Origin of the sequence: Halanaerobium polyolivorans (genome assembly GCF_020711195.1) — a bacterium.
Classification (GTDB): domain Bacteria; phylum Bacillota; class Halanaerobiia; order Halanaerobiales; family Halanaerobiaceae; genus Halanaerobium; species Halanaerobium polyolivorans.
Genome location: NZ_JAJFAT010000004.1, coordinates 57,672 through 173,014, shown reverse-complemented (window position 1 = coordinate 173,014; position 115,343 = coordinate 57,672). Strand labels below are relative to the sequence as shown.

The window sequence follows — 115,343 nt, the reverse complement described above, 5'->3', positions numbered from 1 at the left end:
GTCATACTCCCTTTAATTTTTATCCTGAAGCTGGTGTAGATGAATTTGAAGGTGTAAACAGTAATTTTGTCTTAGACTATTTTAAATCAATTAATTTTACAGATAGTGCTTTAGAAAACTTTTTTCAGAAATTAGAAAAGTCAGGTGTTTTAGATAATACTTTAGTTCTTATCTATTCTGATCATGAGTCAGAAGTTAACACACCAGAGTACAGTTCAGATAGGAATTTTAATCTCTGGAGGAATATTAAAAAGCCAGATCATGTTCCCTTGTTTATTAGTCACCCTGAACTAGAAGCTGGGGTGAGCAATAATCCTGGAACAACTACTGATCTGACGCCAACAGTGCTTGATTTACTTGGGTTTGAGCAGCTGCCTCAGCAGTTTGTGGGACGTTCGCTTTTTACTGATAAAGAAGAACCTTTGCTCTTTTTAGATGAAACTCCCAAGATTTTATATGAAGATCAACTTTTTGTAGAAGAAATGGGAGTATTAAATAAAGTTGGTTTTGTTGAGGATAGAGAAAAAGATGTGGAAATTGAACAGCAAAAGGTTGAGGAAATGGAAGCAATAATCAACTATATGAGAAGAATATTTGGTGTTCATGAAGGTGAAATTTTTAGGGAGGTGGAATAATTAAAAAATATATAATAGTTATTGCGATTATTTTGCTTCTAGCATTTATATATTTTGAATTTTATTATTTGATCAGACCTTCTAGACGGGGAAAAGAAATAATTGAAAAATATAATTTTGATTATCCTGTTTTAATTGCCCACCGCGGCTCTTCTTATGCGGCTCCTGAATCAACTGAGCCAGCCATGAGGAAATCAGTGCAAAGTGGGATAGATTATATAGAAATGGATGTCCAGAGAACAAAAGATGGCGAGTTAGTTATTTTTCACGATCAGGAGCTTTTAAGGTTAACCGATGCAGATGAAGTTTTTCCTGAACGTGATAATTATAGATTTAGAAATTTCACTTTAGAAGAACTAAGAAAGCTCGATTATGGCAGCTGGTTTAATGAGGCCTATCCAGATCGAGCCAGAGAAGAGTATGAGGGCTTAGGTATTTTAACCCTAGAAGAAGTAATTGAAATTGTTGACCCAGTAAATACCGGGGTCGGGCTTGCTATAGAGTTAAAAAGCCCTTATCTTTATTCAGAGATTGAAAAAGAAATAACCGATCTATTAGAAGAAAAAGATATCTATGAAGTTGAAGCTGAAGCTCCAAAAGTTCTTTTTCTTTCCTTTTCTCCTGCCAGCCTGGAAAGGCTGGGAGAATTGAGGCCGGAATCTCCCCGGCTGCTTTTAACAAGCAGCAATGTAGCTACCAAATGGCGCTGGGATGGCTGGCTTAACCTGACTGAAGAGGTTGCAGAAGGAATAGGTCCTAAAGGCCATGTTTCGATGCCCTGGTATATAGCTTCTGCTCATAAAAGAGGCTTGTTTGTTTTTCCATATGTAATTAATCATTCCTGGCAGATAAAAGTCCTGACCTGGTTTAGTGCAGATGGCTATATAACAGATCGTCCAGAACTGCTAAATAGCTTTTTTGATAGGGCAAAAGAGATTAGTGAACGAACAGAAGAAATCGGTGAAGAAATGTTTTCTGATTAATTCTTAATTTTTATGGAAATTAAAGCAGTTTTTATGATATAATTTATTGAGTAATAAATTTATCAATTATAAATGTTTTAATGAAATTTTTTCTTGAAAACATTTTCATGGAGATTTTTAAAAGGAGGCAGTTAATTATGAGGAATTTTGTTTATGAAAATCCGACCAAGATTATTTTTGGTAAAGATAAAGAAAAAGAAGTTGCTAAACACACTGCAGAACATGGGAGTAAAGTTTTGCTCCACTATGGTGGAGGTAGTATAAAGAAATATGGCACCTATGATACTGTAGTTAAATCACTTGAAGCTGCCGGTATAGATTATGTAGAACTTGGTGGGGTTAAACCTAATCCAAGGCTAGATTTGGTTAAAAAAGGTATGGAATTAGTGGAGTCAGAAAATGTAGATTTTATTTTGGCAGTTGGTGGTGGTAGTGTAATTGATTCTGCAAAAACTATTGCAGCAGGACATTATTATGATGGTGATGTCTGGGACTTTTTTGCAAACAATGTTAAAATAGAGCAGGCTTTACCGGTTGGTGTTGTGCTGACTATCCCGGCTGCAGGTAGTGAATCAAGTACCTCAGCAGTTATTACCAAAATGGACGGAGAGCACAAGCTTTCTATAAATTCAAAACATATTAGACCCCAATTTGCAATTATGAATCCCGAATTAACCTTTACCCTTCCTGATTACCAGACAGCTGCTGGTGCAGTTGATATTATGTCCCACATCCTGGAAAGATATTTTACAAAAACAGCCAATGTAGAACTGACAGATAGGCTTTGTGAAGCTGCCTTAAAAACGATGATTACTAATACTCCACTTGTTTTAGAAGATAATGAAGATTATGCTGCAAGAGCAGAAATTATGTGGACAGGCAGTATTGCCCACAATAATCTTTTAGATACTGGTAGAGTTGGTGACTGGGCTTCACATGGTATAGAACATGAATTAAGTGCCCTTTATGATGTTGCTCATGGAGCAGGACTGGCAGTTATTTTCCCGGCCTGGATGGAATATGTTTATCAACATGATTTAGAGCGTTTTGCCCAATATGCAGTTAGAGTTTGGGGAGTAGATCCTAATTTTAAAGATCTTAAATGGACTGCTGAACAGGGGATTCAAAAGACCAGAGAATTTTTCAAATCAATTGGAATGCCTTTAAGCTTAGAAGAATTAGGTGTACCAGGTGACCGTTTAGAAGAAATGGCTGCTAAAGTAGTTGCTGGTAAAGAAAGAGGAAGTATTGTTAAAATAGATAAAGAAGATGTTTTAAATATATATCAAAGTGTCTTAAAATAAAAGCTGGAGGTGTTTAAATGCTGCAAAAAGTATCTGCTTTTATATTATTGTTGTTGGTCTGGATTATTTTTGCAGGAAGAATAACCATAGATGTTTTAATAGTTGGTAGTGGCGCCTCCTTATTGGTAACACTATTTTTAAGTGATATGCTTTTTAGGGAAGTCAAAAGAGAACTACCCTGGTACCATTATTTACGCAAGTTTTTTCTCTTACTTTTATTTATTCCGATTTTTTTCTATGAAGCAATTTTATCTGCATTAAAGGTTTCAAAACATGTTTTTGAAAAAGAACCAAGTTTTAATCCGGGAATAGTAAAAGTTAAAACAGAACTGACAGATATTACTGGTTTAAGTGTTTTGGCCAATTTAATTACCCTGACCCCAGGAACGCTAACACTTGATTATGATAGAACAGAACAATCATATTATATTCACTGGATAGATGTAGAAACTCTAGAACAGGCGGAAATGAAACAAAAAATCATTGCCCGCTTTGAAAAATGGATTGGAGTGATCTTTAGATGATACTGGGACTGGCAATATTTTTTACCCTGCTTTCGATTATAGTATCTTATCGGGTTATAATCGGACCTACAATTACTGACCGTTTAATTGGAGCAGATACAATAGGTATCTTTATGTCGCTTGTGATGCTGATGATTGCTTTATATTATGACCTTTTTTTGCTGGTTGATATTGTTTTAGCCTATGCAATACTGCTTTTTGTTGATATGTTGATATATGCTAAATACTTTGAACATGGGGAGCTGTATAGATAATGATCCGGTTAATAATTGCATATTTTTTAATGTTTTCAGGAGCAGGATTTGCCTTGATTACTGTAATTGGATTACTGCGCTTCCCAGATGTATATACCAGAATTCACGCTGGAGCTGTGGTATTAACGATTTCGGCTGTGTTGGTTACTTTGGGGACTGCAGTTTATGTTTGGGAGTTCTTTTTAAGTGCCAAAATAATTTTGATTGGAGTATTTTTTCTTTTTTCAAACCCGATGGCAACTCATGCAATAGCAAGGGCATCTTATCACCGAGAAGTTGCATTACCAAAAGAGTATGCAATTGATGCCTATTCTGAATACTTAGGGAGAGATTATGATGACAGCAACAGTAGTTCTTGAAAATTTATTACTTATATTTTTAGTCTTATGTGCTGTGATGTCAGTTAGATTTGAGGAAGAATTGATTTCGATAATATTTTTATCAACATTTTCTATAGTTTTAACAGCACTTTATTTACTGCATAGAGCTGCAGATGTAGCATTAGCAGAAGCGGTAATTGGTGCAGGTTTAAGTACTGCAATTTTTATGAGTGCAATCAGTCAGATCAGACATGGTGATTCCGACTGAAATTCAGCCGGAGGTGATAACTTTGCATAAATATCTAAAAAAAACACTGGTTATTTCTGTTTTTATATTAACAGCAATTGCCTTATATGAAAACTTTTTATTGGTGCCAGAATATACTGGCTTGAGAACTGGAGTTTCTGATTACATTATTAGCTCAGGTTTAAGTGATACAGGTTCACTAAATTTAATTACTGCTGTACTTTATGATTATAGGGCTTTTGATTCTCTTGGTGAAAGTACTGTGATTTTTGGAGCAGTAAGTGGTATTGTTTTAATTTTATCTAGAAAGATGCTGCCGGTTTCTTCAAGGGGGCTTTCCTTTATTGTAAAAAGAACTTTTGGATTGGTGACTCCATTTATTGCCCTTTTTAGCCTTTATGTGATTACCCATGGTCATTTAAGTCCAGGGGGAGGTTTTCAGGGTGGAGTTATTTTAGCTGTTATTTCGATAATTTTCTCTATTGTTTATGGTAGTGCCTTTGATTACAGGCGCTATAGTCCTCAGGTTAAAACTGCCATGGAAACAATGGGAGCTTTTACCTTTCTTGGTTTAGGAGTTGTAGGTATTTTAATGGAGGGCTTTTTCTTAAAGAATTTAGGTTTTTTAACTGCTCGTACAGGCACTTTGATTTCAGCTGGGAGTATACCTTATGTAAACTTTGGGGTTGGAATTAAGGTTGGAGCAGGACTGGCGATAATATTTTATAGTATGATTCAAAAAACTTTTAAGGAGGATTTTTAAATGCGAAATAATTTCATCTTTATAATCCTCTTTATGCTGGGTTTATATGCACTGATAATGAAGACAAATTTAATTAAAAATGTAATTGGTTTAAATATTATGGAGGCTTCAATATTTTTCTGGGTTATTGCTTTTTCTGATGTTGGGGGAGAAGTTGCCATCCATAAAATGGGGGAAGAATTCAGTAAATTTAATGATCCTGTACCACAGGCTTTAACTCTAACCGGAATAGTAATTGGAGCAAGTACTGCAGCACTTTTGCTAACCTTAATTATTGAATTAAATCAGTTTACAGATACTATTGATAGAGATGAGATAGAGGGGTTGAATAATTGATGGAGACGAGAATAATACTGCTGATTATTGTACCCCTCGGAACAGCCTTTATTATTCCTTTTATTGATTTAATTAATGCAAAATTAAGGCGCTTTTTTGTTCTGCTGGGGATTTCAATTCAGATATTTAATTTAACTTCGATTGTTGTTCAATATTTTGATCAGATTAGAGATGGGAGCTTGTTTCTGCAGTACCACCTTGGTGGCTGGCAGCCTCCCTTTGGTATTAATCTGGTAATGGATAATTTAAGTTTTTTGTTTATTGCTATTGTAACTTTGAGTTTGCTATTTATAATAATATATTCTATCGGTTATGTAGGCCATCATGAGGGTAAATTTTATGTACTCTATTTTATAATTATTGCAGCTTCTAATGGAGCTATGTTGACCGGTGATCTCTTTAATATGTATGTATTTATAGAGCTTTTAACTATTGCTTCAGGAGCTTTAATTGCTTTTCAAAGGAGCCATCCTGGCAGTGAGGCTGCAATTAAATATTTGTTTTATAATATTATTGCAGGTTCATTAATCTTTTTTGGGGTTCTGTTAACTTACTTTAATCTCGGCACCCTTACAATGGCAGATGTTGCAAATAATTTTGCTGCTTTAGAAAGTGGTATTCAACTATTTATTACCGCAATATTTTTGACAGCTTTATTGATCAAAATGGGGGTTTTCCCATTTTTGTTCTGGCTGCCTAAAAGTTATGATTCTTCACCAGCACCGGTAACAGCAGTGCTGTCTGGAGTGCTTTCTAAAATTTATCTTTATTTGTTTATCAGACTGATCTGGACAGTAATTGGTTTTGAAACTATTGTGGCTTTGAATTTAAATATCTTATTAATAGATATTGCTTTATTTTCTTCCTTTTTGGGTCATGTTTTTGCTTTACAGGCTAATAATATTAAAAGACTGCTGGGCTATTCCAGCATCGGTCATATTGGAATGATTTTTGCTGTGATAATGCTTAATACGGAGGCAGGCTTTTATGGGGGGATACTCCATATTATTGCCCATATGTTCATGAAAGCAGGACTTTTTGTAGCCTGTGGTTATTTGCTGCAGTATACTGTATCTAATCACTACCGTGATTTTAAAGGGGTGGGTTTACGAGATAAACCGGTTTTTATAGCCTTTATTATTTTACTTTTGAGTATGATCGGAATGCCACCACTTTTAGGCTTTGCAAGTAAGTGGTTTATTTTAATGGCCTTTTTGGAGGCCCAAAGTTATTTTGGTGCTTTTATAGTTATTTTTGGTAGTTTAACTGCAGTTATTTATTATCTGCGTTACATAGCTAAAGGTTTTGAAGAGGTTAGGTTAAGTGAGGATGATCTAAAGATGGAAGTTTTCAATCAGCCCCTACTTTCTGTCTTGTATAGGGAAAAGATTGTTACTTTTATTACCTATGCTTATACAGCAGTAATAATTATTTTTGGTTTTGGTTTTAGGTTTTTAAATATTCCACTCAGAATGTCAATCGAAAGCATTATGAATGTGGAAAGATATATTGAACTTGTGTTGGGAGGTTAAACAGTGGCTTTATTATGGCAGCAATTTTTAGCAAGTTTTAGTTTTGAAAGTTATTTTCCTCTGCTGGCTGAGGTAGGAGTTATTTTAACCCTGATTACAGCTTTGGCAGCCTGGAATTACATAAAAGAATATAAGTTCTGGTATTATATACTGACCCTGATTTACCTGATCAGCACAGTGGTAGTAATTTTAACAACTGACTGGTTCTTTTTTCTCTTTGCCTGGGAAATGGTTACTTTAACCACAACCTTCCTATTGGCATGGAGCAGCTGGAAACTTGTTAAACAGTATTTTGTGATTCAATTTACGGGCAGCAGTATTTTGCTTTTTGCAGCCCTGGCAGCTAATGCACTTGGTTATACTGAAATTGCTGCAATAGATTCTGTACTACTGCAGTTTGTATTGATTATTGGGATGGCCACCAAAAGTGGTATTTTTATCTTTCACTTCTGGTTACCTCCTATTCATTCCGAGGCCCCATCACCTGTGAGTGCAATACTTTCAGGTTGGGTTGTTAAACTTGGTTATATTTTTCTGCTTAAGATTATCCCAATAGAAAGTGGAAATACCATGCTTTATTTATTGGGGATAGCAATGGTTGTTTATGGAGGCTGGCAGGCTGTTCGTTCTGCAGACCTTAAGATTATGCTGGCCTATAGTACGGTAAGTCAACTTGGTTTTATCGCTTTGGCAATCGGTACAGGTGGAGAATTGGCCTTTTTAGGGGCAGTACTTTTTATTATCGCTCATGGTTTTGCTAAAACAACCCTTTTTATTACAAGTGGTATTTTGCAGAGAGAATACGGCAGCAGAGTTGTCTATGATTTTAAAGGAGCTATTTTTAAAAGACCACTTACTTCTCTGGCAGTTATTATTTCTTTTCTTTCTCTAGCTGGTCTTGTTTTTTCAGCCGGTTATAATGCTAAGTATCTGATCAGCTCTGCTCAGCTTCCAGGTCTTTTAACTAAAGTAGTCTTTTTTGGTTTTGCTTTAATCAGTGCTATTTATTCACTAAGAATACTTTACTGGATCTTTATTGTTGATGAAGATTACAGTAATTTTGCAGATAAATTGAAAAAAGCCCTCAACAGTTATCAAATTTATAGTACAGATATTTTAGCTATCTTATTTGGTACCTTAGGTGTTTTAATAGTTGCTTTTTGGCCGGAAATGCCGGGTGATATGCTGGAATATTTAGTTGATTATGATTTTAATATCATAGCTGGAGTTAGGGACAGCATAATATATATTTTGCTTGCAGTTTATTTAATTCATAATAATGCAGGATTTAAGGTTAAAGTCAGAGATCATCTTTCACTGGAAAGATATCTTAGGTCAGCCCTTGATTTTATCTTCAGTATGAGTCGTAAAAATGTTAAATTTGATACCGATAAAATTTTTGAAACTGTTTTTTATAATACTATATTTAATACATCCAAAAAAATCCATGATTTTTTCTATCAGGACTTAACTATACAGCTGCTTTGGATTCCTGTCTTTTTAAGTATTTTACTGCTCTGGCAGCAGATCTACAGTTATTTTTAATCAGCTAATAATTTGACATTAAGGCCATCTATTTGCTATCATATATTTATCTTAATGATAACCATTATTATTGTGAGCAGTAAGAAGTGCTTTTAAAGTATAGAGGAGTGAGACAATGACTAAAGAAAAAATATTAAAAAAAGTAGCAGAAATTGAAAATAGAGTTATTGAAATAAGACATCAAATTCATCAAAATCCTGAGCTATCTTTTGCAGAAAAAGAAACTGCCAAACTTGCTGCAGCTGAGATGAAAAAACTGGGTTTTGAAGTTGAAGAAAATATTTTCGGTACAGGTGTCTGTGCAACTTTTATTAACAGCAATAAAGAGGATGCAAAAACCCTTTTGATCAGGGCTGATATGGATGCTCTGCCTGTAGAAGAAAAAAATGATTTAGAATTTAAATCAAAAAGCAAAGGAGTAATGCATGCCTGTGGTCATGATGGCCATACTGCAATCTTAATCGGAACTGCTATGGTTTTAAAAGAACTGGCAGCAGATTTTGACGGCAACCTTAAATTTCTTTTTCAACCAGGAGAAGAAACAAGTGGTGGAGCTGAGGGGATGATCAAAGCAGGAGTACTGGAAAATCCTCAGGTAGATGCTGCAATGGGACTCCACCTCTGGGGAAGTACTGAAGAAGGTATTGTCGAATACAAAAGTGGAGCTCTGATGGCTTCACCTGACCGTTTTAACCTAAAAATCATCGGTAAAGGAGGTCATGCAGCCAGACCCCATAATACCATTGATCCGATTCCAATTGCTGCCCAGATTATTTCTTCTCTGCAGAATATTGTCAGCAGAAGGATTGATCCTCTGGAGTCAGCAGTTATTTCTGTGGGTATGATAGAGGCTGGAAAAACCCATAATGTTATTCCTGATCAGGTAGAGCTCAAAGCAACTGTTCGTTCTCTAAAAAAAGAGATTAGAGAAAAACTGCCTCAATATATTGAAAGTGTAATTAAAAATACCTGTCAGATTTATGGAGCCGAATATGAACTAGATTATATATTTGGTTATCCAGCGGTAATTAATGATCCTCAAATGAGCGATATTATTAAAACAGCAGCCCAAAAAATTCTTGGCCCAGAAAAGCTAAGAGAAAAGAAAAAAGCCGAGATGGGTGGAGAAGATTTCTCTTATTTTGGGAGAGAAGTACCGGCTGTTTTCTATTATCTCGGTATTGCACCTCAGGGAGAAATTGTGAACCATCATCAGTCAGATTTTAAATTTAATGATTCGGTGTTAAAGACGGGAGTAGCAGTGATGGCCCAGGCAGCACTCGATTATTTTAAGTTTTAAAGTATGAAGAAAAATTGTTTTTAAATTCACAAACTCAAATATATATATCTAAATTTAAATCGGCTCTAATTAGGGCCGATTTTTTATTGCTAGATACTAAAAAGTTTGATATAATCAATTACTAACAAGAATTTAATTATTAGCAGCAGCTCGAGTAGAGAGTATTGAGTAAAAATGGGGGAAAGAAGATGGATTATATTAAAAAGTCTCAAAAGTTGCAAAATGTTTGTTATGACATTCGGGGACCTGTTTTAGAAGAAGCTACCAGATTAGAAGAAGAAGGCTATAATATCTACAAATTAAATATTGGTAATACAGCACCTTTTGGCCTGGATGCACCAGATGAAATTATTCATGATGTAATGTATAATTTAAAAAATGCCCAGGGATACTGTCATGCCCATGGAATTTTTCCGGCTAGGAAGGCAGTAATGCAGTATTATCAGAAAAAAGGTATTTTAGATGTTGAGATGGATGATATCTTTATAGGTAATGGAGTTAGTGAGTTAATAGTTATGGCAATGCAGGGACTTTTAAATGATGGTGATGAGATCTTAGTTCCTACACCTGATTATCCACTCTGGACTGCAGCTGTAAATTTATCAGGTGGAAAGGCAGTTCATTATCTCTGTGATGAAGAAAATAAGTGGTATCCTGACTTAGATGATATTAGAGCTAAGGTTAATGAGAAAACCAAGGGGATAGTAATTATTAACCCTAATAACCCAACTGGTGCAAATTATCCACCAGATATATTACAGGGGATAATTAATATTGCTAAGGAAAATGAGTTAATAATTTATAGTGATGAGATTTATGAAAAGATAATCTATAATGGTACAGAACACACTTCAGTTGCAACTATGACTGATGAAGTTTTGGTTGTGACCTTTAGTGGCCTTTCTAAATCACACCGGGTACCAGGTTTTAGAGCTGGCTGGATGATGTTGAGTGGACAAAAGTATCATGCTAAAAGCTATATTGAGGGTTTAAATATGCTGGCTTCAATGCGGCTCTGCAGTAATGTGCCTTCTCAATATGCCATTCAGACCTCATTAGGTGGTTATCAGAGTATTGAAGATCTGGTCTTACCAGGGGGAAGGTTAAAAGAACAGCGTGATCTTGCTTATGAGCTGATAACAGATATACCTGGAATCAGCTGTGTTAAGCCTGAGGCAGGACTTTATTTGTTCCCCAAAATAGATACAGAAAGATATAATATCAAAAATGATGAAAAGTTTATTTTAGACTTTTTAACCCAGGAAAAAGTATTATTAGTTCAGGGCAGTGGATTTAACTGGCCAAAACCAGATCACTTTAGAATAGTCTTTTTACCAGGTGAAGAGGATTTAAGAATTGCACTTGGTCGTTTGAAAAAGTTTTTGAGCAATTATTCTCAGGCCTAAACTCTTAATTTAGCACTCGGAGAAATTTAGGAATCTGATTTAAAACTTCACACTTAGCTTAAGGATGATCATAAATGCTAAAAAAGCCTCTCACAGCCATTATTTTAATTACTTTAATTCTTTCTGGCTCATATTTTTATCTGGGCCAGGACAGTGCTGAAGAGCTTTATGTAGCTCAGGTTATTGATGGTGATACAATTAGGATAGCTAGTGGAGAGTCAGTTAGATTTATTGGAATTGATACTCCAGAAATCGATTGGGAAAATAATGAGGCTGAATTTTATGGCTGGGAGGCCAGGGATTACCTTCAGCAAAAAATTGCAGAGAAGAATGTTAGACTAGAATATGATCAAGATAGAGAAGATCATTATGGACGGCTTTTAGCTTATGTTTATTTAAATGATAAACATCTTAATCATGATTTATTGGAAAATGGATATGCTACCTTAATGATTGTTGAGCCTAATAATAAATATGAAGCTCAATTTAAAAATGCAGCTGAAGAAGCCAGAAGAGCTAAAAAGGGTCTTTGGAATAAAGTGGAGGAGTTCAGTTCAGAACTGCCCCTGCTTGATTATCAGACAGCTCAGCTATTTATAGGTGACAAAGTTATAGTAGAAGGTGAGATTGTTAATACCGCTAAAACAGAAGCTGTGACTTATTTGAATTTTTCTGATGATTATTTTAATACACTTTCAATAGTGATCTTTAATCATAACTTAAATAAATTTGCCTATGAACCTGATCAGTATTTAAAAAACAAAAGGATAAGAGTTCTGGGAACTATTGAGAGCTACCAATCAGCTCCTCAAATTATTGTTAGTGATCCTCACTATATTATGGTTGAATATTAAATTAAGAAGCCCTCTCAACACTTAATTGTGCTGAAAAGGGCTTTTATTTTTGAAAAATATTCTAATAAAACCTAATTTAAAGTAAATTAAGCTGCAGCTTCATTAATTTTAAACTGATCTTTATAGTGAAGAAAAACAACAAAAGCAACTAAAACTACTCCGATAAGATCTGTAGACCAACCAGGTATTAAAAGACCTAAAGCCCCAAATATTAAAAGTCCTCTTTCAATAAGGGTAGTTTTTCTATTCAAATAACCAAGTACTGCTGCTGAAAGTGCAAATACTCCCAGAATAGAGGTAGCAGTTATTAAAACTACCTGGATAACTGTAGTGTCAATTAACAGCAGTGATGGTGAATAAGCAAAAACAAAAGGCACCACAAAACCAGCTATAGCTAGTTTCACCGCCGTGAGCCCGGTTTTAAGGGGATTTGAGCCTGATATACCAGCCCCGGCATAAGCAGCTAAGGCAGCTGGTGGAGTAAGATCAGCTACAACACCAAAATATAGGACAAATAAATGTGAGGCTAAAATGGGAACTCCTAAGTGAGTTAAAGCTGGAGCAGCCATTGTTGCCAGCACAATATAGGTTGCAGTTGTGGGAAGACCAGTTCCCAAAATAGTGCAGGCAACCATTGTAAAGAATAAAGCTAAAAAGAGATTACCTCTTGCTAGGGCAACAGTTAAACTGGTAAACTTAAGTCCAAGCCCGGTTAAGGTTGTAGAGCCAACGATAAAACCAACTGCCGCACATGCTGCAGCAACACCTAAGGCAGAAATTGCTCCTTCTTTTAGAGTGTCAACTAAATCAATTAAACTCATTCTGGTATCTTCTTTAAGAAAACTTAAAGCAAAAGAAACTAAAATACCTAGATAAGCAGCTCTTAAAGGTGTATAACCTCTAAAGAGATAATAAAAGATTATAATTAAAGGTGCTATCATATGTCCTCTTGTTTTTAAAACGGTCAAAAATTTAGGGATCAGATCTTCACTCATTCCTTCTAAACCCTGTTTTTTTGCTTCAAAGTGTACCATTAAACCAACAGTTATGTAATACAATATAGCTGGTAAAATAGCAGCTCTAGCGATTGTTACATAAGGTACACCAATAAATTCTGCCATTATAAAAGCAGCAGCTCCCATAATTGGCGGCATTATCTGTCCCCCTGTTGAAGCTGCAGCCTCAACAGCAGCGGCAAACTGTGAATTATAACCGACTTTTTTCATTAATGGTATTGTAAATGAACCTGTAGTAACTGTATTAGCAACAGAACTTCCTGAAATAGAGCCCATAAAACCACTCGAAACAACTGCAGCTTTAGCAGGTCCACCAGTTGTCCTACCGGTTAAAGCCATGGCCAGATCAATAAATAAATCTCCCAGACCGGTTCTTTTGGCAAAAGCACCTAAGAGTAAAAAGAGGAAAATATAAGTTGCAGATACACCAAGTGGTATACCAAAAATTCCTTCAGTAGTAAAATACATGTGTTGAGCAATTCTTGTCCAGGAATAACCGCGATGGCCTAACATTCCAGGCATCATAGGACCAAAACGGGCATAAAGCAGAAATAAAACAGAAATAACCGGTAATTCTGGACCAATTACCCTTCTAGTTCCTTCTAAAACAATTATTATGGCCATAACTGCCATTATATTATCTAATTGAGTAAACATACCTGCTCTTCTAACCAGGACCTCATAATTAATAATAATATATGATGATATTGCTATACTTCCTAAAGCAAATAAAAGATCAATTCCCCATATAAATTTATTATCTTCTTTACCTTTTATAGCAGGATATAATAAAAAGATTAAAGTGAATATTAAACCTAGATGAGTAGCTCTTTGTTTAAGAGCTAAAAGCACTCCAAACCCGGCAGTATAAAGGTGAAAAAGAGATGTAAATACAGCAATACTTGTAATTATAATAGCAGCCAGCCCTGTATAGCTGCGGTAATCAGTACTAGGATCATATTTTTTTAGTAATTCATCTTCTTTAAGATGTTCTTTTTTTAATTTTGCTTCTTCAGATTGAGCCATTTTTTAACCTCCTGTGTCAAAAATTTAAAATAGCTTAATTTTTCAGTCCTAAATTCTATTAAGGCATTACTACCTGTCAGTTCATAAAGGGGATATCTATTTTCCTGATAAATTAATTCATGTTGAGAACTATCACTGATTCTTAGCAAAAGCATGTCTATTTTATAATCAATATCTTTTATTATAAATTTATCGTCTTTAAGAATATATTGACCTTCAGTATTGACGGGAAGACCAGCTCCATAAGATTGATATTCAGTTCCAGTCAAAAAAAATTCTCCATCTCTAATCTCAAAAAATTCTTTGACCTCTGTTCTAGCAACAGAATGTAGGTACTTAATAATAAAGCTATTTTCATTTGCAATATTTTTTTCCCAGAGTATATTTTCATCTCTGCTTTCAACAGCCCTTAAGACAGTGACTTTATATTGAAAAGAAAAAAATAGAGCAAAAAAAATAAAGAGAATCAGTAGTATTAAAAATATTTTAAAGTTATTTTTTTTAAGCATAACAAATTAGAGCCGGGTATTTTGCAATACCCGGTCATCCTCCTTTTAAATCTATCTATAATATTTTAGATTATAGTTTACATTACTTCATCAAAGTAAGCTTGAGCACCAGGATGTAATTCTACTGTCATACCACCAAGTGCTGTATCAAGTGTAATATCATTTGCTCTAGAGTGAGCAGCAATTAAACTTTGACGGTTTTCAAAAATAGCCTTAGTCATATTATAAACTGCTTCATCAGATAAAGATTCTTCAGCAACTAAAATTGCCTGTAATGCAACAGTTTGTATATCTCTGTCAACACCAGAATAAGTTCCAGCAGGAACTGTTACTCCGGTTAAGAATGGTAATTCTGCATTGATTTTTTCTACATCAGAATCACTAAATTCTAAGAGCTCAATACCCTGAGTTGCTGCTACATCCATTACAGCTGCAGTAGGAATACCAGCTGTTAAGAATGCTACATCAATTTGTCTATCACTAAGACGTCCAGCAGCTTCTCCAAATGAGAGATAATCTTCAGTAATATCATCATAAGTAATGCCAAATAAATTTAAGATCTGACTTGCATTAGCTTCAGCACCACTACCTGGAGCACCAACCGCTACTCTTTTGCCTTTTAAATCTTCCATAGTTTCGATATTAGCATCAGCACGAACAACGATCTGAATAACTTCAGGATATAAGGCTGTAATACCTCTCATATTAGTAACCTGATTACCTTCAAATTGATTTTCACCAGCTACAGCATAACTAGCTATATCATTTTGGATAATAGCTACTTCGACTTCTTGATTGTAAATTAAACGTGCATTTTCAACCGAAGCACCAGTAGACTGAGCAGAAGCATTCATACCTTCAATATTATTATTGAAAACAGAAGCTATAGCTCCTCCAATTGGATAATAGGTTCCTGCAGTTCCACCAGTAGCAATTGAGAGGAAGGTTCTTCCTTGAGCAGCAGTACTGCCGCTAATTACAATCGCTAAGATCATCAGAAATGTAAAGACAACTAAAAACTTTTTACTTTTTAACATAAATCATATCTACTCCCTTCGAAATTATGATAATTAAAAATAGAGAAAAATTAATGTAAATATCTCCATATGTATTTTATAACATTTTTGTCTAAAAAGCAAGTTTAAGCAGCGCGGATTAGCTCTTAATAGCAGGAGTATAGCAGTATTCATGGATAATTGCTAATTAAATTGATCTGAGTTTTTAAAGTGCTTTAAAAGTATAAACTCAATTGAATTTTTTGCTTTGCTATAATATAATTCACTTAGTTGATGCTTAAAATATTCAAAAATAAAGCAAAGGTTTGGTGAAAAAATGCAGAAAAAATGGCCTGATTTTCGTTTTACAGCCGAAGAAATGGCAGGGGCTGTGGGAGACTTTGGTACTCTTTTCCCCATTATTATTGCTGTAGCAGTAGTAAGTGGGATGGACTTAGGACCAATTCTTTTATTTATGGGTATTGCCTATATTATCACAGGTCTTTATTATAAGCTGCCTATGCCTGTAGAGCCTATGAAGTCAATTGGAGCTGTTGCAATAGCTGGTGGGCTTAGTCAGGCTGAGATAATCAGTTCTGCAATGATGATGGGCCTAATCTTGCTTTTTTTAAGTTATACAAATTGGGTTTCTAGACTGAAATCTGAAATACCGGAATGGTTAGTCAGAGGTATTCAATTGGGATTAAGCTTTATTTTATTGGAACAGGCAATATCATTTATATTAGGGGATATTATTTTGGGTTTAACTGCAACCGCAGTGATTGTGATTTTTATTTTTCTGCCTATAAAAGATATTTCTTCTCTGCTTGTTTTAACTCTTGGTTTAATAATTGGTTTTATTGAATTGGGCTATATTCCTATTCATATTATTGATTTACCTCAATTAAATATTCCCCCAGCAGAAGCATGGCTGCCTGGGCTTTTACGGGGAGTATTTCCTCAGCTGCCACTTACACTAGCAAATGCTGTTTTGGCAACAGCATTGATCATTGATGATCTTTTTGAAAAAAAGGTCCCCGAAGAAAAGCTGCTTAAAACAATGGGTTTTTACTGTCTTTTTTTCAGTCCTTTTGGTGCTTTTCCGATGTGTCATGGCTCGGGTGGATTGGCAGCCCAGTATCGATTTGGAGCAAGAACCGGAGGCTCAAATATAATCTCTGGGATTATTATCCTGCTAATTGGAATATTTTTTGCCTCACCTCAGCTTTTAGAATTTTTTCCTTATGGTGTCTTAGGAGCTCTACTAATTTTTTCTTCTTTACAGATGCTGAAATCAGGTAAAGAGAGCAAAAAGCCACTTTTAAGTCTTGCTACAGCTTTCATCGCATTTCTGGCTGATATAGGTATAGCCTTTGTAGTTATGCTAGTTTTTATTCTTATAAGTAGAGTTTACAAGAATATTTACTAGTGAAAACTTGAACAAAGTCTATTTTTAGTGTATAATTGATTTAAATTAAATATCTGAGCAGCCGGGTTAGCTTTTTAACTGAGCTGTCTGCAAGGATATAATATTTAGTGTGCTTCCTGAATTTAAGGGGTTAAACCTGAGAATAGGGGGAGGGATTTTTTGCTGCCAAATTTTACCCTGCCTATTTTTAGGCAGTTTTTTTGTTTTTAAAATATTTTTCTGAGGTGAGTTGAATGAAAAAAAGAATCGGTGTTGTTGGGATAGTGGTTGAAAGGCGAGAAAAAGTTGGTGACAGAATAAACAGTATTTTAAGTAAACATGTTGAGATAATTATTGCTAGAATGGGTATTCCTTCGGCAGAACATAATTTATCTATGATTTCTTTGATTGTTGAAGGCACACCAGATCAGATTGGTGCCCTTACCGGTCAATTGGGTAATCTTAAAGGTGTAACTTTAAAATCAGCATTAACTTCGGTGGAAATAGAAGAAGGAGGAAATTAAATGAGCAGAGAAATAAATTATTTCCAAGAGGATTTTGGTGAAGACTATAGAACAGAGGTCTGTGATTATATAACTGATAATAAAATAGAGATGATCTTAGATTCTGCCAAAAAGCCAGCTAAAAAAGAGATTGAAAGAATTATAGCTAAGGCTTTAAAACTAAATGGGATTACCCCTCAGGAAGCAGCAGCTTTACTACAGGTAGAAGATGAGGAGATGATCAATAAATTTTTAGCTGCAGCTAAAGAGATCAAAGAAAAAATTTATGGCAAACGCCTTGTTATTTTTGCTCCTTTATATTTTGCCAATCAATGTGTTAATGACTGTCTTTACTGTGGGTTTAGAAAAGGGAATAAGGAACTAGCTCGTAAAAAATTAAGTCAAGCAGAGATTATAAATGAAGTTGAAGCTTTAGAAAGAGAAGGACATAAAAGACTCTTAGTTTTAACCGGTGAAGCACCAAATACAGACTTAGATTATGTGGTTGAAAGCATTAAAACTGCTTATTCTGTTCAAACGGAAAATGGGGGAGAAATAAGAAGAATAAATGCTGAAATTGCTCCTTTGAGCACTGAAGACTTTAAAAAATTAAAAGAGGCAGAGATTGGTACTTATACCTGTTTTCAGGAAACATATAATAGAAAGGCTTATGCTGAGCTTCATCCATCTGGTCCCAAAAGTAATTTTGAGTGGAGGCTTTCTGTTATGGATAGGGCTCAAGAAGCCGGAATTGATGATCTGGGAATAGGAGCCTTATTTGGTCTATATGACTATAAGTTCGATGCAATCGGACTGCTTTTACATGCAGAATATCTTGATCAAAAATATGGAGTTGGACCTCACACTATTTCTGTGCCCCGCTTAAATCCAGCCAGTGGCAGTCCTTTAACTGAAGTGCCTTATCCACTTTCTGATGCTGATTTTCGTAAGCTTGTTGCAGTTTTAAGACTGGCGGTTCCCTATACAGGTATGATCTTAAGCACCAGAGAAAGCACAAAAATGAGAAATGAACTTTTTGCCCACGGTGTCTCTCAAATTAGTGCTGGTTCAAGAACAACTCCAGGCGGATATGAAAAAAAAGCTAAAAACAAAGAAGAACTGGCCCAGTTTTCACTTCATGATCTGCGGCCTATTGATGAAATAATAAGCGGTATTGCCAAAGATGGTTATATACCGAGTTTCTGTACTGCCTGCTATAGATTGGGTAGAACAGGCAAAGACTTCATGGACCTGGCTAAACCTGGTAAGATTCAGGAATTCTGCCGTCCAAACGCAATGCTGACCTTTAAGGAGTATCTTGAGGATTATGGTACAGAAAGCAGTATTGATCACGGTACTCAATGTATTAATAATTTAATGGATAAGCTTGAAAAAGATAATTCTCAACTGGCAGCAAATATTGCTGACAAACTTGAGGCAATCGCAGATGGTGAACATGATCTATATTTATAATTTTTTCAAAAGAGGTGTTATATTTGAGTAATAAAGATGTAATAAAGTTGGTAGATAAAGCAGCTAAAACCGCTGATTTAACAAAAGAAGAAATGGTATATTTATTGAAACAGGATTTTACAGAACTTGATTACTTAATAAATAAGGCTGATCAGAAAAGAAAGGAATTATTCGGAGACGAGGTTCATTTAAGGGCCATCATAGAGATTTCCAGTTACTGCAAACAAAACTGTTATTATTGTGGACTCCGCAAAGACAACAAGCAGCTGGAACGTTACCAGCTTGCTAAAGAAGATATAATTGCTACAGCTAATCAAGCAGCTGAGCTAGGATATAAGACGGTGGTATTGCAGTCAGGTGAAGATGACTATCCTGCTCAAGAAATAGCAGAAATCATAAAAGAAATTAAGCTTAATAATGATATTGCGATAACACTCAGTCTGGGTGAACGTGATTTTGGAGCCTATAAGCTCTGGAAAGAAGCAGGGGCAGATCGCTACCTTTTAAAACATGAAACAGCTGATCAAGAACTTTATCAGAAATATCATCCTCAGATGAGTTTTGAAAATAGGATTGCAAGTTTAAAATACTTAAAAACCCTAAATTATCAGACTGGAAGTGGGGTAATTATTGGTCTTCCAGGTCAAAGTACAGAAACACTGGCTGCAGATTTAATGCTTTTAAAAGAGCTTGAAGTTGATATGGTCGGTTCTGGTCCCTTTATTCCCCATCAGAATACACCTTTGAAAAATACTAAACAGGGTACAGTAGGGATGACACTGAAATTTAATGCTTTAAGTCGTTTATTACTGCAGTTAAGCCATATACCTGCCACTACTGCTCTGGGTACTATAGATGATTTCGGCAGGCAGAAAGCCCTTCAGGCAGGAGCAAATGTGGTGATGCCCAATGTTACAGACAGCAAATATCGCAGCAAATATGAAATCTATCCGGCTAAAATTTGTATTGAAGAAAAAGCAGCTGATTGTAGACAGTGTATAGGTGGAATTATTTCTTCTCTGGGACGTTTTGTAAGTAAGGAGCGGGGAGATAGTCTAAAAATTAAAACTGGCTAATTAGCCAGTTTTAATTATTAAGATAATATTTTATCTGGTAGTTGGATTCACTATTTATCAGTTTCATCTTCACTCTGGCTGGTTTGATCTTCATCATTATAACTTACACTCATGTTTAAAGCTTTATTGGTACCAGCAAAATATTCTTTTTCGGGGCGGTAGATATTTTCCTTTCCGATTTTTTCTGCTATATTTAATTTTCTCAGCATTTCAATTATTTTTTCGTTGACTCCTGTTAAAATAACCTCTGAGCCATCTGCCTGAACCCTGTCAATAAATTCTTCTAAAACTCTGATGATTGTAATATCAATTCTGGAAACATTGCGGAGGCGAATTATGAAATCTGTATTCTTGCAATAAAATTCTTCCAGCTGTTTTTTGAGGTCATCAGCAGCACTAAAATGAACTACTCCTTTAAGATCTATTACTCTAGCTTCTTTGCTTTCAATTTTGGATTTATCACTATCTTCGTGTTCAACATGGTGAAGATGGTATGCATTATCACTTTCTGTTTTATCATAATATAGCAGATCTATATCAGCTTTTTTAGAGATCTGCAGTACAACAACAAGTGAGACCAGAACCCCAAAGTAAATTGCCTGATCAAGGTTTGGCAGAATAATAGTTGCTAGAAATGTTGACCAAAAGATTATTGCATCACCTTTGGTTGTTTTCATGTTTTTTATTATCTCTTTAATATCAACAATTGAAAAAGAAGCTCTTATAACCAAAGCTGCTAAAACTGCTACTGGAACAAATGAAATTAAAGGTCTTAAAAAGACTATAAAGATAATTATAGAAAGAGCACAAAAAAATTGAGAAATTCTATTTTTTGCTCCAGCTGTTAAATTGGCAAAGGTATTTGAAAAAGAAGCAGAAATAGCAAAGCCACTGAAAAATGAAATAATCATATTAGTTATTCCTTGACTCCTGAATTCTCTTTTGAAATTTACTTCTTCCTCTGTTTTTAAGGCAACAGCCTGTAAAACAGCCATTGTTTGAATTAAACCAAGTAAGGCAATAGAAAAAGCAGTGGTGTAAACTTCACCAATTATCCCCCAATCAAAATTAACAATATTAAAGTCAATAATCTGACGTGGGATTTCACCAATCACCGGTACAAAATTATTTAAACCGCTTAAACTTGTAATAATAGTCATTATTACAACCGCTAATAGATATTCTGGCAGATTTTCTTTTAATTTAGGTAGTAAATAGATAAGAATTATAGTAAAAATACCAATGCCAATACTATAATAGTTTATTTCGCTGATATTTGTTATGAACTGCCAGCCTTTAGTCAGAACATTGTTTCCATTTACAGCAACACCGGTAAAGTTTTCTATTTGACTAAATAAGATCAAAACTGCAGCCCCATGAGTTAATGCTACTACAACTGGATGGGAAACATATTTAACCAGCTCACTTAAGTTTAGACTAACAAGTAAGAATTGGAATAGACCAATTAAAAAAGTGGTTAAAAATATTATTTCCAGATAATTTTCTCCCTGGTAATTACTCAAACTACTGTAAAGAGCTACAGCCATCATATTTGTAGGTCCCACAATAATATATTTAGAAAGATTAAAAATAGAGGCACTTATCATCGAAAAGATAGAAGCATAAATGCCGTAAATTGGGTTTACACCAACAATTAAGGCATAAGCCATATTTTGAGGAAGTGCGATTGTGGCTGTTGTTAAACCACTGATTATATTAGGTTTTAATTTATCGAATTTTTTCTTTAGATTATCCATCTTATATCCACCTCCTGGCTTAAAAAATCTGTGCTTATAGTTTAACAGTTTAACTGATAAGATTCAATAATAATCTAGAAATATCTACAGTTTTTTGTTAAAATAAAATAAATACCTTTCAAGTTATGGATTGGGGTGAAATGATGTTTAATCTTAAGGAGAAAATGTTAATTATATTTTTACTTATCTTAATTTTAAGCAGCCTATTTACGGCTAATATTTTTGCTCAAGATATAAATTTTGAAAATAATGAAGAACTGGCTGAAGCAAAAAGTGAGTTAAATCCCAGCATCATTTTTGTGATGCTTTTAATAGCAGTTTTAGTAACTTTATTTATCTGGGAACCTTTACCGATCAGTATGCTGGCCGTTTTGGTACCTATTACCCTGGCTGTTTTTAGTAATTTAAGTCAGATGACTGTTGAGGAAGCTCTCTCAGGTTTTGGTAATTCTGCTACAATTACAGTTATGTCGATGTTTGTTTTTAGTGCCGGGATTCAGCGTAGTGGAGCAGTACAGCTTTTAGGTGATAAGATTTCTAAAATAACCGGCAGTAATCCCAGAAGACAAATTGCCTTGATTTCGGCTTTGACCGGTTCGACCTCCGGTTTTATTAATAACACACCGGTAGTTGCTGCTTTGATTCCAATGGTGAGGGAATTAGGGAGAAAAACTAAGGTTTCTCCCTCAAAATTATTGATTCCTCTTTCATATACAGCAATGTTGGGAGGAACAGTTACTTTAATCGGTACTTCAACCAATCTCTTAGCAAGTGAGGTTTCAGACAGGTTGATTGGTCATCCTTTTCGGCTTTTTGAGTTCACGGGTTTAGGGATTATAGTATTATTTATCGGTGTTATCTATTTATTAACTATCGGTTATAAACTTATTCCGGCCCGTCTTGATGTAGAAAGTAATTTAACTGATGAATATGAAATGCGTGATTATTTGACAGAAGTTTTAATAGGAGAAGACTGTGTTTATGTGGGGAAAAGTGTTGCTGAAATAGATGCAGATAAAGAACTAGATTATGATATTATTAGAATAATTAGAAATGGTAAGCAGTTTATGGAGCCCTTAAATGCCAAAACTATTCGTCCTGGTGATCATTTAATTATCAGGGCTAAACAGGAAACACTGCTTGAACTTGTCAAAAAAAAAGGTATGACAACAATGGCGGAATTGATTGTTAATGATAAATCTATTGAACAGCCTCTAAAAGGAGAAATACTGGTTGAAATAGTAGTTCCTGCCCATTCAGTTATGGTTAATAAGACGATGGAAGAAGTAAATCTTCTGCAGAGATATGACTGTAATGTTCTTGCTTTAAGACGGGGAGAAGAGATTACCCACCAGAAGATGAGAGATTATCGTTTTAAAGCAGGAGACTTGATTTTGATGCTGGTTACAGAAAACACCTTAGAAAGAATGAGAGCCAACAGTAATTTTATCATTGATAGGGAATTTGATCCCAACTTTTTTGACCGCAAAAAAATGTATATTTCCATTGCTATTTTAAGTTATTTTATAATTACGGTTGCCTTTAATCTGATTCCGGTGGCAATTGCAGCTTTAAGTGGTGCTTTTTTGATGGTTTTGAGTGGTTGTATAAATAAAAAGGAGTTTTTTAGTGCCATAGACTGGGAAGTATATTTTCTTTTATCAGGTTTAATTCCCATGGGAATGGCAATAGAAAAATCAGGTACGGCTTCTTATCTAGCTGCCCAGATTTTAAATTTATCTGAATTAATGCCACCCATTTTTATATTGATGTTAATTTATTTACTTACCTCACTGCTGGCTAATATTATCGGTAATAATGCCAGTGTGCTGTTAATGCTGCCGATAGCTATTGGTACAGCTCAGCAGTTGGGTGTAAATCCCTTTGCCTTTGTTTTAACCACAACTTTTGCCGCTAGTGCTGCTTTTGCCAGTCCAGTTGGCTATCAGACAAATTTAATGGTTTACAGTTCAGGTGGTTTTAAATTCAAAGATTTTATTGTGGTTGGAGCACCCCTACAGACTATTTTGGCAGTAGTTGTACCCCTTTTGGTAAGATTATTTTGGGGTTTTTAAATTAAAAATAGTAGTAATTAACCTGGGGTTTTTATCCCGGGTTATTTTTTTGCTGATTATAAATATATTTAATTATTTAATAAAAATAATTAAATTTTTAAAAAATATATTTACAAATATTAATTTATAGTTTATAATATTAAATATAGAGAGGGGTGGTAAAGATGAGTTATCCTATTCCGGAACAATGCCCCAGCTGTGAAGGTAAATTATATGTCAGAGAATTAAAATGTCAAAGCTGTCAGACCAGAATAATCGGTGATTTTTATCTTGATGAGATTTTTCAGTTAAATTATGAACAACAGCAATTTTTAAAAGTTTTTATTAAAACTCGGGGTAATATTAAAAACATGGAAAAAGAGCTGGAAATGTCCTATCCAACTGTAAGAAATAAGCTTAATGAACTAATCAAAAGTCTTGGCTATAAAGATGAACTTTTAGAAGAAGACAAAGAAGAGAAAAGGAAAGATATTTTGGATATGTTAGAAAGTGGAGAAATTGAAGTCTCAACAGCTGCAGAAAAATTAAAAGAATTGTAAATGAAATTTTAAGAAATTTAAATTAAGGGGATGAATTTAATGAGTGAAGAAAGAATGAGAATTTTAAATATGCTGCAGGAGGGAAAAATAAATGCTGAAGAAGCTGAAATTCTTTTGAGTGCTTTAGCTAAACATGACTTATCAGACTCTGCAGCAGATTTAAAAAGTTTTCAGGCTGAAAAAAAGCAGAAAAAACACCTGAGAATTATCGTTAATGAAAAAGGCAAAGAAAAGGTTAATATGGCATTACCGCTGGGGATTGCTAAAACCATGCTAAACTTTATACCTGGTCCTGCAAGGGCAAAACTGGCAGAAAATGAAATTAATTTAGATGAGTTAAATCAGAGTCTGGAAGATCTAGCAGAAGAAAGAGAAATATTAAGAGTTGAGGATGATGATGAAACTGTAATCATCAAAGTTGAGTAAATTGTTAAATGTTTTATTTGCTTTATCACTATCTATATTATATAATACAGCTAGAAAGAAATATATAGATAATTATTAAAAAATTAAAACTGGGGAGTCCGAACTGGAGGCTGAGAGGATGAATTTATTCATCGACCCATTGACCTGATCCTGGTAATGCAGGCGTAGGCATCAATAAATTTTAAAATCCTTAAACCCTCCGGTTCGTATCCACAGCAGGAGGGTTTTTACTATGAAAAATAATTTATCTACCCGGATGTTGGCCGAAATTGGAGTTGCAGTAGCCTTAGCTGTTGTGCTTAACTTTTTCAAACTCTGGCGGATGCCCCAGGGTGGTTCGATCAGTTTAGAAATGCTGCCGATTTTAGTTGTTGCTTTTCGCTGGGGAGTTGGAGCAGGTGCTTTTAGTGGTCTTGCCTATGGTTTGTTACAGCTGATGTTCGGTGCTTATATTATTCATCCTGTCCAGCTGATAATGGATTATCCTTTACCCTATATGATGCTCGGTATTGCAGGCTATTTCACAATTAAAAAGGATGGAGTAATCAAGCCATTAAAGGTATTACTTGCCACAGCTGTTGCCGGTGGAGCGATGTTAATCACTCATATTTTATCAGGTGTAATATTTTTTGCTCAATATGCACCAGAAGGACAAAATGTTTGGGCATATTCTACAATCTACAATGCCAGCTTTTTAATTCCAACTTTGATTATTAACTATATTGTTATTTTGATTTTGCTAAAAAGTTTAAATCTCAGAGATAATTAAAATTAAATAAAACTGCCACAGGGGAGCTCTTAGCTGAGAAAAGCCTTTGCTTTAACCCTTTGTACCTGATCTGGATAATACCAGCGAAGGAAGTTGTGCATTTTAAAAGTATCTAAAATTATTAATGATATTTATAAAAGGCACAGTTCCTTTATCAGGGCTGTGCCTTTTAACAATTTAAGAAAGGATGATAAAAATGAAAATGAAGAAATTAACCTTTGCTGCTCTGTTGATCGCACTGGGAACTATTAGTGGACACTTGATCTATATACCGGTTGGAATTGCCAAAGCTTTTCCAGTTCAACATCTTATCAATGTTTTATCTGCCGTGCTTTTAGGGCCAGCCTATGCTGTATGGAATGCTTTTGCTATTTCTCTTTTTAGAAATATCTTGGGTACAGGCTCACTGCTTGCTTTTCCCGGGAGTATGATAGGTGCCTTTTGGGCCGCCTATTTATATAAATTTAAAGGAAGCAATTTTGCGGCAGTAATTGGTGAATTGTTCGGCACGGGAATACTGGGAGCATTAGCTGCCTATCCCATCGCAAATTTTTTGATGGGTAGTGCTTCAGCGGTATATTTCTTTGTAATTCCCTTTTCAGTCAGTTCTTTAGCTGGAGTTTTTATAGCCTATTTATTTCTCGAAGTAACAGAAGAAGCAGAAATTTTAACTTCTCTCAAAGAATCAGATTATTAATTAGGAGTGATAGAGATGAAAAAAGTATTAACCATTGCCGGCTCTGACTCCGGAGGTGGAGCCGGTATTCAAGCTGACTTAAAAACAATGACAGTCCATCAGGTATATGGTGCAGCAGTGATTACAGCCCTTACCGCCCAGAATACATTAGGGGTTCAGGCTGTAGAGCCAGTCAGCAAAGAATTTGTAGCTGCCCAGCTTGATTCTGTACTAAGTGATATTAATTTTGCTGCTCTTAAAACAGGGATGCTGGCCCAAAAAGAAATAGTGGCAGTTACAGCTCAGAAAATAGCAGAATATAATTTAAAAAACTTAGTTGTTGATCCTGTTATGGTTGCTACAAGTGGTGATCTTCTTTTAGAAGAAGCTGCTGTGCAGAGCTATAAGGAGCTGCTTTTTCCATTGGCTGATTTGATAACTCCTAATCTAATGGAGGCCAAGGTTTTAGCAGGGATAGATAAAGAAACTCAGGTTGAAGCAGAATTTCTAGCCAAAAAGCTGCATGCTTTTGGCAGTAAGTATGTTTTGATTAAAGGTGGACACTTTAGTAATCCAGCTCAGCAGAGCAAAAAAGCTGTTGATCTGCTTTATGATGGTAGTAACTTTGTCAAATTTAAGGCTGATTATATTGAAACTAATGATACCCATGGTACAGGCTGTACATTATCGGCAGCTATAGCAAGTAATTTAGCCCTTGCTTATAGTATGGAAAAAGCGGTAGAAAAAGCCAAAGTTTATTTAACTAAAGCAATAGCTGCAGGAGAAAAAATTGGTAAGGGGAATAGTCCTCTTAATCATATCTATCAGCTTGATCTAAAAAAGGAATCAAGACAAGGCTAGTTAAAGGAGGAAAAAATGAAAGCTATAAATTGGGAGCTCTATTTAATAACTGAAGAAAAACTTTCTCAGGGTAGAAAAAGTCTAGAAGTTGTAAAAAAAGCTGTAGCAGGTGGAGTAGATGCTGTACAGCTTAGAGAAAAAAATTTAAGTCTTCGAGAAAGATATAAGCTTGGGATAAAGCTTAGGCATTTTACAGCAGCCAGAGGTGTAAAACTAATAGTAAATGATAGAGTTGATCTTGCTTTAGCATTAAATGCAGATGGAGTCCATTTAGGTCAGGCTGACCTACCTCTAAAAGAAGCCAGGGCCATCCTGGGATCTGATAAAATTATCGGAATCACTGCCACAGATCTTAAAGCCATCAAAAAGGCAGAAGCAGAAGGGGCAGATTATCTGGGAGTTGGCTCTGTTTTTAAAAGCAATTCCAAAGAGGTTGATTCTTTTAAAGCTGGGATCGGTATTCAGGGAATAAAAAGATTGAGCCGAGAAATATCAATTCCCATCACAGCTATTGGTGGCATCAAGCTAAACAGTGCTTATGAAGTTATCAGAGCAGGAGCAGATAATATTGCAGTTATTTCTGCCTTAACTCAGGCTGCAGATATTAAAAGTACTGCTCAGGATTTTAAAAAGATGATCCATAAAGCTAAAAAACAGAGGACTGCATAAATATGAGAAGCGAAAAGATTAACTTAGGCGAAAAAGATAAGAAAAATTGGCAGCAGATTAAAAAAGCAATTAAAAGCAAAAAACCACTAATCCATCAAATAAGTAATTATGTTAGTGCCAACGATTCTGCCAATATAACTTTAAACTGGGGAGCATTACCTGTAATGGCTTCAGCTCCTGAAGAAGCTGCAGAAATTGTAGAATCTGCTTCTGCTCTTTTAATAAACTTAGGTACCCTTAATCAGGAGCGCTTGCAAGCAATTTATAAGGCAGCTCAAAAAGCCAATCAGCTTAAGATCCCCATCATCTTAGATCCGGTTGGAGTAGGTGGCTCTGATTTTAGAAGCAGAGCAGCATTTAAAATTTTAGAGGAATTTCAATTAACTATAATCAAGGGCAACAGGGCTGAAATTGCTTTTTTGGCCGGAGAAAAAGCAGAATTAAAGGGTGTTGAAGCAGTGGGTGAATATAAAGATCTGGATATAGCTGCTCAAAAGCTGGCCCAAAAACAAAATTGTCTGGTTGTAGTTAGTTCCAGAGTTGATATCTTAGCTGCTAAAAACGATATTTTTTATTCTGAATGGGGTAGTGATTTAATGGGTAAAATTGTTGGTACAGGCTGTATGCTGGGTACAACATTAGCTGTTTTTGCAGCAGTTGAAAGAGAAATTGAACTATTTGAAAAGATCAAAACTGCCTTAGTATATTATGGTTTTGCTGGTCAAAAAGCAGCTTTGCAAGCCCAAACACCAGCTAAATTTAAAAGAGAATTTATGGATACAATTTATCAGTTTGCCCACAACTAAATCAGAGGAGGAAAGACTAATGACAAAACTAAAAAGTGAAAAAATGAATAGCTTGGAGTTAAATATGGAGAAATTCAATCAAGGAGCAGCAGATTTTGAAATCTGGTTTAAAAATAATGAAAATATATTTTTGACTGAATTGAATGCTCTTGCTAAAATGGTAACAAAGCCCGAAAAATGTGTAAGTATTGGAATCGGTAATGGGCTTTTTGCTGAAAAGCTTGGTATTAAAAGAGGAGTTGAGCCATCTCATGCTATGGCAGATTTAGCAAGGGCCAGGGGGATAGAGGTTAAAGCAGGCAAAGCAGAAGCACTGCCATTTGCAGATCAGAGTATAGAGCAAATCCTTTTAGGAACTATTTTGGCTTATGTAGAAGATAAAGAAAAAGCAGTTGCTGAAGCTTATCGGGTCCTTAAAAAAGGGGGAGAAGTGATCATTTCTATCTTAGCTGCTGAATCATCATTTGCCCTCTTATATAGACTGGCCTTTTTAGAAGGTCATTACAGAACAATGATTTCACCGCAATACCCATATCCAATGGATTTTCTGGCAGGTACAGATTGGATTTCCAGCCCAGAATTGATCGCAATTATGAAAAAAATCGGTTTTAAAGATTTAAAGTTCAGGCAAACTTTAACTAAACACCCCAGATATGCCAATGAAGAAGTGGAAGAATCAATTCCAGGTTATAAAAAGGGGGATTATGTAGTAATAAAGGGGGTTAAATAATTGCAATTTCAGGATTTAGTGAGTAAAAATAAAGAAGACTGGCTTAAGGTTGTTAAACATCCTTTTGTAGATCAAATCTATAGAGGAGAATTAGCTGAAGAAATATTTAAATTCTATTTACTTCAAGACCATTATTATTTAAATCAATCGATGCGAAATATGGCTATATTAATTTCTAAAGCCGAAAATTTAAAAGAAAAACAGCAGTTAATTGATATTTTAAATCTTGAGGCAAATGTAGAATTTGCAAAATATCAGGAGCTTTTAGAATACTACAAACTTGAGGCAAAAAGTGCAGAAGAGATGGAGCTGACTTATTCTAATCTTGCTTATTCAAACTATCTTTTGGCTGTAAGTTCTCAGGCCGGGTTTGCAGAAGGAATGGCAGCTTTAATACCCTGCTATTGGATATATTTAAAAATGGCAGAATATCATCAGCATAAACTAAAAGAAAATGATAATCAAATCTATCAAGAGTGGGCAGCTGTATTTAATAGTGCAGATTATAAAAGGCTGGTCGAAAATATGCTTGCTATATTAGAAAAAAATCTTACCGAGGAAAACTTTAAAAAAATAAATTATCATTTCAATAATTCAATTAAATTTGAATATCAGTTTTTTTCTGATGTTTATCAAAAGAAAGTCTGGAAAATATAATTGAAAAATGTTGACAAAAGTTGTATGATATTAATATGTAAATCTAAAATTCGTAATTTTAAATCACTTAACACAAAATATCTTTTAAATAGGAAGGAGAAAAAATATTGCAATTTTTAGTCAACAATCCTCAATTTTGGAGAAGTGATGGTTTAAATGAAGAACTACCTGAAAATATGGAAGTCACTTTAGAAGGAGGCAAATTAAAGCTTCCAGATAAGATTAAAGAAAGATTGGGTTTAGAGGATAATACCGAATTAAAAATTAAGCTAGGCTCAAAGGGATTCTATATTGAAAGAAGTGATCCGCTTTTATCTAAAGTCTATATAGAACCTACCAGTGACTGTAACTTAGACTGTATTACCTGTGTTCGCCATTCCTGGGATGAACAAATGGGTCACCTTGACATGGAAACATATGATAATTTAATAGAAGAGTTAAAGGATTTTAAAGGATTAGAAAAAATCGCTTTTTGGGGAATTGGAGAACCCCTTTATCATCCCAATATTATCGAGATGGTAGAAAAAGCTTCTAAGCTGGGGATTCAGACTCAGATAATTAGCAATGCCTTACTGCTTGATGAAGAAAAAGCTGAAGGTCTTTTAAAAGCCGGTCTGGATAGTTTGGTTGTTTCTGTAGATGGGACCTCACCGGAAACAATGGCTACTATTCGCTCAGGGGCTGAGCTGGCCCAGGTGATAGAAAATGTTAAGCAGTTTAGAAAGCTGAAAGATAAAATCAGACCGGAATGTGAAATTGGTATTGAATATGTAATCATGAAATCAAATGTAGATGAACTTAAAGATCTGAGAAAACTTGCATTTAATATGGGAGCTTCTTTTATCTTTTTAACAAATCTACTGCCCTATACTGAGTCGATGATAGATGAAATACTCTATTCTTTTTCGATCAGCCGCTCTAGACCTGAGAATAGGAATCCACACCGGCCTGAGATCTATCTACCCCCAACAGATTTAAGGGAGGATATAATAAAAGATATAGCTGCTGTAGGTGGAAAGTCCAGTTCGATTTCTACAACTCAGGTTCCTTTTAATCCCCATAAAGGTTACTGTAAATTTGTTGAAGAAGGCTCTATAGCTGTTAACTGGAGAGGAGAAGTAGCTCCCTGTATAGCCTTGATGCATAGTTATGACCTTTATATCAGAGATAGAGAAAAGCAGATTAAAGAATATTCTCTCGGCAGTCTTAAAGAAGAAAGTTTAGAAGAAATTTGGTTCAGCCAGGAATTTAAAGATTTTCGTAAAGAAGTTAAAGAATTTCCTTATTCAGACTGTACCCAGTGTTCAGGCTGTGATATGTCAGAAACAAATGAGGAAGATTGTCATGGAAATGACTTCCCTGTTTGTGGTGATTGTTTATGGGCTAGAGGAGTAATTCAGTGTCCATAATTAAAAACATTGACTAATTAAATTAATTACTATTACTGCAGCAACAGTAAAGTAAAAATAATTTTCAAAAAATATAGAAATTTACAAAATATAAAGCAGGATTTTGCCTTTTTACATTTAATAATATTAATAATACCTTCGAGTTTTTCTGCCTAAAGAATATCTATTCTAAGGTGGTTAAACCGCCGGGTTGAGAAAGAAATGACTCAGCCTCCCGTGCTTGGAAAGAAGAGTAATCTTAAGGAGGTATAAATTAATGGGTAAAATTTATGAGTATCAGGTATTAAGGGTAAATTTAAGCAATGGAGAAATTTCAAGAGAAACAATTGCTGGTGAAAAAGTTAAAAAGTTTTTAGGTGGTAGAGGTCTAGCTTCTAAAATGCTTTATGATGAAATTGATCCAAAGGTTGATCCTTTAAGTCCTGAAAACAAGCTAATTTATGCTACAGGTCTTTTAACAGGTACTGCAGCTTCAACTGGTGGCCGTTATATGGTAATTACCAAAGGTCCTTTAACAGGTACTATTGCAAGTAGTAACTCAGGTGGATTTTTCGGTGCTGAAATGAGATTTAGTGGTAATGATATAATTGTTTTTGAAGGAAAAGCAGAAAAGCCTGTCTATTTATCTCTCAAGGGAGATCAGGCTGAGCTTAAAGATGCTTCACATCTCTGGGGTAAAGGTGTTTATGATACCACAGATATGTTGATCGAAGAATTTGGCGATGAAAAAGCAAGAGTAAGTTGTATTGGACCTGCTGGAGAAAATATGGTTAAATTCGCTTCTATTATGAATGAAAAAGATAGAGCAGCAGGTAGAACCGGTGTTGGAGCAGTTATGGGTTCTAAAAACTTAAAAGCCATAGTTGTTAAAGCTGGTGAAAAACAGGTAGAATACTTTAAAGATGAGATGATGGAAGTTGTTAAAAAACAAACCAAAACTCTTAAAGAAGATGGAGTTACAGGTGAAGGACTACCAGCTTTAGGTACTAAAGTTCTGGATAATGTTATCAATGAGCATGGTGCTTATCCAAGAAATAACTTCCAGTATGGGACCTTTGATAAAGTAGAAGAAGTTTCTGGTGAAGCTCTAGTAGAAAAAGGCTATTTACAAAATAACAAGGGTTGTTATGGCTGTCCTATCCGCTGTGGTAGACATACTAAACTTCCTAATGGCCAGGAAGGTGAAGGTCCTGAATATGAAACAGGTTGGGCTTTTGGTGCTGATTGTGGTGTAAGTGATCTTAATGCCATAGTTCAGGCTAACTTCCTCTGTAATGATCTTGGTCTTGATACAATATCTGCAGGAGCAACTATTGCAGCTGCAATGGAATTATATGAAAAAGGTTATGTAGATAAAGAAGAATTAGAAAATGGCCCAGAATTAACCTTTGGTTCTTCTGAATCAGTCACCTATTATACAAGACAGATGGCTTATCGTGAAGGTTTTGGTGATCAATTAGCTGAAGGTTCATATAGATTAGCAGAATCTAAGGGTAATGCAGAATTATCAATGAGTGTTAAAAAACAGGAATTACCTGCCTATGATCCGCGTGGTATTCAGGGGCAAGGTCTAAATTATGCTACATCAAACCGTGGTGGTTGTCATGTAAGAGGATATATGGTATCTCCAGAAGTACTTGGTGTACCTGAAAAACTAGACCCTCAAGAATTAAAAGGAAAACCAGAGTGGGTTAAAATATTCCAGGATCTAACTGCAGTAATTGATTCACTTGGAATGTGTCTCTTTACTTCCTTTGCACTCGGTTTAGAAGATTATACAGAAATTGCTAATGCAGGAACTGAATTTGAATATAGTCCAGAAGAAATGCTGGAAAATGGAGAAAGAATCTATAATTTAGAGCGCCAGTTTAACCTTGAAGCAGGAATTACACCTGATCAGGATAAACTTCCTAAACGCTTTGATGAACCTCTACCAGATGGAACATTTAGAGGAACTGCAGCTAAATATAGAGAAATTCTACCTGAGTATTATGAGGTTCGTGGCTGGCAGCAAGATGGTTGGATTAGTGATGAAAAATTAAGTGAGATGGGATTGAAATAAATGTCTTTAAAAGTTAAGTTTCATTCTTTATTTAGAATAAAGCTGAAAAGTCGTGGTCATGAATATCAGCTTGAAGATGAAATCGATGTTATGGAATTAATTGATCTTCTAGATGACGACTATGATGGCTATTTTTCTAAAAAATTGCTGGATGCCGGGGAAATTTCTCCCGGCTCCATCATTTTAGTTAATGGTGAAAATGTGATTCATAAAGATGGAGTAAAGACAAAAATAAAAGATGGGGATACAGTTACTTTATTCCCTCCCTCAGCAGGTGGTTAGATGAGAGAATATCTTAAAAGACAGAAAAAGCTCTTTAAGAGTGAGGAAAGGGAAAAAATGGCCGCTTTAAACGTAATGGTGGCTGGAACAGGTGGTCTTGGCACAAATTTAGCAATTCAGCTGCAGCGAATTGGGGTTAATAAGATATATCTTTATGATTATGATAAAGTAGAAATTTCAAACCTCAACCGACAGCTTTGTTTTGGTCGAGATGATATTGGCAAAGCTAAAGTAGAACAGGCTGCAGAATTTTTAAATCAATTTAAGCTTGATACAGAAATAATTGCTAAAAACGAAAAAATTACCGAAGAAATGGAACTAGCTGATGATATCCATATTATTTTTGATGCCTTAGATAATTTTGAGACAAGATTTGTGGTAGATAAACTGGCTCAAAAATATGGGCTTCCTTTTATTCATGCCGGAGTTGAAGATCTTTTTGCCCAGATAATGCTTATTCTGCCTGAAAGCAAAAGCAGGCTTAATGATGTTTTTGCCGGAGCTGAAAAAGATGATACTCCAGCTGTTTTTTCACCTGCAGTTACTATCACCGCATCTTTTCAGCTGCTTGAAGCCCTGAAGTATTTATTAGGTAGAGATAATTATCTAAAAGATACAATTTTACACATTGATTTATTTAATTCGGAAATAGAGAAAATAGAGTTAAGATGAATGTAAATTAAGAATTTTTAGCAGCCCTCTTTAAAGGGGCTTTTTCTTTGCAAAAAAGGAGGTTCTAAGATGGGAGTAGAAGTATATCATCTTTATCACAGTGGTACAGCAGTTAAAATCGACAAGGAACTTGTTATCTTCGATTACTATAATGACCAGCCAGGCAAAGCAGAAAAAGGCAATTCTTTAGCAAAAGGAGTTATAAGAGAAGACAGTTTCTCTGGGATAGAAAAGGCTTATGTCTTTGTTTCTCATGATCATCATGATCACTATAATAAGGTTATTTTCAAGTGGGAAGATTATTGTGATAATATAAGCTATATTTTAGCAGATCAAGTTTCATTAACTAATCAGTTGAAGCAAAAAGAAAATCTATTTACAATAGCTAAAGATCAAAGCTTAGAATTAGCAGCAATTGAAATTAAGGCCTTAGGCAGCACAGATAAAGGAGTCTCATTTTTAGTTAAAAAAGGAGCTTTAAAGATATTCCATGCCGGTGATTTGAACTGGTGGAAGTGGAAAAAGTTTTCTCCTAAAGTACAAAAAAAAGAAGAGCTAGATTATAAGAATGAAGTTAATAAGTTAAAAGGAGAAAAAATAGATATTGCTTTTGTACCGGTTGATCCTCGCTTAGAAGAAAACTATTATCTGGCCGGTCAGTATTTTATCAAAACAATCAAGCCAGAGCTTTTTGTGCCAATTCATTTTTCCAGTAATTTTGAGGTTACAAAAAGATTTGCTGATAAAATGGAACGAGCAGAACTTTATTTTAGCAAAATAGCTCAGATCAATTCGCGGGGAGAAAAAATCATTTATCAAAATTAAAAGAGGTGAGCAGATGGCTGATAATAATTTAATTGCAACTTTTTCTATAATCGCTTATGATCCAGTTAGCGAAGAACTGGGGGTTGCTGTTCAGTCGAAATTTTTAGCTGTAGGCTCAATGGTTCCCTGGGCCAGAGCTGGTGTTGGTGCAGTTGCTACTCAGGCCTGGGGCAATACTAGTTTTGGACCCAGGGCCTTAGATCTCTTAGAAAAAGGCAAATCTCCCCAAGAAGCTGTAAATATACTTATCGAAGCTGATCAGGGGGCTGAGTTTAGACAGTTGGCAGTGATAAATGCTGAAGGGAAGGCAGCAGCATATACAGGTTCAAACTGTTCGGATTGGGCAGGAGAAATAATAGCTGAGAATTATTCTGTACAGGGAAATATTCTAGTTAATGAAAAAACCTTGCAGGCAATGGCAGATAGTTTTGAAAACTCAAAAGGGCCTCTAGCAGACAGACTGGTCAAAAGTTTAAGAGCAGGACAGTTTGCTGGTGGTGATAAACGAGGTAGACAGGCTGCTGCCCTTTTTGTAGTCAAAGAAGGAAGGGGAATTGGTGGTTTTGATGACCGCTATATTGATTTGCGGGTAGATGACCATCCCCGACCAATTGAAGAATTAGCAAGATTATTGAAACTTTTTTATCAGCAAAGGGATAATTAAATATTAAAGCTTTAGCTTTGATTTGAAGAGGGAGGAAAAGATGGGAGAAATTATTAGCTTAGGTGAAGCCTTAATTGATTTTACACCACTTGATGAAGAAAATAGGGATTTTCGTAAAAACCCTGGAGGGGCTCCTGCCAATGTTGCTGTAGCTTTAAGCAGGCTGGGAGTTGAGATTAGTTTTCTTGGCAAGGTCGGAGATGATGTTTTAGGGAGGTTTTTAGTTAATAAGCTAAAATCAGAAGCTGTAAAGATAGATAATCTAATTTTAACTAATGAAGCTAAAACTGCTATAACTTTTGTGACCCTTGATGAAAGGGGAGAGCGCAGTTTTGATTTCTATATAGATCCCAGTGCAGATCGTTTTTTGCGGAAAGAAGAAATAGATAGAGAGTTATTTAAGCAGGCTGAAATTTTTCATTTTGGTTCTATTTCTTTAATTGATCAACCGGCTAGATCTGCAACAAAAAGAGCAATAGGGCTGGCCCAGCAAAATGAAATGCTGATCTCCTATGATCCTAATTTAAGAACTATGCTTTGGAACTCAGCTGCAGAAGCAAAAGCTAAAATATTATCTCTAATGGATAAGGTAGATATTTTAAAAGTTTCTGAAGAAGAATTAGAATTTTTGACAGCAAAAAAAGATATCAGTGAAGGTACAGCAGAGCTTAATAAAAAATATCAGATTCCCCTGATCTTTATCAGCTGTGGAAGTAAAGGCTCATATTATTACTATAAAAAGGAGCTTTTCTTTAGTCCGGCATTTGAAGTGGATGCTGTTGATACTACTGGTGCTGGAGATGCTTTTGTTTCAGCTGTATTATATAAGATACTTAAGTCAGAAAAAGATATTTCTGAACTGGAGCATTCATATTTAGAAAATACTCTTAAAATGGCAAACTATTCTGGGGCACTTGCTGCTTCAGAGAGTGGAGCCATGGCAGCTTTACCTACTTTAGAGCAAATAGAGGCTTTAGAAATTTAAGAAAATAATTTTATTCACTTGCAAAAATCAAAAAAATACTATATAATACTTAAAAATCAACAATAAATAAATCCTGTGACTGGAAATAGTAAGAAAAAAATTGAAGTCAGCGAATCGAGGATGGTGTGAGCTCGAGCAGATTTTTTTTCTGAACGCATCTGTGAGGATTTTTCTTGAACGAAGTAGGGAAAAACGTAGAACTGCGTTAAATTAACCTAAAGTGGATAAATTTATTTATCAAGCAGAGTGGTACCACGGAATTAACCTGTCTCTATTATATGGAGGCAGGTTTTTTTAAATTTAATTTTATATTATTTAAATGGGAAGAAACTTTAGTCAATATTCTTTTATCTGAAGTTAATTGCAGGATTAAAAGTTAGTAATCAAATTTGAGGAGGAAGATATTAAGATGAAGATTGAAAAAGACAAAATTAACAAAATTTTATTGGCCTATTCTGGTGGTTTAGATACCTCAGTAGCTATTAAATGGCTGCAGGATAAATATGATGCAGAAATCATAACCTATACTGCAGATTTAGGTCAAAAACAGGATTGGGATGAAGTTGAAGCAAAGGCACTGAAAACCGGGGCTTCTAAAGCATATATCGATGATATTAGAGAAGAATTTATTACAGACTATGTATACCCGGCTTTAAAGGTCAATGCCTTATATCAGGAGAAATATCCTCTTGCTACAGCTTTAGCAAGACCTTTAATTGCCAAAAGAATGGTTGAAGTTGCTAAAAAAGAAAATGTAGATGCTCTTGCCCATGGTTGTACAGGTAAGGGTAATGATCAGGTAAGATTTGAGGTTACATTTAAAGCGCTGGCCCCTGAACTTGCTATTTTAGCACCACTTAGAGACTGGGGTTTTACCTCTCGGGATGATGAGATCGAATATGCGGCAGAACATAATATTGATGTTAAGGCTACCAAGGACAGTCCCTATAGTATTGATCAAAATCTCTGGGGAGTTAGTATCGAATGTGGTATTTTAGAAGATCCCTGGGCTGAGCCACCTTCTGATGCCTATCTTTGGACAAATGATGTTGATGATACACCTGATGAGCCTAAATATATTGAAATTGAATTTGAAAAAGGTGTTCCTACAGCAGTTGATGGGGAAAAATTATCTCCAATCGAAATAGTTAATAAACTAAATGCAGCTGGTTCTGAATATGGTGTGGGCAGAATAGATATGGTTGAAGATAGATTGGTTGGAATTAAGTCAAGGGAGATTTATGAAGCTCCTGCTGGTGAAATTTTAATTACTGCTCATAAAGCCTTAGAATCTTTAACCTTAGATAGAGAAAGTAAAAACTATAAAGCAGAGATGGCAGCTAAATATGCAGAACTAACATATTATGGTCTCTGGTTTTCTCCATTGAGAGATGCCTTAGATGCTTTTGTAGATAAAACACAGAGCTATGTTAGTGGAACAGTAAAAGTTAAACTTTATAAAGGTAACTGTACTTTAGCTGGCAGAAAATCAGATTACTCCTTATATGATCATGGTCTTGCTACTTATGATGAAAGTGATGTTTTTGATCATGAGTCAGCAGCTGGTTTTATCAATCTCTGGGCTTTACCTGTTCAGGTTGCAAATGAAAAAAATAGAAAATAATTAAAGGGTGAATAAAATGAAATTATGGGGAGGCCGTTTTGAAGGCGGTATTTCTGAAAAAATGGATAGATTTAATGCCTCACTACCCTTTGATATAAATTTGCTGGAATATGATATTGAGGGTAGTTTGGCCCATGTAAAGATGCTGGGTAGAGAAGCTATTATCTCTGAAGCTGAAGCTGAAAAAATAAGCTTGGGACTTAAGGAGCTAAAAAAAGAGTTATTAGAGGAATTAGAACAGGATAAACTTGATTTAACTCAGGCCGAAGATATTCACAGTCTAGTTGAGATGAGGCTAACAGAAAAAATTGGAGCGGTAGCCGGAAAGCTCCATACAGGGAGAAGTAGAAATGATCAGGTAGCCCTTGATATGAGGCTTTACCTGCGTGATCAAACTAATGATATTAAAGCATTAATCAAAGACTTTATGCAGGTTCTGCTTGATCTGGCTGCAGAACATAAAGCAACTGTTATGCCCGGTTATACTCATCTGCAGCGGGCTCAAGCTTTAACCTTTGGTCATCATCTTTTAGCCTATTATTTTAAATTAAAACGTGATTATGAGCGTTTTGAAGATGCTGAAAAAAGAATCAATGTTTCTCCACTTGGCTCTGGAGCACTTGCTGGAAGTTCTTTTAAGCTTGATCGCGATTTTACAGCTGAAGAGCTTGGCTTTGCTAAAGCCTGTGAAAACTCATTAGATGGAGTCAGTGATAGAGATTTTGTGCTTGAGTTTTTAGCTGTAGCATCTAATTTAATGCTTCATTTAAGCAGATTGAGTGAAGAAATCATTCTCTGGAATGCAGCAGAATTTTCTTTTATCGAATTAGCAGATCAGTATACAACTGGGAGCTCTATTATGCCGCAAAAGAAAAATCCTGACTTGGCAGAATTGGTCAGGGGAAAAAGTGGGAGAGTAATCGGCAGTTTAAACCAATTGATGATTACAATTAAGGGTTTACCCTTAGCCTATAATAAGGATCTGCAGGAAGATAAAGAAGGTCTTTTTGATAGTGTGGCAACAGTTAAGCTGATTTTAGAATTATATCCTGAAATGCTTAAAACCATGCAGGTAAATAAAGAAAAAATGAAAAAGGCGGCAGAAACAGGTTTTCTCAATGCAACTGAATTGGCCGATTATCTGGCAGCAGAAGGTATTCCCTTCCGTAAGGCTCATCAGATAGTTGGTAAGGCAGTATTATATGCAGCTGAAAAGGAAAAAGAACTTGATCAGCTTAAACTTGAAGAATGGCAGTCACTATTTGCTGGAATTATTGAAGTTGATCACAAAAAGTTAAAAGAAATTTTAGCTGTAGAAGCAGCAGTTAATTCACATGCAACAAAAGGTGGTCCTGCTTTTAAAGAAACAGAACGAGTTATTGCTGAAGAAAGAAAATTTTTTAGTAATTAGATAAAAAATATAAGCTGGAAATTAATCAACCTCCATTAGATTTTAATATTTTTCTAATTGGGGGTTTTAATTTTGTCTAAAAAGCAGTAAAATATACTTAGAAGCTGAAAAAGAGCTTAAATCAGCCAAAAAAAATTAGCTGAGCCGGCATTTAAAATTTTAGCTCAATTTGATAAGCAGGAGGAATAACAATGGCTGCAAAAATTTCATCTTTGAAAAAAGTCAATAGTCTTCAAAAAGGAGCTTTAAATCCAAAGTTATTTAAGGTTATTTTAGTTTTTATCACTTTTTTTGTTTTTTTAAGTACTGCTTTACTTTTTAGTCAGCAGGTTGAGGCGGCTTTTTCCAGTTATGAAAGATCAACTTCAGAAGCGATGTTAAAGGATTTAAATAGACAGTATGATCTGAGAGAATACGGAGAAGATGATAAAGAATATCAAATTTTAAATAGACTTAAGCAAAATATTGCCAGCAGAAAATTTAGAGAGGCAGAATTTAAAATTTATCATGTTGATGATGAATTGATTAATGCTTACTATATTGGTGATGGAAGGATTATTTTATTTGAGGGTTTAGTCAGCTTATTAGAAAGTGATGATCAACTGGCTGCTTTAATCGCCCATGAAATAGGGCATGGGGTAGAAGGACATTTAGATAGTAATTTAAAAAGAAATCTAAGCCTTTCTTTAATCAGCATATTATTTAACAGAATAACTGATCGAGAACATCAAACTATGACTAATGTAGCCTATAATCTAATTAATAATGGCTATTCAAGAGAACAGGAAAGAGAAGCAGATATTTTTGCAGTTGATTTGATGATCAGAGCTGATTATGATCCTCAGGCTTTGATTGAATTGATGAAAATATTTAAAGAAAGATCTCATAATATTAAATTGCTGGAATTCACCCAGACTCACCCCATACCAGAGAGTAGAATTGAATATATTAGTCAATATATAGCTGAAAAGCAGGGTAAAGAAAGCATAGTACTAAAAAATGAGTCAAAAGAGGAAGCTCCTTCAGCCACTAAAGAAGAGCAGACAGATAAGGAGAAATTTCAAATGAGAAATACTTTTAAAGCTGATATAGTCAGTTTTAGATATCCTGCAGATTGGGAGTTAAATCAGCGTGAGTCTGAGAATAATGAGCAGATCTTTAGCTATGAACTTAAGGCAGATAAGCTTGAAGGTGAATTTATACTTTTTGATTACAGTGCTAGAGATTTTATGGAAACCGCCGAAAAGAATTTTGATTATGCTTTAATACGAGCTGAGGCAGAAGGTTATATAGTCAATAGAGCTGTGCAAAAAACTGCAGCCAAAAATGTATATCGACTGCAGAAAGAAAAAGATTCTCAGATTTTTATAGAATACTATATTGATGGTCCTCAGTCTAATAAAGTTTTAAATTTAAACTTTTCTTTAGCCAAAGATGATTATTTAGCCTATATAAATCAGCTTAATTATTTAATTAACTCCTTAAAAATTGAGACTTAAGCCTAAATTTGTTAAACATCTTTCTTATATTCTCTTCAGAGTATGTTATAATAATAGATGATGAAAAATTAAGCAGCTTAAGATTGATTTTAAGGGAGGTCTTTAACTATGAAATATGATATTTTTGCAGTTGGGGATAATGTAGCAGATTATTATCCAGAGCAAAAAAAGATATATGCTGGTGGAGGAGCCTATAATGTTGCTGTAATTTCAAGAAGACTCGGAGCTAAAACAGCCTATTATGGTGCCTTTGGTACTGATCAAAATGCCAAATTTCTTTATGATACCCTAAAAAAAGAGAAGGTAGCCTATCCGGTTAATGATATTCGCAAGGGTAGAAATGCGGTTTCTATTATAGAAAAAAATAAGGGGATAAGCAGTGTTAAAGGTGTTGATAAAGGTGTATATAAAAACCTTAGTCTTAATAAAGCTGTTTTAGAAATAATCAATAATTCTAAAATAGTTCATACAAATATATATAGTTATTTTGAAGATTATTTAAAAAAGATCGAGGATAAGGCAATAATTTCTTTTGATTTTTCTCATCTACGTAATAAAAGCTATATTAGTGAAATTAGTAAACTGGTCGATATAGCCTTTTTTTCAACTCCGAAAATAGACGAAAACCCCCAGCAATTTATCGACTGGGCTGCTGAGCAGGGAGCAGAAGTAGTAATTTTAACCCTTGCTGGTGAGGGTGTATTGATGAAATATGAAGATCAATTAATAAAAAAAGAAGCTCATCAGACTAAGCTTAAAGATACTTTAGGAGCCGGAGATGCTTTTATAGCTGCATTTTTAAATACTATTAAAGATTCTAAAAATTATGAGTCAGCTTTAGAAGCAGGCTTAGCTCAAGCGGCAAAAAATTGTCAGATCAATGGTTCACTAGGAGTTGCTGCTTTAAGAGAAGAAGATATAGTTCTGCAGAATGATATTCACCAGGAATTTTAAAAAAATAGAGATATAAAGGCCAGTTTTGGCCTTTTTCTTTGCTTAAAGGTGAGTAAATAATTATACTCAAGAATTTTTTTAGAGGTATATTAGCTTTAATATAGAATAATATTATCAGGTTAGATTATCAGTTAATATAGGGGGAAGCAAAATGTTTTATCCATTAAAATTTGATCATAAATATAGAGAAAAAGTCTGGGGAGGTAATAAATTAAGCAAATATCGAGATGATATGCCAGACAAAAAGATTGGAGAAAGCTGGGATGTTTCTGCCCAAAAAAAAGCTGTTAGTGTTGTAAAAAACGGCAAATTAGCCGGCAAAGGTCTCAATGAGCTGGCTGAAATGTATCCGGTTCAAATTATGGGAGAAGAATTTGAGGATAGGGCGTTTCCTCTTTTGTTAAAGATAATTGATACTCAAGAACAGCTTTCTGTACAGGTCCATCCGGATAAAAGATATGCAGCTAAATATGAAGGTGAAGCTTCAAAAAATGAAGGTTGGTATATTATTGATGCTGCAGAAGATGCTTATTTAATTGTTGGGACCAAAGACTGTACTGAAAGTGAATTTAAAAAAGCAGTACAAAATCAAGAAATCGATAAATATGTAAATAAGGTTAAAGTAGAAAAAGGTGATGTCTTTTTTATTAAAGCAGGACTTTTACATGCCATTGGACCTGGAATACTGATGGCAGAAGTACAGGAGACAAGTGATACTACCTATAGAATTTATGACTTTGATCGTGGTAGAGAACTTCATTTAGCTAAGGCAATGGATGTTATAAACTTTAAACTGCAGACCAAAAAAAGAAAAGGGCTAAAAGTTTGTGCAGATGACTATGATTATACTTATTATTGTCTGACTGAAGAGCTGGCCCTGGATATTATAGAACTCAAAAAAAGCTATGAAGCTCAAGGTGATAAAAAACGATTTTATATTTTAACCGTTTTAGAAGGAGAGGGAGTTATCAGCTGGGAAGATAATGAACTTGAAATTGCTGAAAGTGAAAGCATTTTAATTCCTGCCTATACTCAAGAATATAAAATTGAGGGTAAGCTAAAACTAATGCGAAGTTATGTGCCAAACTATGAAAAGCAAAAAGAAGAAATTCTTGATATAATAAGCTAAGAATTTTTTCTTTTTATTCTGTTAATTACTTAATTGAATTTTGAGTCTAGCTTTATTAAGCTATTCATAAATAATTATTGTTCAGAAAAGGAGAAAATATGAGTGAGAAAAAACCCAATCAATTAATTAAATCACTTGATAGAGCTCTAACTATTCTAGAAAAATTAGTAGAATCAGAAAATGGGATGGGAGTAACTGAGCTCAGTAGAGAACTTGGACTGCATAAAAGTACTGTTTACAGGCTTTTAGATACCTTAAAATACAGAGGTTATTTAGAAAAAAACGAAGATAATCAAAAATACATAGCAGGAATTAAACTTTTTGAATTAAGCAGTAGAGTTTTAAATGATATTGACAGCCGAATCAGGGTTAGACCATATTTAGAGGAATTGATGGAAAAGACCAAGGAAACAATTCACCTTGGAATATTAGATGATGGTGAAATAATTTATTTAGATAAGGTAGAAAGTACTGCTACAATTAGAATGTACTCTCAGGTAGGGAGAAGGGTTCCCGTCCATTCTACAAGTTTAGGTAAGGCTATTTTGGCCCATTTGCCAGAAAATAAAGTTAGAGAAATTATAAATAAAAAAGGTTTAGAAGCAAAAACTGAGAACACTATAACAGATATAGATAAACTGCTTAAACATCTAAAAAAGGTAAAAAAACAGGGTTATGCAGTTGATGATGAAGAACAGGAAGAAAATATCCGCTGTATAGCAGCCCCGATTTTTAATCATAAAGGGGAAGTGATTTCTTCATTTAGTTTATCTGCCCCAATCAGCAGAATGGGTGAAGAGAGGATGGAGAAACTTAAAAAGTTAATAGTAGAATATTCATCTAAAATGTCCCGTTCACTGGGCTATAATATTTGATTTATTTTTAATTTTCATATAAAATACTTATAAACTAAAAATCATTCTTAATAAAATCAAGTGAAAATTTTGGAGGCTCAAGAGATGGATAAAATAAAAATAGGTATCCCTCGTGCTTTGATTTATTATTATTACTTCCCTTTTTGGCTGAAGCTTTTTAGTTCTTTAGGGGTGGAAGCAGTTATTTCAGATCCAACTTCAAGGGAACAGCTTGATCAGGGCGTCAAAAATTCTTTATCAGAAATTTGCGTTCCGATTAAAATAATTGTCGGGCATGTTTTAGATCTTCAGCAAAAAGGGGTAGATTATATATATGTACCTCGTTTTAAAAGTTTGAGAAAAGATGCAGTTTTATGTCCTAAGTTTTTAGGGCTGCCAGATTTGTTTAGACATTCATTACCACAGCTAAATGATTTTATAATTTCTGATACTATTGAATCAAAAAGTGATGATATTTCTGATTATAGTAATTACACAGAGCTGGCTGAAGTTTTAAATATTGCTAAATCTGAAATGAAAAAAGCCTTAAAAAAGGCTTCAGATTTATGGCAGAGATATAGAAAACTATTATTTGATGGTTATTTAATAGATGAATTTTTAGCTCTTGATAATATAGAAGCACTAGAAGCTAAGATAAGTCAACTGGAAAAAGAAGATGATTTACCACAGAGCAGGGCAGAAGTTAAGCAGGAAGAAGGCAGTGAAGAAACTCTTGATATCGCTCTAATAGGGTATGTATATAATGTATATGATAATTATGTCAACATGGATATTATAAATAAATTTAAAGAATTAGGGGTTAGAATCCATACCTTTTCTATGGTGGAAAATGAAATAATAGAAAAAGAGCTTGCTCAACTCCGTAAGCCAATGTTCTGGGAATTTACTAATAAACTTTATGGTGCTACACAGCATTTTTTTAAAGATAATAATATAGATGGTTTGATTCATATCACAGCCTTTGGTTGTGGACCAGATTCAATTCTGGGCCAGATTATTGAATTAGATGCCAAAAAATATGAAAAACCTTTTATGACTTTAAGAATTGATGAGCAAACTGGAGAAAGTCATATTACTACAAGAATCGAAGCATTTATTGATATGCTGCGGTTAAAAAAGGAGAGTAGTTAAAAATGAGATTATCTTTTCCCTATATGGGACCAACTATAGTCTATGCTAAGCTTTTAGAACTGCTCGGCCATGAGGTAGTTATGCCTCCAAAACCAAATAAAGAAATCATTGATTTAGGAGTTAAGTATAGCCCTGAATTTGCCTGTTTTCCTTTTAAGGTGCTTACAGGAACTTATATAAAATTAATGGAAAAGGATGTAAAAAACTTTGTAACAAGTGGAGGGCATGGACCATGTCGTGCCGGTTATTACGGTGAAGTACATCAGAGAATACTTGAAGATTTAGGGTATGATGATGTTGAGATTATTGTTATCGATTCTATTCATGATGATTACAAATATTTTTATGATGTAGCAAAAAAACTTAAAGGAGATAGTTCATGGCTGCAGGTATATAAGGCGATTAGAATAGTCTATGATCTAACAAAGGCTATTGATGAGGTAGAAAAGCAGGTAGAAATTCTAAGAGCCTATCATGATAACTCCGTGATTAATAAAATTTGGATGGAAGCTGAAAAAGAATTTTATAAAATCAAAGATAGAAATGATGTAGAAAGGGTTAAGAATAAATATTTAGAAAAACTGAATCAATATTCAGATAAAATACCTGAAGAAAAAGACCGCTATAGAATTGGAATTATTGGTGAAATCTTTGTTATTCTTGAACATTCAATTAATTATCAAGTTGAAGAAAAGGTAAATCACTTTGGATTTGAAGTAGAAAGATCACTCTACTTATCTGACTGGATCAATGAAAATGTTATACCCTTTGCCGGAAAAGAAATTGAAGAAATTGAAGAATTAGGTGAAGAGTTTATTGAAATTCAAATTGGTGGTCATGCTCAGGAAAATATAGGCCACATTTTAGACTTTAAAAAGAAGGGCTTTGATGGTATTATACACATAAAGCCATTTGCATGTCTGCCTGAGTTAATCTCACAGAGTGTGATGGATGATCTATCAGAAAAATATGATATTCCAGTTTTAACAGTTTCAGTTGATGAACAAACAGCTGATGCAAATATATTAACCAGGATTGAAGCCTTTTTAGATATGATTAGAGAAAAAGACTATGAGGAGGTTGTGTAGATGAAAAATCTTTATCTGGGAGTTGATATTGGCTCTGTAAGTATCAATATAGTAGCTATAGATGAAGAAAATGAGCTAGTTTTTAAATTATATACCAGGAATTCTGGAAATCCAATTGATCTAGTAAAAAAAGGATTAAGCAAATTTGAAAGAGAGATAGAGCTAGATGAATATAAGATTAGTGGAGTTGGAGTTACTGGAAGTGGTAGACAGCTGATTGCCTATGTTTTAGGGGCAGATACTGTTAAAAATGAGATTACCGCTCATGCCAGGGCCTCAACCTATTATCATCCTGATGCAGGTACTATTTTTGAAATAGGTGGCCAGGACTCAAAGTTGATAATTGTGGAAAATGGAATTGCAGTTGATTTTGCCATGAATACAGTTTGTGCTGCTGGTACTGGTTCCTTTTTAGACCATCAGGCAGAAAGACTGGGAATTGCGATTGAAGATTTTGGTAGTCTGGCCCATGAAGCAGAAAGAGATGTAAGAATAGCAGGCCGCTGTACAGTCTTTGCTGAGTCAGATATGATCTCTAAACAGCAGTATGGTTTTACCAAGCCTGAAATAATAAAAGGATTGTCAGAAGCCCTGGTTAGAAACTATATGAACAACTTAGTTAGAAATAGGGTTTTAGAAGGGGAGTTTATATTCCAGGGTGGAGTTGCTGCCAACGAAGGAATTAAAGCTGCCTTTGAAGAAGAAATAGATTCTGAGGTTATAGTACCCAAACATTATGATGTGATGGGAGCAATAGGTATTGCCATGTTGGCCAAAAGAGATGTAAAAAGAAAAGGTGTGGAAAGTCAATTTAGAGGCTTTAATTTAACAGAAGAAGAATTTGAGACAAGTAGTTTTGAATGCAGTGATTGTGCAAATCATTGTGAAGTTATTCGGGTAATAGCTGATGATAAGGTAATTGCTGTAACCGGTGACCGCTGTGGTAAACATACTGCTGCCTCAATGACTGACAAGAATAGAAATCTCAAAAAAGATGAAAAAGATAGCACTAAAGAAAAAGAAGCTGAAAGTAAAGAAGAAATAGAAGAGGTTGACCTCTATAAAATTGATCCTGAGCAAGAACAGAAAGTAATGAAAGAGTTAGAAGAATTAGAAGAACAGGAAAGAGAAAAAGAAGAAGCAGAAGATAATGTATTACTATGATAAATAATGAGGTGGAGTATGGAGTATAGATTAGAAAGAGATAGTTTAGGTGAAGTAAAGGTTCCTAAAAACAAGTATTATGGTGCTCAGACTGCTAGAGCAGCTGCAAACTTTCCTATTGGTGAGCAAAAAATGCCGCTTGAAATAATTAGAGATTATGGGATTATAAAAAAAGCAGCTGGCTTGGCAAACTATGAACAGGGTTTAATTGATCAGGAAAAAAAAGAATATATAATTAAAGCCTGTGATGAACTAATTGCCGGGAAATTAGATGAACACTTTCCGATCTCTCTCTGGCAGACTGGCTCTGGTACTCAAACAAATATGAATGTTAATGAAGTACTTGCCAATAGAATATCTGAAATGGCAGGAGAGAAGTTGGGTTCAAAAAAACCGGTTCATCCTAATGACCACCTCAATATGTCTCAATCTACTAATGACACTTTTCCTACTGTTATGGCTGTTGCGGTAGTTAAAGAAACTGAAGATTTTTTAATAGAAATCCTGGAAGAGCTAAAGCAAGAATTAAAAAATAAGGCTGAAAAATACAAAGATTTAGCTAAGGTGGGAAGAACTCATCTCATGGATGCAACCCCAATAACCTTAGGCCAGGAGTTCGATTCTTTCCGGGCCCAGCTTGATGAAAGTCTGGAGATTTTAAAAGATAGTTTAAAATATTTAAAAAGACTGCCTATTGGTGGTACAGCAGTTGGAACCGGCTTAAATAGCAAAAAAGGTTTTGATAACTTAGTGGTTCAGTATATTAATTTAGAAACAGGAAAAGACTTTAAGGCTGCTGAAAATAAATCAGCAGGAATATCTGCCCATAATAATTTTATTAATTTTAGTGGGGTTTTAAAAACAATCGCTGCTTTTATGATGAAATTAGCAAATGATGTTCGCTGGCTGAGTTCTGGCCCGCGCTGTGGAATTGCTGAAATTAAAATTCCTAAAAACGAACCAGGCAGCTCTATTATGCCTGGTAAGGTTAATCCAACTCAGGCTGAGGCTCTTTTCCAGGCAGCAGCTCAAGTTATGGCTAATGATACAGCAGTTAATATTGGTGGCAGCAGCGGCAATTTTCAGTTAAATACTGCCAAACCATTAATAATTTACAATATACTGCAGTCGATCAGGTTAATAGGTGATAGTATAAGTTCATTTAATAAAAGGTGTTTAAAGGGTATAGAAGCTGATCAGGAGCAGATCAAAGAGTACCTCGAGCGGTCTTTAATGCTGGTAACAGCCCTTAATCCCATTATCGGCTATGATAAAGCAGCTGAAATAGCCCAAAAGGCTTATCAAGAAAATATTTCCTTAAAAGAAGCTGCAGTTCAACTCGATTATTTAAGTGCAGAAGAATTTGAAGAATATATAGACCCTGCTGCTATGACAGAGCCAAACCTTGATTAATTTTATTTTAAAAAAAGGAATAATTATCTAAAATGTTTAAAAGAGCAGTTTTCTGCTCTTTTCGTCATTTATTTACATTTATATAAAAAATACCACAAAATAAAGGATTTTTCTATTATATATTGAAATATAATAAAGAGTGAATTGACGGCAGAGAGACTAGCTTAAAAATAACAGAGCTTAGCTTACCTTCGTGTTACGAGCTTAGAAAGATATATGCGAAGGGAGCTGGATCTTAATGAAAAAGTTTTACGTTGCCATTACAACAGCATTAATTACTTTTGGTACTGCAATTTCAGTACTGGCAGAATCAAGTAGATGGGGTTAAAACTTAAGTAATACCTTTAACCTGTCCGTCATTCACTCAGCTTTAAATATATAAATAAAGTAATAGATAAAATAAGATATTAATTAACAGAGGATGTTTTAAGATGGATAAAAACTTAAAACTATATTTAAGCACAATTTTTGCAGCTGCCTTTTTAGTTTTTTTAAGGCTAGGCAGCAGCTATATATTTGATTTTGCTTTTAATGAGCTGCTTTTTTTTACTTTTGCTCTTTTAATATTAAGTAATATGAGCATGTTATTTAATAGTATTTCTAAGGTTATTACCTCAATGAACCTCCCGATTTTGCTGACGGCCTTTGTTGTCTTAAATCCTTTCTGGGCTGCAGTGGTCTCTGCTGTGGGTTCAACAGAATTTAAGAGCAGGGATAATGGTTTTGTCTGGTATAAATTTTTATTCAACAGAGCTGTCTTTTTCCTGGCAGCAGCAGCTGGTGCTTTAGCTTATAATTACACAAGAAATTATCTTGGTGGAGAAGGTTTCCCCTTTTCAGCCCTTTTGGCAGCAAGTCTAGTCTATTTTCTGGTAGATAATATCCTTGTTTATATAGTCTTATATCTGGCAGAAAATGATATTAAGCAAACCTCTTTGATCAATTATTTTTTCGAACTTTCTAAAAATTTAATTACATCATATTTTATCGGTATTATATTATTGGCTTCCTATATATATTTTGGTAAGGTCTTTTTTGCTCTGGTAATCGTATTATTATATGTGATTAAAGATTTCTTTTATTCACGTTTACAGCAAATCAACTCCTATACCCAGATTGTAGAGAGTTTCTTAAAGGTTATTGATTCTAAAGATCATTATACTGAAGGTCACTGTAAGCGGGTAGCATATTATACCTATCATCTTTGTAAACAGCTTGGTTTATCAAAAACCAAGTCTGAAAAAATAATTAATGTAGCTAAAATCCATGATATAGGTAAAATATATGTTAATGATGAAGTACTTAAAAGCTCTGATAAACTAAGTAATACTCAATATCAAGAAATAAAAAAACATGCGGTATATGGTTACCAACTTTTAAAAGATATAGATATACTAAAAGAAGAACTAGATGTTCTATTACACCATCATGAGCGTTGGGATGGTACAGGCTATCCTGATGGTATTGCCGAAAAAGAAATACCAATTGGAGCCAGGATATTAAATATTACAGATTCTTTTGATGTTATGACAACAGGAAGAAGCTATAAAGCACCATTAACAAAAATGGAAACAATTGAGGAGTTAGAGGTCTGTTCTGGCAGTCAATTTGATCCAGAAATTGCTGCAGAAATGATTAAATTGATAGAAGATGGACATTTTGATAACAGTTTCTTAAGAGAGGATTTAATTAGTGAGTACCAATTTTCTATAGAATATTAAATATGGGGGTCTGGCTTGGCTATGGAGAAGAAGATTAAGAATTTAATTCAGGAGTTAGATGGTGTGGTCTCATGTACTTTAACTGGTGGCAGTGAAGTAGACGAAATACATATTATTGCTGATAAAAAAAGAGACCCAAAAAGAATTGTCAGAGATGTAGAAACAGTTTTTTTGGTCCATAATGATCAAAAGATTGATCACAAAAAAATTAGTATTGCAAGAATAAGAAGTGATTTTTCTCAGGATATAGAGAAGATGGCTTCAAATAGGGTTGAATTAATTTCTGTTTACACCGAAAATAATCGTTCCCGCTGTATGGTAATAATGGAAATCAATGAAGAAAGAATAGAAGAGAGCTTTGAAGCTCAAGTTGGAGAGAGCATAGAAAAACTAATTGCCAGGTCAGTAATAGAAGTATTAAATAGATATTTTAAAATTGAAGGACGTTTGATTGTAGAAGATGTTTTTACTGTAAAAGGAAAAGAAGATTTGGTAATTGCGCAAATTTCTAAATTTGAAAAGCAGAGAAATCGACTGGCAGAAAAGTTGGTTGGAGCAGTTTATCTAGATAATAATATGGCTTTAGCAATTGCAAAAGCCTGTTTAAAAGCTGTCAACCGACAGTTAACAGCTTAATTAGCTGAGAAAATTTAATATTTTTAACTAACATCTTTAGGGATTCTTCTTTAAAGATGTTTTTTTATTATTTGACAAAGCAATATTTTTTTGCTAAACTATGAATGAATATTCATTCAAGGAGTTGATAGCTTTGGGCCAGGAAAATAAATTAAAGATTAGAAATGCTGCAGTTCAGGTTATATCTGAAAAAGGCTTTTATAATACAAGGATGTTAGATATTGCTGAAGAAGCAGAACTTGCCGTTGGTACCCTCTACAACTATTTTAAGAGCAAAGATGAAATTCTGGAATATATTTTTGCCAAAGAAATGGAAAGAAGAATGGAAATAATCGCTGAATTAAAAGCAAAAGATATTTCCACCAAAAAATTTCTTAAAGAATTTTTGGACAGACACTTTGAAGTATTAATCAGAAATCCTCATTTGGGTAGGGTTGTTGTCAGGGAAAAAGATTTTTCGGGTAGGGAAAAGTCAGGTAATATTCAGCAATTTATTGAAACATTGATTGAGGCCCTGGAAGATATATTTGTAGAAGCTTTAGCTAATTCTGAGATTAAAGATATTGATCCTCATTTGATGGCAGTTTTTTTCTTTGGAGCAATTCACGGAATGATTGAACATGCTCTAACTAAACCAGATATAATGATGCTGAAAAATGCGCCTCAATTTATCATGGAGAGAATAGAGCATATATTTATTAATTAGTTTTTAAAACTGTTTAATGAATGAATATTCATTCATAAATTAGCTTTAACGTGATATATATCATAGAAGTATTTAATTCGGAGTAATATACTAAAGATAGTTAAAAAAAGCAAAATTTTCAATACTCAAATTTTAAAAATCAATTTAATGGGTATAAAAAAGAAAGGATGATCAAGATGGAAATAATCAAATTAGAAGAACTAGAAGGTAAAAAGAACAAAAGAGGTGTAGTAGCAAAGGCAGTTTTAAAAAATGATAATGCTCAAGTGATGAACCTTATTTTAAGTCCAGGTGATCTTGTCCCACCACATCAGGTACCTGTTGATGTATTTTTCTATATTGTTGATGGAAAAGGAACTTTAAGTATTGGTGATGATTCGGCTGTTGTAGAAGCTGGTACAGTTATAACTTGTCCCCCAAATACTAAAATGAAACTTGAGGCAGATCGGGGAGAAAAATTTGAAGTTTTAAAGGTTAAAACACCTTCACTTTAGATTTTAAATTAGTGCCCATATAACTTTAGAAGCCGGCTGTTAGTGGCAGCTGGCTTTCTAATTCTTGTAAATGAATGATCATTCACCTATAAAGGGGTTAGATAAAATGATTAAAAAAATTACAGTTTTATTTTTGGTGTTTTTATCTTTGTTATTAGTACTAAGCAGTCTGCAGGCAGCAGAGCTTAAAGAATATAATTTAGAAAAATATCTAAATCAAGCCTTAGAAAAAAGTAGAGAACTTGAAGATTTTAAATTGGCTTTATTAGAAAAGGAAATTAATTTGAAAATGCAAAAAGCAGATCAGGAAGTGTCTCCTTCACCATTAGATTTAAGACAGGCAGAACTAGAATTAGAGTTAGCAAAAAAGGAATTAGAAAAGCAAAAAGCAGACTTAATTTATCTATACTTGAATGATTTTTTTAGTTATTACAAAAGCGAAAATTTAATTGCTATTCATCAAAGGTATCTAGAAACTTTTAAAATAGAATTTGCAAATATTCAAGAAAAATATGAAGAGGGTATCTTAATCAAATCAGATATTTTGCAGGCAGAGGTTGAGTTAAATAGGGCAGAAGCAAATTTAAAGGCTGCAGTTAGAAATCACAAGAAAATTGCCTTTAAATTAAAAGATAATCTTGATTTAAGTAATGATGTAGAATTAAAAATCCAATTTTCTGAAGCTGATCTAAAAGATTTTAGCTTAGATAAAAGTTTAGAATCATTACTTCAGCTGGCCTTAGATAATAGAATTGAGCTTCAATCAGCTGAGCTCAATAAAGAATTACAGCAGATAAATTATAGATTAGCTCAACAGCAATATAGTCCCAGATTGAAGGGGAAAAGAGCTGAAAATGAATATTTGAAAGCAAAAAATAACTTAAATTTAACAAAATCAAGGATTAAAATAGATCTTAATAATCATTATCAAGATTATCAGAAAACTAAAGCTGATATAGAAAGCAAAGCTAAACTCAAAGCAAGTTTTGAGGAAGCACTTAGAGTTAAAGAATTGTATTTTGAAGCAGATTATATTGGTGGAACTGAGTTATTAGAGGCACAAAATGATTTATATAATGCAGAAATAAATTATCTTCATACAAGGATTGATAATTACCTGGCCTTAGCAGAACTATATTTAAGTGCTGGTGATTTTAAGGAGCTGTTTATCTATGCTGAAAAATAAAATAATTAGAGCAGTATTAATACTTTTAATTATCTTTAGCAGCTTATTTTTTGCTTATGAAAATCTAAAGGCAGCTCAGATATTAGAATTAGATACTGCTTTAGAGCTGGCACTAAAAAACAATCGCAATCTAGAAGCAGCTAAAAATAAAGTTATTCAAGCTGAAAAACAGAGTCAAGCCGCAAAATCAATTATGAATTCGAAATTATTTGCTGAAAGCGCCTGGCAGAGTGAAGAATTAAATCAATCGGGTGATTTTATTGCTTCTTTAAACTATCAGAAATTATTGGCCCAATCAAAAGGAACCAAAGCAATCCTTGAGCAAGCAGAGTTAGAACTATTAATAGCCAAATTAATTTTTGATAAAAATCGAGAAGAAGTTCTGCATAATTTAATTAAACAGTATTATGCAATTTTAAGTATCAACGAAAAAATTGCAAGTCAAAAAGTGATAATTGAAGAAGCTGAATCACTTTATGCAGATGCAAAAGCACGTTATAAAGACGGTCTATTAACAGAGGCTGGTCTTTTAGAATTGGAAATTAACTTAGATAAAAGCTTAGAAGTGTTAAATAGCTTAAAAAATGAACAGCAGAGGTCAAAAGAACATTTAGCTAGACTAACTGCTTATGATGGGATCGATTTTGAAGTTCGGCCTCCAGAAAAAGAATTTGTCCTTAGAGAAACTGAGGAAGAGCTCTTAGCTAAAGCCTTAAATAACCGCAGTGATTATTTAACTCAGGGCTTAGAGAGGGAAATATTAAAAAGTGAAATAGAATATTTAGATAGTGAAAAAAGAGCGAATTTGAACTTAAGAGGAGAATATTTATTTGCAGATGGTCGAATAGAAGCAACTTTTAATGATAATTATCAGCTCAGTCTAAAAGGATCATTTGACACTATTGATAAAGAACTTGTTGATAGAGATATACTGCAGAGTCAAGAAGCGATTAAATTAGTAGATAACTTAAGTGAAGAAAGTGAATGGAAAGTAACAGCTTCTATTTCATATGAGTTTTCAGATGGAGGCAGAAAAAAAGCAGAAAGTGAAGCTTTAGCAGCTGCTTACAATGCTCTGCATTTGAAAATGGAAGATTTAGAAGCAGAATTCAAAATAGAAATCAAGCACTTGGAAAATAAGATTAGAGAAGCTGAAGAAAAGCTCTTAACTGCTGAAAAGAATTTAGAAAAAAGCAGATTAGAATATCAGAGTTCCAAAAATAGATTTGAACAGGGAGCAATCAATCAGAGTGAATTAACAAGTTCTCAACGACTATTTAGAGAGTCTGAAGATAATAAGATTAAAGCTGATTATAATTTATCATTAACTAAATTAGAGCTTCTTGCTTATTTAGAAATAATTTATCAAGAAAATTTTGCTCAGCAGTCTGGAGGAGATAGATGATGAAGAAAAATATAAAAAAATATTTGCTTATAGCTTTGATAATTGTACTTGGTATAGCTGCTTTATTATTTATAATTCAGCTTAGAAATAGAGAGGCAGAAAAGAGAGAAAAATTAGATTTAGGAGTAGCAGTAGAAACTTATCAGCTAAAAGAAGCTGATTTAGAAATAAGCTTAAATTATAGTGGTACAGTCAGTTATTTAAACAAAGCAAGAATTTCTCCCAAAATTGCAGGTGAAATTATAGATATTTATGTAGAGGAAGGCCAAGAAGTTGAGGCTGGAGAAGTTTTGGCTAAGCTAGATGATCGTGAGCTAAAAAATAATTTAAGCAAGGCAGAAATGGCAAAACAGGAAGCAGAGCTCGCATATAGAAAAGCAGAGCTGTCACTAGAAAACTCTAAAAATAACCTAGAACAGAGTAAAGCTGCTTTAAATAAAGCCAAAAGTGATTTAGTTCAATGGCGTAAAGACTATCAAAGAGACAAAAAATTATATGAAGAGGATGTTATTGCAAAAGTTAAATTTGAGCAAACAGCAACCCAATACCAAAAAGTAAGGTCAAGGGTTCAAAGCATGGAAGCAGCAGTTAAGAGTGCAAGAACAGCTATAAAAATCGCTGAGTCTGACCTAGAAATTATTCAAAGCCAATTAAGTAGGGCAGAAAGTGAACTAAATAATGCAGGAATCAGACTTGAAAACACAGAAATAAAAGCTCCTTTTTCCGGCGTGATTTTAGATAAGATTGCTGAAAAAGGAGAGTTTGCAGCTAGTTCTCAGCCTCTATTTATGGCTTCAAAATCTTTAGATCTGGTAGAGATAGAAAGTTATATTGGGATGAACGATCTCAGCAAAATTGATCTGGGTACTGAAGCTGAAATAACTTTCTCTAACCTCAAAGGTGAAAAATATAGAGCAGAGATTAGTGAAATTAGTCCTATCTCAAATCCTCAAAATAGAACAACAAAGATTAAATTTAAAGTTGAGAATAGAGAGCAGCATTTAAAGGATGGAATGGCAGCTTCTGTCAAAATAATTGCAGAAAGATTTGAAAATGAGCTCATTCTTCCCGAAAAAGCAGTTTTTGAATTTAGAGATCAAGCCCATGTTTATGTAATTAAAGATTCTAAAGCAGAGTTTAGAAAGGTTGAGCTAGGAAGTAGTGATGGTCATTCTACAGTTGTTAAGAGCGGCTTAGAAGAAAATGAGATTGTAGCAATTTCAAATATTAATGAGCTTAGAGATGGGGCAGCTGTGTATTTGGGTAGAGAAAAGAATGAGAATGGGGATGATTAAGTTATGACACTCTCTGATTTTTCGGTAAAAAATAAATATACAACATTTGCTGCTGTATTAGCGGTAATTTTACTGGGACTCTCTGCAGTTCTAGCCTTAAATATTCAACTAAATCCTGATATAGATCCCGTTATTGTTACAATACAAACTTTTTATCAGGGGGTTTCCGCCTCTGATATAGCAGAACAGATAAATGAACCTTTAGAAGAAGAACTTGCTACAATTGAAGGTATTGATAGTATAAGTTCTGATGCTATGGAAGGTGTTTCGATTATAACTGTTGAATTTGATTATGATCAGGATATAAATGTAGCAGCAGTTGATGTGCAAAATATAGTAAAGCAGATAAGAAATGAACTACCTGCAGATATAGATGAACCAGAGGTCAAGAAATTTAGTGCTGCAGATAGACCGATTTTAACTTTAGCAGTAAGTGGACCCCGTTCTGAAATTGATTTGAGAACATTGGCAGATAATCAATTGACAAATCGATTACAGCTTGTTAGTGGAGTTGCCAATATAGATGTATATGGGGGTAAGGTAAGAGAAATTCAAGTTGATGTAGACCGAGATAAATTAAATAGCTATAATATTTCAATAGCCCAAATTGTAAATAGATTAGACAGTGAAAATATAAACCTTGCCGGTGGTAGGCTGAGCAGAGCTGAGAGTGAATACTCTATTAGAACAATTGGTGAATATCAAAATTTAGCAGAGATGAAAAACTTGATAATTCACTCTCAGAACTCTCAGAATATATATCTGCGAGATATTGCAGAAGTAAATGATAGTTTTGCAGAATTAAGAAGTAAATACAGAGTTGATGGTGAAGAAACTGTAGCCATAAATATTCAAAAACAGCAGGATGCTAATACTGTACAAGTAGTTGATAATATTAAGGCAGAAATTGAGAATCTTGAAAGAGAATTTCCAGATTTAGAATTTCATATTACAGATGACCAATCAGATCTGGTTAGACTGGTAATTAATAATATGGCAAGTACTCTGCTGATCGGTGTTCTTTTAACAATACTAGTTATTTTCTTGTTTCTAGATAATTGGAGAAGTACCCTAGCAGTAACTATTTCTATTCCAACCACCTTTGTTTTAACCCTTGCTTTAATGAGAGCTTTTAACTTAAGTTTAAATATGGTTACTATGACAGGGTTAATTTTATCAATCGGGATGTTGGTAGATAATTCAATAGTGATAATTGAAAATGTGACCCGACATTTTGAAGAACTAAACAAATCTGCCTTTGAGGCAGCAGTTGATGGGACAAATGAAATGATTCTGGCTGTTATAGCAGGTACCACAACTTCGATGATTGTTTTAACTCCGGTAATGTTTATCGGTGGTTTTGTGCAGCAGATGTTTAGACCACTTTCAATGACATTATTATTTGCCTGGACAGGTTCTGTTTTGAGTTCTTTTACAATTGTACCCTTAATTTTATCACTTGTTTTAAAAGCTAGAGATCTTAAAGAATCCGCTCACAGCAGCTTTAATATTTTCAAAAAGATCACAGCTGCTTTTTCTGCAGCCCTTGATAAAAGCAAAGAATTATATTTAAAACTTTTAGAGAAGTCTTTAAATAATAGGGGGGTAGTAGTTACAGCTGCAGTGGTCTTATTAATCATAACTATAGCCTTGATTCCTCTGATTGGGGCTGAAATGACACCGGTTATGGATAGCGGTCAGAGCTATATTTCTATTGAGACCGAGGCCGGCTCATCTTTAGAAAAAACAGAAAGAATTTCTAAAGAAGTAGAGGCGATAGTAGAAAATATACCTGAGCTGATCATCTATTCTAATCAGCTAGGTTTTGAACCCGGTTCTGGAACCCAGGCTGTTACAGGTGCTAATGGAGTCCAGCAGTCATTTATGTCACTTATTTATGAAGACCGCAATAATAGGGATCGCTCCATTTGGGAAATTCAAAGTGAATTAAGGAATGAAATAGCAAAAATTCCCGGAATTAGAGCTTTTGTTGTCGAAGAAGCAGGCTCAACAGCTGTTTCAACTACTCAGGCACCTCTAGTTGTTAGAGTGAGTGGAAGAGACCCGGCTTTACTGGAAGAGATCGCTCAAGATCTGGCAGAAGAAATTAGGGCTGTTCCCGGAGCGACAAATATTAATCTGCGCTGGTCTTTAGATCATCCTGAATATTGGGTTAAGATAGATAAGCAAAGAGCAGCTGAACTCAATCTAAGCAGTAAAGAGATATCTCAGCAGATAGCTGCTTCTGCTAGAGGAATAGAAACCCAAAATGATTTTAAGCTTAAAGGTCAAAATAATGTTAATATTTTAGTTAAATATAGGGATGATCAGATTTATTCTCAGGCTAATTTAGAGGATATAATAATTATAACTCCTCAGGGAGAAAACCTTCCTTTAAGAGAATTAGCTGAAATAGAGATTCAAAGAGGTCCAAACCTTGTCAGCAGAGAAAACATGCAGTATACACTTGATATTTTAGGTTTTACGGAAGATAGAGCAATGAGCATGGTGACTTCTGATATAAATAGTATTTTGGAAGAATCTCCTTTGCCAAGTGGATATAATGCAGAGATAACTGGAGAACAGGATGATATGGAAGAAGCTATTGGTAGATTAGCAATCAGTTTAGTTTTTGCTATAGCCTTTATTTATCTGCTCTTAGTTTCTCAGTTTAAATCATTACTACATCCACTTACAATTATGCTTTCTCTACCTTTAGAGCTGATAGGTGTAGTTGCATTACTGCTGATAACAAATACCTATCTTTCTATGCCGGCTATAATGGGGGTAATTCTTCTTTCCGGTATTGCAGTAAATGATGCTATTCATTTAATTGAATTTATTATAGAAAGAGAAAAAGAGGGGATATCAACCTTTGATGCTATCTATGAAGGGGCTAAACTTCGTTTTAGACCAATATTAATGACTACCTTTTCTACCTTAGCAGGTATGACTCCTCTAGCCTTAGAATTAGCAGTTGGAACTGAACAGTATTCACCACTAGCAATAGTTGTGATGGGGGGACTATTTTCTTCAACAATGCTGCTTTTAATTATAGTTCCAGTTGTTTATTCACTATTTGAAGATCTTAAAGTTAAATTAGCAAAATAATAATTTTTAAACTAAGAGCCTATTTAATTAGGCTCTTTTTGCCTTTGCCTGGCATGAATATTTGCTAGTCTTTTGGACAAATTCATCTGAATTTCTGCTAGTAAGTTTAAAAATATTAAAATAAAAGCTAAAAAATATGAATATTCATTTAAATCTCTGCTAAAAAAACATATAATAGTCTTAACTTAATAATTTAGGAGGGCTTAAATTGAAATTTAATTTTCAGGACTATCCATTTAAATCACAGCGGATGGCAGCATTTTCAAAAAGAGGAATGGTTGCCAGCTCACAGGCTTTAGCTTCTCAGGCAGGATTAGAGATGCTCAAAAATGGTGGTAATGCAGTAGATGCTGCTGTTGCAGCGGCAGCCTGTTTAACAGTTGTTGAGCCTTGTTCTAATGGAATTGGCTCAGATGCATTTGCCATTGTTTGGATTGATAATCAACTTTATGGTTTAAACTCTAGTGGTCCGGCTCCTAAAGCAATTTCTGTTGAAGCTTTAAAAGCAAGAAATATTACAACAATGCCTAAATATGGCTTTATACCAGTAACAGTTTCTGGTGCACCTGCTGCCTGGGCAGAGCTCAATCAGCGTTTTGGCAGTTTATCACTGGAAAAATGTCTGGCTCCAGCAATAAATTATGCCGGTCAGGGTTTTGCAGTTACTCCTGTTACGGCAGCTGCCTGGCAGAAGGCGTTTAAAAAATATCAAAAAGAACTAAAGGGTCAAGAATTTGCAGAATGGTTTAAAATTTTTGCCCCTAATGGCTCAGCTCCTAAGGCAGGAGAGGTCTGGAAATCAGAAGCTCATGCCCAAAGTCTTAAGAAAATTGCTGCTACAAATGCCAAAAGTTTTTATCAGGGAGAGCTGGCCCAAAAAATAGTGGATTTTTCTAAGAAATATGGAGGCTTTCTAGAATTAGATGATTATGCAGATTTTAGTCCTGAATGGGTTGAAGCTTTGAGTGTAAATTACAGGGGTTATGATGTTTGGGAACTCCCTCCTAATGGTCAGGGGCTTGTTACTTTAATGGCCTTAAATATTCTCAAAAATTTTGATATCTCTGCTATGTCAGATATAGATAGATATCATAGAGCTATTGAAGCTTTAAAATTAGCTTTTTCAAGCGGGAAAAAATATATAACTGATAATAGGGATGTTGATTTTGACTATAAAGATTTTTTAAGAGCTGATTATGCTGAGCAGAGAAAAGAATTGATAACTGAGCAGGCTATTTCTCCGCTTCCAGGCACTTTGCCTGCTGGAGGTACAGTTTATCTGGCAGCAGCTGATAAAGCTGGAAACTATGTTTCATTTATACAGAGCAACTATCTGGGCTTTGGCTCAGGCCTGGTGGTACCTGATACAGGTATTGCACTTCAAAATAGGGGCCATAATTTTAGTCTTGACCCCAAAGCTCATAATGTACTTAAAGGTGGTAAAAGAAGCTATCATACTATAATCCCCGGTTTTTTGAGCAAAGATGGGAAAGCTATTGGACCTTTTGGTGTTATGGGAGGATTTATGCAGCCACAGGGCCAGCTTCAGCTTTTAATCAATACCATTGACTTAAACTTAAATCCCCAGGCTGCCCTAGATGCACCTCGCTGGCAGTGGCTGGAAGATAAAAAGCTAAAATTAGAGGCAGAATTCCCGCAAAGAGAGGCCAGATTACTTGCTGCTAAAGGACATGAGATAGAGCTTAGTTTGGATTCTAGCTCATTTGGTAAAGGACAGATGATTTGGCGTGATCATAAAAATGGAGTACTGATCGGAGGGACAGAAGCTAGAGCAGATGGTGCAGCTGCAGTTTATTAGCAGAGAAACAGATAAATTGCTTGATTAGATCACTTTAATAAGATAAAATAAGCAAAAGATCAATAAGCAATCAAGCAGCTAGGAGATGATAAGATGATCAAGGTTAGTATTGTAGGTGCTACCGGATATGTTGGCATCGAATTAATCAGGTTATTACAGCAGCATCCTGAAGTACAAATCAAGGATTTGATTTCAAAAAGTAATGCCAATAAAAAGCTGGTAGATGTTTATCCTCAATTTAGGGGTTCTAAATTAGAAAAACAAACTTTAATGGCTATTAAAGATTTTAAGCCGGAAGAAAGTGAGCTCATATTTACTGCTCTGCCCCATGGAGTATCACAGGATATTAGTTTTCAGTTGGTTAAATCAGGGACAAGGATAATTGATATGAGCGGTGATTTTCGCTATCATGAGATAGATATTTATGAAAAATGGTATGGAGTTGAACATAAGCATCCAGAACTTGCCAAAAAGGCAGTTTATGGACTGACAGAATTAAATAGAGCTCAAATAAAAGAGGCTCAACTTATTGCAAATCCAGGTTGTTATGTAACCGCATCTTTATTGGGGATTTTACCATTAATAGATTCTGATTTTATCAAAAGTGACTCTATAATTATCGATGCTAAATCCGGTGTCAGTGGAGCTGGAAGAAGTTTAAAGAGTAATCTACTTTTTTCAGAATGTCATAATACAATGAAAGCATATAGTCCGGCAGTCCACAGACATAGTTCAGAAATCGAATATATTTTAAATGAATTTTTAAGGGGTAGTTATGATAACAGAAGTTCTAAAAAGAGGGCTGAGGTGCTTTTTACACCTCATTTGATACCGATTAAAAGAGGAATTCTGGCCACAATTTATCTTGACTGCAGCCGTAAAAGCTCTGCTCGAGAAATTTATGATCTTTATGCTGATTTTTACGGAGAAGAAAAGTTTATTCAAATTTTAAAGGATGAACTACCAGAGGTCAAAAACGTAGCAGGCTCCAACTTTGCTCAAATTGGCTTTAAATATGATCAGAGAACTGATAGAATAATAGTAGTTTCCGTGCTGGATAATATGTTAAAAGGAGCTGCAGGTCAGGCAGTTCAAAATATGAATACTGTTTTTGCCTTTGCTGAAGATGCAGGGCTTGAGGCAACTGCATTATTCCCCTAAAATTTAAGCTAAGCAGAGAAATTTATAGTTAAAATTCAAGTATTCAATAATTTGAGGAGGAGAGTACAATAGAAGAACTAATCGAAAAGGCATATATTTTAATAGAAGCACTACCATATTTTAAAGACTATTATGGTAAAACTTTTGTGATTAAATATGGTGGTAGTATTATGGCTGATGAAAAACTGAAAAAGAATTTGATTGAGGATATTACCTTACTCAAATATGTTGGTATTAATCCTGTGGTTGTCCATGGGGGAGGCCCGGCAATCAATAAAACCCTGGATAGATTAAATATCAAGGCGAATTTTGTTGATGGATTAAGGGTAACTGATAAAGAAACAATGGAAATTGTAGAAATGGTTTTATCTGCCCAGATTAACAAAGAAATTGTATCTTTGATTAATCAAATGCAGGCTAGTGCTGTTGGTATTTCAGGTAAAGATGGTAATTTGATCAAAGCGGTTAAAAAGACTTTTGAAGCACCTGAAAAAGATCTAGGTTTTGTTGGTGAAGTAGATAAAATAAATCCAAAAATTGTGGAACAGCTGATCGAAGATGGTTATATACCTGTAATTGCTCCAATTGGAGTTAGTGAAAAAGGGGAAACTCTAAATATTAATGCTGATAGTGTGGCCGGGGAACTGGCTGTAGCTTTAAAGGCAGAAAAATTGATTTATTTAACTGATGTAGATGGAATTCGCTATGACCCTGAAGATGAAGACAGCAGGGTATCAAAATTGACATTTGCTGAAATTGATGAATGGATAGCAAAGAAAAAGATCAAGGGGGGAATGGTACCCAAGGTTAAAGGCTGTAAACATGCTGTTGACTCAGGTGTACTGAGAACCCATATTTTGAATGGTTTAGTACCACACCCACTTTTACTTGAGATCTTTACTGATCAGGGTGTAGGGACAATGATAATTAAAGAATAGGATTAAAGAATAAGTAAAGGAGTAGATAGTATGGAGATTGAAGAAATTATTCAAAGTGATAAAGAACATTTTATGACCGTTTATGGAGGTAGATATCCTCTTTATGTAGAAAAAGCAGAAGGCATTAAAATCCACAGTAAAGATGCTAAGGTATATCGTGATTTCTTATCTGGGATTGGTGTAAATTCTATTGGTTACAGTAATCAGCGCTTTAAGGCTGCTTTAAAAGATCAAATTGATAAAATTATTCACTGTTCAAATTTTTATTATATAGAGCCCCAGGCAGAGCTGCAGAAAAAATTATGTGATAACTCTGTATTTGATAGGGTCTTTTTTGCTAATAGTGGTTCTGAGGCTAATGAGGGTGCTTTAAAACTGGTCAGAAAGTATTTTAGAAAAAAAGGCAAAAAGAAATATGAAACCATAACTGCTGATAAATCATTTCACGGGAGAACTATGTCAACAGTAACTGCAACTGGTCAGGATAAATACAAAAAGCCATTTGCTCCTCTGCCAATAGGATTTAAAACCGTTCCTTTTAATGATTTAGAAGCTCTAAAAAATGCGGTTGGAGAAAAAACTGGAGCAATTATGCTGGAGCCAATTCAGGGTGAAGGAGGAATATATCCAGCTGAGCAGGAATATCTGGAAGGAGTCAGAGAATTATGTGATGAAAAGGATATACTGCTGATTTTTGATGAAGTCCAGTGTGGTATGGGTAGAACCGGTAAACTTTTTGCTTATCAGCACTATGGAGTTGAGCCAGATATTATTACCCTGGCAAAAGCACTTGGTGGTGGAGTACCCATTGGTGCATTTCTGGCTAAAGAAGAGGTTGCAGCAGCTTTTGAGCCGGGAGATCATGGAACTACCTTTGGTGGTAACCCTCTTGCAACTAGAGCTGCTTCTGAAGTGCTTGACATTATGTTAGAAGATGGTTATTTAGATAATGTCAAAAATATGGGTCAATATTTTAGTCAAGAACTTAATAAATTAATAGAGCGCAGTGATAAGCTAGTTGAATGGAGGGGCATTGGTTTAATGCTGGCCCTTGAGCTTGCTGAAGAACTTTCAGCCCAGGAACTGACTCAACTCTTATTTGAAAGAGGATTTTTGGTAAATGCTGTTAAAGACCATACCTTAAGATTTTTACCACCCTTTGTGCTTAAAAAAGAAGACATTGATTTATTAATAGAAAATATTGAAGAGATTATAAATTTTTAGTTGAATAAATATTTTGTTTGAGAGGCAGGGTTGCTATGAATAATTTGAATATGATTAAGGATTTAGTAAAAAAAGATAATAATCAGCAGAGTAAAATAAGCTATAGTATAGGAAGAAATGAAAAGTGCCCTTGTGGCAGCGGCAAAAAATTCAAAAAGTGCTGTGCACTTAATAATCCTCAATTAAGCCGTGAGGATTATTTTCAAAAAATAAAAGAGATAAAAGAGGAAGAAAAGTTAATTGACTTGCTTAAAGAGGCTGTAGAAAATTATCCTTTAGAACAGAGCTTTATCCTACCCTTAATTGTTTATTCTCTTCAGCACAGCAATTATCAAACAGCTATCAAATATCTTAAACATGCCTGGCAGCTGATGGGGACTGATTTAGATGAAGCATTTATTTCACCACTGATAAATATCATGGTGGATAAAGGTGAGCTAGAAAAAGCAGAAGCGATAATTAGAGACTCTTTAGCGGCAAAGGGAGAATCTATCCCCCTTTTAATTGCCCAGGCTGAGGTATATAAGGCAGACGAAAAAATGCAGAGGGTAAATGAGATCATAGATAGGGCAATGCAGCTTGATGCAGATAATTTACAGTTGATAGTTTTTAGACTTGAAACTTTAATGGATTTTGATGATGTTGTTAGTTCACTAGCACTTTATGAGAAATATTATGAGCAGCTTAAAGATTATAAGCAGATGCGGGTGATTGGTTTTTTAGATGACTTCATAGAAAAAAGATTTAATTTAAAAGAAAACCAGGAGCTAGGTGAAAAAGAAGCTTTAAAGGCTGCTCAAAAGATTTTTGCTGTATTTGAAGAAGTCGATAACTTAAATCTAAAAACTTCTGAGAGCAGAGCTAAAGAATTACTTGAAAAGATAAAAGATCTGCCTCCTAAAAATTCTCAAATTGTCTTAGATATTTTAGCTTATTATCTGACAGCTGAATTATATGATGAGTTTGAAGATTATGCCCAGGTGGTTAATAAAGTTCAAAAAGATAATCCTAATTATTTAAGGCTGCTATTTTTAAAATTCTATAATCAGGGAGAGCTAAAAAAAGCTTATCAATATATATCTCAAGCTTTTGAGCTTGAAAAAGCAAGAAAAGATGGCCATTTCCATAACTGGCAGGTGGCAGCTGATTATCTGCAGTTTATTGTTGATTACGGCAGCAGTAAAGATTTAAAGAATTTTATTGCTGATTTTGCTGTTTTGATTGCAGAAGATAAGGATCTGCTTTCTCATTTGATGCTGCTGCTGGAAAATAATAATTCTAAACAGTATAAAGATAAATTATTAAATAAAATTTTAGCAGTCTTAGAAGAGAGTGAAATCAAAAATATTGAGCAGAAAGATGTTTACAACAAACTCTTTTTCACAAAACTTTTAGAACTTGATATTAGAGAACGCGTTAATAAAAAAGCTGCCAAAAACAAGCTTAAAGAAATTGAAGAACTAAGTAGAACAGTTACAGAAGAGGAAGTAAATACTCCTGTTTTAAGTTATGCTAAACTGAGATTACTCAAATATCAGGCTGGCGATTTGAAAGAAGAGCAAGAAAAACTAATTGCTGCAGTTAAAAACTCAAAGGTAGAAAGTTATTATGATGCTATTGCTTATTATGAAACTATGCTGCGTTTTGCTGATCCAGCCCCAATCTTAACTGAAATACCTTATAGTAAATATTTAGATGATCAGCAGCTTGAATTTTATCGGCTGACAGCAGCCTTAAACTTAAGTTATTATGAAATAGCTTCTGAAATATTTTATAAGCAGTTTTTAGACAAGATTCAGCAAAATGAGCTTGCTTCATTTTTCATAAGTCTGCTCCGCTATTTTGATAAAGAAGAAATCTTAGAACACTTAGATAAGCTGAAGCTTAATGAAGAAATAGTTAATTATTTTATAGAAATGATGAATATCAAAAATAATTAGCTAAATACCCTTGTCAAAAGGGTAAATAATTACTATAATATAGCTATAACAGTAGGGGCGGAATTCAATTTTTGATACTGCACCCATAAAAACTGTTAAATCATTTTAGTTTGGTTCACCTGGATCAATGGACCGGGATGGGAGGAAAAGAAAATAAAACTGAAAACAAGACAAATTGTGATTGCTGGAATGTTGGGAGCTATTTCTATTATTTTGGGGGCTACGGGTTTAGGTTTAATCCCAGTTCCTACCCCTGCAGGACATGTGACAATAATGCATCTACCTGCTATTTTGGGTGGAATTATTGAAGGACCTGTGGTTGGACTGCTGATTGGTTTGATCTTTGGTGTATTTAGTTTTTTAAGAGCTACCAATCCGATTTTTGCAGATCCTATAATTGCTGTTTTACCGAGACTTTTTATTGGTGTTGCCGCTTATTATAGTTATAGGGCAACTATAAGGTTAAATGAAAATGTTTCTTTAGCAGTAGCTGGTGTGATTGGAACGATTGTCAATACCGCAGGTGTTTTAACTCTGGCTGTTTTGAGAGGTTATCTACCTCTGAGTGCAGCTTTAGCAGTTGCAGGAAGCCATGGTATTCCAGAAGCGATTATTGCTGCTCTGTTTGCTGTACTTCTGGGAAGAGTTTTAATTAATTATCAGGCAAATCAAGGTTAATTATTATATTTTTTAGCAAAATATTTTAAGTTAATTGAAAAGAAGGCTATTAAAGCCTTCTTTTTGACTTAAATAACTGATATAATGTATAATATAGTTAGACAAATAGATTTTAAGTTGAAAATTGAATAATCTCTACTTCAGGCCTGAGAGGAGGAGTTAAGATGAAAGATAAAAACAAGATTAAAGAAGTTCTGGAGAACACAGAAATATTGTTAGAGCCAGAAGATTTAATTTCTACATCTCATGACACAACTCTCCACTATTTTGTGCTCAGCGAGCCATATTATCTGGAAGAATTTCCGGAAGAAGGACCTGAAACCAAGGTAAGAGAAGGAAAAATTACCTGGGAAAAACCAAAACTTCTGACCCCAGATTACATGATAAATATGAGTGGATTTAGTGGTGAAGCCAAAAAAGCAATGCAGATGATTGCTAATGACAACCCTGATTTGGCTGGATTATTGTATAAGATGAATTATCGCAAACAATCAATTAGTACTTTTACTATATCTAGAGAAATAGAGAAAGCCCAGGAAGAGATTGAAAAGGAAAGAATTAATGATGAAGATAATTTAACTGTAATAATCAAAGGTGTTGATGAGCTCTGGGATGTTTCACTAATGAAGTTTATTCAAAGTCTGATGTTAAAAAGTGCTTATAAATCTCAACTTCCCTATTATGAGGAAAAGGGTTATTTAAGCACAGATGAAGAAGGTTATTCTGTTGTGACAAGAAATCTAGAAGGACTTCCAATCGCAGCAAGTGAAGAGATAGAAAGAATGTTTGAAATGGTTAAAAAAGGTGAAGAAGACCCGGCTAGATTAAAAAGAGAATTAGATCGCTGGGGAGTTTTCAATGCTTATCAAGATAGATTCTTTGATCTTTTTAAGGAGGACTGATAGTTGTGAAAAGTGCATATGAAATTGCTATGGAAAGAGCAGAAACAATTTATGATGATGATTCTGAGGGTGATAACTCACTTGAAATTAGGGAACGGTTGAAAAAGATTATGGCTCCCTTTTTTAAAGGTGAGATGGATGCTGAAGCTTTATGGCAGCAGCTAAAAGATGAAGATGAGGCTGTTTTGATTGAAGCTCAGTTAATGTTAATTGAGTCTATTGGTTTACGCAACAGTTCTGAACAGATTGAGCGCAGAAAAGAAGCAGTTGTTGCTGTAGAATCACTTAAAGAGACTGAAAACAGCAGTTTTTTTGAAAAATCATTTACTCAGGCTCAGAGCTTACAGCAGCAGTATCAAACTCAAAAAGATAAATTAGATCAACAGGTACAGCAGCATTTAGAAAATTCACAAGCACAGGGTTTAAGTGCTCAGGCAGCTGCAAATGGTGGTCAACAGCAGGGAATGAATAATCAGATGAAACAGCAGCTGGCTAAAAAGCTTTCTGAATTTCAAAAAAGCTATAATCAGCGATTTGATAAATTGATCGAAAAAATGAAAGCAGAACTGCAATAATAATTTAAAATAACTAATTAAGATCCGACTTTTTGGTCGGATTTTTTTTTAGATTAAGGGCTGAGAATTATTATGCAGGATTAACTTAAAAAAGCTAGAATTATATAATTAGCTAATGATTTGGGGTGAGAAAGTGATAAAAAGTATTGTTTTTGATCTGGGGAATGTACTTTTAGATTTTGATCCGGAAAGTTATTTAGCAGATTTTTCTTATGATGAAGAAAAGAAAATGGAGCTAAAAAAAGCTGTTTTTGCCAGTCCAGAATGGCTGCAGCTGGACAGAGGAAGTCTTGACTTTAAAGAGGCAAAGGAGAAAATGATCAAAAGGAGACCTCAGCTAGCTCTTGAAATAGAAAATATACTTGCTGGCTGGGAAGAAATGCTTAAGTTAAAAGAGGAGAGCCTTTTTATTTTAGAAGATTTAGCTAAAAAAGATTATAAGCTTTATGTTCTTTCTAATTTTCATCAAAAGGCCTTTGATTATGTCAGTAAAAAATATGATTTTTTTAAGCATTTTGAGAGACTGCTAATATCTTCTCAAGTAGGAATGATTAAACCGGAAAAGGAGATTTATAATTATTTGTTAACTGAATTCCAATTAAATCCAGAAGAAACTCTTTTTATAGATGATACACTTGCTAATATAGAAGCAGCTCGAAGAGAAGGGATCAAGGTTATTCATTTTCAAACTGCCGAAAGATTAAAAGAGGAGTTAAATTTTTATTTAGAAAAATAAATTGTTTAGGAGAGTGAGGCCATGTTTGAAGGAATAGAGCTGGAATATTATTATCAGCTTTTTTTAGAAATTTTAGAAAATCAGGTATTGGTTTTATCTAATTTAATAGAAGCTATTCTTTTTGTTATAATGATAGCAGCAGCACTTTTTTTAAGCAAAATAACTGCTCCTAAAATCGAAAAAATGCTGCAAAAAATTAAGGCTTTAAAAGAGAATAAGATTGAGAGGATTTTAGGAAGGCTCTTAGCACCTTTAATCCTGCTTTTGCTGCTTTTTATTTATTATGTTATTGCAGCTGCTTTAAATTTACCAACAGTAATACTTAGTATCTTTGCCAATCTGGTTTCAGCGTGGTTTGTTGTTAAAGCAATAACTCTTTTCTTTCCTAAAAACAAGCTTTTTAAGTTTTTATCAGTTGTTATCTGGACAGTTGCGGCCTTAAGAATACTTAATATTTATGAGGAAACAATTAGCTTTTTAGATAGTTTGGCTTTTAGAAGTGGTAATTTAAGAATTTCTATATTATTAATTGGGCAGGCACTGATAATTTTCAGTGTATTATTATGGGCTGCTGATAAAATTAGCCGCCTTGTCAGTAAGAAGATCAACCAAAATCAGGAGTTAACTCCTTCTGTCAGGGTTTTATTAAATAAACTGGCAAAATTTTTAATTTTTACTTCTGCAGCCTTGTTTGCTTTAAGCTCACTGGGTATTGATTTAAGCGCTTTTGCCTTCCTGGGTGGTGCTGTAGGTGTTGGTTTAGGTTTTGGCCTACAGAAGATAGTTTCTAACTTTATCAGTGGTATCATTATTTTAGCAGATAAATCTATTAAACCAGGAGATGTGGTAGAAATAGGTGATATCTATGGTTGGGTCAAAGAGCTTGATACTCGTTTTGTTTCTTTGGTTACCCTGGCCGGTAAAGAGTATTTGATACCAAATGAAGACTTTATAACTAAAGAGGTTATAAACTGGTCATATAGTGATAAAATGGTTAGGGTTGATGTTGAAATAGGTGTTTCATATGATAGTGATTTAAGATTGGTAGAAGAGCTAACCTTAAAAGCAGCTGAAGGCAAAGAAAGAATTTTAGATTCTCCTAAACCAAGCTGTATACTGACTGATTTTGCTGATAGTTCGGTAAATTTTGAGCTCCGTTTTTGGATCAGTGATCCTCAAAATGGAATCAAAGCAATTCAAAGCCAGGTTCTTTTCTCTATCTGGGATAATTTTAAAGAACATGGGATTGAAATTCCTTATCCACAAAGAGATCATCATTTTAAATCTATTTCTGAGTCTCTGCACAAAGAATTTGCTGATCTAGCTCAAAACTCACCAAGAAAAGAAAATTTTGAAGATAAATAATTTCAAAACTTGATTAAGGAGGCTAAATTTATGGGGAAAGTTTTAATTCCACTTGCAGATGGTTTTGAAGAAATTGAAGCAGTAAGTAATATCGATGTTTTAAGAAGAGCTGGTCTTGAGGTTATTACTGCTGGAATTGGCGGCAGAGAAATTAGAGGAGACCATGATATTAAAGTTGAGGCTGATCAAAAAATAGAGGCTATTGACAGCAGCGATATTTCAGCTGTAGTTTTACCGGGAGGTATGCCGGGAGCTGCTAATTTAAGAGACAGCAAAAAACTGCTAGAAATTATCAGAGAAGTTAATGCTAGAGGTGACTTATGTGCTGCAATTTGTGCTGCACCAATTGTTTTAGAAGCAGCCGGAATCTTGGCAGGTAAAAAAGCTACTAGTTATCCTGGTTTTGATGATCAGATGCAGTCTGCTGATTATCAAGAAAAAAAGCTTGTTAAAGATGGTAATATCATAACTTCACGTGGACCTGGTCTGGCCCTTGAATTTGCTTTAAATATAGTGGAGTATTTAGTAGGTAGTGAAAAAAGTGAAGAGCTGAAAAAAGCAATGCTTTTTCAGGCTTAAAAATTAAATATTTTAAACTAGAAAAATCCCGTTCACAAAGAACGGGATTTTCTAATTGCTGAGTTAATTCAGCAAGTTATTATATTTTAGATCTATATTTTATTCACTAACATACATTTCTTCATAATATCTTTCTACCATTTTTTTAGCAGAAAATCTTTCATAAGTTGACTGCACACTTTCGTACATCATGTCCTGCCAGCGATCTTTGTTTGCATAAAAGGTAGGAATTACATCATTAAATAGCACTCTGTAAAGAGCATAAAGATCACTTTCATCTTGGCCTTCACCTTCATAGCCATCTCCAAACTGCCAGCCGTTAATACCATGCTCACAACCTTCAACCCACCAGCCATCAAGGATACTGAGGTTAAGACCACCATTCATAGCAGCTTTCATACCTGAAGTACCACTAGCTTCCAGAGGTTTACGAGGATTGTTCAGCCAGACATCAACACCACGGGTCAGCATTCTTCCAGTTTCCATATTATAATCTTCTAAGAAAACTACACTATTTGGGAATTGTTTTGCTTTTTTAACTATATTAGCTACGATATTTTTACCATTATCATCGGTTGGATGTGCTTTACCTGAAAATACTAATTGAATATCACCACATTCTAAATATGGATCAATCACATCAGGCTTTTGGAAAATCAGATTAGGCCTTTTATAGGCAGTAGCTCTTCTGGCAAATCCAATTATTAGTTTATTAGGGTCAAGTTGAGCCCCATTAACTTTTTTGATATAATCTACCAGTTCATTTTTCATTTCTTGATGATTTTCAACTATTTTTTCCTTGTTATCAATATTATCTCTGATTCTCTTATCAACCCAGGTGCTTCTGTGAACACCATTTGTAATTGAGATAATTGGTGATTTTCCTTCAACATCTTTCCACATTTCCCGAGCTGTTTGGCCGTGTAATTTAGCAACACCATTAGACATTCTAGAGAGGCGTAAGCCAGCAACTGTCATACCAAATGGACTGTCACCTAATTCTTCCATTTGTTCTCTTGTCAGGCCATTAAAAGCTCCCATTTTTTCTAAACTATCTAAACTGTGAGACTCATTACCTTCTTTAACCGGGGTGTGAGTTGTAAAGACGATATCATCTTTAACAGTTTTCCAGGCTTTATGAAAGTCCATACCGTTTTCCATTTTTTCTTTGATTAACTCTGTTCCTGCTAAAGCTGCATGACCTTCATTGAAGTGGTATATATCAATATTAAGGCCTAATTTTCTGATTGCCTTAACACCACCGATTCCCAGAACAATTTCCTGAGCTATTCTTTTTTCATTAAAACCATCATAAAGTCCATCAGTTATATTCTGGAATTTTTTATTTTCAGCTAAGTTTGCATCTAGAAGATAAAGAGTTGCATTATCAAATTTATCAACTTTCCAGATCTTAAGTGTTACAGTTTGGTCTTTAATTTTTACAGTGACTTTTTCTCCTGTATCTACTGCATGCTCATAATTTCTTTTTTGGATAGGATGTTTATCAACAGGACGACCATCTTTATTTATTACCTGTTTTGAATATCCTTTTTTCCATAGGAGACCAATCCCTGTAATAGGATAAGAATATTCTTTTGCTGCTTTTAAAATGTCGCCTGCTAAAATTCCTAGTCCACCTGCATAAATTCTCATATCTTCATCTAAACCATATTCCATACAAAAATATGCAGTATGGGGTTTACTGTTGTTCATCTACTTCACTCCTTTGTAATATTAAATCTTTTCCCAAATATTATTAATTAATATAGATCAAAATACCTACCTTTTTTCACTTTTTTACAGTATGCATTTATTTATTATAACAAATTCTCAGCAAATGTCTATTATTTTAGCACATTTTGGTTAAATTTTTCTAATAACTTATGTTCATTGTCACTATCTGGAAGGAAAAAATAACTTGGAATATCACTGTGGTCGACCGGAATCTGCAGCTTTAAGCCTTTTTCTATTGCCTTTAAATATCTTTTTGCAGTTTGATTCCAGGTATATTTACTTTCAACCCGTTTTATTGCCTTTTTCTGATATTTTTGCCAGATATCTTTTTTGCCGAGGATCTTTTTTAAACCTCTGGCAATATCTGCAGGATCTTCAGGATCAATTAAAATACCATATTCATCATCTTCCATAATTTCTTTTTGACCACCATTTTTGGTCACAACTGCTGGTAATCCTGCAGCCATGGCTTCAACTGGAGCTAAACCAAAAGGTTCATAAAAGGAGGTCAGTGAAAAAACAGATTCTTTTTCAGCCAAAAAGGCATAGCATTCAGAAAGTTCTTTTTGACTGGAGATTGGAAACATGCTCACTTTTCCTGCCAGATTATTGTCTTCGATAATTTCTATTATTTTAGCTAAGATTTCTTTTTCTTCTCCACCTGCAGCACTGTAATCTTCAAATGGATTTTCTATACCTCTTAAAGTTATGACAAGGTTAGCAATCTGCTGTAGTTCTTCATCTTGAGCAAAAGCTTTAACTAAAGTGATATGGTTTTTCTTTTGATCAAGTCTGCTGGCAGAAATTATACAGGGTAGTTCACTTCTTTTAGCATCAAGATCTCTTGTTAAATAATTTGCTAATTTCTCAGCAGTTTCCTCACTATAGCTGCCATCAAAGACTGTAGTATTAACTCCAGGAGGAATTACAGAGAACTTCTGATCATCTTCAACCACAGCTGCTCCCTCATAATAGGGGTGAGAATACTGTTCATATCTTTCCTGGGCTGTGCTGACTATGATTTGATTGGCATATTTCATTGCTAACCTTTCTGCAACAATTCTAGAATGAAATTTGAATCTATCTATTAATTGATTATAATTATCCTGACTAAAATTAAGTTTATCCATTTTTTGCGCACCTAGTGAATGGCCGGTAAAAGAAAAAGGAGTTTCCATTTTTTCTTTTAATAACACACCAGCAAGACCTCCATCTCCATAGTGAGTTGTAAAGAAATCAGGAAAAACTCCTTCTTCATCATAAAAATCGGCAACTGCATCAACATATTCTTTGAGATGAGGCCATAATTTTTCTTTTTCTAAAAATCTGTCACCACCAAAAGGCAGTCTGATTATTCTCAGGTTCTCAGCTCCTTCATAATTATCATATAAGTCACTGAACTCGGGCCAGTTGGGATCATTAATCTGTCTTGTTATAATATCAACCTTAACTCCTAATTCTGCCATTGCCTTGCTGACTTCTTTAACATAGACTAACTGACCACCAAAGTCAGGGTGTTCTGTCCAATAACTATCTTCTTTATCAAAATTCCCCTGTGGATTTAAAAATGCAACATGCTTAATATCACTCATTAATTTTCTCCCCTTTCAGCAGGACTAATATTATAATATGACATAATTTCCATAAGTGGTGGTATTGATGAGAGAGCACCAACTCCCTGAATTTTAAATGCAGCTACTGCATTTCCCAGCCGAGCAGATTCTTTAATGCTCAATGACCTTAAAATCCCACTTAAAAAACCTGACCAAAAAGAATCACCAGCTCCTGTTACATCAATAACCTTTTCTGAAAAAACTTCTATATGTAAGGGTTCATTTTTACCATCAGATAATAAAACTCCATCTTTGCCCAGGGTTAAAATAACAATCTTAGCTCCACATTGATGGTATTTTTTTAAATAATTTTTGGGAGTATCTTTGCCAAATAAATGCTCAGCATCATCAAGTGAAGGTTTAATAAAATCTGATTTAGCAATAATATCTTTAATGATTTTTTTACCTTTTTCACCTTCAGGCCAGAGGCTGGCTCTAAAACTAGGATCAAAAGCTAATAATGTATCATTTTCAACTGCATAATCGATAATTTTTAAGGCTGTAGATCGAGCAGGATTTTCTGAAAGTATAAAACTACCGACAAAAAATATTGAAGATTGATCTATCTTTTTATAAATACTGTCCTCAATTTTAATATTAATATCTGCTCCCCTATAGGCAAGCCAGGAAGGGGTTGCTTTACTTTTGTTGACAAAAATGACCGGGGTTGCTGCAGAACTGTCTATTTGTAGACAGTCTAGGTCAACTCTTTCATCCTTTAAAATATCTTTTAAATATTCACCAAAGGCATCATCTCCTATTCTCGATATAAAAGCAGTTTGATTGTTCAGTCTCTGTAAATTAACAAGAACATTGGCAGGAGAACCACCAAAATACCTTGTAAAGTTAACACACTCTTTTAAAGGAGCTTCTTCTCGAGAAATCATATCAAGAAGAACCTCCCCATATGCTGTTACATCGATAGCTTTTTTCTCAGGATATAAGCGATCATAAATACTTAACAATAGTCTCACCTCATGTTAATTATTATACTTCCTATTAATCTTTATTTCTACATAAATTTTAAATAACCTGTTTTTTTTAGAGATTAATATATTCTCTGGGCAGGAAAAGTCTATTTAACAAAGAATTAATAATAAAACAATAGGAAAGATATATCTGGATATTGATTTAAACAGAAATATAGTGGGGATGGTTTATATGCTAAAAGTAAAATTGAAAAGAGAAGTTGGAAAACTTTATTACTCTGGTGATGATCTCGGTTTTAGTTTTGATTCTGAAAATATACATTATAGAATTTGGTCACCCCCAGCTCAAGCTGCTTCTATAGAAATCTATGAAGATGATCAAGGAAAAAATAAAATTGAAGAATTTAAATTAGAACGTTCAATTAGTGATACCTGGAAGGTTGATCTTCCCTTAAGTGTTTACGGTAAATATTATCGTTTAAGATTAAATACACCAAGAGAGGAGTTTAACTTTGTTGATCCCTGGACTAAAGCTGTTGGGACTAATAGCAAATATGGTTTAATTGTTGACCCCTCTAAAGTTAATCCACCCACCTGGAAAGATGATAAACACATAACAATAGAGGATCCGGTTGATGCTGTTATTTATGAACTCCATGTTAAAGATTTTTCTATTTCAAAAGAAAGCGGAATGAGAAATAGAGGTAAATACACAGCTTTTACAGAAAGACATAGTGTTAATCAAGAAGGGATGTTAACCGGGATTGCTCATTTAAAAGAATTGGGTATTACCCATGTCCATCTTTTACCGGTTTTTGATTTTTGTACTGTTGATGATTTAGATCAAAAAGATTATAATTGGGGCTATGATCCACTTTATTATATGGTTCCAGAAGGCTCTTATTCCACAAATCCCAGCAATGAAAGCAGAATTTATGAATTCAAAAAAATGGTCAAAACACTTCACTCATATGGGATTGGAGTAATTATGGATGTAGTCTATAATCATACATACCAAACTAAAGATTCACCATTTCAAAAAATATTTCCTAATTATTTTTATAGGTTTACTGAAGACGGAGAATTTGCCAATGCTTCCGGCTGTGGAAATGAAATAGCTACTGAAAGAGAGATGATGCGTAAATTTATCATAGACTCCTTATTATATTGGAGCCGTGAATACCATATTGATGGTTTTCGTTTTGATCTCATGTCAGCTATTGATAGAGAAACGATGGTTTTAGCAACAGAAAAATTGAAAAGAGAAAATCCTTCTGCTCTGATCTATGGAGAACCCTGGACTGCACTTGAACCTCAATTGAGCAATTATCAACAGATTAGAAAAGGTGATCAAAGGGGGACAGGTATTTCGGTTTTCAATGATGATTATCGTCAAGCGATTAAAGGAGATAATGATGGATTTGAAAAAGGTTTTATTCAGGGTAAAATAGGTCTGGAAAGACAGATAAATGAGGGGATAATTGGTTCTGTTGGTCTGGCTGAAAGAAGGCTGCACGGTTTTGCCCATTATCCAAGTGAAACAATTAATTATGTTGCATCACATGATAACCTTACCCTTTGGGATAAACTGGCCCGCTGCTGTCCTGGAGCTGATGAAGAAGAACGAAAAAAAATGCAGAAATTAGCAATGGTAACTCTTTTAACTTCACAAGGGGTACCATTTATTTTAGCAGGAACTGAATTTTTAAGAACAAAGTTTGGCGACCACAACAGTTATAATTCTGGGATAGATATTAATGAGCTGAAGTGGGAAAGGAAAACCACTTATAGGGATCATTTTAACTATGTTAAAGGTTTAATAAATTTACGCAGCCATCATCCTGCCTTCAGGATGAAAACAAGAGAAGCGATCAGAGAAAATATAGAATTCATTAGTTCACCTTTTGGTACAGTTGGTTATGGTATTTATAATAATGCTAATGAAGATGCCTGGGAAAAAATATTAGTGCTTTTAAATCCATCTCATGAGTGGAAACAGTTTTTTCTTCCAGAACATGGGACCTGGGCCATTGTGGTTGACGAAAAAACAGCTGGGACTGAACCAATTAGATTTTTTCACTCTGATGAGGTTGTTGTTCCTCCAATTACAGGGATGGTCGTCTATTCAGAAGATTTAGTGACTGGTTATTAGAGCTACAAAATACTTGTATAATGATATTTTCTGTGATAAAATTAAATTGTTAAACTAAATTTTATTTCCCCAACAAAATAAAAAATAAAAGTTCTGACTTTTCAATAAATTTGTTTGAAATCTCAATTTTAGAGAAAGAAAGGAGTAGCGAGTATAACTTATGATTAAAGAAAAGCAGTTAGAAAATGTAGTTTTACCCGATGAAGTAGAAGAAATTTTAGAAGCCTGTCCCAATTATATTGTGGCTCACAATGAAAATGACCTAGTAAACTTAGCAGTAAGAGATGCTAAAAATGGCTGTCAGGAAGTAAAATATGATATTCCCGGTCAGGGTGAAGTAGTGGAGGCTGTAGTTTGTAAAGTTAGAAATGGTATCTCTGCCAATTATCTTGAACCATATATGAGAAGGCGTGATCCCAACTGTATGTTAATTGCAGATGATCAGCCAACTGATAAACAAAGGTATGAGGATAGATTTGGTGAGGATTTTTCTGGAATGAGAGAAGAGACTTTTGATTGGTTAAAAGATCAGGAACTGGCTATATTCGTTTTTGAAACCGGACCTTCTGGTTTAGGTGTGAAAGCAATGGCGATTGCACCAGCTAATGCAGGCTTTTTTGCCTTTGGTCTGGCCCTCTTACAGGGGATTATTGATACAAGGGAATTAGATGAGGCTTTTGAACCTAAATCCTTTATTTATATTGCTCCCCCTTTTAGACACACCCATTTTGATGGTAAACAGATAGTTGTTCATAGAAGACTGAAAAATAAGTATGAGATGTTTGCCTATAATCTTTATCCAGGCCCAAGTGCCAAAAAAGGTGTTTATGGGATGTTAATTAACCAGGGAGAAGAGGAAGAATGGCTTACCTTACACTGTTCTGCTGTTCAGGTTGTTACTCCTTATGGTAATACAGTAAACATCTCTCATGAAGGTGCAAGTGGTGGTGGAAAGAGTGAAATGCTTGAAGATATGCACCGCGAAAGAAGTGGGCGTCTGCTCTTTGGTAAAAACTTAATGACAGATGAAAAATATAGAATTACCCTACCCCAAGGTTGTGGTTTAAGACCGATGACAGATGATATGGCAGTCTGCCATAATTCTTTACAGAAAAATAATGGTAAATTAACCTTGATGGATGCTGAAAATTCCTGGTTTGTGCGAGTAGATCATATTAATAAATATGGAACTGAGCCAAATCTGGAAGCAATTACTGCTGATCCAGATAAACCGCTTTTATTTTTAAATATTGATGCTGCTCCAAATAGTACAGCTTTAATCTGGGAGCATATTGAAGATGAGCCTAATAAGCCCTGTCCAAACCCCAGGGTTACTATTCCAAGAGATATAATACCTGATGTTTTAACAGAACCTCTTTCAATCGATGTGAGAAGTTTTGGAGTTAGAGTACCACCTTGTACAAAAGAAAACCCAACTTATGGAATTTTAGGGCTATTCCATGTTTTACCACCGGCCCTTGCCTGGTTATGGAGGCTTGTTTCTCCACGCGGCCATGGTAACCCCAGTATAATTACCGGTGATGGTATGAGTTCTGAGGGAGTTGGTTCTTACTGGCCTTTTGCAACAGGTAAAAAAGTAGATCAGGCGAATTTGCTTTTAGAACAGATTATTGAGACACCAAAGGTTAAATATATAGTTACTCCCAATCAGCATATTGGGGCCTGGAAGGTAGGTTTTATGCCTGAATGGATAACCAGGGAGTATTTAGCTCGGAGAGGTGGAGCTTGGTTTACCAAAGATCAGCTCAGACCAGCCAGAATGCCGCTCTTAGGCTATTCATTAAAAGAACTCCTGGTTGAAGGTCAGCAGATAGAAAAAGAATTTCTGCAGGTTCATCGTCAGGCCGAAGTTGGAGAAAAGGCCTATGATATTGGTGGTAAGATTCTTTCTGACTTCTTCAAAAAATGTGTGAGAGAATATCTAGAACCTGGTCTTGATCCAATTGGCGAAAAGATAATTGAAACCTGTTTAAATGACGGTAAAGTTGAAGATTATTGTGATTTAATCAAGGGAGAACCGATAATTAGAGAGGTCTAAATTGAAATTGATTTAAAGACAATAATTTTAATTATAAATATATATCACATCAAACTCCTGCTTAAAGGCAGGAGTTTTTTTGTATACCTGGATAAGATTATTATATAAATTAATTACTTTATTATGCAGGAAAATCCAGCTTGCTATCTAATTATAAATCTATGTAGTTAATATAACTACAAATATTATTCGAGGAGGAAGCAGATGCTAGAAACTTTTTTATCTATCAATGATGCTGTAAATGCAGTTGTTTGGGGACCGCCTTTTTTAGTTTTGCTTGTTGGTACAGGACTTTATCTAACGATTAGACTTGACTTTTTCCAATTTAAGCACTTTAAGCTTTCCTGGGATAAAAGTTTTGGCCGCTATTTTAGTAAAGAAGTAGAAGAGGAGGGAGGAGTTTTATCTTCATTTCAGGCCATTAGTTCTGCAATGGCAGCTACCCTTGGTGTTGGTAATATTGCGGGGGTAAGTACTGCAATTTCTTTAGGTGGACCAGGAGCTGTTTTTTGGATGTGGATTTCTGCCTTAGTAGGTATGGCAACCAAATTTGGTGAGGCCCAGCTTGGGGTCAAATTCAGAGAAAAACATGGAGAAGATGATTACACTGGTGGAGTTATGTATTATATAGAACATGGTATGGGAGGAAAATGGAAGTGGCTGGCAGTTTTATATGCGTTTTTTGCCGGAATAGCTGCTTTTGGAATCGGGAATATGGTGCAATCAAATACTCTTGCCCATGCAGCTGAAAGTGGATTTGCTATTCCAACCTGGATTACTGGTCTTGCTGTTTCATTTTTTGTAGGCCTTGTTATTTTGGGTGGAATTAAAAGGATTGGTAAAGTGGCAGAAAGACTTGTGCCTATAATGGCTATATTTTATTTTATTGGTGGATTTATAATTATTTTAATCAATATTTCGGCTTTGCCCGGAGTTTTAGCTGATATTTTTGCTAATGCCTTCAGTCCAGCAGCAGCCTTTGGAGGCTTTGCTGGTGCTTCTGTAAGAATGGCAGTTCGCTTTGGTATTGCCAGAGGAGTTTTTTCTAATGAAGCCGGCTTAGGTGCAGCTTCAATAGTCCATGCTCAGGCTAAAAATAAGCCTACCCGTCAGGGTATGTGGGGTATTTGGGAAGTGTTTATTGATACAATTGTTGTTGGTTCTATAACTGCCTTTGTTGTTTTATTAACAGGTGCCTTGGGAACTGGTGAAACTGGAGCTGTTTTGGCAGCTGAAGGATTTACCAGAGGTTTGCCTGGCCCAGGTGGTTATATTATCAATATCAGTATTATCATTTTTGCTTATACTACGATGTTAACCTGGAGCTTTTATGGAGAAGAGAGCTGGAGATATTTATTTGGTAAAAAAATAGTTCAGCCTTATAGGGTGGTTTTTGTGATTTTGCTTTTTATAGGAGCAATTGGAGCATTAGAGCCGATCTGGCTCTTAGCTGACACCCTAAATGGTTTGATGGCAGCTCCTAACTTGGTTGCTTTAATAGTACTGGCAGGGGTTATTGTTAAAGAGAAAGATGATTATATGGATACACTTGATAAGTCTGCTTAAAAAAGCACTTGTAAATAGGAAAAGGATGAGCCGGAGCACCCGGTTCATCCTTTTTTTAAACTATGGAGTTTTTAGCAATTATCATCGGTAAATTTATATCTCCTTTGAGAGATTTATCTGCGGTAATTTGAACTCCCTTATCTAAAATAACATTTTCTAATTTTGCATTTTTACCAATAATAGATTTCTGCATAATTATAGAATTTTTAATTACTGCTCCTGGATGAATTTTAACTCCTCTAAAGAGAATGCTGCTTTTAACTTCTCCTTCAATTGAGCAGCCATTTGCTGCCAGAATATTTTTGGCATTTGCCCCACTTTTATAGGAGCTTGGTGCTTCATCTTTTGGTTTGGTAAAGATCGGCCCACCTTTTAGAAAAAGTTCCTGCCAAACATCTGGTTTTAGAAGTTCTAAATTAGCTTTATAATAACCATTAATAGAATTTATAACTGATGCATAAGAATTAAAAGGATAACCGTAAACTTTAAGCTTATTCAAATTACCGATAATTGCATTTTTAACAAAATCCCACTGCCCCATACTTATACAATCATCGATTATATCAAGCAGTAGATCTTTTTTGATTATATACCTCTGTAAAGATATCTTTGTGTAATATTTATCTTTGGGATTAACCTTCATTTCGATTATCCGATCATGATCATCTGTATTAAGCAAGATATATGAAGTATCACGCCGAAAAACATCCACTTCTTTATAAATAATTGTTATATCATTTTGATTTTGCAGATGAAATTTAAAGGCATCTCTATAATCAATATTCGCTACTATATTGGGACTGCCGATAATTAGATATTCCTGATCACTTCTTTCTATATAATCGATATTACTGCTGAAATTTTGCAGATCCCCTTTATAGGCTCGATCAGCTTTGTAAATGTGAGATGGTGGTAGAATAAAAAGACCGTTTCTTTTTCGATCTAAATCCCAGGCTTTTCCAAAGCCGATATGATCCATTAAGGAACGATACTTAGACTGCAGCAGTAGACCAACATTGGTGATCCCCGAATTTACCATATTAGAAAGTGGAAAGTCGATTAACCTGTATCTACCTCCAAAGGGAACAGAGGCTAGAGAGCGGTGAGCTGTTAATTTGTCCAAAAATGATTCATCTAAAGCATTATTAATTATTCCCATTACATTTTTCATGCTCTGACCATTTTTTTTATAAATTGAGTTTTCCATCTTAACCCACCACCGTTCCTGATTTTATCTGAGAGGACTCTGGAATCAATTCTTCATCTCCAACAACTGTTATTTTTATTTGATCGGAATCAGAATCAACTCCGATTTGAGAATTTTTTTCTATAGTGACATTACGCCCGATAATTGAATTTTTTATATGAGAGCCTGAGGCAATAGAACTATTAGGTAGAATTACTGAATCTTCTATCACAGCATCTCTGCCAACTTTGACCCCGAAAAAGAGTACCGAGTTTTTAACCCTACCCATGATCTGGGCTCCTTTATTTATTATAGAATTTTCTACTTCTGCCTTGCCTGAGATATATTGTGGAGGTCGATTAGGATTAACACTATAGATAACCCATTTGCGGTCCTGAAGATCAAGTTTTGACTGATCTCCTAAAAGATCCATGTGGGCCTGCCAGTAGCTTTCTATAGTTCCCACATCTTTCCAGTAATCTTTAAATGTATAGGCATAAAAGGCTAATTGATCATTCATCATGGCTGGAATTATATTATGACCAAAATCACCCGCAGAATCTTCATTTCTTTCTGCTTCTTCATTTAAATATTTGCGCAGTGTTTCCCAGTTGAAAATATAAATACCCATTGAAGCTAAATTGTTTTTGGCCTCTTTTGGTTTTTCCTGAAATTCAATAATTTTTTGCTCTTGATTGGTATTCATTATTCCAAAGCGGTGAGTTTCTTCCCAGGGGACTTCCAAAACTGCAATACTTACTTCTGCCTTTTTTTCTTTATGGAATTCCAGCATTTTTGAATAATCCATTTTATAAATATGATCCCCTGATAAGACCAATACATATTCGGGATCATAAAGGTCTATAAACTCTATATTTTGATATATAGCATCTGCAGTCCCCTTATACCAGTGACCTCCTCCTTCTTTAACATAAGGAGGTAGTACGGTTACTCCACCAGTATGTCTGTCTAGATCCCAGGAACTACCACTACCTATATACCTATTTAAAACAAGCGGTTTATATTGGGTTAAAACTCCTACAGTTGTAATTCCTGAATTTGAACAATTGCTTAAAGGAAAATCAATTAAGCGGTATTCTGCTCCAAAGGGTACTGCTGGTTTGGCAATATTATTTGTTAAAACTCCAAGTCTGCTGCCTTTACCTCCTGCTAGAAGCATTGCGAGCATTTCTACTTTGGGCATTTGCTACCTCCTTTTTTAAACTACTAAAAATTATTTTTCTTTTTGCTTATTTTTTTCTTTTTTTGGCTTTTCCTTATTTAGATTTTCTTGCTTTTTAGTTTTAATTTCACTTTTGTTTTTATTATATTTTAGATAAACACCGGCCAAGGGAGGTAAATTAATACTGATAGAATATTCAAAGCCATGATAAGCTTTCTTTTTAGCATTTACCCTGGCTGAAGTTTGATAATCAGAACCTCCATATACTTGCTGATCACTGTTTAAAAGTAGTTCATATTCTCCAGGGCCAGGAACCCCAATTCTGTAATCATCTCTAGGTTCAGGTGTGAAATTCAGCAGCACAATAATCTGCTGTTTAGCATTTTCTGAACTTCTAATAAAGCTGAGTACACTCTGATCATAATCATCAGCTTCGATCCATCTAAATCCATGTACATCATGATCTAGTTCCCAGAGAGCCTTTTCTTTTTGGTAAAGTTGATTGAGATCTTTAACAAATTCTTGAGTTTGTTGATGTTTTTCATAATCAAGCAGCAGCCAGTCTAATTGCTGTTTGTAGTTCCACTCAATAAATTGCCCAAATTCTCCTCCCATAAAAAGCAGGTTTTTACCTGGATGAGCATACATATAGCTATATAGTAATCTTAAATTTGCAAATTTCCTCCAGTAATCACCCGGCATTTTATCTACCAATGATTTTTTGCCGTGGACTACCTCATCGTGAGATAGGGGGAGAATATAATTTTCACTGTGGCTGTACATACTAGAAAAAGTTAATTTATTATGTTCCCATTTCCTGTAAACTGGCTCTTTTTCCATATAATCTAAGGTGTCATTCATCCAGCCCATATTCCATTTAAAGTTAAAGCCCAGACCACCCTCATGAACAGGAGCTGTAACTAAAGGCCAGGCACTCGATTCTTCTGCAATCATCAGCAGACCTGGATAGCGGCTGAATAACTCAGTATTTAATTCTTTAATAAATTCTATTGCTTCTAAATTTTCGAAACCTCCATATTGATTAGCTGCCCATTCTCCATCTTCTTTTTCATAGTTTAAATAAAGCATATTGCTGACAGCATCTACTCTTAAACCATCAATATGGAATTTTTCCAGCCAGTAATTAGCACTGGATATTAAAAAACTCCAGATTTCATTTTGGCCAAAATCAAAATTTAAAGTATCCCACTGTAGATTTTCTGCCCGGCGGGGATCATCACTTTCAAATAAGGCTGTACCATCAAAAAGCCTAAGTCCATGGTCATCTTTGCAAAAATGACTAGGAACCCAATCCATTATCACTCCAATATTATTTTGGTGGAGTTTATCAACAAAATACATAAAATCTTCTGGAGTACCATAACGAGAAGTTAAGGCAAAAAATCCTGTTGTTTGATAACCCCAGGAGCCAGGAAATGGATATTCTGTTAAAGGCATTAATTCTATGTGAGTAAAACCCATTTCTAAAATATAGTCTACCAGTTCATCTGCAATATCTCTATAATTCATTAATTCACCATCATCCTGTTTCCAGGAACCCAGGTGAAGTTCATAAATACTTATAGGTTCTTTAAGTACATTTTTCTTTTCTCTTTTTTTCATCCATTTTTTATCCTGCCAGCTATACTCTTCTGCTTCATAGATCTGGGAGGCTGTTTTAGGTGCTTTTTCCTGTCTTTTAGCATAAGGGTCTGCCTTGACCCTAATTACTCCCCTATAGCCTCTAATCCAGTACTTATAGTACATTTTGTTTTCAGCTTCAGGAACAAAAACAGTCCAGATTCCGGAGTCCTTTATCTTTTTTAAGGAATCAGCAGTCTTATCCCAATCATTAAAATCACCGATTACACTTATCTCTTCGGCATTGGGAGCCCAAATTGAAAATCTGACCCCTTTTACACCATCTTCTTCAGTCAGATGAGCTCCAAGAAATTCGTAACTTTCATAATGTCTTCCCTGATGAAATAGATATCTATCATAATCACCAGGATAATTATCTTTTTTCATAAAAACTCCCTCCTCTCAATTAACTTAAAACTATTTAAAATTTTGGCTTATGTATTATAACTATTCTCTATTTAGTGATATTTTCCTTTAATTAACTTCTTTTTAAAGCTAATTTAATTTGCTCAAAAATCTTTAATTTGACAGGAGCAGAGAGTTTTAATAAACTATTGTTATACGGGGAAATATATATTTAGCTTAAATTGGAAATTATTCACTTGTCGGAGATAAAGATTTATCGAACTTTTTAGGAGGTGGCTTGATGAAAAAAGAAAAAATGAAAATTTTATTTGTAGCTTCAGAAGCAGATCCATTTATTAAGACTGGAGGTCTTGCTGATGTAGCAGGTTCTTTACCCCAAGCTTTAATTGAAGAGGGGCATGACGTAAGGCTGGTAATACCACAGTATAGACAGATTCCAGAAAAGTATCAAGAAAAGATGGAGTCAGTCTGTTATTTTAGAACCAAATTGGCCTGGAGAGACAGATATTTGGGAGTTAACTATTTAGAAGAGGATGGAGTACCTGTTTATTTTGTTGATAATAAGCATTATTTTGATAGAGATTCTCTCTATGAAAATCAAGATAAACATGAGCAGTACGCATTTTTCTCACAGGCTGTATTAGATATGCTGCCTGTAATTGGATTCCAACCTGATGTTATACATGCTAATGACTGGCAGACAGGACCCTTGCCTGTACTTTTTGCAGACCGTTATCGTCAGCAGGATTTTTATAAGGATATGAAAACTGTATTTACAATACATAATATCCGCTATCAGGGACAGTTTGGGCCTGAAGTTGCTGGTGATGTTTTAGCCTTAGGTCAAAACCACTGGGACAGCGGTAAAGTCCGTCATAATGGACTCACAAATTATATGAAATGTGGTATAATGTATGCAGATCATATTACAACTGTGAGTGAAAGTTATGCCCAGGAGATCCAGACCTCATACTTTGGCGAAGGTCTTGATTATGCTCTTAGATTGCGGGGAGATGATTTAAGTGGAATTGTAAATGGGATTAGTTATGATAAATTTAATCCTGCTGCAGATGAGAATATTCCGGTCCGCTATTCTAAGGGAGAAATCGATAAGAAGATAGCAAACAAAATTCATATCCAGCAAAAAATGGGACTTAAAGTTGATGCAGATATTCCTTTAATTGGCTTTATTTCTCGTCTGGTTGAGCAAAAAGGACTTGATTTAGTTAAAGCTGTTTTTGATGAGATTTTGGAAACAGGTGCTCAACTTTTAATTCTGGGTACAGGTTACAGAGAATATGAGGACTTCTTAAAAGCTAAAGAGTCGGAATATCAGGATAACCTCTCTGTTAATATAATGTATGACAGTAAACTTGCTAATCAAATTTATGCTGGTAGTGATATGTTCTTAATGCCTTCCCGTTATGAACCCTGTGGTTTAAGTCAGTTAATCAGTTTCCGTTATGGTACTATTCCAATTGTTAGAGAAACTGGTGGCTTAAATGATACTGTGATTTCCTATAAAGAAGAAACAGGAGAAGGAACTGGTTTTACATTTGCTGATTATAATGCTCATAATATGCTCTATACAATTCAAAGAGCGGTTTCTTTTTATGAGCAAAAAGGTGTCTGGAATAAATTAGTTTCTAGAGTTATGAATCTTGATTACAGCTGGCACAATTCAGCCCGCAAATACGAAGATCTTTATGCTGATTTAGTTGGTATAGAGGTGGAAAAAGAAACAGTAGAGACAAAAGAAGCTGAGACCCCCGTAGATATTAAAGTATATGAACCTCAAGTAACTGATATTGTTGAAACTAAGGCAAGTAAAGAAGCAGAAAAAGCTGAAGCTGAGCAAGAAGATAAGCTAATAAATATTAATACTGCTTCAGCAGCTGAACTTTCCCAATTAGATGGGATTGGTAATGCTTATGCAGAAAGAATAGTTGCCTATAGAGATGAAAATGGACCATTTTCAGCAGCAGGTGATTTAACAGCTGTTAAAGGAATAGGTAAGAAAAAATATCAAAATATAGCAGAGATGATTAAGGTTTAATCAAAATATATTATCATATGGCAAATAGAGACCGTCTTAAAGGGGCGGTCTTTTTTTATCTAAAATTATGTTTGCTAATAGTGCTAAAATTAAATATAATAGTAATGATAAAGAGAAAAAGATTTTTTGGAGGTTAAATAATGAATATTGCTTTGGTTTCAATAATATCAGAAATTCATGCTGAAGAGAGAATTAATAAAACTCTGGCTGATAAATATGAGTTTTTGCATAATAATTTTGAAATTACAGAAATTACTTTTGATAAGGTTAAAGACCATGACTTTTCAGATTATGATTTAATTATTAATTTTATTAAAACAGGGGGTTCTGAAGAAAATTTCGCCCAAATTTTTGAGCATTTACCCCGACCTATTTATCTATATGCTGTTGAAATTAATAATTCTCTTCCTGCTGCTTTAGAAATACTGAGTTTTATTAATAAACAAGGTGTAGAAGCAAAGATTCTGCATGGAGAAAATGAAGATCTGCTTGCTGAAATAAAAGAATTAATAGAATATAGGAAGATAAGGACTAAAATTTCAGAAGCCAGAATAGGGATAATAGGCCGTTCATCTGACTGGTTAATCGGCAGTCAGATTAATAGAGAAGCAGCTGCTCAGCACTGGGGCCCAAAATTTATCGATCTAGAAATGGAAGAATTTTATAGTTTACTAGAAAATGTCGAGGCAGAGGCAGCCCAAAAAACTGCTGAAAAATATTTTGAGCAGGCTGAAAAAATGCTGGAAAGTAATAAGAGAGATTTAATTGAGGCTGCTGAAATTTATCTGGCTCTTAAAAAATTGACCAAAGATCATAATTTAGATGCTTTAACAATAAGGTGTTTTGATCTGGTAGAAAAGCTTAAAAATACTGGTTGTCTTGCCTTAGCCCTTTTAAATGATGAAGGGATTACCGCAGGTTGTGAAGGAGATATCCCGGCAGTATTTACCATGTATTTGGCAGAAGAATTAACCGGTCAAACACCTTTTATGGCAAATCCGGTGCAAATAGATAGTAAAAAAGATCAGATATCTTTTGCCCACTGTACTGTACCTATTTCTATAAGTGAAAAGTTTATTTTGCGTTCTCACTTTGAAACAGGTCTTGGAGTTGGAATTCAGGGTATATTAGAAAAAGGAGCTGTTACAGTATTTAAGATTGGTGGTAGTGGTTTAGAAGAATATTTTGTTGCTGAAGGAGAAATTATCGAGAATATGAATTCTGAAAACGCCTGTAGAACTCAAATTAAAGTTGATTTGCCGCAGAGTTCAGCTTACTTTCTTTCTGATGCTATTGCAAATCATCATATAATTATTACCGGTCATCATGCAGCTGTGATAAATCAATTTTTAGCAAAGGAATAAATTTATAAGGAGTGTTATAATGACAAAATTATTGGAAGTAAAAGATCTACATTTGAAAATTGAAGATGCTGAAATACTAAATGGCTTAAATTTCAGCCTGGAAAAGGGAGAGGTTTTTGCCCTTATAGGTCCAAATGGCTGTGGTAAATCCACCCTAGCCTATACTTTAATGGGGATTAATAAATATTATCCTGATCAAGGTGAGCTGCTTTTAAATGGAGAAGAAATAAAAGATCTGCCGATTAATGAAAGAGCTAAAAAGGGAATAACCCTTGCCTGGCAGGAGCCAGCTCGTTATCAGGGGGTAACTGTAAGAGAGTTTTTATCACTTGGTTTAAAGGCAAAAAAGGAAGAAGTAACAGAAGAAAAACTGAGAGATGCTCTGCAAAAAGTTGCTATTAGACCTGAAACTTATCTGGACCGTTTTGTTGATAAAAGTTTGAGTGGTGGAGAAAGAAAAAGAATAGAGCTTGCTGCATTGATTTTAATGCACCCTGAATTAATCATTTTAGATGAGCCTGATTCCGGGGTAGATATAGTGGCTTTAAATAATATTGCTGATATGATAAATTATTTTAAAGAATCACAGAGTGGAATTTTGTTGATCACTCATTCTCAAGAAATGCTTAAATATGCTGATAGAGCTGCTCTATTATGTGATGGAGAAATTATTCGTCAGGGTAAACCTGAGGCTATAAGTGAATATTTTAAATCATTCTGTGGCCCTTGTACAAAGGCTGAAGAATGTGAAACGGAGGTGGCAAGTTAATGCAAGATTATGAAATGATGGTTGATGCCTATAAAGAGGCCGGTGGAAATGATATTTTTTCTGATAGTGAAGTAGCCCATTTAGTTATGGAAAGAGATCAGATCTTAGGTTCTAATCTGGTAGAAGGTTTAGAAGTTGATGCCAAAAAAGTTGCCGAAGATACTGTTGCTGTTAAAGTTAGAATTAAAGCAGGCTATAAAATAAAAAATCCTGTTCATATGTGTTTTGGAGTTCTTCCCAAAGAAGGTAGACAAAAAATCGATATGCAGGTTGAAGTAGAAAAAGATGCCCATGTTGAGGTTAGGGCAGATTGTGTATTTCCAAATGCAGTTAAAGTACAGCATATAATGGATGCTGCAATTAATGTTCAGGCTGGTGGCAGCTATATTTATAAGGAACATCATTTTCACGGTGATAATGGTGGGGTTGAAGTAATTGCTAAATCCAAAATTAATGTTGGGCCACATGGTCATCTGGTAACTAAATTTGATCTGCTCAAAGGAAGAGTTGGCAAAATAGATTTTGATTATACTGCTGATTTAGATGACTATGCTAAAGTAGATATGCTGGCTAGAATAAGTGGTGAACAAGATGATGAAATTAAAATTAGAGAAGCTGCCCATTTAAATGGCAGGGGTTCTCGGGGTGTGCTTGATTCGAAGATTGCCCTTAAAGATAAAGCAGAAGCAGAGATATATAATGAATTAACAGCTGATGCTCCAGAAGCGATGGGACATGTAGACTGTACCGAGATTATCAAAGATCATGCTATTGCAAGAGCTATTCCTATTGTTGATGTCCGTCATCCTGAGGCAAAAGTTACTCATGAAGCTGCTATCGGTAGTGTTGATAGTACTCAGCTGCAGACATTAATGGCCCGTGGTTTAGATGAAGAAGAAGCATCAGATGTAATCATCCAGGGTCTGCTGAACGATTAATAATTTTAGCAATTAGGAGGAAGAAGCTATGTTTAAGCAAAAGATAAAAAGCATTTCAATTCTAAGTCTGCTTTTTTTAGTGATTTTTCTACTGGCAGCTCTTAATCCTGCAGCAGCACTAGAGATTAATGTCAATGCTCCAAATGTACCTGCTGCTATTCCATTTTTATGGATGCAGGAAGAAGCTGAAATTCCTGAGTCTTTAGATATCAATTTGAATTTATCTTCAGACCACCAAAGAGGAATATCTTTAATTGCCCAAAATGAGATAGATTTTTTGATAACAGGTAGTAATGTAGGTGCTAATGCCTATAATAGAGGGATAGATTTAAAATTATTAAATATTAACACCTGGGCCATCGACTATTTACTGAGCTATGATTTTGAAGTAGAAAGATGGCAGGATCTAGAATCTAAATCACTGGCTTTACCACTTCAGGGAGGACCCCTGGACTTTTTGGCTCGTTATTTACTTGAAGCCAACAATGTTGATCCGGAGTCTGTTAATTTAGTATACAGATCTTTGCCAGGTGCTGCTCAGTATTTTATGGCAGGTAATTTAGATGCAATTCTCCTACCAGAGCCCTTGGTTACAGTAACAATGTTGAATGCAGAAAAAGCTGTGCTGTCAATGGATATTCAGGAAGAATGGGCTAAAGTTCATGGAGATCCCAGAATTCCTTTTGTAGGTCTTTTTGTAAGCAGTCAATTTGGAGAAGAAAATTCCCAGTTTACAAATATAGTTAATGCTTATTATAATCAGGGAGTTAACTGGGTAAATGAAAATCCAGCAGCTGCGGCAGAGCTTGCTGCCAAGCATTTTGAGATGCCTGTAGCTGTGCTTGAGCAGTCTTTAAGCAGGGTTGATTTAAATATCTATGCTGAAGCTGAAAGTAGAGAGCTTATAGACTTATATTTTTCTGAAATTTTAGAGATGTACCCAGAAATGATAGGTGGCAGGATGGTAGATGAAGAATTCTATTTTTAAACCCTTTTATCTAGTCTTAATAATTTTAATTCTGATCTGGGAGCAGGCAGCAGCTGGTTTAAACAGCCTGATCCTGCCCTCGGTCGGAGAGAGTTTAAGGGCCTTACATCAAATTGCTGTTAGTGGAGTATTATATTCTAGTTTTATGATTACCCTGAGAAGAACTTTAATCGCTTACAGTCTGGCCGTTATCACTGGGGTAGTACTGGCCCTTTTAATGCATAGATTTAAATATTTTAAAAGATCATTTAGGCCTTTGATTACCATGATTCAGGCCACTCCACCTGTTGTTTGGATTGCTTTAGCGGTAATCTGGTTTGGAGTAGCAGAAGATCTTACTCCAATTTTCTTGATCTTCATAGTTTCAATGCCCGTTATTTTTGTTAATCTTTTTCAGGGTATAGAAGATCTTAATACCGAATTGGTAGAAATGGCAGAAGCCTATTCTACACCAAGGTTGAGAATAATAAAAGAAATCTATTTTCCCGCTTTATTACCTGCCCTTGTTTCAGCTTTAAGTATAGCTTTTGCCTTTGCCTGGAAGTCTTCGGTATTTGCTGAGTTTATCGGTTCTTCGAGTGGGATTGGCTATCAATTGAGCAGGGCAAATAGTATGCTAGCAACTGACAGCTTATTTGCCTGGACAATAATTTTGCTGCTATTTATGATCTTTGTAGAATATTATCTCTTGGAAAAATTAAAGGCCAGGGTTAGCAGGTGGAAAAATGACTGAAAAAAAAGCGAAAATACTTGAGTTTGAAAATGCTAAAAAAAGTTATGATCAGCTAACAGTTTTAAAGAATTTAAATTTAAATGTTTATCAAGGTGAAATCACCTGTCTTTTAGGCCCTTCAGGAAGTGGGAAAACAACAGTTTTTAGAACTGCTGCCGGAATGGAAGAGCTTGATGAGGGTGAAATAATAAAAAAAGACTCACTGCGCTTAGCTTATGTATTTCAGGAGCCTAGACTTCTGCCCTGGAAGACTGCAGAAGAGAATTTGATTTTTGTCCAAAAAAATTACAATTTGGAAAAGGAATCTAAGCTGCGTGAGCTTTTGTTTAATCTTTCCGGTTTAAGTAATTTTAAAAATAGCTATCCGCACGAATTATCAGGAGGGATGAAACAGCGCCTGGAATTGATCAGAGCTTTTGCGGTTAAAGCTGATCTTGTTTTTTTAGATGAACCTTTAAAATCATTAGATATGAAAACAAAATATAATTTAAGAAAAATGATTACTTTGATTCAAAAAGAGAGTGGAATCAGCCTCTTTTTTATCACTCATGATCCTGAAGAGGCACTTTTGCTGGCAGATAGGATCTATATTTTAGCTGGAGAGGGTTCAGGGATTAAAAAGGAGATGCTGATCAAAAAAGATCGCTCACAGAGGAAAATAAGTGATCCAGAACTATATCAAAAACTAGAAGAAATAATGGCAATCTTTACTGACTTAGTTGCAGAATTTGAAGTCGATCAGAAAGATTTAAAAGAGTTATAGAAACTGTAGGGATGTGCAAAAATGGATGAGAAGAGAAAAGAATATTTATATGAGATTGTGAGTAGATATGGGCAAAACCCTATCTCTTATCATGTTTTAGAAAGTGATAAAAAACATTTTTTTGCTGAGAATGTAGATGGTGTTCTTGCTTATGCGGTTGTTGGTGATGTGGCAGTAATTTCTGGTGATATAATAGCGGCTGATGAGGATGCGGCAGAATTTTTGTCGGAATTTTTCGCTTTTTCTAAGCAGAAAGGCTATTCACTGCTTTTTTTAAATACAACAGAAAAATTTTTAGAATTATATAAAAGCTTTAATTTTGAAAGTGTCAAATATGGAGAAGAAGCTCTTTTTAAATTGGCAGAATATGATCTTAAAGGTGGAAAAGTGGCAAAGGTTAGAGCTGCAATTAATCATGCTAATAAAGCAGGAATTGAGGTCAGTGAATACAAGCCCAAAGAAAAAAGAGATTTTGAACTAGAAAATGAAATTTTAGAGCTATCTGAAAAATGGTTCAAGATGAAAAAGGGTGGAGAAATAAAATTTAGTCTGGGTGGAATTGGGCTTGAAGACCCATTTGAGAGAAGATATTTTATAGCAAATGATAAGGCTGGAAAATTACTGGCTTTTGTTGTTTTCACTCCATATGCTGACAAAAATGGCTATCTAGCTGAAGTTACCAGGCGGCTTCCAGATGCCCCACAAGGAGTAATAGAAAAAATAATTTATGAAGCTTTTATGATTTTTAAATCAGAAGGAGCAGAATGGGGAAGTTTAGGACTTGTTCCCCTAGTAAATGTGAGAGAAGAAGATATAAAAAAGAAATTAACAACCAGAATTTTTGAATATATCTATGAAAATATGAATTATTTTTACGGCTTTAAAAACCTTTATCATGCTAAAAAGAAATATGCTCCAACTGACTGGGAAGCAAGGTATCTAGTCTATTATCCCGGGAGATTTACTCCCCAGCATGCTTATGCTTTATTAAAGGTAAAAAAACCAAAGCTATTAAAAAATTATATATTAGAAATGCTTAAAAAAGGCATTGTAACTAAATAAAATACACAGAGGAGTTGAAAAAATGGCTGAAAAATATGAGATTGCAATTGTTGGAAGTGGACCTGGAGGATATGTAGCTGCTATTAGAGCTGGACAGATGGGAGCTAAGACCGCCTTAATAGAAAAAGAGGTTTTAGGAGGTACCTGTTTAAACTGGGGATGTATTCCCACTAAAGCCTTTGTCAGATCAGCAGAGCTTTTTGCAGATATCAAAGAAGCTCAAAACTTTGGGATCAAAGTAGAGGGAGCAGAAGTTGACTTTCCTGCTGTTGTTAAAAGAAAAGATAAAATAGTTAAAAGGCTGGTTGGAGGTATAGATCATTTACTTAAAAAAAATGGGGTTGAGAGAATAGAAGGTGAGGCTTCTTTTATCGATAAAAACTACTTAAAGGTTGTTGGCCAAAAAACCCTAGCTTTAGAGGCAGATAATATTATCATAGCAACAGGTTCTGTACCTTCAAAACTGCCGATACCTGGTGCCGATTTAGCCGGAATCTTAAGCAGCAGAGATGTACTTGATTTAAAAGAGCTGCCCGAATCGATGATCATTGTTGGGGGAGGAATCATCGGGATGGAGTTTGCCTTTATCTTTCAAAACTTTGGAGTTGATGTAACTGTAGTAGAATATTTAGATCAGCTTGTAACTGGAGTAGATGCAGATATTGCTAAGGAATTAAACCGTTCAGCTAGAAGAAGAAAGATAAGTGTTAAAACAGGAGCAGAGGTTAAAGAAATCAAAGAGACAGCTGCAGGTTATGAGGTAGTTTTTGAGCAAAAAGGCAAGGCAAAGAGTGTAGAGGGTGAGAAGGTTTTAATGGCAGTTGGACGCAGGCCTTATCATGAAGGTTTAAAAACTGCTAATGCAGGGCTAAAGATTTCAGAAAAAAGAGGAGCCATAGTTGTAAACAATAAGTTAGAGACTAATGTAGAAGGTATTTATGCAGTTGGTGATGTAACAGATAAGGTGCTTTTAGCACATGTGGCCTCTCATCAGGGAGTAATAGCAGTAGAGAATATTATGGGTCATGATAAAGAGATGAATTATGATGCAGTTCCAGGTGCGATTTTTACCTCACCTGAGATAGGAACAGTAGGTTTAACAGAAGCAGAAGCAGAAGAAAAGGGAATCGATTATAAAGTGGGGACCTTCCCCTTTGCAGCTAGTGGTAAGGTTATGGCGATGGGAGAAAGAGAAGGTATGGTTAAAATAATAGCAGAAACAGAGACAGAAAAGATAATTGGAGGAGCGATTATGGGTATAGAAGCAAGTGATCTAATCGCAGAATTAACTCTGGCAGTTAGGCTGGGACTAAAAGCTGAAGATTTAATAGAAACAATCCATGCCCATCCAACAACAGCAGAGGTTATTCATGAAGCGGCCTTAGATTTAAAAGCTGGAGCTATCCACTTTACAAGCTAAAAACGAAGCGTTAATTTTATCACAACAAATCAGCTCTAATCCCCGACTTAACAGGATTGATAACTAATATAGTTGTTAAGATTTATTTGACATTGGCTCAAAAAAAATATATAATATATATGATAATTGTTATCATTAAATAGAGTTTAAAAACTAGTTGAAATCAAAGAGAAGAAGAAAAAGAAAGGGTGGTCAATTTTATGAGTTATCATGAACCAGAAGACAAATTAACCCCAGAAGCTATTGATTATCATCGGATAATCAAGAGTGTAATTGAGGAACTAGAAGCTGTTGATTGGTATAATCAGAGAGCAGTAGCAACTGATGATCCTGATGTTGAGGCAATTGTGGCCCATAACCGTGATGAAGAAATTGAACATGCATGTATGGGATTAGAATGGCTGCGCCGTAACAGTGAGGTCTGGGATGAGATGCTTAGAACTTTCCTTTTCACAGATGCGAAGATAACAGAAATAGAAGAAGATGAGATGGCTGAAGGTGAAGAAGAAGCTAATCCTGCTTCTAATTCTAATGGTTCACTCGGCCTTGGTAGTATGAGAGGAGGAGAATAAATGGATATTTTAAAACGTTCAAAAGCACCATTTTCTGATGAAGCCTGGAGTTTTCTTGATGAAGAAGCAACTGATGTATTAAATCAGAAATTAAAAGCAAGATCTGAGGTAGATTTTATCGGACCTAAGGGTCTAGAATTATCTTCAATTAATACGGGTCGTTTTACAGATGCTGGTATTCAAGATGTTGAAGGTGTAAGCTATGCAACTAGAGATGTTCTACCTTTGGTGGAATTAAAAGTTCCTTTTGAAATGGAATTAAGTGAAATAGAAGCTTTAGCTAGAGGTGCAGAAGATGTTGATACAGATTCCTTAATGGAAGCAGCTTCTAAAATCGCTCAAGCAGAAAATAAAGCTATTTTTTATGGTCTAGAAGAGCTCAATATTAAAGGAATTATCGATTCTTCAGATTATGAAGAAGTTAGTGTATCAGGTGGAGAAAAAGAACTGATTTCTGGTCTGCTTAAAGCCTTATCTCTTTTTGAGGAAAATAGTGTTGGCGGACATAAGCGTCTGCTTTTAGGACCTGAACTTTATTCTCTACTTTATGAGCTAGATGATAAAGGCTATCCTCTTAAGCGAAAAGTACAGGAAATGGCTGAAGCTGGTGTAGTTCATGTGCCAGACTTAGCTAATAGAGGTCTCTTAATCACCGAACGTGGTGGAGATTTTGAATTAACAGTAGGCCAGGATATTTCACTTGGTTTTGGAGAAAGAAAAGGTGACAAAGTAGAATTATTCTTCCTGGAAACATTTACCTTTAGAGTAAATGGACCTGAGGCTGCAGTTGTACTAAAATAAAGCTACCCTGTAATATGAAATAAAATGATACCGTCTGCTTTAATGGAGGCGGTTTTTTCTTTATTTGAGAAAAAATCAGAAAATTCATAATTTAAAAAAATGGGATGATAGACAGGGGGATCTTAATGGCTTATCAACATATTTATGGTCCGGTTAATTCCAGGAGATTGGGTAAATCATTGGGCGTAGATTTATTAGGGGCTAAGATTTGTTCTTTTAACTGTGTATACTGTGAGAGGGGTAGAACCGATCAGCTTACGGTTGAGAGAAAAGAATATGTTCCAACTGAAGAGTTAACAGCAGAATTAAGCAGTTTTTTAGCTGACAGGCCAGAACTAAATTATATCAGTTTTTCCGGCTGCGGAGAGCCATTATTACATAAACAATTTGGCCAGATTTCTGCTTATCTACAGGAAAATTTTCCTCAATACAAACAGGCTCTACTGACAAATAGTTCTTTAATTACTGCAGAAATATTGACTGAGCTTAAGAATTTAGATTTGATTGTGCCTTCTTTAGATGCAGTTTCAGAAAGTACTTTTAAAAAAATTAACCGCCCCTATAAAAATATTAAAATTGAGCAGATTATTGAAAATTTAGCCAAAGCTAAACAAGAACTAGCTGCCGAGATGTGGTTGGAAATATTTTTGCTGCCCGGTATTAATGATCATCAAGAAGAACTAGAGCTTTTTAAAAAAGCTGTTAAGACAATTAAGCCTGATAAAATACAGTTAAACAGTCTGGCCAGACCGGGAGCAGAAAAATGGCTGGAAAAGATGAGTAGAAGTAGGCTAGAAGAGATTGCTGACTTTTTGGGAGCAAAGGTAGAAATTGTGGCAGACTATTAAATTTTTAAGGGGGTGACTATAGGGTCGCTGGAGTTTAAACTTTGCTAATTGCAAATTGACAATAATATTAAAGGGGAGGAAAAGAAATTGGCTAAAAGAGCGTTTCCATATATACCAAATTCAGTTGAGGAAATTAAAGCAGAACTTTTAGAAGACATCGGCATTTCAGATGTAGAAGACATTTTCAAAGAAATTCCTGATCATCTCAGATTTGATGGTAAATTAAATATCCCTGAGCCTAAATTATCAGAATATGAGCTTAAAAAACATGTTGAAAGAATATTAAGTAAAAACAAAAGTGCTCAAGATAATTTGAATTTTAAAGGGGGAGGAGTCTGGCAGCATTATGTTCCTTCTGTTTGTAGAACTATAGCTGGTCGAGATGAATTTTTAACTGCTTATGTGGGTGATGCTTATGCAGACCACGGCAAATTTCAGGCCTTATTTGAAACTGCCAGTATGATCGGTGAATTAGTTGAGATGGATGCTGTAAATACTCCTACCTATGACTGGTCTAATGCAATTGTGAGAAGTATCAGAATGGCTGCCCGGATTAATGGTCGCAAAGAGGTCTTAATACCTGCTTCAATGAGTCCCAGCCGCAAAAAAGTGGTTTTAAATTACTGTAAGCCTGATATTAAGGTAACAGAAATAGATTTTGATCAAGAAACTGCTTTAATCGAGCTGGATGATTTAAAGGCAAAATTATCTGAAAAAGTAAGTTCGGTTTATATTGAAAATCCTAATTATCTTGGTTATTTAGAACTTGAGGCAGAAAAGATCGGAGAGCTTGCTCATCAGTATGGAGCAGAGTTTATTGTGGGAGTAGACCCCAGCTCACTTGGTGTATTAGAAGCACCTGCAAACTATGGGGCAGACATAGTTTGTGGAGAACTACAACCATTTGGTTTAAATATGAAGTGGGGAGGAGCCCTATCAGGCTTTATAGCTTCTCCAGATGAGGAAAAATATGTTGGAGAATATCCATCCCTACTCTTTGGTATTACACCTACTGTTGAAGAAGGCGAATATGGCTTTGGTCATGTGGCCTTTGAAAGGACTTCTTATGCTCAGCGTGAAAAAGGTAAAGACTTTATTGGAACAAGTACTGCTCTTTATGGGATAATTGCAGGGGTTTATTTAGCTCTTATCGGACCAAAAGGTTTAATTGAACTTGGGGAAGGAATTATGCAGCGCTGTGAATATGCTAAAGAAAAATTTGCCGAGCTAGAAGGTGTTTCAATCCCCATCCAAACTCCTTCATTTAAAGAATTTGTGGTTGATTTTTCCGGCTGCAGTAAAAGTGTTAAAGAAATAAATCAGCTGCTTGAAGAAGAAAATATTTTTGGGGGAATTGAGCTTGGAGAAAAAATGGAAGAGTATCAAAATTGTGCCCTCTTTTGCTTTACAGAAGTACACGACAGATATGATATTAACAAGCTGATCAATAGTATAGAAATGATTATCGAAAAATATTAAGTCAATGAAGGAGGAAGAAAAGTGGGAAAAACAATTTTTAGAGAAAACTTTCATCAGGCAGATTGGGATGAACCGATAATCTATGAGATGTCTACTCCTGGTGTCAGGGGAATTCTTGTCCCTGAACCAGATCAAAAAATAAAGGATAGGGCTGGAGATGTACTAGCCAAAATACCAGCCAGTTTGAGAAGAAAAGAAGAGCCAAATTTACCTGAGGTTTCACAAAAACATGTTTTAATGCACTGGACCCATTTAGCTCAGGAAACAATGGGCTCTAATCTAACAAATGATATTAGTGAAGGAACCTGTACTATGAAATATAATCCAAGGATTAATGAAGAACTGGTAGAAAACACTGATTTTTCACTGCTGCATCCAGAGCAGAGTGAAGAAACTGTACAGGGTATTTTAGAAATATATTCAGAATTCGAAAATATAGTTAAAGAAGTTTCGGGTCTTGATAAAGCCACCTTACAACCTGGGGGTGGAAACCATGCTGTTTATACAGCTGCCTCTATTGTAAGAAAATATTGGGAAGAAAAAGGTGAGCTTGAGCAGAGAGATGAGATTATTACAACAATTTTCTCTCATCCCTGTGATGCAGCTACCCCAAAAACAGCTGGCTTTAAGGTAATAACTCTGCAGCCAGATGAACAGGGGTTACCAGATATCGAAGCTCTAAAAGAAGCTGTTTCCGAAAGAACTGCTGCAATATTTATGACTAACCCTGAAGATATTGGTCTCTATAATCCAAAGGTAGATAAATTTGTAGAAATAGTCCATGAAGTTGGTGGCCTCTGTTTTTATGATCAGGCAAATGCCAATGCATTTTTAGGTGTTGCCAGAGCTAAAGAGGCTGGATTTGATATGTGTCACTTTAATGTCCATAAAACATTTGGAACCCCCCATGGAGGTTCAGGCCCTGGTAATGGAGCCTTTTGCTGTAAGCAAAAACTGGCTAAATATCTACCTGTTCCAACTGTTGAGCATGATGGTGATAAATATTATCCTGATTATGATCGTCCCCACAGTATTGGTAAGGTTAGAGATTTTTATGGTACTGCAGGTGTAATAGTCAGAGCCTATGCCTGGGTAATGGCGATGGGAGAAGAAGGTTTAAGAGAAACAGCAGACATATCAGTAATAAACAACAATTATCTTTATAGAAATCTGGTTGAAGAAGTTAAAGGTTTATCCTACTGTTATCCTGATAATGGTTTAATCCGTCAGGAACAGGTAAGATATACCTGGAAAGAACTGACAGATGATACAGGAGTTGATACACTTGCTATTGAGAGAAGAATAGCAGACTATGGTATTCAGCATTATTGGACAAGTCATGAACCATGGTTAATTCCAGAACCAATGACACTTGAACCATGTGAGAGTTATTCTAAAGATGATCTTGATGAATATATTAAAGTTTTAAAAAGAATTGCTGAAGAAGCATATCAAGATCCAGAAATGGTTAAAAATGCTCCGCATAAAGCAGCATCCAGGAAAAGAAAAGATGATAATATGCTTGATGATCCAGAAAGATGGGCTTTAACCTGGAGAGCATATCAGAAGAAAAAAGATAAAATTCATGCTGATTAATCATAATAAAGAATGGATGGTGTAATATATGAAAAAAGTGGGGTTTATAGTAAATCCTATTGCCGGAATGGGCGGCAAAGTCGCCCTTAAAGGAACAGATGGAGAAAATATTGTAGAAAAAGCTAAAGAACTTGGAGCTGAACAGGAATCACCCCAAAAAGCAGAAATGGCTTTAGAAAGTCTTAAAACAGAATTAAAAGAAGCTGATCAAATAAAGCTGATAACCTTCCCCCATTTAATGGGGGAGGAGCTGCTTAAAAAATCGGGACTCAACTATCAAGTAATTGGCTCTATAGAAAAAAACAATACCACTGCAGAAGATACCAAAAGGGCGGCCAGATTGATGAAAGAAGAACACAAGGTAGATCTGCTGCTTTTTGCAGGGGGAGATGGTACTGCAAGAGATGTCTATGATGCTTTAGAATTGGAAGTACCTGCCCTTGGTATTCCTGCAGGAGTAAAAATTCATTCTGCAGTTTATGCTACAACTCCCCAAAATGCAGGTATTATTGCAGCTCGCTTTATAAAGGGGCAGATTTCTGCTACTGAAGAAGCAGAGGTTATGGATATTGATGAAAAAGAATTTAGAAAAGGTAGGGTAACTGCTAAACTCTACGGATATTTAAAGGTTCCTGTAGAAAGAAGACTAAGACAGAACTTAAAATCAGGTAGTGCAGATAGTGAAGAAAGAGCAGCAGAAGCAATTGCAGCTGGTATAATAGAAGTAATGGAAAAAGACTGTCTTTATTTAGTTGGCCCTGGTACTACAACCAGACCTATTATGCAGAAACTCAATTTAGATTATTCACTTTTAGGAGTTGATGCAGTTGCAAATAAGGAATTAATAGGACTTGATCTTAGAGAAGCAGATATTTTGCAGCTATTAAAAAAATACTCAAAAGCTAAGATAATTGTAACTGCAATTGGGGGCCAGGGATATATCTTTGGTAGAGGTAATCAGCAGTTCAGTGAAAAAGTATTAAACAAAGTTGGTAAAAAAAATATCATTGTTGCTGCAACAAGAAATAAGTTGAGTGCTTTAAATGGACCACTGCTGATAGATACTCCTGATCCCAGCTTAAATAAAGAGTTGGCTGGTTATTATAAGGTTGTGATCGGTCATCAGGACTTTATGATGCAAAAAGCTGAATAAGCTGCTTAGCCCCTTGCAAGGGGCTTTCTCTTTTTAAAGACTGTTATATAAAACACATGTTTGTGTATCTGCTTAATTTGTGATAAAATATTATATACATGAAGTAGTTTATTGACATTTAATTTTTCAAAGATAATTGATTTTTAGCCCAATAATTATTATGAGAAAGAAGGAAGAAGAATGGAAATCAAAGAAAAACTAGATATTTTAAGTGATGCAGCTAAATATGATGTTTCCTGTTCTTCAAGTGGAAGTAGTAACCGGGGAGGTAAAAATAGTCTCGGCAATACTAAAGCTTCAGGTATCTGTCACAGCTGGTCTGATGATGGGCGCTGTATTTCTCTGCTCAAAATATTATTTAGTAATTACTGTATATATGACTGCCAGTACTGTGCTAATAGAGCCAGTGTTGATAGAAAAAGGGCTAGCTTTACTCCCAGGGAAGTAGCTGAATTAACAGTTGATTTTTATAAGCGGAACTATATTGAGGGGCTTTTTTTAAGTTCAGCTGTGACAAAAAGTCCTGATTGGACAATGGAACAGTTATTAGAAACTGCCAGTCTTTTAAGGAATAAATATAATTATCAGGGTTATCTTCATTTAAAAGCTATCCCCGGAGCCGATTTCAAACTAATTTATCAGGCAGGTTTGTTGGCAGATAGGATGAGTGTAAATATTGAATTACCAAGTGAAAAAAGTTTAAAAAAATTAGCACCTCAAAAAGAAAAAGCTGCAATTTTAAAGCCGATGCAGAGTATTGGCACAGAAATAGAAAATAATCTTATTGAGAGAAAAAAATACAAAAAGCAAAAAGAAAAATTTGTGCCAGCAGGCCACTCAACCCAGCTTATTGTTGGAGCAAGCCCTGAATCAGATCGGAGTATAATTAATTTAGCCGCAGGTTTATATAATAACTTCAACTTAAAAAGAGTCTATTATTCTGCTTATCTACCGGTTTCAGATTCTTCTTTACTGCCTGCTTTAAACAGCAGTCCACCTCTTAAAAGAGAGCACAGACTTTATCAGGCAGACTGGCTGCTTAGATTTTATGGTTTTCAAGCTGATGAACTGCTTAGTCAAGAGAGAGAAAATCTTGATTTAAAAGTTGATCCTAAAGCTGATTGGGCTCTTAATAATTTAGACAAATTTCCGGTAGAGGTAAATACTGCAGATTATCAAATGCTGTTAAGAGTACCTGGAATTGGCCCCCGTTCAGCAGCAAAAATAGTTAAAGCCAGAAAAGAGAAGAAATTAAATCATTATAATCTGAAAAAAATGAGAATAGTATTAAAAAGAGCCAATTATTTTATTACCTGTGCTGGCAAATATGCGGCAGCTGTTCCTTTTGATTCAGAAATTATTTATCAGCGTTTAGTTGAAAAAGAAGCTAAACAGCTTTCATTATTTTCTCAAAAGCAAAATAAATAGTTTTAAAATACTTTTGTTAAATTATTTACCCACTTTTATTGAAAAATATTATATAATGTTATTTAGAAGCTCAAATTAAAAATTAAAGTTAAAATAATGGAGTAATACTTATGAAAAAAGAAGTTTTTGTTTATGATGGCAGTTATCAGGGCTTATTAACAGCTCTATATACTGCTTTTAAAAGAAAAATAATTCCTGTTAAAATTATTAAAGCAGCTGATTTTAGAGAAGATCTTTTTTATAAGAAGACAATCATTGAAAGTTCTGAAGCAAAAGCTGATTTAATTACTAAAAAAATCAGGGAAAATATTTCTGCAAACTCTTTAAAAAATGTCTTTGCTGCTTATTTATCTGAATTAGAAGCAATTGAAGACCATATTTTTCGTTATCTATTTTTGGGTTTTAAAGAAGGTGAAAAAATAGACGAATTTTTAAGTACTACTGCTGTTATCAAGGTTCAAGAAGCTGCCAAAAAAGTTAGGAGAGAAAGTCATAGATTTAAAGGGCTGCTTCGTTTTCAAAAAACTCAGGGAAATAAATATTATGGGGCAATAGAACCAGATCACGATATTTTAATTTTACTGCTTCCCCATTTTAAGGCAAGATTTTCTATTCAAGATTGGCTTATCCATGATAAAAAAAGAGAAAAGGCTGTAATTTATTCAGCTGCAGCTAAAGAATGGCTGTTAATTGAGCTTGAGGCTGAATTTGAACCCCAATTTGCAGCAGATGAAGCTGAGGTTCAGGATTTATGGCAGTCTTTTTTTGCAGCTTTAAGTATTGAAAACCGCTATAATCCAAAGCTTCAGAGTCAGTTTATGCCTAAAAAATACTGGGAATATTTGATTGAAGAGCCGGGCAGCAGCAGAAAGAGGAAGAAATAAAATACTATAAATTAGGATGATTTTAGAATGAAAAAGAAAATTATGGCTGTCTTTGGCACCAGGCCTGAGGCTATAAAGATGGCCCCTTTATTAAAAAAACTAGAAAATAAAAAAAACTATCACTTAGTAATAACTGTAACAGCTCAACACAGAGAAATGCTGGATCAGGTGTTAAATCTTTTTGCTTTAGAGGCTGATTATGATTTAGATATTATGCAGCCAAAACAGACTTTAAGTGAAGTTACAGCAAGAATACTTAATAATCTGGCTGCTGTATTAGAAAAAGAAAAACCGGAGCTATTATTAGTCCATGGTGATACTTCAACAACCTTTGTCAGTGCTTTAGCCTCTTTTTATCAGCAGATCAACATAGCTCATATTGAGGCTGGACTTAGAACCCATGTCAAATATTCGCCTTTTCCCGAAGAAATTAATCGTCAGTTGACAGGAGTACTAGCAGACCTTCATTTTGCCCCAACCAAAAGGGCAGCTCAAAATTTAATTAAGGAAAATATCGAGCAAGAAAAAATTTACATAAGCGGAAATACAGTTATTGATGCCCTTTTATCTGTGGTAGATGATAACTATAACTTTCAGAATCCTGTTTTAAAAGAGATTGATTTTACCAAAAAAGATGTGCTTTTACTTACCGCCCACCGTCGAGAAAATCTAGGTGAACCAATGGAAAACATTTTTAGGGCTGTGAGAGATCTTACAGCAGAGCTGCCTAATTTAGAGGTAGTATTTCCTGTTCATTTAAATCCTTTGATTAGAGAGCTGAGTAAAAAAATGCTGGCAGATAATTCGCGCATCCATTTGATTGAGCCACTTGATTATTTACCTTTTGTAAACTTAATGGCTCGTTCTAAAATAGTTTTAACAGATTCTGGTGGTATTCAGGAAGAAGCACCTTCTTTGGCCAAGCCTGTTTTAGTTTTAAGAGATACTACCGAAAGACCAGAAGCACTTGAGGCCGGAACGGTGCTTAAGGTAGGCACAGATTATCAAGCAATTTATCAGCAAAGCCTTAAATTATTAAAAGATGAGGCTGAATATCAAAAAAGAGCTGCTGCTCTTAATCCTTATGGTGATGGAAAAGCTGCCCAAAGGATAGTTAATGCCTTAGATCACTATTTTGGCTTCAGCCAAAATAGACCTGCAGATTTTCAGGCTTAATTAATATTTTTCCGCTTAAATTTTCATAAAATCAAAAAAATGGATTTAATAGGAAGGATTTAGCCAAGGCTTATTGAATAAATTATATTAGCAAGAATAATTATCAAGAAAATCATTAATTAGAAGTTGAGAAGAGGAGGTAATAAGATTGGATTTTAATATTGTAATTGCTGGAGAAGCAGGACAGGGTTTAAAAACCGTGGAATCACTTTTAACAAAAACTTTTTCCAGACACGGATATTACTTATTCAGCACCAAAGATTATATGTCCAGAATCAGAGGTGGCCATAACTTTATGCAGGTTAGAATAAGTGATGAAAAGGTTGAAGGTCCAACAGAAGAAATAGATTTACTGCTTGCTTTAAATGAAGAAAGTGTTGAGATTCATCAAAATGAAATGAGTGAGCGAGGAGTTATTATTACTTCACTTGAATCTGATTCAGATCAGGTGATAACTATTGATGCTAAATCAATCGCTAAAGAGGTTAATCCCAGAGCAGTGAACACAGTTTTTGTAGGAGCTGCTTTTAAAATAATGGGACTACCTACTCAAGAAGCAAAAAAAGCTCTCAAAGAGCATTTTGCTAAAAAAGAATCTGTAATTGAAGATAATCTCACCTTATTAGATAAGGGATATGAAGCTGTAAAAGAGGTTTTTGAACTTGAAGACTTGGGTGCCAAAGAGGGAAGAATGATTATTGATGGTAATAGTGCAGTTGGTCTTGGGGCAGCATTAGCTGGCTTAAGTTTTTATGCTGCTTATCCGATGTCACCTTCTACAGGTATCTTAACCTATCTGGCTGGAAAACAGGAAGAGCTGGGTATAGTCGTAGAACAGGCAGAAGATGAGATTGCTGCGATTAATATGGCCATTGGTGGCACATATAGTGGTATGCGTTCAATGACAGGTACCTCAGGTGGAGGTTTAGCTTTAATGGCTGAAGGAGTAGGACTGGCTGGAATCACAGAGACACCAATTGTAATTGCAGATGTACAAAGACCAGGCCCTGCTACAGGTCTGCCGACAAGAACAGGTCAGGGTGATCTCCTTTTTGCAGTTAATATTGCTCAAGATGAGTTTCCTTTAATGGTTATTGCTCCTAAAGATCAGGAAGATGCAGTTTATCAGACTTTTAGAGCTTTTAATCTGGCTGATAAATATCAGATCCCGGTAATTATCTTATCTGATCAATTTCTTGGTGACTCCTCTAAAACTATCAGTGAGATAGATATAAGTGGTTTAGAAATTAATAGACATCTGATGGATGCAGTTGAAGTTGAAGGAGAATATAAGCGCTATAAATATACTGAAGATGGAATATCTCCTAGAGCCTATCCAGGTCAGTTAAAAGATCAGGTAGTTTTACTTGACAGTGATGAGCATGATGAATTTGCCCATATAGTTGAAGATGGAGAAACAAGAAATAAAATGGTAGAAAAAAGAGCCAGAAAAATGGAAAAATTAAAAGAAGAAGATTTACTTGAGGCAGAATATTCTGGACCTGAAGACCCAGATTATATTATTGTTAACTGGGGATCTACAGCTGGCCCAAGTAATGAGGCAAGAAAAATACTTGCTGATGAATTCAAAATAGGGCAGCTGATATTTAATGATGTCTGGCCACTACCTGAAAAAATGCTCAAAGAAAAAGTTGAAGCTGGAGCTGAGTTGGTTTTTGTTGAAAATAACAGTACAGCTCAATTTGCCAAATTAATTAGATCAGAAACCGGAATCAAAGCTGATTATAATATTTTAAAATATGATGGTAGACCTTTTTCCGGCCTAGAATTAGCAAGAAGATTTAAAGAAGAGGTGAGCAAATAATGACTGAATTAAAAACTTATGAAGCAGATAGAGAAACTGCCTGGTGTCCGGGCTGTGGTAACTTTCCTCTCAGAACCGCTTTAGCAGAAGCTTTAAGTGAAATGGACTTAAAACCAGAAGAAGTTACTATGTATACTGGTATCGGCCAGGCTGCAAAAATGCCTCACTATATAAAGGTGAATGGTTTTAATGGATTACACGGACGTTCTTTACCACCTGCAGTTGCCATGAAGGTTGCTAATCCAGAAATGACAGTAATAGTTGAATCTGGTGATGGCTGTAGTTATGGTGAAGGTGGTAATCACATCCTCCATAATATTAGGCGTAATCTTGATATCGTTCACCTCGTTCATGATAATCAAATTTATGGACTTACCAAAGGACAGGCTTCTCCAACCAGTGGTCCAGAAATCAAAACAGGGGTTCAGACCCATGGTGTTAATGCAGAACCTTTTAATCCAGTTCGTTTTGCCGTTGGGATGAAGGCTAGTTTTGTGGCCCGGAGTACTGTTGGTGATCGAGATCATCTTAAAAAAATGATCAAGGCAGCTAAGGCTCATAAGGGTTATGCTTTAATAGATATTTTCCAACCCTGTGTATCTTTTAATAAGATAAATACCTATCAGTGGTATAATAAACATGTCTATAAATTAGAAGACCATGATCCCAGTGATTATGAAGCTGCTGTTAAAGTTGCAGATGAATTTGGAGAAAAAATTCCGATCGGAATAATTTATCAGGCAGGAAAACCAAGCTTTAGAGATAGAATTCCTTATCTTAAAGATAAAGCTCTGGTTGATAGAAGGCCTAAGGTTGAGGAATTAGAATTCTTAATTGAGGAATTTAAATAAAATTAGGTTTAAAATCTTAAGTTTTAACTTAGCTGCTCAAAATCAAAGGAGGCCAAAAAATGGATATTTATGAATTTGCGATTAATTTTGAACAGGAAAATAGGGCTTTTTACGAGGAATTTGCGGAAAAGTGCAGTCATACTTCCTTAAAAAGTGTTTTTCTCAATCTAGCTGATGAAGAACGCAAACATGAAAATATTATTAGACAAATGCGTGATAACAAAGAACTTGATGCAGTAGAATCAGATATTTTACCAAAGGCTAAAGAGGCATTTGAAGCAATTTCTAAAGATTTACCCGAAAATGAAATATTTGATACTGAACAGGTAGATGTATATAAAAAGGCAATTGCGATTGAAGAAAAAAGTATTGAGTTTTATAGTGAGCAGGCAGAAAAAGCTGAGGACCCTGCTATAAAAGAAGCTTTTCAACGTCTGGCAGAAGAAGAAAAGAAACATGAAAAAATAATGAGCAATATAACTGAAATGGTAAATCGTCCTAATACCTGGTTGGAAGATGCAGAATGGTATCATCTGGATGAATATTAATGATAAATTAATTTAACTATGTTATAATAAAATAAAGCAAGGCAACTAAAACACCTATGTCTGAAAATCTTTAAGTATTTATTTTCTGGATATAGGTGTTTTGTGATATATATCATAGAAGTAGAAATTTAAAAGGATATAATTATACTTGAGTTAAATACTTATATTTATTTTTAACTATAATGCTGTTAAATAAAAAAGATATAACTTTAACAGCTGTATTTATCAAAAGAGGAGGAATAATTATGTCCATGTTTTGTTATCAGTGTCAGGAGACAGCTAAAAATGAAGCTTGTACAGTTCGTGGTGTCTGTGGCAAAGATGAAGATGTAGCTAATCTACAGGACTTATTAATTTTTGTTTTAAAAGGTGTTTCAGTTTATGCAGAAAAGGCTAAAGAAGAAGGTGTTGATCTTTCAGCAAAAACAGCACCATTTATCATGGAAGGCTTATTTGCAACAGTTACCAATGCTAACTTTGATCCCAAGAGATTTGAAGATTTAATTGTTGAGGCTTTTTCATTAAGAGATGAGGTAAAAGCTGAATTTGAAAAAGCTTATCGGGAAAATCATGGTGAAGAATTTGCTGGTGAATTACCTGAACATGCTGTCTGGACAGCTGAAGAAGTAGATGAATATTACACTAAAGGTGAAGGTGTAGGAGTTTTAGAAACAGAAAATGTTGATGTCAGATCCTTAAGAGAGCTTGCTACTTATGGTTTAAAAGGTATTGCAGCTTATGGAGATCATGCTAGAGTATTAGGAAAACATAAAGAAGAAATAGATAGATTTACCCAAAAAGTACTTGCAGCAACTACAGATGATAGTTTAAGTGTTGATGATCTGGTAGCTCTGGTTATGGAAACAGGTGAAATGGCTGTAGAAACTATGGCTTTACTTGATGAAGCAAACACTTCTACCTATGGACATCCTGAGCCAACAGAGGTTAACATCGGGGTAAATGATAATCCTGGTATCTTAATCAGTGGTCATGATCTTAAAGATATGGAAGAATTATTAGAACAGACAGAAGGTACTGGAGTAGATGTTTATACCCACAGTGAAATGCTGCCAGCTAACTCTTATCCAGCTTTCAAAAAATATGATCATTTTGTAGGTAACTATGGTAATTCCTGGTGGAAACAGGATAAAGAGTTTGAACAGTTTAATGGTCCGATTTTGATGACTACTAACTGTATAACTCCAGTTAAAGATTCTTATCAAGATAGGATCTTCACAACTGGGATGGCCGGTTATCCTGGTGTAACTCATATTCCCGATCGCGAAGAAGGTGGAAGTAAAGACTTTTCTGAGATTATTGAATTAGCTAAGACTTGTGATTCCCCAGTTCAGCTTGAAGAAGGAACAATCCCAGGTGGTTATGCTCGTAATACTGTAATGAGTGTTGCCGATAAAGTTATTGAAGCTGTTGAAAATGGAGATATCAGCCGCTTTGTAGTAATGGGTGGTTGTGATGGCCGCTTTAAATCAAGAGATTACTTTACAGATGTAGCTCAAGAACTACCTGAAGATGCTGTGATCTTAACAGCTGGTTGTGCAAAATACCGCTATAACAAATTAGATTTAGGAGATATTGGTGGAATTCCTAGAGTGCTTGATGCAGGACAGTGTAATGACTCTTATTCCTTAGCCTATATTGCCTTAGAGCTTAAAGAAGCTCTAGACCTTGATGATATTAATGAGCTTCCAATTTCTTATGATATTGCCTGGTATGAGCAAAAAGCTGTAGCAGTATTACTTGCTCTGCTTTCACTAGGGGTTAAGGGAATTCGCTTAGGACCCACTCTACCAGCTTTTGTTTCAGAAAATGTTTTAAATGTACTGGTTGATAAGTTTGATATCAAAGCTACTGCTGATGCAGAATCTGATGTTGCTGCTATGATGGCAGGCCAGTAATCTAAAAATAGATTTTGACAGTTAATTATATACTCTAGACTAAAAGAGACCTGCCATTTTGGCAGGTCTCTCTCATATTTTAAAAGTTTTTTAGATTTCTTCATTATTTTGTAGTGCTAAAAGGGCCGGTTCATTTAGTTTATTTTTATTTTGAGCTAAAAACTCTTGATAATCACTATCTGCTTTTCCTAGAGTTTTATAGGCCTGAAGTAGATAATATTTTAACCAGCTGTCATCACTTTCTGCAAAGATTTGGCGGAGGAGCTGAGAAAAATCAGCTGCTTTATTAGCAAAAGCTCTCAGAATTTCTAGAATAAAATAAAGGCTGTGCTCATTAGTAATTATTCTAGATCTCTTTTTCAAAATATTTTTTAGTGGAATTAATAAGAATTCATCTTGATAGGAGCTTATTATTTGAGCTGTAAGTTCCTGCTTTTTATAATCTTTTTTAAGCAAATAATAGATTAGATCAGCTCTAAGGGCTGCTCTTTCAGAGTAATTCCTTTCAGTCTTCTTTAACTCCTCGCCGATAAAATAAGCTTTTAATTTATTTTTTTGCAAATATTTAAGGATTTCTAAAAGAGCTACTTTATTTAATCTGGCTAAAATTTTAAGCTTTATTTTGATCTTTTTGGGTTTAATACTTTTATCTAAGCTATTAAATATATATTTTTTAGAACTGGGAGCTGAATTATTCAGCACAGAAACAATTCGCATAATGATTTCTTCCTGCTCTTTTTCGCCTAAATAATAACTAAAAAAGAGGAGCAGCTTAATATTTTGAGTATTATTAAAATAATATGAAAGAATAACTTTAAATAATTGAGCTAATATAATTAAGCTTAAAATAATTAAGATTATGCTATTAAAGCCCATTCTTCTGTAGAGAATAATTAAATAAGGTTGGGCTAAGCTTAAAAGCACTGCTAAAGCTGCTAAGATAAATAGTGAGACAAAAGAAAATCGTTTCCAGAGCATAATTAAAGTAAGTAGAGCAAAAAGAATCAGAGCTGTATAGGTGATTATTGTTAAATAAAAATATAAGGGGCTTCCCTTTCTTAATGCTCGCCCTGAATTTAGGGCTCCTGCTCCCAATTTATTATTTTCATAAAGCTGATCTTCAATAGGAGAGGCGGTTGCCTTAACAATTTCTAAGGCTTGAGCTGGATTGAGTTCTTCATTATAGGCCAGCATTTTTGAGATTAGAGCTGTAAGCTGGGGTGCTGCAAAAGAACTTCCCCTGCTGATTATACTGCGGCTGAAGTTAAATGAAGGTAAATAAAGATATTGATTAATTGCTAAAAGACCAGGGGCAGCAATATCTATATAATCTCCATAATTAGAGGCTGCCATCTTCCTATTATTTTCCAAAGCTGCTACAGCTGCAGTTTCTTCAAAACCGGCTGGATATATTTTTATTTCACTATTATTATTGCCGGCAGCAGCAATAATCAGCAGTTTGGGGTTTCTTAGTTCTCTAATTATTTCTGCCTGAAAATCTTTTTCCGAAAAGCCAAGACTGATATTTACCAATATATTTTGCTCAGGATTATTTTCAGAGTAAGTTTTAATTTCTTTTAAAGCTGCTAAATATTTATCTTGATCAATATCCCCAAAAATATTTTCTACATTAAGGGCTTTTATTTCAACCCCACTTCTACTGCGGATAATCGAAGCTGTTTTACTACCATGTGAACTATCAGCCCTTATTTTGGCAAGAGGGCTTTGCAGATAGGCTTGATCTATTTGAGAATCAATTATAAAAATTACTGTATCAGCATTTTGAGTGATTTCTTCAGAAATATGAAAAGCAGTTAAAAATATTAATAAAGCTGCTAAAGTAAAAAGCAAATATTTCTTCACTATAAGCCCCCTTCCTAAAAAGTCTTAGTCTTAATTAAATAATATTATATCATAGTTAGGGGAAGTAAATGAAATTGCTGATAATTTAGTATGTGAATTCTTGCACGTTTAGCTAGAGAATGATATAATTAATTAAATTATTGTTTTATATTTGCAAGAAATTAGAGAAATTTAAGCATTAAAAATAGATTAAAATAAAGGATGATTATATGCAGGATACACCAAAAGGTAATAGACCCCATATTGCAGTTTTCGGGAGAAGAAATGCAGGTAAATCTACTTTGATCAACAGCCTTTGCAATCAAGAGCTGGCCCTTGTTTCTAAAATACCTGGTACAACTACAGATCCGGTTTATAAAGCAATGGAATTATTACCATTAGGACCTGTAATGATGATCGATACAGCTGGTATAGATGATAGTGGAGACTTAGGAGAAATGCGGGTTAAAAAAACTTATGAAGTAATTAGAAAAACAGATCTGGCAGTACTGGTAATAGATAATCAGTCTGAATTTGGGCAGTATGAAAAAAAACTGCTGGATAATTTTAATAAAACAAATACTCCGGTGGTTGCTGTAATCAACAAAATTGATCTAGCTCCTAATAAAACTGAAGTAGTTGCTAAACTAAAAGAAGAATATGATCTGCAGCCGCTTTTGCTTAGTGCAGAAAGTGGGCAGGGTATAGAAGAATTAAGAGATAAAATTGCAGCAGAGATGCCTCAGGATACTGAAGAGGCTTTTATAGTGGGAGATATTGTTAATCCTGGTCAAACTGTGGTTTTAGTAACTCCTATTGATACTGCTGCTCCAAAGGGAAGATTGATCTTACCCCAGGTCCAGACAATTAGAGATATACTTGATCATGATGGAATTTCAATTATCTGTAAAGAAACAGAACTTAAAGCTTCACTTGCTGCTCTAAAGGAAAAACCAAAATTAGTAATAACTGATTCACAGGCTTTTATGAAGGTAGCTGCTGATCTGGATGAAGATATTTTACTGACAGGATTTTCTATTCTTTTTGCTCGTTATAAAGGTGATTTAGAGATCTTTTTAAGGGGTGCTAAAAAACTAGCAGAATTAAAAGCAGATGATAAGGTATTAATAGCTGAAGCCTGTACTCACCGCAGACAGGCCGATGATATCGGTACAGTTAAACTGCCCCGCTGGCTGCGTTCTAAAGTAGGATCTTCATTAGAATTTGACCATGTTTCGGGAAGAGAGTATCCAGAAAATTTAAGTGATTATGATTTGATTCTTCACTGTGGAAGCTGTATGCTGAACAGAAAAGAGCTTTTGTCAAGATTAAAAGAGGCTGAAGAAGCTGGGGTGGCTGTTATTAATTATGGAATGGCAATTGCTCAATTACACGGAATACTTGATAGAGCTTTAAAAGCTTTTCCAGCAGCTTATCAGCTCTGGCAGCAGCAAAAATAATATAATATAAAATAATATATTGAATTAAAGACCTGCATTTATGATATGATCCCCTTATGGTGGACAGATTAAATAATATTAATCTCTTCTATCAGAAAGGGGATTTTTTTATGTTAAAAAAAGTAAATTTAAGTAAAATTATATTCAAAATTTTAAGCAGGATTTAAAAAGTTTATAGAGAAATTAATAAATAGTGTGATAATTTATAATATTGGATAAAGGAGATGGGTTATGCTTGAAATAATTGATCTGGTAAAAAAATATGATTCTGGTCCACTGGCTTTAGATGGAGTTAATTTAAAAATAGAAGCTGGAGATATAATTGCTCTAATAGGTCCTTCTGGTGCTGGTAAAAGTACCCTTGTTAGATGTATAAACAGACTTGTGGAGCCAACTTCTGGCAAAATAATGCTTAATGGAGTTGATATCAGCTCTTTAAATAAAAAAGAACTACGTGAGGCAAGAAAAAACATAGGGATGATTTTTCAAGAATATGCACTTGTTGAACGTTTGAGTGTAATGGAAAATGTTTTATCAGGTAGGCTTGCTTCTGTCAGCTTCTGGCAGAGTTTGCGCCGCAATTTTCCGCAAAAATACATAAGTGAAGCTTTATCTTTATTAGACAGGGTTGGTTTAGGAGATTATGTTGATACTAGAGCTGATCAGCTTTCTGGTGGACAGAGACAGCGGGTTGGTATTGCCAGAGCATTACTGCAAAAACCAGATTTGCTGCTGCTTGATGAGCCAACTGCCAGTCTTGATCCCAAAACTGCCCGCCAGATAATGCGTTTGGTAGTAGATTTAGTCCAG

Annotated in this window: 101 protein-coding genes, 1 pseudogene, 3 riboswitches and 1 other annotated feature (2 of these 106 cut by a window edge); of the genes and pseudogenes, 91 read left to right on the top strand and 11 right to left on the bottom strand. The window is 34.8% G+C overall.

The window, feature by feature from the left end; genetic code table 11:
* The 14 genes from LJ207_RS04450 to LJ207_RS04385 form a co-directional block, all read left to right on the top strand.
* Positions 1–635: the 3' portion of an LTA synthase family protein gene (locus LJ207_RS04450; protein ID WP_229344455.1), read on the top strand. The gene continues 1,255 nt to the left of window position 1, outside the view; 635 of the gene's 1,890 nt are visible here — the last part of the coding sequence; its start codon lies off the left edge, out of view; its stop codon occupies positions 633–635.
* Positions 636–703: 68 nt separating this feature from the next.
* On the top strand, positions 704–1,618 hold the full coding sequence (locus LJ207_RS04445) for a glycerophosphodiester phosphodiesterase family protein (RefSeq protein WP_229344453.1): 915 nt from the start codon (positions 704–706) through the stop codon (positions 1,616–1,618).
* 137 nt (positions 1,619–1,755) lie between these two features.
* Positions 1,756–2,922 carry an iron-containing alcohol dehydrogenase gene (locus LJ207_RS04440; RefSeq protein WP_229344451.1) on the top strand — a complete coding sequence of 389 codons (1,167 nt, stop codon included), beginning with the start codon at positions 1,756–1,758 and terminating at the stop codon, positions 2,920–2,922.
* Between the two features lie 17 nt (positions 2,923–2,939).
* Positions 2,940–3,446, top strand: coding sequence for a Na+/H+ antiporter subunit E (locus LJ207_RS04435; RefSeq protein WP_229344449.1), 507 nt, complete (start codon positions 2,940–2,942; stop codon positions 3,444–3,446).
* Positions 3,443–3,700 carry an MrpF/PhaF family protein gene (locus tag LJ207_RS04430; RefSeq protein ID WP_229344448.1) on the top strand — a complete coding sequence of 86 codons (258 nt, stop codon included), beginning with the start codon at positions 3,443–3,445 and terminating at the stop codon, positions 3,698–3,700. The genes LJ207_RS04435 and LJ207_RS04430 overlap by 4 nt, the downstream gene beginning before the upstream one ends.
* Positions 3,700–4,059, top strand: coding sequence for a monovalent cation/H(+) antiporter subunit G (gene mnhG, locus LJ207_RS04425; protein WP_229344446.1), 360 nt, complete (start codon positions 3,700–3,702; stop codon positions 4,057–4,059). Before LJ207_RS04430 ends, mnhG begins: the two co-directional genes overlap by 1 nt.
* Positions 4,037–4,288 (top strand): Na(+)/H(+) antiporter subunit B, encoded by a 252-nt coding sequence (locus LJ207_RS04420; protein ID WP_229344445.1) that lies wholly within the window; start codon positions 4,037–4,039, stop codon positions 4,286–4,288. Before mnhG ends, LJ207_RS04420 begins: the two co-directional genes overlap by 23 nt.
* A 22-nt stretch (positions 4,289–4,310) precedes the next feature.
* Positions 4,311–5,030: a hydrogen gas-evolving membrane-bound hydrogenase subunit E gene (gene mbhE / locus LJ207_RS04415; protein ID WP_229344443.1), complete on the top strand. Its 720-nt coding sequence runs from the start codon at positions 4,311–4,313 to the stop codon at positions 5,028–5,030.
* Entirely contained in the window at positions 5,031–5,366 is a 336-nt protein-coding gene (locus LJ207_RS04410) for a sodium:proton antiporter (RefSeq protein ID WP_229344442.1), read from the top strand.
* Positions 5,366–6,898: a complex I subunit 5 family protein gene (locus tag LJ207_RS04405; protein ID WP_229344440.1), complete on the top strand. Its 1,533-nt coding sequence runs from the start codon at positions 5,366–5,368 to the stop codon at positions 6,896–6,898. Before LJ207_RS04410 ends, LJ207_RS04405 begins: the two co-directional genes overlap by 1 nt.
* A 3-nt stretch (positions 6,899–6,901) precedes the next feature.
* Positions 6,902–8,443, top strand: a complete 1,542-nt coding sequence (locus tag LJ207_RS04400; RefSeq protein WP_229344439.1) for a complex I subunit 5 family protein — start codon at positions 6,902–6,904, stop codon at positions 8,441–8,443.
* Between the two features lie 115 nt (positions 8,444–8,558).
* Complete coding sequence (locus LJ207_RS04395; RefSeq protein WP_229344438.1) at positions 8,559–9,743, top strand: M20 metallopeptidase family protein; 1,185 nt, start codon at positions 8,559–8,561, stop codon at positions 9,741–9,743.
* A gap of 188 nt (positions 9,744–9,931) precedes the next feature.
* Positions 9,932–11,149 carry a pyridoxal phosphate-dependent aminotransferase gene (locus LJ207_RS04390; protein WP_229344436.1) on the top strand — a complete coding sequence of 406 codons (1,218 nt, stop codon included), beginning with the start codon at positions 9,932–9,934 and terminating at the stop codon, positions 11,147–11,149.
* Positions 11,150–11,223: 74 nt separating this feature from the next.
* On the top strand, positions 11,224–12,003 hold the full coding sequence (locus LJ207_RS04385) for a thermonuclease family protein (RefSeq protein ID WP_229344435.1): 780 nt from the start codon (positions 11,224–11,226) through the stop codon (positions 12,001–12,003).
* A gap of 86 nt (positions 12,004–12,089) precedes the next feature.
* Here LJ207_RS04385 and LJ207_RS04380 read toward each other — a convergent pair whose 3' ends face one another.
* From LJ207_RS04380 to LJ207_RS04370, 3 genes are all read right to left on the bottom strand, one after another.
* A complete protein-coding gene (locus tag LJ207_RS04380; protein WP_229344433.1) occupies positions 12,090–14,045 on the bottom strand; it encodes a TRAP transporter permease in 1,956 nt (651 codons plus the stop codon).
* Positions 14,018–14,554: a DUF1850 domain-containing protein gene (locus LJ207_RS04375; RefSeq protein WP_229344432.1), complete on the bottom strand. Its 537-nt coding sequence runs from the start codon at positions 14,552–14,554 to the stop codon at positions 14,018–14,020. The genes LJ207_RS04380 and LJ207_RS04375 overlap by 28 nt, the downstream gene beginning before the upstream one ends.
* 77 nt (positions 14,555–14,631) lie before the next feature.
* Positions 14,632–15,591 (bottom strand): TAXI family TRAP transporter solute-binding subunit, encoded by a 960-nt coding sequence (locus tag LJ207_RS04370; RefSeq protein WP_229344430.1) that lies wholly within the window; start codon positions 15,589–15,591, stop codon positions 14,632–14,634.
* Between the two features lie 295 nt (positions 15,592–15,886).
* Here LJ207_RS04370 and LJ207_RS04365 point away from each other — a divergent pair, with 295 nt between their 5' ends.
* The 4 genes from LJ207_RS04365 (at position 15,887) to hydE (ending at position 20,009) form a co-directional block, all read left to right on the top strand.
* Positions 15,887–16,978, top strand: coding sequence for a putative sulfate/molybdate transporter (locus tag LJ207_RS04365; RefSeq protein ID WP_229344428.1), 1,092 nt, complete (start codon positions 15,887–15,889; stop codon positions 16,976–16,978).
* Between the two features lie 233 nt (positions 16,979–17,211).
* Positions 17,212–17,481: a TM1266 family iron-only hydrogenase system putative regulator gene (locus LJ207_RS04360; protein ID WP_229344426.1), complete on the top strand. Its 270-nt coding sequence runs from the start codon at positions 17,212–17,214 to the stop codon at positions 17,479–17,481.
* Complete coding sequence (gene hydG, locus LJ207_RS04355) at positions 17,482–18,933, top strand: [FeFe] hydrogenase H-cluster radical SAM maturase HydG (RefSeq protein WP_229344424.1); 1,452 nt, start codon at positions 17,482–17,484, stop codon at positions 18,931–18,933.
* A 23-nt stretch (positions 18,934–18,956) separates the two neighbouring features.
* A complete protein-coding gene (gene hydE, locus LJ207_RS04350; protein WP_229344422.1) occupies positions 18,957–20,009 on the top strand; it encodes a [FeFe] hydrogenase H-cluster radical SAM maturase HydE in 1,053 nt (350 codons plus the stop codon).
* Positions 20,010–20,059: 50 nt separating this feature from the next.
* On the opposite strand, the gene LJ207_RS04345 is transcribed toward hydE, so the two are convergent.
* Positions 20,060–21,766 carry a SulP family inorganic anion transporter gene (locus LJ207_RS04345; RefSeq protein ID WP_229344420.1) on the bottom strand — a complete coding sequence of 569 codons (1,707 nt, stop codon included), beginning with the start codon at positions 21,764–21,766 and terminating at the stop codon, positions 20,060–20,062.
* A 143-nt stretch (positions 21,767–21,909) separates the two neighbouring features.
* On the opposite strand from LJ207_RS04345, the gene LJ207_RS04340 reads away from it, so the two are divergent.
* The 46 genes and pseudogenes from LJ207_RS04340 (at position 21,910) to LJ207_RS04115 (ending at position 71,632) form a co-directional block, all read left to right on the top strand.
* Positions 21,910–23,841: an SLC13 family permease gene (locus LJ207_RS04340; RefSeq protein WP_229344417.1), complete on the top strand. Its 1,932-nt coding sequence runs from the start codon at positions 21,910–21,912 to the stop codon at positions 23,839–23,841.
* A gap of 164 nt (positions 23,842–24,005) precedes the next feature.
* Positions 24,006–24,380, top strand: a complete 375-nt coding sequence (locus LJ207_RS04335) for a DUF2089 domain-containing protein (RefSeq protein ID WP_229344415.1) — start codon at positions 24,006–24,008, stop codon at positions 24,378–24,380.
* Between the two features lie 39 nt (positions 24,381–24,419).
* Entirely contained in the window at positions 24,420–24,806 is a 387-nt protein-coding gene (locus LJ207_RS04330) for an SHOCT-like domain-containing protein (RefSeq protein ID WP_229344413.1), read from the top strand.
* Between the two features lie 80 nt (positions 24,807–24,886).
* Positions 24,887–24,994: riboswitch (TPP riboswitch) on the top strand.
* Positions 24,995–25,038: 44 nt separating this feature from the next.
* Positions 25,039–25,575 carry an energy-coupled thiamine transporter ThiT gene (gene thiT / locus LJ207_RS04325; RefSeq protein ID WP_229344411.1) on the top strand — a complete coding sequence of 179 codons (537 nt, stop codon included), beginning with the start codon at positions 25,039–25,041 and terminating at the stop codon, positions 25,573–25,575.
* A gap of 9 nt (positions 25,576–25,584) precedes the next feature.
* A riboswitch (TPP riboswitch) is annotated at positions 25,585–25,684 on the top strand.
* A gap of 87 nt (positions 25,685–25,771) precedes the next feature.
* Positions 25,772–26,272, top strand: coding sequence for an energy coupling factor transporter S component ThiW (gene thiW, locus LJ207_RS04320; RefSeq protein ID WP_229344409.1), 501 nt, complete (start codon positions 25,772–25,774; stop codon positions 26,270–26,272).
* Positions 26,273–26,287: 15 nt separating this feature from the next.
* The gene (gene thiD, locus LJ207_RS04315; protein ID WP_229344407.1) at positions 26,288–27,112 is read left to right on the top strand and encodes a bifunctional hydroxymethylpyrimidine kinase/phosphomethylpyrimidine kinase; all 825 of its coding nucleotides are present in this window, start codon (positions 26,288–26,290) and stop codon (positions 27,110–27,112) included.
* Positions 27,113–27,127: 15 nt separating this feature from the next.
* Positions 27,128–27,781: a thiamine phosphate synthase gene (gene thiE, locus LJ207_RS04310; protein ID WP_229344405.1), complete on the top strand. Its 654-nt coding sequence runs from the start codon at positions 27,128–27,130 to the stop codon at positions 27,779–27,781.
* A gap of 2 nt (positions 27,782–27,783) precedes the next feature.
* Positions 27,784–28,587: a hydroxyethylthiazole kinase gene (thiM, locus tag LJ207_RS04305; protein WP_229344403.1), complete on the top strand. Its 804-nt coding sequence runs from the start codon at positions 27,784–27,786 to the stop codon at positions 28,585–28,587.
* Positions 28,588–28,606: 19 nt separating this feature from the next.
* Positions 28,607–29,317, top strand: coding sequence for a class I SAM-dependent methyltransferase (locus LJ207_RS04300; RefSeq protein WP_229344401.1), 711 nt, complete (start codon positions 28,607–28,609; stop codon positions 29,315–29,317).
* Complete coding sequence (locus LJ207_RS04295; protein WP_229344400.1) at positions 29,318–29,974, top strand: thiaminase II/PqqC family protein; 657 nt, start codon at positions 29,318–29,320, stop codon at positions 29,972–29,974.
* A gap of 107 nt (positions 29,975–30,081) precedes the next feature.
* On the top strand, positions 30,082–31,383 hold the full coding sequence (locus tag LJ207_RS04290) for a radical SAM/SPASM domain-containing protein (RefSeq protein ID WP_229344397.1): 1,302 nt from the start codon (positions 30,082–30,084) through the stop codon (positions 31,381–31,383).
* A gap of 124 nt (positions 31,384–31,507) precedes the next feature.
* Positions 31,508–31,631: riboswitch (molybdenum cofactor riboswitch) on the top strand.
* A gap of 8 nt (positions 31,632–31,639) precedes the next feature.
* The gene (locus tag LJ207_RS04285) at positions 31,640–33,445 is read left to right on the top strand and encodes an aldehyde ferredoxin oxidoreductase family protein (protein ID WP_229344395.1); all 1,806 of its coding nucleotides are present in this window, start codon (positions 31,640–31,642) and stop codon (positions 33,443–33,445) included.
* Positions 33,446–33,727, top strand: a complete 282-nt coding sequence (locus LJ207_RS04280) for a MoaD family protein (protein WP_229344393.1) — start codon at positions 33,446–33,448, stop codon at positions 33,725–33,727.
* On the top strand, positions 33,728–34,399 hold the full coding sequence (locus LJ207_RS04275) for a HesA/MoeB/ThiF family protein (protein ID WP_229344391.1): 672 nt from the start codon (positions 33,728–33,730) through the stop codon (positions 34,397–34,399). It begins immediately after the preceding gene.
* A 69-nt stretch (positions 34,400–34,468) separates the two neighbouring features.
* Positions 34,469–35,224: an MBL fold metallo-hydrolase gene (locus LJ207_RS04270; RefSeq protein ID WP_229344389.1), complete on the top strand. Its 756-nt coding sequence runs from the start codon at positions 34,469–34,471 to the stop codon at positions 35,222–35,224.
* A gap of 13 nt (positions 35,225–35,237) precedes the next feature.
* Entirely contained in the window at positions 35,238–35,888 is a 651-nt protein-coding gene (locus tag LJ207_RS04265; protein ID WP_229344387.1) for a DUF1028 domain-containing protein, read from the top strand.
* 40 nt (positions 35,889–35,928) lie between these two features.
* The gene (locus tag LJ207_RS04260; protein ID WP_229344384.1) at positions 35,929–36,873 is read left to right on the top strand and encodes a carbohydrate kinase family protein; all 945 of its coding nucleotides are present in this window, start codon (positions 35,929–35,931) and stop codon (positions 36,871–36,873) included.
* 66 nt (positions 36,874–36,939) lie between these two features.
* Positions 36,940–37,149 (top strand) — a binding site (T-box leader).
* A 133-nt stretch (positions 37,150–37,282) separates the two neighbouring features.
* A complete protein-coding gene (locus LJ207_RS04255) occupies positions 37,283–38,497 on the top strand; it encodes an argininosuccinate synthase (RefSeq protein ID WP_229344382.1) in 1,215 nt (404 codons plus the stop codon).
* A gap of 16 nt (positions 38,498–38,513) precedes the next feature.
* Positions 38,514–39,908, top strand: a complete 1,395-nt coding sequence (gene argH, locus LJ207_RS04250) for an argininosuccinate lyase (protein WP_229344380.1) — start codon at positions 38,514–38,516, stop codon at positions 39,906–39,908.
* 191 nt (positions 39,909–40,099) lie between these two features.
* Complete coding sequence (locus LJ207_RS04245) at positions 40,100–41,407, top strand: M48 family metallopeptidase (RefSeq protein WP_229344378.1); 1,308 nt, start codon at positions 40,100–40,102, stop codon at positions 41,405–41,407.
* Positions 41,408–41,515: 108 nt separating this feature from the next.
* Positions 41,516–42,361: a PfkB family carbohydrate kinase gene (locus LJ207_RS04240; protein ID WP_229344376.1), complete on the top strand. Its 846-nt coding sequence runs from the start codon at positions 41,516–41,518 to the stop codon at positions 42,359–42,361.
* A gap of 151 nt (positions 42,362–42,512) precedes the next feature.
* The gene (locus tag LJ207_RS04235; protein WP_229344375.1) at positions 42,513–43,490 is read left to right on the top strand and encodes a type I phosphomannose isomerase catalytic subunit; all 978 of its coding nucleotides are present in this window, start codon (positions 42,513–42,515) and stop codon (positions 43,488–43,490) included.
* 98 nt (positions 43,491–43,588) lie between these two features.
* Entirely contained in the window at positions 43,589–44,365 is a 777-nt protein-coding gene (locus tag LJ207_RS04230; protein ID WP_229344373.1) for an IclR family transcriptional regulator, read from the top strand.
* A gap of 93 nt (positions 44,366–44,458) precedes the next feature.
* Complete coding sequence (locus LJ207_RS04225; RefSeq protein ID WP_369414161.1) at positions 44,459–45,496, top strand: acyl-CoA dehydratase activase-related protein; 1,038 nt, start codon at positions 44,459–44,461, stop codon at positions 45,494–45,496.
* 2 nt (positions 45,497–45,498) lie between these two features.
* A complete protein-coding gene (locus LJ207_RS04220) occupies positions 45,499–46,584 on the top strand; it encodes an acyl-CoA dehydratase activase-related protein (RefSeq protein ID WP_229344368.1) in 1,086 nt (361 codons plus the stop codon).
* Positions 46,585–47,538 (top strand): annotated as a pseudogene (locus LJ207_RS04215) (acyl-CoA dehydratase activase); the annotation flags it as partial. It lies immediately after the preceding gene.
* Between the two features lie 228 nt (positions 47,539–47,766).
* Positions 47,767–49,161, top strand: coding sequence for a class II fumarate hydratase (gene fumC / locus LJ207_RS04210; protein WP_229344365.1), 1,395 nt, complete (start codon positions 47,767–47,769; stop codon positions 49,159–49,161).
* A 431-nt stretch (positions 49,162–49,592) separates the two neighbouring features.
* On the top strand, positions 49,593–50,882 hold the full coding sequence (locus LJ207_RS04205; protein ID WP_229344363.1) for an HD-GYP domain-containing protein: 1,290 nt from the start codon (positions 49,593–49,595) through the stop codon (positions 50,880–50,882).
* Positions 50,883–50,903: 21 nt separating this feature from the next.
* Complete coding sequence (locus LJ207_RS04200) at positions 50,904–51,518, top strand: hypothetical protein (protein WP_229344362.1); 615 nt, start codon at positions 50,904–50,906, stop codon at positions 51,516–51,518.
* Between the two features lie 133 nt (positions 51,519–51,651).
* Positions 51,652–52,224, top strand: a complete 573-nt coding sequence (locus LJ207_RS04195) for a TetR/AcrR family transcriptional regulator (RefSeq protein ID WP_229344360.1) — start codon at positions 51,652–51,654, stop codon at positions 52,222–52,224.
* 176 nt (positions 52,225–52,400) lie between these two features.
* Entirely contained in the window at positions 52,401–52,718 is a 318-nt protein-coding gene (locus tag LJ207_RS04190) for a cupin domain-containing protein (protein ID WP_229344358.1), read from the top strand.
* A 106-nt stretch (positions 52,719–52,824) separates the two neighbouring features.
* Entirely contained in the window at positions 52,825–53,904 is a 1,080-nt protein-coding gene (locus tag LJ207_RS04185) for a TolC family protein (protein ID WP_229344357.1), read from the top strand.
* Positions 53,891–55,309, top strand: coding sequence for a TolC family protein (locus tag LJ207_RS04180; protein ID WP_229344355.1), 1,419 nt, complete (start codon positions 53,891–53,893; stop codon positions 55,307–55,309). Before LJ207_RS04185 ends, LJ207_RS04180 begins: the two co-directional genes overlap by 14 nt.
* The gene (locus LJ207_RS04175; RefSeq protein ID WP_229344353.1) at positions 55,306–56,604 is read left to right on the top strand and encodes an efflux RND transporter periplasmic adaptor subunit; all 1,299 of its coding nucleotides are present in this window, start codon (positions 55,306–55,308) and stop codon (positions 56,602–56,604) included. Before LJ207_RS04180 ends, LJ207_RS04175 begins: the two co-directional genes overlap by 4 nt.
* Positions 56,605–56,607: 3 nt before the next feature.
* Positions 56,608–59,715 carry an efflux RND transporter permease subunit gene (locus LJ207_RS04170; protein ID WP_229344351.1) on the top strand — a complete coding sequence of 1,036 codons (3,108 nt, stop codon included), beginning with the start codon at positions 56,608–56,610 and terminating at the stop codon, positions 59,713–59,715.
* A gap of 208 nt (positions 59,716–59,923) precedes the next feature.
* Positions 59,924–61,534: a gamma-glutamyltransferase family protein gene (locus tag LJ207_RS04165; protein WP_229344349.1), complete on the top strand. Its 1,611-nt coding sequence runs from the start codon at positions 59,924–59,926 to the stop codon at positions 61,532–61,534.
* A gap of 93 nt (positions 61,535–61,627) precedes the next feature.
* Complete coding sequence (gene argC / locus LJ207_RS04160; RefSeq protein ID WP_229344347.1) at positions 61,628–62,695, top strand: N-acetyl-gamma-glutamyl-phosphate reductase; 1,068 nt, start codon at positions 61,628–61,630, stop codon at positions 62,693–62,695.
* Positions 62,696–62,763: 68 nt separating this feature from the next.
* Positions 62,764–63,633 (top strand): acetylglutamate kinase, encoded by an 870-nt coding sequence (gene argB / locus LJ207_RS04155; RefSeq protein WP_369414160.1) that lies wholly within the window; start codon positions 62,764–62,766, stop codon positions 63,631–63,633.
* 30 nt (positions 63,634–63,663) lie between these two features.
* Positions 63,664–64,857, top strand: coding sequence for an aspartate aminotransferase family protein (locus LJ207_RS04150; protein WP_229344344.1), 1,194 nt, complete (start codon positions 63,664–63,666; stop codon positions 64,855–64,857).
* A gap of 35 nt (positions 64,858–64,892) precedes the next feature.
* Positions 64,893–66,797, top strand: a complete 1,905-nt coding sequence (locus LJ207_RS04145) for an SEC-C domain-containing protein (protein WP_229344343.1) — start codon at positions 64,893–64,895, stop codon at positions 66,795–66,797.
* A gap of 177 nt (positions 66,798–66,974) precedes the next feature.
* Complete coding sequence (locus LJ207_RS04140; protein ID WP_369414158.1) at positions 66,975–67,475, top strand: ECF transporter S component; 501 nt, start codon at positions 66,975–66,977, stop codon at positions 67,473–67,475.
* Between the two features lie 164 nt (positions 67,476–67,639).
* Complete coding sequence (locus LJ207_RS04135) at positions 67,640–68,377, top strand: polysaccharide deacetylase family protein (RefSeq protein WP_229344341.1); 738 nt, start codon at positions 67,640–67,642, stop codon at positions 68,375–68,377.
* A 5-nt stretch (positions 68,378–68,382) separates the two neighbouring features.
* Positions 68,383–68,952 (top strand): DUF6657 family protein, encoded by a 570-nt coding sequence (locus LJ207_RS04130; protein WP_229344339.1) that lies wholly within the window; start codon positions 68,383–68,385, stop codon positions 68,950–68,952.
* Between the two features lie 133 nt (positions 68,953–69,085).
* Positions 69,086–69,688, top strand: coding sequence for an HAD family hydrolase (locus LJ207_RS04125; protein ID WP_229344337.1), 603 nt, complete (start codon positions 69,086–69,088; stop codon positions 69,686–69,688).
* A 21-nt stretch (positions 69,689–69,709) separates the two neighbouring features.
* Complete coding sequence (locus LJ207_RS04120) at positions 69,710–71,053, top strand: mechanosensitive ion channel family protein (protein WP_229344336.1); 1,344 nt, start codon at positions 69,710–69,712, stop codon at positions 71,051–71,053.
* A gap of 30 nt (positions 71,054–71,083) precedes the next feature.
* A complete protein-coding gene (locus LJ207_RS04115; RefSeq protein WP_229344334.1) occupies positions 71,084–71,632 on the top strand; it encodes a DJ-1 family glyoxalase III in 549 nt (182 codons plus the stop codon).
* A 99-nt stretch (positions 71,633–71,731) separates the two neighbouring features.
* Here LJ207_RS04115 and glgP read toward each other — a convergent pair whose 3' ends face one another.
* The 3 genes from glgP to LJ207_RS04100 all read right to left on the bottom strand — a co-directional run bounded on the left by glgP (position 71,732) and on the right by LJ207_RS04100 (position 75,953).
* Complete coding sequence (gene glgP, locus LJ207_RS04110; RefSeq protein ID WP_229344332.1) at positions 71,732–73,345, bottom strand: alpha-glucan family phosphorylase; 1,614 nt, start codon at positions 73,343–73,345, stop codon at positions 71,732–71,734.
* 131 nt (positions 73,346–73,476) lie between these two features.
* Entirely contained in the window at positions 73,477–74,958 is a 1,482-nt protein-coding gene (locus LJ207_RS04105) for a glycosyltransferase (protein ID WP_229344330.1), read from the bottom strand.
* Positions 74,958–75,953 (bottom strand): carbohydrate kinase family protein, encoded by a 996-nt coding sequence (locus LJ207_RS04100; RefSeq protein WP_229344328.1) that lies wholly within the window; start codon positions 75,951–75,953, stop codon positions 74,958–74,960. Before LJ207_RS04100 ends, LJ207_RS04105 begins: the two co-directional genes overlap by 1 nt.
* A 187-nt stretch (positions 75,954–76,140) precedes the next feature.
* Here LJ207_RS04100 and pulA point away from each other — a divergent pair, with 187 nt between their 5' ends.
* From pulA to LJ207_RS04085, 3 genes are all read left to right on the top strand, one after another.
* Positions 76,141–78,060: a type I pullulanase gene (pulA, locus tag LJ207_RS04095; RefSeq protein ID WP_229344326.1), complete on the top strand. Its 1,920-nt coding sequence runs from the start codon at positions 76,141–76,143 to the stop codon at positions 78,058–78,060.
* 160 nt (positions 78,061–78,220) lie between these two features.
* A complete protein-coding gene (locus LJ207_RS04090) occupies positions 78,221–80,119 on the top strand; it encodes a DUF4914 family protein (RefSeq protein WP_229344324.1) in 1,899 nt (632 codons plus the stop codon).
* A gap of 204 nt (positions 80,120–80,323) precedes the next feature.
* The gene (locus LJ207_RS04085) at positions 80,324–81,685 is read left to right on the top strand and encodes an alanine/glycine:cation symporter family protein (RefSeq protein WP_229344322.1); all 1,362 of its coding nucleotides are present in this window, start codon (positions 80,324–80,326) and stop codon (positions 81,683–81,685) included.
* Between the two features lie 55 nt (positions 81,686–81,740).
* On the opposite strand, the gene glgD is transcribed toward LJ207_RS04085, so the two are convergent.
* The 3 genes from glgD to glgB are packed head-to-tail and all read right to left on the bottom strand — an operon-like array spanning position 81,741 to position 86,082.
* On the bottom strand, positions 81,741–82,892 hold the full coding sequence (gene glgD / locus LJ207_RS04080) for a glucose-1-phosphate adenylyltransferase subunit GlgD (protein WP_229344319.1): 1,152 nt from the start codon (positions 82,890–82,892) through the stop codon (positions 81,741–81,743).
* A 1-nt stretch (position 82,893) separates the two neighbouring features.
* Positions 82,894–84,075, bottom strand: coding sequence for a glucose-1-phosphate adenylyltransferase (locus tag LJ207_RS04075; protein WP_229344317.1), 1,182 nt, complete (start codon positions 84,073–84,075; stop codon positions 82,894–82,896).
* 30 nt (positions 84,076–84,105) lie between these two features.
* A complete protein-coding gene (gene glgB / locus LJ207_RS04070; RefSeq protein WP_229344315.1) occupies positions 84,106–86,082 on the bottom strand; it encodes a 1,4-alpha-glucan branching protein GlgB in 1,977 nt (658 codons plus the stop codon).
* 259 nt (positions 86,083–86,341) lie between these two features.
* Between glgB and glgA the strand changes: the two genes are divergently transcribed.
* From glgA to hcp, 22 genes are all read left to right on the top strand, one after another.
* Positions 86,342–88,117 carry a glycogen synthase GlgA gene (gene glgA, locus LJ207_RS04065; RefSeq protein WP_229344313.1) on the top strand — a complete coding sequence of 592 codons (1,776 nt, stop codon included), beginning with the start codon at positions 86,342–86,344 and terminating at the stop codon, positions 88,115–88,117.
* 140 nt (positions 88,118–88,257) lie between these two features.
* Positions 88,258–89,481 (top strand): L-arabinose isomerase family protein, encoded by a 1,224-nt coding sequence (locus LJ207_RS04060; protein ID WP_229344311.1) that lies wholly within the window; start codon positions 88,258–88,260, stop codon positions 89,479–89,481.
* Positions 89,482–89,500: 19 nt separating this feature from the next.
* Entirely contained in the window at positions 89,501–90,250 is a 750-nt protein-coding gene (locus tag LJ207_RS04055) for an ABC transporter ATP-binding protein (RefSeq protein ID WP_229344309.1), read from the top strand.
* On the top strand, positions 90,250–91,188 hold the full coding sequence (locus LJ207_RS04050) for a SufB/SufD family protein (protein ID WP_229344306.1): 939 nt from the start codon (positions 90,250–90,252) through the stop codon (positions 91,186–91,188). The genes LJ207_RS04055 and LJ207_RS04050 overlap by 1 nt, the downstream gene beginning before the upstream one ends.
* 28 nt (positions 91,189–91,216) lie before the next feature.
* Positions 91,217–92,176 carry an ABC transporter substrate-binding protein gene (locus tag LJ207_RS04045; protein ID WP_229344304.1) on the top strand — a complete coding sequence of 320 codons (960 nt, stop codon included), beginning with the start codon at positions 91,217–91,219 and terminating at the stop codon, positions 92,174–92,176.
* Positions 92,157–92,909 carry an ABC transporter permease gene (locus tag LJ207_RS04040; RefSeq protein ID WP_229344302.1) on the top strand — a complete coding sequence of 251 codons (753 nt, stop codon included), beginning with the start codon at positions 92,157–92,159 and terminating at the stop codon, positions 92,907–92,909. The genes LJ207_RS04045 and LJ207_RS04040 overlap by 20 nt, the downstream gene beginning before the upstream one ends.
* A complete protein-coding gene (locus tag LJ207_RS04035) occupies positions 92,902–93,672 on the top strand; it encodes an ABC transporter ATP-binding protein (RefSeq protein ID WP_229344300.1) in 771 nt (256 codons plus the stop codon). The genes LJ207_RS04040 and LJ207_RS04035 overlap by 8 nt, the downstream gene beginning before the upstream one ends.
* A 21-nt stretch (positions 93,673–93,693) precedes the next feature.
* Positions 93,694–94,734 (top strand): bifunctional lysylphosphatidylglycerol flippase/synthetase MprF, encoded by a 1,041-nt coding sequence (locus tag LJ207_RS04030; RefSeq protein ID WP_229344298.1) that lies wholly within the window; start codon positions 93,694–93,696, stop codon positions 94,732–94,734.
* A 22-nt stretch (positions 94,735–94,756) separates the two neighbouring features.
* Positions 94,757–96,154, top strand: coding sequence for a dihydrolipoyl dehydrogenase (gene lpdA / locus LJ207_RS04025; RefSeq protein WP_229344296.1), 1,398 nt, complete (start codon positions 94,757–94,759; stop codon positions 96,152–96,154).
* Between the two features lie 200 nt (positions 96,155–96,354).
* The gene (locus LJ207_RS04020; protein ID WP_229344295.1) at positions 96,355–96,726 is read left to right on the top strand and encodes an encapsulin-associated ferritin-like protein; all 372 of its coding nucleotides are present in this window, start codon (positions 96,355–96,357) and stop codon (positions 96,724–96,726) included.
* Positions 96,727–97,527 carry a family 1 encapsulin nanocompartment shell protein gene (locus LJ207_RS04015; protein WP_229344293.1) on the top strand — a complete coding sequence of 267 codons (801 nt, stop codon included), beginning with the start codon at positions 96,727–96,729 and terminating at the stop codon, positions 97,525–97,527.
* Between the two features lie 125 nt (positions 97,528–97,652).
* A complete protein-coding gene (locus tag LJ207_RS04010; RefSeq protein ID WP_229344292.1) occupies positions 97,653–98,375 on the top strand; it encodes a radical SAM protein in 723 nt (240 codons plus the stop codon).
* A gap of 87 nt (positions 98,376–98,462) precedes the next feature.
* Positions 98,463–99,854 carry an aminomethyl-transferring glycine dehydrogenase subunit GcvPA gene (gene gcvPA, locus LJ207_RS04005; protein ID WP_229344289.1) on the top strand — a complete coding sequence of 464 codons (1,392 nt, stop codon included), beginning with the start codon at positions 98,463–98,465 and terminating at the stop codon, positions 99,852–99,854.
* Between the two features lie 21 nt (positions 99,855–99,875).
* Positions 99,876–101,450: an aminomethyl-transferring glycine dehydrogenase subunit GcvPB gene (gcvPB, locus tag LJ207_RS04000; RefSeq protein WP_229344288.1), complete on the top strand. Its 1,575-nt coding sequence runs from the start codon at positions 99,876–99,878 to the stop codon at positions 101,448–101,450.
* Between the two features lie 28 nt (positions 101,451–101,478).
* Positions 101,479–102,603, top strand: coding sequence for an ATP-NAD kinase family protein (locus LJ207_RS03995; protein WP_229344286.1), 1,125 nt, complete (start codon positions 101,479–101,481; stop codon positions 102,601–102,603).
* A 180-nt stretch (positions 102,604–102,783) separates the two neighbouring features.
* On the top strand, positions 102,784–104,031 hold the full coding sequence (locus LJ207_RS03990; RefSeq protein ID WP_229344284.1) for a putative DNA modification/repair radical SAM protein: 1,248 nt from the start codon (positions 102,784–102,786) through the stop codon (positions 104,029–104,031).
* Between the two features lie 110 nt (positions 104,032–104,141).
* Entirely contained in the window at positions 104,142–104,915 is a 774-nt protein-coding gene (locus LJ207_RS03985) for a TIGR03915 family putative DNA repair protein (RefSeq protein WP_229344282.1), read from the top strand.
* Between the two features lie 27 nt (positions 104,916–104,942).
* Positions 104,943–106,091, top strand: a complete 1,149-nt coding sequence (gene wecB, locus LJ207_RS03980) for a non-hydrolyzing UDP-N-acetylglucosamine 2-epimerase (protein ID WP_229344280.1) — start codon at positions 104,943–104,945, stop codon at positions 106,089–106,091.
* Positions 106,092–106,239: 148 nt separating this feature from the next.
* Positions 106,240–107,916: a 2-oxoacid:acceptor oxidoreductase subunit alpha gene (locus LJ207_RS03975; protein WP_229344279.1), complete on the top strand. Its 1,677-nt coding sequence runs from the start codon at positions 106,240–106,242 to the stop codon at positions 107,914–107,916.
* Entirely contained in the window at positions 107,916–108,767 is an 852-nt protein-coding gene (locus LJ207_RS03970; protein ID WP_229344277.1) for a thiamine pyrophosphate-dependent enzyme, read from the top strand. Before LJ207_RS03975 ends, LJ207_RS03970 begins: the two co-directional genes overlap by 1 nt.
* Positions 108,768–108,826: 59 nt before the next feature.
* Positions 108,827–109,315 carry a ferritin family protein gene (locus tag LJ207_RS03965; protein WP_229344275.1) on the top strand — a complete coding sequence of 163 codons (489 nt, stop codon included), beginning with the start codon at positions 108,827–108,829 and terminating at the stop codon, positions 109,313–109,315.
* Between the two features lie 251 nt (positions 109,316–109,566).
* The gene (hcp, locus tag LJ207_RS03960) at positions 109,567–111,231 is read left to right on the top strand and encodes a hydroxylamine reductase (RefSeq protein WP_369414159.1); all 1,665 of its coding nucleotides are present in this window, start codon (positions 109,567–109,569) and stop codon (positions 111,229–111,231) included.
* Positions 111,232–111,321: 90 nt separating this feature from the next.
* Here hcp and LJ207_RS03955 read toward each other — a convergent pair whose 3' ends face one another.
* On the bottom strand, positions 111,322–113,094 hold the full coding sequence (locus tag LJ207_RS03955; RefSeq protein ID WP_229344271.1) for a S8 family peptidase: 1,773 nt from the start codon (positions 113,092–113,094) through the stop codon (positions 111,322–111,324).
* A 209-nt stretch (positions 113,095–113,303) separates the two neighbouring features.
* Between LJ207_RS03955 and hydF the strand changes: the two genes are divergently transcribed.
* Together hydF and phnC are read left to right on the top strand one after the other, a co-directional pair.
* On the top strand, positions 113,304–114,533 hold the full coding sequence (gene hydF / locus LJ207_RS03950; protein ID WP_229344269.1) for a [FeFe] hydrogenase H-cluster maturation GTPase HydF: 1,230 nt from the start codon (positions 113,304–113,306) through the stop codon (positions 114,531–114,533).
* Positions 114,534–114,764: 231 nt separating this feature from the next.
* Positions 114,765–115,343, top strand: the 5' portion of a protein-coding gene (phnC, locus tag LJ207_RS03945; protein WP_229344267.1) for a phosphonate ABC transporter ATP-binding protein. Its footprint extends 198 nt past the window's final position; only the first 579 of its 777 coding nucleotides appear in the window; it begins with the start codon at positions 114,765–114,767; the stop codon falls past the right edge of the window.

Coding starts and splice junctions, on each gene's coding strand:
- LJ207_RS04440 (WP_229344451.1), top strand. CDS start 1,756: ATGAGGAATTTTGTTTATGAAAATCCGACCAAGATTATTTTTGGTAAA.
- LJ207_RS04435 (WP_229344449.1), top strand. CDS start 2,940: ATGCTGCAAAAAGTATCTGCTTTTATATTATTGTTGTTGGTCTGGATT.
- LJ207_RS04430 (WP_229344448.1), top strand. CDS start 3,443: ATGATACTGGGACTGGCAATATTTTTTACCCTGCTTTCGATTATAGTA.
- mnhG (WP_229344446.1), top strand. CDS start 3,700: ATGATCCGGTTAATAATTGCATATTTTTTAATGTTTTCAGGAGCAGGA.
- LJ207_RS04420 (WP_229344445.1), top strand. CDS start 4,037: ATGACAGCAACAGTAGTTCTTGAAAATTTATTACTTATATTTTTAGTC.
- LJ207_RS04410 (WP_229344442.1), top strand. CDS start 5,031: ATGCGAAATAATTTCATCTTTATAATCCTCTTTATGCTGGGTTTATAT.
- LJ207_RS04405 (WP_229344440.1), top strand. CDS start 5,366: ATGGAGACGAGAATAATACTGCTGATTATTGTACCCCTCGGAACAGCC.
- LJ207_RS04395 (WP_229344438.1), top strand. CDS start 8,559: ATGACTAAAGAAAAAATATTAAAAAAAGTAGCAGAAATTGAAAATAGA.
- LJ207_RS04390 (WP_229344436.1), top strand. CDS start 9,932: ATGGATTATATTAAAAAGTCTCAAAAGTTGCAAAATGTTTGTTATGAC.
- LJ207_RS04385 (WP_229344435.1), top strand. CDS start 11,224: ATGCTAAAAAAGCCTCTCACAGCCATTATTTTAATTACTTTAATTCTT.
- LJ207_RS04380 (WP_229344433.1), bottom strand. CDS start 14,045: ATGGCTCAATCTGAAGAAGCAAAATTAAAAAAAGAACATCTTAAAGAA.
- LJ207_RS04375 (WP_229344432.1), bottom strand. CDS start 14,554: ATGCTTAAAAAAAATAACTTTAAAATATTTTTAATACTACTGATTCTC.
- LJ207_RS04370 (WP_229344430.1), bottom strand. CDS start 15,591: ATGTTAAAAAGTAAAAAGTTTTTAGTTGTCTTTACATTTCTGATGATC.
- LJ207_RS04365 (WP_229344428.1), top strand. CDS start 15,887: ATGCAGAAAAAATGGCCTGATTTTCGTTTTACAGCCGAAGAAATGGCA.
- LJ207_RS04360 (WP_229344426.1), top strand. CDS start 17,212: ATGAAAAAAAGAATCGGTGTTGTTGGGATAGTGGTTGAAAGGCGAGAA.
- hydG (WP_229344424.1), top strand. CDS start 17,482: ATGAGCAGAGAAATAAATTATTTCCAAGAGGATTTTGGTGAAGACTAT.
- LJ207_RS04345 (WP_229344420.1), bottom strand. CDS start 21,766: ATGGATAATCTAAAGAAAAAATTCGATAAATTAAAACCTAATATAATC.
- LJ207_RS04340 (WP_229344417.1), top strand. CDS start 21,910: ATGTTTAATCTTAAGGAGAAAATGTTAATTATATTTTTACTTATCTTA.
- LJ207_RS04335 (WP_229344415.1), top strand. CDS start 24,006: ATGAGTTATCCTATTCCGGAACAATGCCCCAGCTGTGAAGGTAAATTA.
- LJ207_RS04330 (WP_229344413.1), top strand. CDS start 24,420: ATGAGTGAAGAAAGAATGAGAATTTTAAATATGCTGCAGGAGGGAAAA.
- thiT (WP_229344411.1), top strand. CDS start 25,039: ATGAAAAATAATTTATCTACCCGGATGTTGGCCGAAATTGGAGTTGCA.
- thiW (WP_229344409.1), top strand. CDS start 25,772: ATGAAAATGAAGAAATTAACCTTTGCTGCTCTGTTGATCGCACTGGGA.
- thiD (WP_229344407.1), top strand. CDS start 26,288: ATGAAAAAAGTATTAACCATTGCCGGCTCTGACTCCGGAGGTGGAGCC.
- thiE (WP_229344405.1), top strand. CDS start 27,128: ATGAAAGCTATAAATTGGGAGCTCTATTTAATAACTGAAGAAAAACTT.
- thiM (WP_229344403.1), top strand. CDS start 27,784: ATGAGAAGCGAAAAGATTAACTTAGGCGAAAAAGATAAGAAAAATTGG.
- LJ207_RS04300 (WP_229344401.1), top strand. CDS start 28,607: ATGACAAAACTAAAAAGTGAAAAAATGAATAGCTTGGAGTTAAATATG.
- LJ207_RS04285 (WP_229344395.1), top strand. CDS start 31,640: ATGGGTAAAATTTATGAGTATCAGGTATTAAGGGTAAATTTAAGCAAT.
- LJ207_RS04280 (WP_229344393.1), top strand. CDS start 33,446: ATGTCTTTAAAAGTTAAGTTTCATTCTTTATTTAGAATAAAGCTGAAA.
- LJ207_RS04275 (WP_229344391.1), top strand. CDS start 33,728: ATGAGAGAATATCTTAAAAGACAGAAAAAGCTCTTTAAGAGTGAGGAA.
- LJ207_RS04270 (WP_229344389.1), top strand. CDS start 34,469: ATGGGAGTAGAAGTATATCATCTTTATCACAGTGGTACAGCAGTTAAA.
- LJ207_RS04265 (WP_229344387.1), top strand. CDS start 35,238: ATGGCTGATAATAATTTAATTGCAACTTTTTCTATAATCGCTTATGAT.
- LJ207_RS04260 (WP_229344384.1), top strand. CDS start 35,929: ATGGGAGAAATTATTAGCTTAGGTGAAGCCTTAATTGATTTTACACCA.
- LJ207_RS04255 (WP_229344382.1), top strand. CDS start 37,283: ATGAAGATTGAAAAAGACAAAATTAACAAAATTTTATTGGCCTATTCT.
- argH (WP_229344380.1), top strand. CDS start 38,514: ATGAAATTATGGGGAGGCCGTTTTGAAGGCGGTATTTCTGAAAAAATG.
- LJ207_RS04245 (WP_229344378.1), top strand. CDS start 40,100: ATGGCTGCAAAAATTTCATCTTTGAAAAAAGTCAATAGTCTTCAAAAA.
- LJ207_RS04240 (WP_229344376.1), top strand. CDS start 41,516: ATGAAATATGATATTTTTGCAGTTGGGGATAATGTAGCAGATTATTAT.
- LJ207_RS04235 (WP_229344375.1), top strand. CDS start 42,513: ATGTTTTATCCATTAAAATTTGATCATAAATATAGAGAAAAAGTCTGG.
- LJ207_RS04230 (WP_229344373.1), top strand. CDS start 43,589: ATGAGTGAGAAAAAACCCAATCAATTAATTAAATCACTTGATAGAGCT.
- LJ207_RS04220 (WP_229344368.1), top strand. CDS start 45,499: ATGAGATTATCTTTTCCCTATATGGGACCAACTATAGTCTATGCTAAG.
- fumC (WP_229344365.1), top strand. CDS start 47,767: ATGGAGTATAGATTAGAAAGAGATAGTTTAGGTGAAGTAAAGGTTCCT.
- LJ207_RS04205 (WP_229344363.1), top strand. CDS start 49,593: ATGGATAAAAACTTAAAACTATATTTAAGCACAATTTTTGCAGCTGCC.
- LJ207_RS04200 (WP_229344362.1), top strand. CDS start 50,904: ATGGAGAAGAAGATTAAGAATTTAATTCAGGAGTTAGATGGTGTGGTC.
- LJ207_RS04190 (WP_229344358.1), top strand. CDS start 52,401: ATGGAAATAATCAAATTAGAAGAACTAGAAGGTAAAAAGAACAAAAGA.
- LJ207_RS04185 (WP_229344357.1), top strand. CDS start 52,825: ATGATTAAAAAAATTACAGTTTTATTTTTGGTGTTTTTATCTTTGTTA.
- LJ207_RS04180 (WP_229344355.1), top strand. CDS start 53,891: ATGCTGAAAAATAAAATAATTAGAGCAGTATTAATACTTTTAATTATC.
- LJ207_RS04175 (WP_229344353.1), top strand. CDS start 55,306: ATGATGAAGAAAAATATAAAAAAATATTTGCTTATAGCTTTGATAATT.
- LJ207_RS04170 (WP_229344351.1), top strand. CDS start 56,608: ATGACACTCTCTGATTTTTCGGTAAAAAATAAATATACAACATTTGCT.
- argC (WP_229344347.1), top strand. CDS start 61,628: ATGATCAAGGTTAGTATTGTAGGTGCTACCGGATATGTTGGCATCGAA.
- LJ207_RS04150 (WP_229344344.1), top strand. CDS start 63,664: ATGGAGATTGAAGAAATTATTCAAAGTGATAAAGAACATTTTATGACC.
- LJ207_RS04145 (WP_229344343.1), top strand. CDS start 64,893: ATGAATAATTTGAATATGATTAAGGATTTAGTAAAAAAAGATAATAAT.
- LJ207_RS04135 (WP_229344341.1), top strand. CDS start 67,640: ATGAAAGATAAAAACAAGATTAAAGAAGTTCTGGAGAACACAGAAATA.
- LJ207_RS04120 (WP_229344336.1), top strand. CDS start 69,710: ATGTTTGAAGGAATAGAGCTGGAATATTATTATCAGCTTTTTTTAGAA.
- LJ207_RS04115 (WP_229344334.1), top strand. CDS start 71,084: ATGGGGAAAGTTTTAATTCCACTTGCAGATGGTTTTGAAGAAATTGAA.
- glgP (WP_229344332.1), bottom strand. CDS start 73,345: ATGAACAACAGTAAACCCCATACTGCATATTTTTGTATGGAATATGGT.
- LJ207_RS04105 (WP_229344330.1), bottom strand. CDS start 74,958: ATGAGTGATATTAAGCATGTTGCATTTTTAAATCCACAGGGGAATTTT.
- pulA (WP_229344326.1), top strand. CDS start 76,141: ATGCTAAAAGTAAAATTGAAAAGAGAAGTTGGAAAACTTTATTACTCT.
- LJ207_RS04090 (WP_229344324.1), top strand. CDS start 78,221: ATGATTAAAGAAAAGCAGTTAGAAAATGTAGTTTTACCCGATGAAGTA.
- LJ207_RS04085 (WP_229344322.1), top strand. CDS start 80,324: ATGCTAGAAACTTTTTTATCTATCAATGATGCTGTAAATGCAGTTGTT.
- glgD (WP_229344319.1), bottom strand. CDS start 82,892: ATGGAAAACTCAATTTATAAAAAAAATGGTCAGAGCATGAAAAATGTA.
- LJ207_RS04075 (WP_229344317.1), bottom strand. CDS start 84,075: ATGCCCAAAGTAGAAATGCTCGCAATGCTTCTAGCAGGAGGTAAAGGC.
- glgB (WP_229344315.1), bottom strand. CDS start 86,082: ATGAAAAAAGATAATTATCCTGGTGATTATGATAGATATCTATTTCAT.
- glgA (WP_229344313.1), top strand. CDS start 86,342: ATGAAAAAAGAAAAAATGAAAATTTTATTTGTAGCTTCAGAAGCAGAT.
- LJ207_RS04060 (WP_229344311.1), top strand. CDS start 88,258: ATGAATATTGCTTTGGTTTCAATAATATCAGAAATTCATGCTGAAGAG.
- LJ207_RS04055 (WP_229344309.1), top strand. CDS start 89,501: ATGACAAAATTATTGGAAGTAAAAGATCTACATTTGAAAATTGAAGAT.
- LJ207_RS04050 (WP_229344306.1), top strand. CDS start 90,250: ATGCAAGATTATGAAATGATGGTTGATGCCTATAAAGAGGCCGGTGGA.
- LJ207_RS04045 (WP_229344304.1), top strand. CDS start 91,217: ATGTTTAAGCAAAAGATAAAAAGCATTTCAATTCTAAGTCTGCTTTTT.
- LJ207_RS04040 (WP_229344302.1), top strand. CDS start 92,157: ATGAAGAATTCTATTTTTAAACCCTTTTATCTAGTCTTAATAATTTTA.
- LJ207_RS04035 (WP_229344300.1), top strand. CDS start 92,902: ATGACTGAAAAAAAAGCGAAAATACTTGAGTTTGAAAATGCTAAAAAA.
- LJ207_RS04030 (WP_229344298.1), top strand. CDS start 93,694: ATGGATGAGAAGAGAAAAGAATATTTATATGAGATTGTGAGTAGATAT.
- lpdA (WP_229344296.1), top strand. CDS start 94,757: ATGGCTGAAAAATATGAGATTGCAATTGTTGGAAGTGGACCTGGAGGA.
- LJ207_RS04020 (WP_229344295.1), top strand. CDS start 96,355: ATGAGTTATCATGAACCAGAAGACAAATTAACCCCAGAAGCTATTGAT.
- LJ207_RS04015 (WP_229344293.1), top strand. CDS start 96,727: ATGGATATTTTAAAACGTTCAAAAGCACCATTTTCTGATGAAGCCTGG.
- LJ207_RS04010 (WP_229344292.1), top strand. CDS start 97,653: ATGGCTTATCAACATATTTATGGTCCGGTTAATTCCAGGAGATTGGGT.
- LJ207_RS03995 (WP_229344286.1), top strand. CDS start 101,479: ATGAAAAAAGTGGGGTTTATAGTAAATCCTATTGCCGGAATGGGCGGC.
- LJ207_RS03990 (WP_229344284.1), top strand. CDS start 102,784: ATGGAAATCAAAGAAAAACTAGATATTTTAAGTGATGCAGCTAAATAT.
- LJ207_RS03985 (WP_229344282.1), top strand. CDS start 104,142: ATGAAAAAAGAAGTTTTTGTTTATGATGGCAGTTATCAGGGCTTATTA.
- wecB (WP_229344280.1), top strand. CDS start 104,943: ATGAAAAAGAAAATTATGGCTGTCTTTGGCACCAGGCCTGAGGCTATA.
- LJ207_RS03970 (WP_229344277.1), top strand. CDS start 107,916: ATGACTGAATTAAAAACTTATGAAGCAGATAGAGAAACTGCCTGGTGT.
- LJ207_RS03965 (WP_229344275.1), top strand. CDS start 108,827: ATGGATATTTATGAATTTGCGATTAATTTTGAACAGGAAAATAGGGCT.
- hcp (WP_369414159.1), top strand. CDS start 109,567: ATGTTTTGTTATCAGTGTCAGGAGACAGCTAAAAATGAAGCTTGTACA.
- hydF (WP_229344269.1), top strand. CDS start 113,304: ATGCAGGATACACCAAAAGGTAATAGACCCCATATTGCAGTTTTCGGG.